The organism is Pseudomonas sp. S35 (assembly GCF_009866765.1).
In the GTDB taxonomy this organism is placed as follows: Bacteria; Pseudomonadota; Gammaproteobacteria; order Pseudomonadales; family Pseudomonadaceae; genus Aquipseudomonas.
In genome coordinates this window covers 5,153,653-5,266,702 of sequence record NZ_CP019431.1, presented here as the reverse complement: position 1 = coordinate 5,266,702, position 113,050 = coordinate 5,153,653, and the positions used below count along the sequence as shown (strand labels likewise).

Genomic DNA, 113,050 nt, shown 5'->3' with positions numbered 1-113,050 from the left:
AAAGCCTGTCGCCTGAGCATCATCAGTCACCGTCGTTGGCGTTAAAGCCCAGTTGGATGCCCAGCGCCTTGGCCAGTTCGCCTTCGTGCAGACGGTGGACCACGTTGAGGCTGTCGTAGATGTCGTTGAGTTGCTGGCGCCCGGCGTCATCGTTCAACAGTTCGTTGAGGGTGCGCTGGTTGCTGGCGAACAGCTTCAGGGACGCGGCGTAGGCGGCGTCGATCTTGTCGGCCAATGGCTTCTGATCCGCCGGCAACAGGCCACGCAGGCCTTTGTTGTCGACGCCGACCCACACGGTCTGGGCCGCAGCGAGGCTGGCTTCCAGGCTTTGCAGGGACGACTGGCTGCGCCACGCATCGGCCTGGAACGGCTGCGGGATGCCCTTGGTCTGGCGCCCCATCGGCGTGCCGAGTTTTTTCTTCAGGCTGTCCAGGGCGGTCACTTGGACGCGCAGCAGGTCGGCGATGGCTTCGTGAGAATCGGCGTAGCGCTGGTTCGGAAACTTGGTCATCTGCGCCAACATGCCGTCGGTGCTGTTCCAGCTCGCCAGGATTTCTTCGGCGAGGGCTTTCTGACGGTCGCCGATGGCTACCAGCAGTGGGCAGTAACGGGCTTTGTTCCCATCCTCGGCGATGTCGGTCTTGGCGTCGTAGAGGATGTATTCGTAGGCCGACAGGCCTTGCACTACCACGCTGGACTTGGCCAGGGCGGCACCGTCGATCTGCGGCTGGCTGGTGACCAGTTGCTCGACCTGACGACCCACCAGGTTTTTCTTGTCCGGCCAGAACTGCACCTGCCATGCGCGGTTGCCCTCGGCCAGCGGGCCGATCAGCAGCGGTTGCAACTCGGCCCAGGCTTTTTGCGCGTGGAGGAAGTCGGCGCGGGCGGTGTCCAGGTTCTCTTTACCCTGGCAGTAGGCGAGGGCGCTGACGGCCAACTGACGGTCGGCTTCGACCCAGCGGCTGTAGGTCGGCAGGATCACTTGTTTGGCGATGGCCGCCGAGGTCACGGCTTGCGGGTCTTGTGGCGAGCAGGCGCCCAGGGCGAGGGCGGCCAGGCTGGTGAACAACAACTTGGGACGGAACATGTCGAGCTCCCTTCTGTAAGTGGGGCGAAGCTTATAAAGAATTCAGGAACGCCAGCAACGCAGCGCGCTGTTCGGCATTAAAGGACAACACATGCTGCTGCGCCGCTTGTGCCTCACCGCCATGCCAGAGCACGGCTTCCAGCAGGTTGCGGGCGCGGCCGTCATGCAAGAACTGGGTATGGCCACTCACGGTTTGCGTCAGGCCGATGCCCCACAACGGCGGCGTGCGCCAGTCGCGGCCCCCGGCCTTGAATTCGCTGCGGTTGTCGGCCAGGCCATCGCCCATGTCGTGCAGCAGCAAATCGCTGTAGGGACGGATCACTTGGTTGGCAAGCTCCGGTTCGGCAGCATTTGCGGCGGTGGTAAACGTCGGTTTGTGGCAACCCTGGCAACCGGCCTGGTAGAACAGGTTTTTCCCGGCCAGCACCTGCGGGTCATTGACCGCGCGGCGCACAGGCACGGCAAGGTTGCGGGTGTAGAACAGCACCAGGCGCAGGATGTTATCGCTGACTTCCGGCTCGCCATCGGCGCCATTGCCGTTGGGTGCCTGTTTGCAGGCCACTTGGGCATCTGTGCAGTCATCGAAGGGCCTCAGGGACGTAGTGAGGCCCATATCACCAGAAAATGCGTGAACATTTTGTTGATTGAGGTTGGGTTGCCCGGCTTTCCAGCCAAAACGCCCAAGCACGGTTTTTTGCTGGGCGTCATCCCAGACCTGATTTGGCCGGCCGACGATGGCTTCTTTATCGGCGGTTTTTGCCTCGGTGTTGCGCAGGATGTCTGCGTCACTGATTGCTTCGAGCAGGCCCAGGCCGATCATCGGCGGGGCGATGCGCGCGGAGAACAGGGTGTCGGGGTGCATCGGGCCATAGCCCAGTTGGGTGATCTGCAACTGCGGCTTGCGCAACTCGACGACAGTGCCGTCCTTGAACGTGACGTTTACCGGCGTGTAATGGACTCGCACCTTGCCTTCCGGCACCACGCCCGGCACCGCCATGTCTTGCAGTTGCCCGCCGTAGACGGGCTCGGGTACCACGCCCGCCTGCTCGATGAGCTTGGCGTAGGGGGCCTGCTCCTGGATAGGCAGGGGAATTGACAGGCGCACCAGCATCGACACCGCATTGGCCGCATCCGGCAGTGGCGGGTGGCCACGGCCGTCCTTGATATGGCAGTTCTGGCAGGCGTTGGTGTTGAACAGCGGGCCCAGGCCATCACGGGCGGTGGTGGTAGACGGCGCGATCACCCACGGGCTGCGAAAGAAGCTGTTGCCAACGCTGAAATCCAGGCGTCGGGTCGGCGACAGGTTGGCCGAGGGCAGGGAAAACGCGTTCTGGTCGCGCTTGTTCACCGTCGCCGCGCCGCCCGCCCGTGATTCACCTGGCTCTGCCTTGGTAAACCTGGGGGCGTCATCACACGCGGCCAGGCCCAGGGCCATGCACGCGACGGACAGACGGATAAGCGAACGGAACATCGGGTTTCCCGGACGAAGCTGAAAAATAAGGTCGCAAAGTCTAACAGGGCCAGGGGGAATGAATAAGAGCAATTATCGTTTGGTGGCATCCCGATTCATTCCCGCTAGAATGACTGCACATTTTTTTCTGGAGGTGGCCAATGCAGGCTCTCGACGCTTTGCTCAACCGTGTTTCCGTGCCGCGCCTGTTGGAACCGGCACCGACCCAGGAGCAGCGCGACGTGCTGTTCGCCACCGCCATGCGTGCGCCCGATCACGGCCAACTGCGCCCTTGGCGGTTCCTGACCGTTGAAGGCGCGGCCCGTGAGCAGATGGGTACGCTGCTGGCCGAGGCCGCACGCCTGCAAGACGCCGACGCCCCGCAAGCCGCTATCGACAAGGCCCGGAACGGCCCATTGCGCGCACCGCTGGTGGTGGTGGTGATTGCCCGTCTGCAGGAGCACTTCAAGGTGCCCAAGTCCGAGCAACTGTTGGCCGCGGCTTGTGCGGCCCACGGCATTCTGCTCGCGGCATACGCCCAGGGGATCGGCGCGGTGTGGCGTACTGGCGAATTGTCCTACTCGGCCCATGTGGCCAAAGGCTTGGGGCTGACGGCCGATGAGGAGGTGATTGGCTTCCTCTATTTGGGTACACCGCAGAACCCGCCGCGTACGGCGCCGAAGGAAGATATTGCGGCGTTCGTGCAGGCCTGGACCGGCCTCTAAGCATGTGGGAGGGGGCAAGCCCCCTCCCACATTTGACCGTTGGTGTGTCTTACACCTTGAACTGATCCATGAGTTTCATCTGTTGGCTGGCCAACGCATTGAGTTGGCTGCTGATAGCCGCCGACTCAGTAGCCTGGCCGGTCAGGGTTTCGGTCACGGTGCGGATCGCCGAGACGTTGCGATTGACCTCTTCGGCCACTGCGCTCTGTTGTTCGGCGGCGCTGGCGATTTGCAGGTTCATGTCGCTGATCACCGTCACGGCGTCGCTGATCTTGCCCAAGGCCTGCACGGCCTGATGGATCTGCCCGGCATTGCTCTGGGCCTGGCTTTGGCTTGAATGCATGGTCGCCACCACGCCACGGGTGCCGCTCTGGATGCGTTCGATCACCAGGCGGATTTCCTCCACCGAATCCTGGGTGCGTTTGGCCAGGTTGCGCACTTCATCGGCTACCACCGCAAACCCACGGCCGCTTTCGCCGGCGCGGGCGGCTTCGATCGCGGCGTTGAGCGCCAGCAGGTTGGTCTGCTCGGCGATGCTGCGGATCACTTCCAGCACTGAACCGATCTGCTCGCTGTTGACCGCCAGGGCTTCGACTTCGCCTACGGCTTTGCTGACTTCTTCGGCGAGGGTGGTGATGTCGCGGGTGCTCTGCTCGATGATCGACATGCCTTCACGCGCCGACTGGTCTGCACCGCGTGCCGCGCTGGCGGCATTGGAGGCGCTGTTGGCCACGTCGTGGGCGGTGGCGCTCATTTCGTTGGACGCCGTGGCCACTTGGTCGATTTCGCGGAACTGCACCTGCATGCCTTCGCTGGTCTGGCGGGCAATGGCCGACGACTGATCCGCCGTACCGCGCGCCTCGGTGATGCTTTGCTTGATCTGCGCGATGGTCGGTTGCAGCTTGTCGAGGAAGCGGTTGAACCAGTTCACCAGTTCGCCCAGTTCGTCTTTCTTGGCATACGCCAGCCGCTGGGTGAGGTCGCCGTCGCCGCTGGCGATGTCCTTGAGCATGGCGGCCACGCTGTTGATCGGGCGGGTCACGCCGGTGGCGGTCAGCCAGATCAGCAGCAGGCCGAGCAGCGCTGCGGTAGCCGCCACCAGCAACGCTTTGAGCGTGCCAGCCGCCTGGGCATCGTCGAGCACGGCTTGTAGCTTGACGTTATCGGCCAGCATCACGGCTTTTGGCAGCTTGATCACCACGCCCCAGGATTTGGCATCGCTGATTGGCTTGACCGGGTACACGGCGCGGATGGTGTCGCCCTGTTCGCGGATCATGCGGTTGTCACTGGCCAGCAGTTGCACGATTTCCTTGCCTTCGGCGCCAAGGGTATCGATCAGGTTCTTGCCGACCTTGGCCGGTTCGCCACTGTAGGCGGCGATCAAGCCGGTGCTGGAAAGAATCTCCAGGTGTGCCGCGCCGTTGAACAGGTCTTTCTGCGCCGCATCGGTGGCCGCTTGCAGGGCGGTGAGGGCGATGTCGACACCGACAATGCCAATGACCTTGCCGTCCACGATCAGTGGCAGGGAAATAGTGGTCATCAGCACGGGTTTGCCTGCCACCGTGTCTTCATACGGGTCCAGCAGGCAAGTGCTGCGGGTGTCCCGTGGGCAGGTGTACCAGATGTTGTAGGGCGTACCGCTGAGGTTGAGGGTGGTCTTGGTCAGGTCCTCTTCGACCATGATGGTATTCAGGCCTGCACCACCGGCCCGGCTCCAGTAGCTGGAGAAACGGCCTTTTTCGTTGGACACGCGCGCCTTGTCATCAATGAATTCGCTGTCCTTGCCATCCAGGCCGTTGGGCTCGAACGACAGCCAGATGCCCAGCACCTTGTTGTTGCGTTCGAACGCGGTTTTTACGCTCTGGTTGAGTTCTTCGCGCAGGGCGCCGGCATCCAGGGAGCGCTTGGTCGCGAGGTTGCGCAGGTCTTTGATCTGGTCGGCCAGGGCGGTCAACGCCACCTGGCTGTCGCCGAAGGTTTTCTGCAGTTGCACGGCCTGTTCGGCGGCCTTGGCTTGCAGCAGTTGTTCCACGCTGGCGGTGAGCATGCGCGAGCTTGAATCGCTGACCAACTGATCGTTCTGGTTGGTGTTGTAGATATTGATGCCGACCACCAGCGCTATCACGCCCAGTAGGCAGAGCCCGGAGAGCAGCACGATTTTCAAGCGGATAGAGAGGGTGTCGAACATAGGTTCACTCGCGAATGGACTTGTTGGAATGCACAGCACGGCCAAGTCCATTCAGCGCCATATCCGGAGCATCGGCGCGGTAGGAGGTTTCATGAGAGGGAGGCGATGAGCGGTAGGAAAATTCCTACACGCAGCGTTATACGGGCTGCGCAAGCCGTTCGGGACGTGACCAGATCCACAGGTTGCCCAGGCCCATCCCGGCAATCGCCAGGTAGATCGGCCAGCCATGGTCGAGCATCACCAGCATCAAGATGGCGCACAGCAGCATGCTCACGGTGGCGCTGACTTTGGCTCGACGGGCGATGATCTTGCCGTTGCGCCAGTTGGACAGGATCGGCCCGAACAGGCGGTGGTTTTCCAGCCAGGCACTGAGGCGTGGCGAGCTTTTGGTGGCAGCCCAGGCGGCCAGCAGGATGAATTCGGTGGTGGGCAAACCTGGTATGACAATCGCCACCAGTCCGATGCCCAGGCTGACATAGGCCAGTAGGCCGAACAGGATCTGCGCGATTTTCGAGGTGGATTGGGGTTTGCCGGTCATGGTGAAGCTTTTCTGGGGGAAAGGTTTACAAAAAAGTCCGAACTGAAATGCGATCAAAATGTGGGAGGGGCCTTGCCCCCCCCCCACATTTAAACCGCACTTCAATTGGGCGGGGTCAGGCCAGTTCTGGGGCTGTAGCGTACGCCTGTTCCAGCAACACGGTGAAGCGCACAAACGCATCCACCGCGCCTTTTTCTACCGCCGCTTCTTCTTCGGCACTGAATTCCAGGCCGTCGAGGGTGCGGGTAAAGCGCTTCCAGCCTTCGGCACGACCACCGGCCGGCTCACCCAGGTGACGGGCACCGAAGGTTTCGCTCAGGCCCAGACCCACGGCGCGCTTGATCAGGAACGCAGCGCCCAGCTTTGAGCCTTCGGACACGAACAGCCAGCCCAAGGCTTCGGCTTTGCTCGGGTTGCTCACGGCACCAGCGACCGGCGCTGGCACTTCGGTGTCCAGGTCGGCCAGGTCCAGTTTGGCGGCTTCTGCACGGCAGCGTTCGGCCAGGTCTGGGACGAGCTTGATCAGTTCGCCATCGTTGTACAGGGCCACCAGTTCCGACTGGAACAGGTACTGCGCCACGACGAAACGGGCAAAATTGGCCTGGGTTTCAAACGGGGCGTGGGCCTTGACCAAGGCGTCCAGCTTGGTGTGTGGCTCGTTGGTGATTTGGTTCAGGCGCTGGGAGCGCAGGCTTGGGCGTTCTGCGGTAGGAGAAGCGGTCATGAAAAATTCCTTGAGAGGGGAAGCGCCTTGTTGCCCTAAAGAGAGCTGTTATCAACTAGACGAACAAGCAGACGCGGCACAGTAAAAAATCCTCACCTCGCCGATGAAAATCGACGAGGTGGGGCAGGCGTTGTCAGATGTCCCAAATCACGTTGATAGCAAAGTTGCGGCCCGGCTGGGTCAGGCGGTCGATGTTGGCGGGAGCGGTCACGCCGGCTTCGCCGATGCTGTCGAAGCTGCGCACGTCATCCCAGTTCCAGTACTTCTTGTCGGTCAGGTTGTACACGCCGCCGTTGATGGTTACGTCGTTGGAAACCTTGTAGAACCCGGTCAGGTCAAGAATGCCGAAGCCTGGGGTCTTGAACGGTGCCTTGCTCGTGTCACCGTCTGGCGAGAAGAAGGTCGCGCTGTCGACGCGGTCTTGCTTCTTGACCAGGGTCCAACTGACCAATGCGCCATAGCTGTCCTGCTCGTAACCCAGGCCAAACACGCCCTTGAGCGGGTTGACGCTGTTGAGTGGTTCGCCAGTGTCCTCATTGCGACCGTAGGCATAGGCTGCCGAGCCCTGGGTATACAGGCCTTGTGGCGCACCAAAGGCGTCGAGGTTCAGGCGACCTTTGACTTCCACGCCCTTGATGGTGGCGCGCTTGATATTGCTGGCTTTGAACGCGGTACCCGTGGGGGCCAACAGCGCCGCGTCTTCGTTGATGAAGTCGTGGTACTTGTTGTAGAACACCGCCACGTCAAAGTTGCCCGACTCGAAGTTGCCACGAAGGCCGGTCTCGAAGCTCTTGCTGCTTTCCGGCTTGAGGTCCGAGTTGGGCTCTACCACATAACCTTGCTGGATATTTTCAAAACGGCCGTACAGGGCTTTGGCCGACGGGGTACGGAAGCCTTCGGCGTACTGGCCGAACCAGGTGTAGTTGTTGGTGAGGGCGTAGGTCAGGCCGAATTTCGGCGAGACGCGATGCCAGGTTTTCTCGCTGTCGTCGTGGTTGTAGATGCGGTTCGGGTCGGTGGCGTTGAGGAAATCCTCAGTCAGCTTGGGCTTGAGCTGGGTGTAGTCATAACGCACGCTGGGCAGGAAGGTCCATTTGCCCCAACTGATCTGGTCCTGGGCGAACAGGGCGTAGGTGTTGATGGTCGGGTCCGGGAAGTCGCTGGCGGGTACCACGATGTCACGAATGTTGGTGCTGGGCGCGCCGATTGCCGCGCAGCCGACGCTGACCGCCAGGCACGTTGCGCTGCCCGTGCGTGAGCCAGTGACTTTCGCCTGTTTGAGTGTGGTGCCGTAGGTCACCGCGTGATCGGTGTCGCCGATGGCAAAGGCCTTGTCCAACTGGGCGTCGAAGACCCATTGTTTTTCCTGGTAGAGCGTCTCCCGTTCGCGCCACAAGTTGCGCGCGCCCACATAGTGTTCGTTTGTGGTCTGGTCGGTCTTGGCGATCTGGTAATTGAGGCTGGTCTTGATGCGGTCGGCAATCGGCGACTCGAGGGCGAAGCTGTTTTCAATGGCGAAACGTTCACGGGTGATGGTGTCGTTGCCAGCGCGCGAGCGGTACAGGTTGGAGGACGGGCCCGCGTTGAACGGGCCGCCCACGGCGCTCTTCTGGTTGGTATCGCGGTCGTCCTTGTACTTCTCGTAGGTCAGGCCCAGGCGGTTGTCATCGCCATAGTTCCAGCCCAGCTTGGCCAGTACGTTGGTGGTGCGCGCGTCTTCCGGGTTGGCACCGGTGCGGTTCAGGCCGGTGGCGTTGTTGCCGTCGTAGGATTCGGTCTCGTGGCCGTTGCGCTGGCTCACGTGGAGCAAACCGTCGAAGTCCTGCACGCGGCCGGCAACCGTACCGGAGGTCAGCCAGCTCTCGTCGGCGGAGCTGTAGCCGGTTTTCAGGCGGGCGCCGACGTCCTTGCCAGGCTTGATGATGTCGTCGGGGTCGAGGGTGAAGTAGCTCACCGCACCGCCGATGGCGCTGCTGCCGTACAGGGCCGAAGCCGGGCCGCGCAGGATCTCGACGCGCTTGACGATCTCCGGGTCGACATAATTGCGACGGGTTTGCGCGTAAGGGCCGTTGGAGAAGTGATCCGGGACTTCAACGCCGTCGACTTGAGTGAGGATGCGGTCGCCGTCGATACCACGGATATTGAAGCCGGCGTTGCCGGAGCGCGTGCCGGCGCCCCCGACAGACACACCAGGCTCGTAACGCACCAGGTCACGGCTGTTGCCCACGTTCAGGCGGTCCAACTCCTGGCGTTCATGCACGCTGACAGTGCTCGGTACACGGCTGACATCCTGCTCGTTACGGGTGGCGCTGATGGTCACCTGTTGCAGGTTGAGGGTGCTGCCCGCCGCGCGCTTTTCCAGCACGATGTTGTTATTGCCCAGTTTGCGGTAGCTCAGGTTGGTCCCCACCAACAAGCGATCCAGGGCTTTTTCCGGCGACAGCGGGCCGCGTGCGCCGGGTGACGATACGCCCTGGCCCAGCTCTGCCGGCAGGCCGACTTGCCAGCCGGTCACCGCGGTAAAGGCGTTGAGCGCCGAGACCAGCGGCTGCTGCTCGATGCTGAAGTTGTAGTTGCCCTGGCTGCGCGAAACCGGTTCGGCGGCGGTGGCGGCCATGACCGGCACGCCGGCCAACAGGATGGCGGCGGTCAGCAAGGACAGGACGGGCGAAGAGGACCGGCGGTTGAAACGAGAGGACATCGAGAGCGCTCCGGGGTACGAATCTTATAGTTGCGAACCGAATCAAATAGGAATCAGTTGCATTGGCTAAGACGAGACGTACCGCCGGAGGCTATCGAGTAAAAATAATTCTCATTTAGTTCAGGATGACCAGCGCCGGGTATTCCGAGAGCTTGGCCGAGGTGATGTGTGCCAGGGAGCGCACCACGTCCAGGGGCTGGTCGAGGCGGTAATTGCCGGTAACCGCGACGCTGGCCAGTTGGTCGTTGGTGTTGACGATCCAGCCGGGGTAATAGCGGCGCAGTTCGGCAAGCACTTCGCTCATCGGGCAGTTTTCGAAAATCAGCCGACCCTGCACCCAGGCCAGCTCCTTGTTGGCATCCAGCTTGGCGGGTTGGCCGAAGCCTTTGGGGCCGATGCGGATACTCTCGCCGGCGCGCAGGCGCACACGGGCATCGTCGAAGGTGTTGCTCAGGTCCACATCGCCGCGCTGCACTTGCACCTGGGCCTCGCCATTGAGGTAGCGCACGGCGAAGGCGGTGTCGCGCACGCTGGCGCGCACCGGGCCGGCGTCGATTTGCAGAGGCAAGCCGGGGCTCGGCGTGACGTCGAAAAACGCTTCGCCCTGGTACAGGCGGGCGATGCGCTGGTGATCCTTGATGCTGCTGGAGAATGCCGAGTTGGTGTTCAGCAATACTTTTGAGCCATCGTCCAATTGCAGGCGCTGGCGTTCGCCGACCACGGTGAGGTGGTCGGCTTGCAGGCGCACCGGCAGGTTGCTGAAGCTGAGCAGGCCGATCAGCAGCACGGCGGCGGTGGCCAGCGGTTTCCAATGGGGTTTGATCCGCCGCCAGGCGCCGGGCTTGCGCGGCGCAGCCAGGGCCACTGCGGCGCTGTGCACCGGCGCGCCGCCCCAGGCGGCCTGGGCCTTGGCGAAGGCGTCGACGTGCGCGGGGTCACTGGCCAGCCAGGCTTCGAGTTCCGCCTGCTGCCCGGGTTGCGGGCACTGCAAGGCGATCAGCCAATCAAGAGCCTGGTCCATAGCCGTGTCTTGCAACACCTCATGAGCCAGCTCATGGGGGCGCAGTTTATTCGGGTCCGTCACGGTGTGCCTCGGGTCTTCGCCACGTTCTATTCATCTTTCCTAAAGCCTGGATCGACACTTCTGTCGGGTGCAGCTTAAGGCCGATCCAACCGTTCGGCCACACCTACGCAGATCGCCATGATCAATTTCAGTTCCTTTTGCACGGTGCTCAAGGACACGTCCAACTGGTCGGCAATCTCTTGGTAGCTGCACCCGTGCAGGCGGCTGAGGATGAAGATCTGCTGCTGGCGGGCGCTCAACTGGCCCAGGCTGACGCTCAGGTGCTCCAGCAATTGCTCGGCCTGGGTGGCATCTTCAGGGGTGCTGATGGGGGCGGCGACGCTTTGCAGGATGTCCAGCGGGACATCTTCCTGCAACGTGCGGGCCTGGATCCTACGTGAGCGCAGATGATCCAGCGCCAGATTGCGCGCGGTTTGGTAGACGAAGGGTTCGAGGTGATCGATCGGCCGCTCGCTGAGGGCCCGGGTGACGCGCAGGTAGGTTTCCTGCAACAGGTCCTCGGCGGTGCTGTGGTTATTGACCATCCGCTGCAAGGTGCGTAGCAGAATCACCCGTTGGGTGAGAAAGACTTGGTTGAAGCGAGATTGGCTCACAGGGGTACCAGACCGATTTGCAGTTAATGATAATGCTTATCATCAACGAAAATGGCAAGGGCCTATTTCTGCAGACTTTGCACTGGTCAAATGTGGGAGGGGGCTTGCCCCCGGTAGCGGTGTGTCAGTAAATACATTCATAACTGACCCAACGTCATCGGGGGCAAGCCCCGTCCCACATAAAGCTCATCGCACGACGGATTTACTCGGCGTTGCACAGCGCCAGGCAGTTATCCAGCATACGGTTCGAGAAGCCCCACTCGTTGTCATACCAGGCGAGTACTTTGAGCAACTTGCCACTGACCTTGGTGTGATTGGCGTCGAAGATCGACGACAACGGGTTGTGATTGAAGTCACTGGAAACCAGCGGCAAGGTGTTGTAGCCGAGGATCTTCGAGTGCTGGCTGGCTTCCTTGAGCAGCGCGTTGACTTCCTCTGCGGTGGCTTCTTTCTTCAGCGTCACGGTGAGGTCCACCAAGGACACGTTGATCACCGGCACGCGCACGGCCATGCCGGTCAGCTTGCCGGCCAGTTCCGGCAGCACCAGGCCTACTGCTTCGGCGGCGCCAGTCTTGCTCGGGATCATGTTCTGGGTGGCCGAGCGCGCGCGGTACGGGTCGGTGTGGTAGACGTCGGTCAGGTTCTGGTCGTTGGTGTAGGCGTGGATGGTGGTCATCAAGCCACTCTCGATGCCCAGTTCGCGGTGCAGCACCTGGGCGACCGGCGCCAGGCAGTTGGTGGTGCACGAGGCGTTGGAGATGATCTGGTGGGATTGGCGCAGAATGTCGTGGTTCACGCCGTACACCACAGTGGCGTCCGCGCCCTTGGCCGGTGCCGAGATGATCACCTTGCGCGCGCCAGCGGTAATATGGGCGGCGGCCTTGTCACGGTCGGTGAACAGACCGGTGCATTCGAACACCACATCGATCTTGTGTGCAGCCCAGGGCAGGTCGGCCGGGTTGCGAATGGCACTCACGGCAATCCGGTCACCATTGACGGTCAGGCTTTCCTGATCGTGGGCGACCTCTGCGTCGAATGTGCCATGTACGGTGTCGTATTTGAGCAGGTGGGCATTGATCGAACTGTCGCCCAGATCATTGATGGCGACGATCTGCAAATCCTGGCGGTAGCCTTGGGTATACAGTGCGCGCAGGACATTACGGCCAATACGGCCAAAACCATTGATTGCGATACGAAGAGTCATTGGAGAGTGCCTGTCGTCGATTTGTTGTAAGAATTACAAGATTATTCGCATAAAAATAGAAAACAAGCCTTTTTAGTGGCAATATTTTGTTCAATCTACAACGAGTGACCTGAATCAACTGGTCCGATGATTCAAACGACACCCTGCCATCCCATGAGCTGCGGGCGTTTGATCAGCATAGGAACGAGGGTCGCCACATCCGTTAGCCTGGAGTTCTACACATGCATCCCCGCGTTCTTGAGGTCACCGAACGGCTTATCGCCCGCAGCCGCGCCACCCGCGAGGCTTACCTTGCGCTCATTCGCGGCGCCGCCAGCGACGGTCCGATGCGCGGCAAGCTGCAATGCGCCAACTTCGCCCACGGCGTGGCCGGTTGCGGCACCGAAGACAAAAACAGCCTGCGCATGATGAATGCCGCCAACGTGGCAATTGTTTCCTCATATAACGACATGCTCTCGGCGCATCAGCCGTACGAACATTTCCCCGAACAAATCAAGAAAGCCCTGCGTGAAGTCGGCTCGGTCGGCCAGTTCGCCGGTGGCACCCCGGCCATGTGCGACGGCGTGACCCAGGGCGAGCCCGGCATGGAGCTGAGCCTGCTCAGCCGTGAAGTCATTGCCATGTCCACGGCGGTAGCGCTGTCCCACAACATGTTCGACGCGGCGTTGATGCTGGGCATCTGCGACAAGATCGTCCCCGGCCTGATGATGGGCGCGCTGCGCTACGGCCACCTGCCGATGATCTTCGTGCCGGGCGGCCCAATGCCATCGGGCATCTCCAACAAGCAGAAAGCCGATGTGCGCCAGCGCTACGCCGAAGGCAAGGCCAGCCGCGAAGAGCTGCTGGAGTCGGAGATGAAGTCCTACCACAGCCCCGGCACCTGCACCTTCTACGGCACCGCCAACACCAACCAGCTGTTGATGGAAGTGATGGGCCTGCACTTGCCGGGCGCTTCGTTCGTCAACCCGTACACGCCGCTGCGTGACGCACTGACCCGTGAGGCCGCGCATCAGGTCACGCGCCTGACCAAGGCCAACGGCAACTTCACGCCGATCGGCGAAATTGTCGACGAGAAATCCATCGTCAATTCCATCGTCGCCCTCAACGCCACCGGCGGCTCGACCAACCACACCCTGCACATGCCGGCCATCGCCATGTCTGCGGGCATCATCCTGACTTGGGACGATATGGCCGACCTCTCCGAGGTGGTGCCGACCCTGTCCCACGTGTATCCAAACGGCAAGGCCGACATCAACCACTTCCAGGCGGCGGGCGGCATGTCGTTCCTGATCCGTGAGCTGCTGGAAGCCGGCCTGCTCCACGAAGACGTCAACACCGTGGCCGGCAAGGGCCTGAGCCGCTACATCCAGGAGCCGTTCCTGGTCGACGGTGAGTTGGTCTGGCGCGACGGCCCTATCGAAAGCCTCGACGAAACCATCCTGCGCCCCGTGGCCCGTGCGTTCTCGCCCGAAGGTGGCTTGCGCGTGATGGAAGGCAACCTCGGCCGTGGCGTGATGAAAGTCTCCGCCGTGGCCCCGGAACATCAAATCGTCGAAGCACCAGCGGTGGTGTTCCAGGACCAGCAAGACCTGGCCGATGCATTCAAGGCCGGCCAGTTGGAAAAAGACTTCGTCGCGGTGATGCGCTTCCAGGGCCCGCGCTCCAACGGCATGCCCGAGTTGCACAAGATGACGCCGTTCCTCGGTGTGTTGCAGGACCGTGGTTTCAAGGTGGCCCTGGTGACAGACGGGCGTATGTCCGGCGCCTCGGGTAAGATCCCCGCCGCGATTCACGTCAACCCCGAAGCCCAGAGCGGCGGGCCGCTGGCGCGGGTACGCGATGGCGATATCATTCGTGTGGATGGCGTTACCGGCACCTTGGAGCTTAAGGTGGACGCCGAAGAATTTGCAGCGCGCACGCCTGCCACGGGCCTTCTGGGCAATAACGTGGGGGCCGGTCGCGAGCTGTTTGCATTTATGCGCTTGGCCGCAAGCTCCGCAGAGCAGGGCGCCAGCGCCTTTACCTCTGCCTTGGAGACGCTTAAGTGAAGTTAGCGCTGGTCGGTGATATCGGCGGTACCAACGCCCGTTTTGCAGTGTGGCGCGATTCGGCGCTGCACTCGATCCGTGTGCATGCCACGGCGGATTACCCAAGCCCTGAAGAGGCGATCAAGGTCTACCTGAAGGAAGAAGGCCTGGAAATCGGCGACATCGGCGCGGTATGCCTGTCGGTGGCCGGGCCGGTGAGCGGCGATGAATTCAAGTTCACCAACAATCACTGGCGCTTGAGCAAGACGGCGTTCTGCAAGACCTTGCAGGTGGATGAACTGCTGCTGGTCAATGATTTCTCGGCCATGGCCCTGGGCATGACCCGCCTGCAACCCGATGAATTTCGCGTGGTGTGCGAGGGCACGCCGGAGCCGTTGCGCCCGGCGGTGGTGATCGGGCCGGGCACTGGCCTGGGCGTCGGCACGTTGCTGGACCTCGGCGCGGGTCGCTACGCGGCATTGCCGGGGGAGGGCGGCCACGTCGACCTGCCCCTGAGCAGCCCGCGGGAAACCCAGCTGTGGCAACACATCTACAACGAAATTGGCCACGTCAGCGCTGAAACGGCGTTGAGTGGCGGCGGCTTGCCGCGTCTGTACCGGGCGATTTGCGCGGTCGACGGCCACACGCCGGTGCTGGACACGCCCGAAGCGATCACCGCAGCAGGCCTGGCCGGTGACCCGGTGGCGATGGAAGTATTGGAACAGTTCAGCATCTGGCTGGGCCGGGTGGCCGGTAACAACGTGCTGACCACTGGCGGTCGCGGTGGCGTGTACATCGTGGGCGGTGTGATACCGAGGTTTGCCGACTTCTTTATCCACAGCGGTTTCGCCAGGAGCTTCGCGGACAAAGGCTGCATGAGCGACTACTTCAACGGCATTCCGGTGTGGTTGGTGACCGCGCCGTATTCCGGGTTGACCGGGGCTGGCGTGGCATTGGAACAGGCATTTGCTTAGGCCGTGATGACCTCATCGACTTGCCCCCGATAAGGCCATCAAGAACACCCATAACAACAAGGAGGACCCCGTGAGCGTAATCAGTAAATCGATTCTCCTCGTCGACGACGACCAGGAAATCCGCGAATTGCTGCAAACCTACCTCAGTCGCGCCGGCTTCCAGGTGCGTGGCGTGCCGGATGGCGCGGGGTTCCGCCAGGCGATGAGCGAGGCGCCGTGCGACCTGGTCATCCTCGATGTGATGTTGCCGGATGAAGACGGCTTCAGCCTCTGCCGCTGGATCCGCCAGCACCCGCGCCAGGCGCAGGTGCCGATCATCATGCTCACCGCCAGTTCCGACGAAGCCGACCGTGTGATCGGCCTGGAGCTGGGCGCCGATGACTACATCGGCAAGCCGTTCAGCCCTCGCGAGTTGCAGGCGCGGATCAAGGCCCTGTTGCGTCGCTGCCAGTTCGGCCAGGAACGCACCGGGGGTGGCGACGTGTTGGTGTTCGACGAGTGGCGCCTGGACATGATCAGTCACCGGCTGTTCCACGTGGACGGTGAGGAAGTGATCCTCTCCGGCGCCGACTTTGCCCTGCTCAAATTGTTTCTCGATCATCCTCAACAAATTCTCGACCGCGATACCATTGGCAACGCCACCCGCGGTCGTGACCTGATGCCCTTGGACCGTATCGTCGACATGGCCGTGAGCCGCCTGCGCCAGCGCCTGCGGGACACCGAGAAACCCCCGCGGTTGATCCGCACCGTGCGCGGCAGTGGCTATCAACTGGCAGCCAGCGTGGTTGCCGGCAATGCCCACTGAGCCTGTGAGCGAACGCCGCCGGCGTTTTCCGGTACCGCGCTCGTTGCTGGGGCGCATGCTGTTGCTGACCTTGCTTGCGGTGTTGTTCGCCCAGGCGCTGTCGAGCGTGATCTGGGTCTCGCAGTTGCGTGCCACCCAGCTCGAAGGCCTGGTCACCAGCGCCCGCAGCCTGGCGCACTCGATGACCGCCAGCGTGAGTTACTTCCGGTCGTTGCCAGTGGCCTATCGCCCCTTGGTCCTCGACCAGTTGCGCAGCATGGGTGGCACGCGGTTTGTAGTGACCCTCAATGATCGCCCGCTGGACATGCAAGTGTTGCCCGAAACCCCGCGCAAGCAGGCGGTGCTGGTGGCTGTGGACGAAGTGCTGCGCCAGACCCTGGGCGCCGACGTGCATATCTCGGTGGAGTTCGTCGGCGCCGAAGACCTGCGCATCTTCAACGCTGGCCTCAAGCTCGACGAGCTGCCGCGCTCCTGGGCTCATTACGCGTTGACCTTGGAACCGGTGAACCCGCCGGTATTGGTGACCCAGATCCAGCTCGCCCCTGGCGAATGGTTGTACATCGCCTCATTGTTGCCCGAGCCCTACACCAGCCTCGAAGAGCAAGGCCTGCCATCCCAGCAGGTGTGGTTTATCGTGCTGACCAGCGGTTTTCTACTGTTGTTTATCGGCTTGCTGGTGCACTGGCAGAGTCGGCCCCTCAAGCGCCTGGCACGGGCGGCGCGGGATATGTCCCTGGGCGCCGATGTCGAGCCGGTGGCCGAAGGTGGCGGCAGTGAAGTGGTGGAAGTGGGCCGCGCGTTCAATGCCATGCGCGAGCGCATCAGCCGCTACCTGACTGAGCGCAGCCAGCTGTTCAGCGCTATTTCCCACGACCTGCGCACCCCGATCACCCGTCTGCGCCTGCGCGTGGAACTGCTGGAAGACGAGAATCTGCAAACCAAGTTCGGTCGCGACCTGGATGAGCTGGAGCTGCTGGTGAAGGGCGCGTTGCAGTGTGTGAAAGACACCGATATCCACGAAAACATCCAGCCGGTCGACCTCAACCATGTGCTTGAATGTTTGGTGGAGCCTTACGTGGCGCCCAACGGCAACGGCCGTGTGACCCTGGATGGCGCTGCCCTGGCGACTTATCCAGGCAAGCCGCTGGCGCTCAAGCGCTGCATTGGCAACCTGATCGACAACGCTTTGAAGTACGGGCAGAACGCGCATTTGCACATCAAGGATGATGGCGCGGAGTTTGTCCTGCATGTGGATGACGAAGGCCCGGGCGTGCCCGAGCAACGTCTTGAGCAAGTCTTCGAACCGCACTTCCGCCTGGCCGGGCAGCAGCAGGGTTATGGCTTGGGCTTGGGGATTGCGCGCAATATTGCCCATAGCCACGGTGGTGAAGTGAGTTTGCAGAATCTGCGCGAGGGCGGGTTGCGCGTTACCTTGCAACTGCCTCGCACCTTGGACTGACAAACACTGAAGATCAAAATGTGTCAGATGCTTTGGCGCAGGCGGGCCAAATCCCTCAGCGGTGGCGCACCAAACAACCGGCTGTACTCGCGGCTGAATTGCGACGGGCTTTCATACCCCACCCGATACCCCGCCGCCGACGCTTCAAGCCCTTCGGCAATCATCAACCGCCGCGCTTCCTGCAAGCGCAGCTGCTTCTGGTACTGCAACGGACTCATGGCAGTGATCGCCTTGAAGCGGTGGTGCAAGGTCGAGACGCTGAGGTTCACTTCCCTGGCCAGGTCATCGATGCGCAACGGTTGCTCATAGTTGCCATTGAGCCACTTGATCGCTTGGCTCACCCGATGGCTCTGACTATTGGCCACGGCAATTTCATACAGGCGATAACCCTGCGGCCCACGCAGCAAGCGGTAAAGAATTTCCCGATTGATCAACGGCGCCAGCATGGCGATGTCTTTGGGTGTGTCCAGCAAGCGTGCCAGGCGCAGCACGGCGTCGAGTAGCGGGTTGTCGATGCGGTCCACGTACATGCCCCGTGACGTCGGGCGTGTGGGCACCCCCATCGGGCCGGCCTCGGCGATCAGCGCGGTGAGCTGCGCCGGGTCGATGTTGATGCGTATCGACAGGTTTGGATCTTCGGGCGTGGCATCGATGATGCGCCCGGCCACCGGCATCGCCACCGAGAACACTAGGTAATTGAGCGGGTCGTAGGCAAAGATTTCGTCGGCCAGACGCACTTCCTTGCTGCCGTTGGCGAGGATGCACAGCGCGGGTTCCACCAGCACCGGCATAAAATCGCGCGGCGTGTTGTGGCGGTTCAGGTACAGCGAGGTGATCGCGGTGCCGTAGGAACCATCTTCCCAAGTGTGCCGATGCACGATGCTGGCCAGTTCGGCGCGCTGTTTTTCCATCTCTGCATCGAGGGGAACGGACTGATGTTCGGGCGACGACATGAAGTGTCCTCTGCAGGCGGCGTTGATGGGGTCAGCTTAGCGGCGGCTTTTCAAACAGTGTTAGGTCGATTCTGCACAATCCTTGCCTGATCCTGCGGCTTATGGCCAATCAGGCAAGAGCGAGGCCTGTCATCTCCCTGAAACACGGCGTTTGTACATGGCGCAAAAGCGGTGGGCCGATCGCCTTGTTTACGCTTCTCGCAGGATTGTGCAATAAGCCGGCAGGAATCGACTAACCGCGCCCACCCCCGTGCCCTTATCGTTGATCCTGTGGCAACACACCCTCACAGTGCTTGCCGAGCATCACTTCTCAACGGGAGAGTCGAACATGTCCACCCCCATTCCCGCGAGCCATATGGCCTTTATCCGCGCCCGCACCGGGTGCAGCACCGAACTCGGTGCACGCTTGAGCAGTTTGATCGAACCGGGCCGCGAGGCTCAGGGTTGTCTGCAATTTTCGTTGCAGCATTCCCAGGTCGATCCTGATGTGTGGCTGGTCTCGGGTTTCTGGAGCAGTGAGCAGGCGATGAACGACTACTTCAGCTCGCCGGCGCTGACGATCTTCACCGAGTTGTTGAACGATATGGTGGTGCGCAGCATGGACTTCCAGACTTTCACCGACGCATCCGCCGCGAACGCCTATGGCGAGTACCTGCAACTGGCCGGTTGAACCGGTTTAGAATGGCCGCCTTTCCATTGGCCAGGACCTGCAACATGGCACGTAAACAATTTGCCCACCACGAAGCCGTTTCCGCCGTAGTACCGGGTGAAGGGGGCTACAGCGCCGCCGTCGCCGTCAAGGCACTCGACGGTATGGGCGCACCGCTGTTTCACAAAATCCTGGATGGGCAGACGTTCAAGACCGCCTCCGACGCCGATGATGCCGCCACTGTGCAGCTTGAGCGGTTGATCAATGTCGACGAAGAAGGCCAGTTGGCTTGGGCGCCTGCGTCCTAAGCTTTAGGCCGGTACATCTTGAACAACGCCTGCGGCCCCAGCTGGAAGTAATCCGCCGGGCCGCCGCCGCGCAAGATCGGCTCGGCGGCGGCGGTGTCGTAGACGCCGTCCTTGAGCAGCCACTTGGCAATATGCACCGCAACCACCTCGCCCAGCACCAGCCAGCTCGGCACCAACCCCTTGTCGGCGCGTTGCAACTGGATGATCTGCGTCACCTTGCATTCGAATGACACCGGGCTCTCGCCCACCCGTGGCACGCCGACGATTGTCGAGGCCACCGGCGTCAGGCCGGCCAACTCGAACTCATTCACGTCTGGCGAGACCGCCGCGCAACTCTGGTTCATCTGCTCGGCCAGCGGGCGGGTAGCAAGGTTCCACACGAACTCGCCGGTCTGCTCGATGTTGTTCAGGCTGTCTTTGCGCCCGACACTGGAAAACCCAATGATCGGCGGAATGTAGTTGAACGCATTGAAAAAACTGTAGGGCGCCAGGTTCAGGCGACCTGCGTTGTCGTGCGAAGAGATCCAGCCGATGGGCCGTGGACCGACGATGGCGTTGAACGGGTCATGGGGCAGGCCGTGGCCGTTGGCAGGTTCGTAGAAATGGATATCGTCAGACATGGGCCGGTTCTACTCTCGATTTCGGGGTAGGCATCATACCCAATGTGGGAGGGGGCTTGCCCCCGATGGCAATGGCACATTCAACATCTCTGTTGACTGACGCACACCTATCGGGAGCAAGCCCCCACACATTTTCTAGTCCGTGGTAATCCGCGAATGCTTGCGGGTGTCCTTCATGGTCACATAGACCACCAGCGACACCGCGATACACGCAGTCACATACCAGTAGTAACCGGTTTCCATGCCGATGCTCTTGAACCACAGCGCGATGTATTCAGCGGTACCGCCGAAGATCGATACGGTCAGTGCATAGGGCAGGCCCACGCCCAGGGCGCGGATTTCGGTGGGGAACAGCTCGGCCTTCACCACCGCGTTGATCGAGGTGTAGCCGCTGACGATGATCAGCGCGGCCATGATCAGGAAGAACGCGCCCCACCAGGATTGGATGGTGTGCAGGGTGGTGAGGATCGGCACGGTGAACAGGGTGCCCAGGATGCCGAAGGCGATCAGGATCGGCCGGCGGCCGACCTTGTCCGACAGCCCGCCGATGATGGGTTGCAGGCACATGAACAGAAACAGCGTCGCCGCCGAGATGGTGGTGGAGTCGGAGATGCTCATGCCGACGGTGTTCACCAGGTATTTCTGCATGTAGGTGGTATAGGTGTAGAAGGCCAGGGTGCCGCCCATGGTCAGGCCGACCACGGTCATCAGTTCCTTGGGATGGCGCATCAAGGTGCGCATTGCGCTTTCCTTGGCTTTTTCTTTCTTGGTGAACGATTCGGTTTCTTCCATGCCACGACGCAGGTACAGCGCAACCACTGCGCACAGGGCGCCGATGGCGAACGGGATACGCCAGCCCCAGGCGTACAGCTGTTCGGTGGTGAGTACCTGTTGCAGCACGATCAGCACCGCCAGGGCGATGAGCTGGCCGGAGATCAGGGTCACGTATTGGAAGCTGGAGTAGAAGCCACGACGTTCCTTGGTCGCCATCTCGCTGAGGTAGGTGGCGGAGGTGCCGTATTCGCCGCCGACTGACAACCCCTGCAACAAACGGGCAAACACCAGCAGGATGGGCGCACCGATGCCAATGACTTCATAGCCAGGGCTCAGGGCAATCAGCAGCGAGCCGAAGCACATCAGGTAGACCGAGGCCATCAGGGCTTTTTTACGCCCGACCTTGTCTGCGTACAGGCCCATCAGCCAGCCGCCGATCGGGCGCATCAAGAAGCCCACGGCGAAGATCGCGGCGGTGTTGAGCAGTTGGGCGGTGGTGTCGCCTTTCGGGAAGAAGGCTTTGGCGAAATACAGTGAGAATGCAGCGTAAACGTACCAGTCGTACCACTCGACCATGTTGCCGACCGAGCCGCTGAAGATCGACTTGATGCGGCTGGAGGTGGTGCGTGCTTTTGCCGGCGCGGCCGCCGACCCCAGAGGCAAGGTGTTGGAGTTATCCATTGAAGGATCCTTCATCTAGTTGTTTTTATGAGCCGCACGAACGCAGCCTGGCTGGGCTATAGCAGGAGTTGTGCCAGGTAGCTGAAGGCCCGGTCTAGAAGGGATTGCAGGTTTTTTTGAGCGGAAAGATGCCGATCATTTCAGGGCGATCAGCGGAAATCCGCTTATTCATCCTTAAGGAACATGTCCCGTGCGAGGCCATGGCGCTGCATTTTTTCATTGAAGGTTCGGCGGGGAAGTTGCAGCTCCGCCAACACGGCCTTGATATCGCCTTTGTGCCGGGTCAGCGCTGCCTTCAGGCAATGGGCCTCGAAGGCTTCTTGCTGCGCGGCGAGGGATTGCCCGGCCTCGATACCTTCCGGTTCAGGATCGCCAAGGCCCAATACCTGGCGTTCGGCGACGTTGGCCAGTTCACGCACATTGCCGGGCCAGTCGTGGCTGAGCAGACGCCCCAGCGCCGGGCCGCTCAACGGCTCAGCCGTACGGCCCAAGCGTTCAGCGGCGCTGTGGGCAAAGTGCTCGAACAGCAGCGGAATATCTTCACGGCGCTCGCGCAATGGTGGCAGGCGCAGTTGCGCCACATTGAGACGATAGGCCAGGTCTTCGCGAAAGCGCCCGGCGCGAGCCTCTTCCAACAGGTCCGGCTTGGTGGCAGCAATGATGCGCAAGTCCACGCGGATACTTTGGTTGGAACCCAACCGCTCCAGTTTCTGCTCCTGCAACACTCGCAACAGTTTTACTTGCTGGGCCAGGGGCATGCTTTCGATTTCGTCCAGGAACAAAGTGCCGCCGTGGGCATATTCCAGCTTGCCGATGCGTTTGCCGTGAGCGCCGGTGAATGCGCCGCTTTCGTGGCCGAATAACTCGGCCTCAAACAACTGCTCGGGGATCGCCGCGCAGTTGAGCGCCACAAAGGGTTTTTTTGCCCGTGGACCGAAGTCATGCAGGCAGCGGGCGACCAACTCCTTGCCGCTGCCGGTCTCGCCCCGGATCAGCACATTGACCGGTAGCGTCGCGAGGTCCAGCACTTGGCGGCGCAGGTTCTGCAAGCCTCGCGACACGCCCAGCAGGCTGGACTCAAGTTGCGCCCGGTGATCGGCCTGTTGGTGCAGGCGCCGGTTTTCCAGGATCAGGCCACGTTTGTCCAACGCTCGGCGCAGGCTGTTGAGCAGGGCGTCGGGGCTGAAGGGTTTTTCCAGGAAATCGTAGGCACCGTCGCGCATGGCTTCGACGGCCATCGGTACATCGCCATGGCCGGTGAGTAATATCACCGGCAAATCGGCGTCGCGGCGCTGTACCTCGGCCAGCAGCTCCAGGCCGCTGAGCCCTGGCATGCGTACGTCGCTCAAGATCACGCCGGGAAAGTCCTTGGGCAAGTGCGCCAGGCACTCCTCGGCACGGCTGAACAGCTGCACCTCAAACCCTGACAGGCTCAACCACTGCTCCACGGCCGTGCGAATGCTGGCTTCGTCATCGACCACAATCACGGCGTTCAACATAGGTCGGGGGTCTCCAGCGCAATCGGCAGGGTCAGGGTAAAGATCGCGCCGTCGCCACGGTTGCCGGCGATCAGGCGACCGCCCAGTTCGTGCACGATAGCGTAGGACACCGCCAGCCCAAGGCCGAGGCCGTCACCCACGGGCTTGGTGGTGAAGAACGGGTCGAACACGTTGTTCAAGTGTTCTTCGGCAATGCCGCCGCCGCTGTCGCTGACGGTCAGTTGCCACAACTGCTGGTCGGCGTGCAGGCGGATTTCCAGGCGCTTGCGCGGTTTGTCGGCCATGGCGTCGAGGGCGTTGCGCAGCAGGTTGATCAGTACCTGCTCCAGGCGGATCGCGTCGCCGCGGACCCAGGCCGGGCGAGTCAAGTCCAGCACTACGCCGATGCCTTCATCACGCAGGCGCGCGTCGAGCAGATGCAAGGACTGGTCGACCACCAGTGCCAAGTCCAGACGTTCGCGCAGACCGCTAGGGCTTTTACGTGCGAAGGTCTTGAGGTGGCCGGTGAGCGCGGCCATGCGGGTGAGCATTTCGTCCAATGGGGTAAGCGCCTTGTAGGCATCCCCCACGCGGCCGTGGTCGAGCAACAGTCTTAACGTTGCCAGTTGCATGCGTTGGGCGGTCAGCGGTTGGTTGATTTCGTGGGCGAGGGCTGCGGACATCTGCCCCAGTGCCGCCAGTTTGGCCGATTGCACCAGGCCGTCCTGGGCGGTGCGCAGGGCCTGAGTGCGTTCTTCCACCAGTTGCTCCAGCTCTTCGCGGCTGCGCTGGCGCAAGCGGGCCAGGCGCCAGCGTTGGCTCAGGAACAGCACCAGGAACACCAGCGCGAGCCAGGACCCGGCGGCAGCCAGGCCCGCATTGCGTTGGTCTTCAAAAGGAAATTGCGGTTTGCGCAGCAGGTGCAGGGTCCAGCCTTCGGCCTTCAGCGGCAGGGATTCCCAGATGTAATTGGCCGTGCCGTCGGGGCCGTTGACGCGCATCAGGTGGCTGTTTTCGTCAAAGCGCTGCAGGGGGTCGGTTTTCAGGGGCAGCAGTTGCTTCTTGTCGTATTGGCGGGTGGCCTTGAGCTCGGCGAGGTCGTTATCCGACAACGGTCGCAGGTTGCGATAGCGCCAGCCCGGCTGGTTGGCAATGAACACGATGCCGCGGGCATCGCTCACCAGCAGCAGGTCATTGCCCTGCGCCCATTCGCGCTCCAGCTCAGGGAACTCCAGCTTCACCACCATAGCGCCAAGGAACTGCTCGTGCTCATCGAGCACTGCGCTGGAGAGGAAGTAACCGGGAATCCCGGTGGTTACCCCCACGGCATAAAAACGCCCGGTGCCCTGGCTCTTGGTCTGGCTGAAATAGGGCCGGAATGCGTAGTTGTGCCCCACGTAACTGCTCGGCAGCGCCCAGTTGCTGGCGGCCACGGCCAGGCCGTTACGGTCCATCAGTTCCAGGGTGGACGATTGCGCGGCACCGTTGATGCGTTCGAGCTTGCGGTTAAGCACGTCCTGGGTCGCGGGATCCAGCGGGCCTTTGAGCGCGCTGATCATTTCCGAGTCCAGCGCCAGCACGGCGGGCAGGGCGCGGTAGCGTTCGAGCAGGGTATGCAGCGAGTTGCCATACAGCGTGAGCTGTTGATTGGCGCGTGCAGCATCGTCGGCCAGGGCCTGGCGTTCGGCATGGCGCGTGGCCAAGGCAGCGGCCAGCACCGCTCCGGCGATGATCAATAACGAATAGAAGGTCAGGCGCAGGGGGCGAGGGATCGCGATCATACGGATATGAACAGCTGCAATAAGGGGGGAGCACCATACCATGAGCCATAAAAAAGGCGACTGGGCCATGGGGCCGCAGTCGCCTTTATCCTTGCAGTAAAGTGCTTACTGCACTTCTACCGCCAGGCTTTCACTGATCTTTTTCTGCCAGATGGCAGGACCTGTGATGTGCACGGATTCGCCCTTGCTGTCCACCGCAACGGTGACCGGCATGTCTTTGACGTCGAACTCGTAGATCGCTTCCATGCCCAGCTCGGCGAACGCGACAACCCGCGACTTCTTGATGGCTTGCGCCACCAGGTAAGCCGCGCCGCCCACAGCCATCAGGTACACGGCCTTGTTGTCCTTGATCGCTTCGATCGCAGTCGGGCCACGCTCGGATTTGCCGATCATGCCCAGCAGGCCGGTTTGTTCGAGGATCTGACGGGTGAACTTGTCCATCCGCGTCGCGGTGGTCGGGCCAGCCGGGCCAACCACTTCTTCGCGTACCGGATCAACCGGGCCGACGTAGTAGATGAAGCGACCCTTGAGGTCCACCGGCAGGGTTTCGCCCTTGTTCAGCATCTCGACCATGCGCTTGTGCGCGGCGTCGCGACCGGTGAGCATCTTGCCGTTGAGCAACACGGTTTCGCCCGGTTTCCAGCTCTGCACGTCTTCCGGGGTCAGGGTGTCGAGGTTGACGCGACGGGCCGACGGGCCGGCTTCCCAGACGATTTGCGGGTAGGCGTCCAGCGGTGGCGCTTCCAGCGACGCCGGGCCCGAACCGTCGAGCACGAAGTGTGCGTGACGGGTGGCGGCGCAGTTGGGGATCATGCACACCGGCAGGGACGCGGCGTGGGTCGGGTAGTCCATGATCTTCACGTCGAGCACGGTGGTCAGGCCACCCAGGCCTTGGGCGCCGATGCCCAGTTGGTTGACCTTCTCGAACAGCTCCAGGCGCATCTCTTCGATACGGTTGGACGGGCCGCGCTTGATCAGCTCGTGGATGTCGATGGATTCCATCAACACTTCCTTGGCCATCACCGCGGCTTTCTCGGCGGTACCGCCGATGCCGATGCCCAGCATGCCCGGTGGGCACCAGCCGGCGCCCATGGTCGGAACGGTCTTGAGCACCCAGTCGACGATCGAGTCGGACGGGTTGAGCATGGCCATTTTCGATTTGTTTTCGGAACCACCGCCCTTGGCGGCCACGTCCACTTCCACGGTGTTACCCGGGACGATGGAGTAGTGGATCACGGCCGGGGTGTTGTCCTTGGTGTTCTTACGCGCACCGGCCGGGTCGGCGAGGATAGACGCTCGCAGGACGTTTTCCGGCAGGTTGTAGGCGCGACGCACGCCTTCGTTGATCATGTCGTCCAGGCCCATGGTGGCGCCATCCCAACGTACGTCCATGCCCACGCGCACGAACACGGTGACGATACCGGTGTCCTGGCAGATCGGGCGATGGCCGGTGGCGCACATGCGCGAGTTGATCAGGATCTGCGCCATGGAGTCACGCGCCGCTGGCGATTCTTCGCGCAGGTAGGCTTCGTGCATCGCCTGGATGAAGTCAACGGGGTGGTAGTAGGAAATAAACTGCAGGGCGTCGGCAACGCTCTGAATCAGGTCGTCTTGCTTGATCACGGTCATGAGTCGCGCTCCTCTATAAGGGAACATTCAATAAAGGTGGCTTCAGTTAAGTGCATCGGTCGGCTGAAACCACCTTTCCAAGGCGCGTCGCCAAGAAGAGCAGGTATTGTAGGCGCGACGCTAAAAAGGCGCGGCAGTATAACCCGACGCGGTGGCCGATACACCCGACTATGGTCAAACTGTCGCAGGCATGATTCCCTGTGCACGCGCCCCTGTGATTGAGTCCTTATATGCCTGAACTGTATGTCGGCGAACGCCATTGGTCGGTAACTGCCGGCAGCAACCTGCTGGATGCCTTGAACCAGGCAGGTGTCGCCGTGCCCTACAGTTGCCGCGCGGGCAGTTGCCATGCGTGCCTGGTGCGCTGCCGGGGCGAGGTCGAGGACAAACAGCCCGATGCCCTGAGCCCCGCGCAACGCCAGGACGGTTGGCGGTTGGCCTGCCAGTGCCAAGTGGTGGGCGAGCTGCAGGTCGAGGCGTTTGACCCGACGCGTGACGGTTTGCCTGCCCAGGTGGTGGGCGCTGACTGGCTGAACTCGAACGTGCTGCGCTTGCGCCTGCAACCGGAGCGTGGCCTGCGTTATCGGGCCGGGCAACATCTGGTGGTGTGGGCTGGGCACGTGGCGCGTCCATATTCGCTGGCCAGCTTGCCCCAGGAAGATGGGTTTCTGGAATTTCATATCGATTGCCGACAGCCCGGCGAATTCAGTGACCTTGCCCGGCAGTTGCAGGTCGGTGATCACCTGCGCCTGGGCGAGTTGCGCGGCGGCGCTTTGCAGTACGATCCCGACTGGCAATCCCGGCCGCTGTGGCTGCTGGCCTCCGGCACTGGCCTTGGCCCGTTGTGGGGCGTGTTGCGCGAGGCATTGCGCCAGGATCATCAAGGCGCCATCCGCGCGATTCACCTGGCCCATGATGCCGAGGGTCATTATCTGGCTGAACCCTTGGCAGCGCTGGCCGCCAGTCATTCGAACCTGACGGTGGAGCTATGGACAGCGGCCGAGTCGACCCAGGCATTGGCGCAACTGCGGCTTGTTTCCCGGCAAACACTGGCCTTACTCTGCGGACACCCCGCCAGCGTCGAGGCGTTTTCCAAGCGCTTGTTCCTGGCAGGACTGCCGCGCAATCAACTGCTGGCCGATGTGTTCCTGCCCCGTGGTTGAGCGCTGAACTCTACAGCCGCGAGACTCACCATGACCGACGCTATCTTGCAGCAGCGCGAGCGCGGGTTACTGACCCTGCAGCTCAACCGCCCCGATAAGAAAAACGCCCTGACTCGCGCCATGTACACGCAACTGGCCGATGCGCTGGAGCAGGCGGATGCCGATCCAGGCATCAGCGCCGTGCTGATCCAGGGCAGCAGCGAATGTTTTACCGCCGGTAATGACATCGGCGATTTTCTTGAACAGCCGCCCAGCGACCTCGACAGCCCACCGTTTCACTTTATGAAAAGCCTGCTCGACTGTCGCAAGCCCGTGATCGCGGCAGTGGCGGGCGCTGCGGTGGGAATCGGGACAACCCTGCTGCTGCACTGCGACCTTGTGTATATCAGCCGTGATGCGCGTTTGCGCATGCCGTTCGTCAACCTGGGGCTGTGCCCGGAGTTTGGTTCGAGCCTGATCCTGCCGCGTTTGTTGGGGCACGCGAAGGCCGCTGAGTTGTTGCTGTTGGGCGAGGGGTTTACGGGTGAGCAGGCTGCCGCATGGGGGATCGCCACCGAGGCGTTGGGCAGTGGTGAAGCGGCGTTGGCCAAGGCGCGGGAAATCGCCGAGCGCTTTGAAACCCTGGCGCCAGGGGCGGTGCAGGTGACCAAGCAATTGATGAAGAGCGTGGACCGTGAACAGTTGCGGCAGGTGATCGAGGAGGAGGGCGCGTTGTTCGTCCAGCGCTTGAAGTCACCGGAGGCGATTGCGGCATTGTCGGGTTTCAGGGGCAGGCGCTAACCAAATGTGGGAGGGGGCTTGCTCCCGATGCGGTAGGTCAGTCTGCTGATTTGTAGCTGACTCACCGCTATCGGGAGCAAGCCCCCTCCCACATTTTTTTCAGCCTGTCACTCAGACCATTGGGTCGCCAACGTGCAGGATTTTCATGCCGTTGGTGCCGCCGATGGTGTGGTAGCTGTCGCCCTTGGTCAGGATGACCCAGTCGCCTTTCTCCACAACGCCACGCTTGATCAACTCGTCGATGGCCGCTTGGCTCACTTCATGGGGCGGCAACGAAGCCGGGTCGAACGGTACGGTGTACACGCCACGGAACATGGCCGCACGGGCCTGGGTTTCGCGGTGCGGGGAGAACGCATAGATCGGCACCGAGGAGCGGATGCGCGACATGATCAGCGGTGTGTAGCCACTTTCAGTCAGTGCGATGATCGCTTTAACGCCCGGGAAGTGGTTGGCGGTGTACATGGCGGCCAGGGCGATGCTCTGGTCGCAGCTTTCGAAGACCTTGCCGATACGGTGGCTGGAGGTCTTGCTGGTCGGGTGCTTTTCGGCGCCGACGCAGATACGCGCCATGGCCTGCACGGCTTCCAGTGGGTACGGGCCAGCGGCACTTTCAGCCGAGAGCATCACGGCATCTGTGTAGTCGAGCACAGCGTTGGCCACGTCGGACACTTCGGCGCGGGTCGGCATCGGGTTCTGGATCATCGACTCCATCATCTGGGTCGCCACGATCACCGCTTTGTTGTGGCGGCGTGCGTGCAGGATGATCTTCTTCTGGATACCGATCAGCTCTGCATCACCGATTTCCACACCCAGGTCGCCACGGGCAACCATCACGGCGTCGGACGCCTTGATCAGGCCGTCGAGGGTTTCGTCATCGGCTACGGCTTCGGCGCGTTCGATCTTCGCCACCAGCCAGGCGGTACCGCCAGCTTCGTCGCGCAGTTTACGGGCGTATTCCATGTCAGCGGCGTCGCGCGGGAAGGACACGGCGAGGTAGTCCACTTCCATTTCGGCGGCGAGCTTGATGTCGGCCTTGTCTTTTTCCGTCAGGGCTGGGGCAGTCAGGCCACCGCCGCGACGGTTGATGCCTTTGTGGTCGGACAGTGGGCCGCCGATGATCACGGTGCAGTTCAGTTCAGTCGGGGTGGCGGTGTCGACACGCATGACGACACGGCCGTCATCCAGCAGCAACTCGTCACCGACGCCGCAATCCTTGACCAGGTCCGGATAGTCGATACCTACGACATCCTGGGTGCCTTCGGTCAGCGGGTGGCTGGTGGAGAAGGTGAATTTGTCACCGATCTTCAGCTCAATGCGCTTGTTGGAAAATTTGGCGATACGGATTTTCGGGCCTTGCAGGTCACCCAGCAGTGCGACGAAACGGCCATGTTTGGCGGCCAGCTCACGCACCAGCTTGGCGCGAGCCTTGTGCTCGTCCGGGGTGCCGTGGGAGAAGTTCAGACGGGCAACGTCCAAACCAGCCAGAATCAGCTGTTCGAGGACTTCCGGCGAGTTGCTGGCCGGGCCAAGGGTGGCGACGATTTTGGTACGACGGACGGACATGCACAGACTCCTGAGTTCAAGCGCTGAGGAAGGCTACTATGCTCTTTCGTTGTAGTCATTGTTCGTTTGCACTACTTATCGACGATTGACTTGTTTTCGCGGCGGTTGAATAGACGAACTGCCTTGAAGATTTTCGGCGAGGGGTCGATACACTGCACAAGACTGGAGAACCCTCATGCGAATTTTGCTCATTGCTGTACTGGCCGTCAGTGTTGTCGGTTGCACCCGCTGGTCGATGGACCACCATTTGAACAATGCCTACCGCGCCTACAAGGTCGGTGACTGCGAGCGCGTCACCCTGGAGTTGTCCCAGGTCGACCGTGAAAGCCGTACCCGTCGGTATGTGCAGCCGGAGGTCTCGATGTTGCGTGGGCAATGCCTGGAACGGCAGAAACTGTTCGTCGATGCGGTGCAGACGTATCAGTTCATCATCAATCAGTATCCGTCGAGCGAGTATGCCTACCGTGCCCGCGCCACGCTGGACACCCTGCAACAGCTGGGGCATTACCCCGGTGCAAGGGTTGCTCAACCACGCCCCGCGTCGTTGTAATGATATTCGTCATTTGATAACTGGCCCGTTGCCAGTCTTGGGCTATTCTTTGAATGTTCGTTTGTACAAGTTTCTATTCGAACGAATGAGCGGCCCGGACTCGGCGGTTGTCCAGTGACACAGCGTTGCCCGTTGTCACACCGAGATCCAGGGAGAGCGAGCCGTTGTGCTCGTTCCGAATCACTGGCACGGCCACGTTATGGCCACACGATGGCGATCTCACCATGTTTACCGACCGACGGATCGAGCGGCATCAATTACCTTATTTCCTGCAAGTATTTAACCGACTGACCGACAAACCCATCGGGTTTTTGGGCAATGTCTCAGAGGACGGGCTGATGTTAATCAGCCAGTTGCCCATGATGGTCGATGTGGATTTCGAGCTGCGCTTGAAGATTCCCACGGCTGACGGCACCTTCCACGCGGTTGATCTTACGGCGACATGCCTGTGGAGCCATGAAGATATCAACCCGCAGCATTACGATTCCGGGTTCAGCGTAGGCCAGGCGCCCAAGGAGTACGGGCAACTGATCAGTGTGTTGTTGCAGTACTTCAGTTTTGATCCTTTGCAGGCTTCCGCCTAATACTGCGTGATGTCGACCCGGCCTGGACAGTGCTTCCCGAGCAGGGTTCGGGCGCTGAGTGTTCAGAACACGCCGGCTTTCTTCCAGCCCAGATAACGTGTGACCAAGGCTGCCCCCATGGCGGATGGCAAGGTGTCCAGCACCGACAGACCGTGAGCTTTCAAGCGATCGTGCAGTTCATCCCGGGTGTTGAGGTAGTCCACGGTGCCGCTGTAGGTCAAGGCTTCGGGCAAGGTTTGTACAGGCGACTGGCGCAGGCGATCGAGGACTTCCTCACGCAGGCTCGCGACCAGCACCCTGTGTTGACGGCTGATGCGCTTGACCGCGGACAGCAGTTCCTCATCGTCTTCATCCCGCAGGTTGGTGACCAGAATGACTAAAGCCCGACGTTTTTGCCGGGCCAGTAATTGGTTGGCTGCCGCCTCGTAGTCGGCGGTTCGCCGGGTTGTGTCCAGGTCGTATACGGCGTTGAGCAGCAGGTTCAACTGGCTGCTGCCCTTGACCGGCGCCACGTAGCGGGGTTGGTCTGCGGCAAAGGTGCAAAAGCCCACCGCATCGCCCTGGCGCAAGGCGACATAGCTGAGCAGCAGGCAGGCGTTGAGGGCGTGGTCAAAATGAGACAGCTCGTCGTCCTGGCTGCGCATGCGTCGGCCACAGTCGAGCATGAACACAACCTGTTGGTCGCGCTCGTCCTGGTATTCCCGTGCAATGGGCGTACGTTGCCGTGCGGTGGCTTTCCAATCGATCTGCCGCAGGCTATCGCCCTCGCGAAACTCGCGCAGTTGGTGAAACTCCAACCCCAACCCTCGTCGTTGGCGCTGACGTACGCCCAGTTGGCTCAGCCAGTTATCCACACCCAGCAACTGTGCCCCATACAGGCGAGCGAAATCCGGGTAGACGCGGGTGGCATCAGTGGCTTCGATAAAGCGCCGTGCCGACCACAATCCCAAGGGGCTCGGCAGGTGGATTTCGCAGCGGCTGAAATTGAAATGCCCGCGCCGCAGGGGGCGTAGGCGATAGCCCAGTTCACTCCGTTCACCGGGGCGCAGCTCGATGGACTGCGGCAGGTTTTCCACGCTTAACCCGTCGGGAGCATGATCGAATACCTGCACCGTCAGCGCCTGTGGGGCGCCGTACTCCAGGGTCAGGCGTACCTCGCCCCAGCGTCCCAGTGCCAGGCTGCCGGGCATCTGCCGTTGCACTTGCGGCGAGGGACGGCGTTGTAGCCGCAGGGCATCGAGCACGGCCAGCAACAGTAATGCCAGGAGCAAGCCCCACACCACTGAGTGCATGGTGTCCGGCACTTTGAACTGCAATGCCGTCGCGGCGCCCAGCAGTATGCTCAAACCCAGCAATATGCCGAGCCAGATCAATAGCAGACGGGTCGGTTTCATGGGCGGCTCAATGTCGAGGTGCTGGGGTCTGGTCCAGCAACTGCTTGAGCACCTGGTCGACCTCCAGACCGTCGATGTCCAGTTCAGGGGAGATACGGACCCGATGGCGCAGTACGGCCAGGGCACAACCCTTGATGTCGTCCGGGGTGACGAACTCACCGCCGCGCAACAATGCCCGGGCGCGAGCACCGCGTACCAAGGCGATGGATGCCCGTGGGCCGGCACCCATGGCCAGGCCCGGCCAACTGCGGGTGGCCCGCGCCAGGCGCACGGCATAGTCCAATACTTGCTCATCCAGAGGCAATTGACTGGCGATGTGCTGCAATCGCAGCACATCCTCGGCCTGCAGCACGGTGCGCAGCGGCTGCACATCCAGCATGTCGGCTCGTGATGAACGCGTCACTTCGCGCACCATATCCAACTCCTGCTGCGCCTGCGGATAGTCCATGCGGACCTTGAGCATGAAACGATCCAATTCGGCTTCCGGCAGGGGGTAGGTACCTTCTTGCTCGATGGGGTTTTGTGTGGCCATGACCATGAACGGTTGGCCGATGGGCAGTGCTTCGCCTTCGAGGGTGACTTGCCGCTCCTGCATGGCTTCGAGCAGGGCCGCCTGGGTTTTTGCCGGGGCGCGGTTGATCTCGTCGGCGAGCAACAGGTGGGTGAACACTGGCCCTTTGCGCAGCTTGAACTGTTCGGTGTGCAGGTCGTACACGGCGTGGCCGGTGACATCGCTGGGCATGAGGTCCGGGGTGAACTGGATCCGCGCGAAATCGCCCTCAAAGCACCGGGCCAGGGCACGCACGAGCAGGGTCTTGCCCAGCCCTGGCACACCCTCGAGCAATACGTGGCCGCCAGCGATCAGCGCGGTGAGCACATCATCGATTACCGGGTCTTGGCCAATCACGACCTTGCGCAATTCGACGCGCAAGGCTTGTGCCTGCTGGCTGGCGCGTTGCAAGGCTTCTCCGGACAGGGCGTCAGCGTGGGGGAAATCGCTCATAGGGCATTCCTGAGGGTTTGCAGGCATGCCACCTGACGGCTGAAATCGGCGCTGGAAAGCCGTTTTACCGCAAGTGGGCCGAGGGCCTGGCTGATCACATGAGAGGGTTGATGTGTGAGGTGTTCAAGTACGCGCCACTGTTCTGTGTTGTCGAGGTGTTCGAAACCTGGATGGCGGTGTCTGGCCGCGCGCTGTATATCGTGCTGTAAGGCCTGCAGTAGCGCCGCCTGGCCGCTACGGCGCAGCAGGAAATCTGCGCTGGCGCTCAAGTGTTCCTGCAACTGGCGGCGCGCTCTGGGGGCGGGTTCCTGGATCGGGCCCTGTCGCATGCCGGCCTGCCAGAGTGCCAGGGCTATCAGGGCAATGAGCGCCACCAGCGCCTGTGGGAAATAACGCAACAGCAGGGTGAGCAAGTCATCCACGTGGCTGTTGAACAACAAGGTCACGGCAGTGCCCTGGCTCAGATACCACAGCAGCCAGGCATTGTCGTGCTTGCCGATATCCGGTGTTTTCCACAGGTCGCTGTCGGTGATCACCGTTACGCGGCCTTGCCCGAGGTTGAGTTGCATCAGTTGGCTTGCCCTGGCGCTATTGGCTGAAAACTGTGCCTGGTGCTGGGGGTCGATGAGGTTGAAGTCGGTGTCGAAGCTGAAGTAAACCGGGGCGGTGTCGTTGTCGACATAGAGTTTGCTCAGGTCCGGGGCTTTCTTTTTGCGAGTCGGTTCGGGCTCGTCGGGTTCGTCACTCAGGGCCTGTTGGACATGCAGGCGATCGAGCAACAGGTCGCCGCTCTTTCCGGTTTCGTCATCCCATAGCGCCTCGGCCACCAACAGTAGGTGGCCACCGGACTTGGCCCAGTCCAGCAGTTGCGCTACCTGACGTGGTGACATGTTGCTGCGTTCGCCCAGTAACAGCAGGCTGTTGCCGTTGGGGGGCAGCGTGGCCAGGCGTTCGAGGCTATCGGCATGCTCCACCGCCAGGCCCTGCTGCCTTAAAAAGTGCTCGGCTGCCAGGTAGGGATTGGCGAGAGCCTGCGGAGCGGGGCCGCGATCCACCACTTCTTCATAGGGGATGGCCTTGCTCCAAGCGTAAAAGCCGCCCGCTGCCAGCAGGCATGCCACTAATACGCCAATCCCCAGCAAAAACCGATTCATAGGGTGCCCCCTGAACCGAATAGAGCACGCCAATCGCAGCATAATTTTTGCTGGGCTGAGGTCGGGGGAAGGTGATGGCCGTAGGCGAGGTTTTGCCAGTGCCGGGTCAACTCATCACTGAATGCCAGCAGTTGCGGCTGCTGCAACTGCTGAACGCGTTCGAGGACCTGGCCTTCAGTGTCGGCGCTTTTAAGGGGCAAGTTGAAGTCATGGAGCAACCGGCTAAGCAGGCCACGATACAAAAGGCCGAGAGCTTCCCGTGGCTGGGTAGGCCAGAGTTGTTCGGCAGTGCTGGCGATATCCATGGGTAAGGTTTCGGTCCCCAGTTCGAGACCGAACAGTTGCGTGGGTACGGGTTTGGCTGCCTTGGGTGCACGTGGGCCGCGCAGGCTGACAAACGTGCGCAGCCAGTCACGATATCGCCATGCCAGCAGGGTCAGGCCGCCGATCAGCAGGCTCCATAAAAGCACTTCGAGGCCTTGGGCGACATGCTTGAACGTATTGCTGTTGAGCGAGTCCAGTAGCGCTTGCAGCCACGCCGGTAGTTTACCGTCAGCATGTGCCTTGTTTTCAGTCGCGGGCTTTTCTTCGCCAAAACGATAGCGGGTGACGGTTTCCGGGTTTTTGAACGGTGGGGCATCGAGCAGCGACTTGATGGACTGGCTTGCGCCCTTGGGGCTCAGCGGCGTGGTTTCATCCGCCATGGTGGGCGGGCTGAATGGCAGCAATGTGAGCCCGATCACCAGCAGTAACAATGGCGCCACATTACTCAGGCGCTGGCGCAGGCGGCGGAATACCAGCTCCAGGTCCCACGCTTCCAATCCGGTGCGGCGATTGAGATAGAGGCTGAAGCCACAGGCCACATAGATGGGCTCCCAAAACACCAGCATCACCGCGTAGAACGCGTTGCCCAGATGATCCAGCCAGAGTACTTCGGAACTGGTCGCCAGGAGCAGGTTCAGCCAATCCCAATCCAGTTCAACCTGTTGTGGAATGAACAGGTAGAAAAACGCCATGAGGCCGAACCATAGCCCGATTTCCAGATGCACGCTGACGATGGTAAGCCAGCGTGCGGCGCCCGCGTTGCGCTGCTGCAGCACGCCCAGGCGCTTCTGGCGCGCCTGGCCGTCAAGACCTTCGAGTTGACTGACTGGCATGACAAAGCTGCGGCTGAGGCTGAGCCGGCGCCAAGTCAAGCTGGCCAGTAACTGGCCTTTGAGAAGACTTGGCCATTGGCTCACGGCCTGTCTCAGGGTGGGCTTTTCGCCAAACAGGGTCTTGGACAGGATATACAACGGCAAGCGATCGAAGGCCGGCTGGAACCACCAGAACAAGAGCATGACCGTGTATGGATGCTCCCACAGTAAAGCGGTGAGCAATGCAAACACTGGCAGGGTCACCAGGGCCCAACTGCCCATCAACAGCACGCGGTGTTCCCTGGCCATTAATATGCCCAGATCCATGGCTTCCCAGGCGGTGCGCGGGCGGATGACGACGCTGGCATCACTCAGGCGCATGGCGAGCCCGTCCGGCTAAGGTCAGGTAAGCGGCTACCAGCAGCCAGAGTGCAGCGCCCACCAGGTATTTGCCCCAAGGGGGGATCTGGGTCGTGGACGACCAGTAGGCTTCTATAAACGCTGCGATCAGCAGGAACACCATGACTGCGCACAACAGTTGCACGCTTTTACGTGCCGCGAGTCGCAAGGATTCTCCGCGACTCAATTGCCCCGGGGCGATCAACGCCCAGCCCAGTTGCAACCCCGCGGCTCCCGCGAGGGTAATGGCCGTCAATTCGAAGGCGCCATGCCCTATCACGAATGACCAGAAAGTCTGTCCGTAGCCGATCTCGGTGAGGTGCCCGGAGATCGCGCCGATGATCAGTCCGTTGAAAACCAGGAAAAACACGCTACCCAGGCCGAAGAGCAAACCGGCGGCAAACGTCTGGAAGGCAATGCCGATGTTGTGCATTACGTAATAGCCAAACATCATCCAGTCTTCGCTCGATGCCCGTTCGACGGTGCGCCCCAGGCGGCTGATATCAGGGTCATACATGCCTTGCATCTCGGCCACCTGTTGGGGGCTGACAATGCTGTAGATCAGGTCGGGGAACAGGTAGACCAGCACGGCAATACCCAACAGGCTGCCAAAGAACAACAGGCTGGCGAGCAACACAAAACGCCACTGTTCCCGTACCAGTCGTGGGAAGCCGGCCAGTACGAAGCTCAGCGCGTTTGCGGCCAATTGGCTGCGGTGACGGTAGAGTTGTTGATGGCCGCGCAGGGCCAGTTGTTGCAGTGGGTCTACCAGGTAGCTGCTGTAACCGCGTTCCTGGGCCAAGGCCAAGTGCTGGCATAGACGTCGGTATTGATGTGGGAAGTCGGCCATCTCGCTTGCCTTGGCCTTGCCCTGTTCCAACTGCTTGAGTTGCTCGGCAAAGGCTTGCCATTGAGGTTGGTAGCGGCTTTCGAAGAGGCTCTGCTTCATATCGGCCCCAACAGGCCGCGCGCCACGCCATTGAGTTGCTCTACGGCACGTGCCGGAGAGACGTGCAGCGGCGTTGCGAGGATCGAGGCGAGCTCATGTACTCGTTCGGCGGACAGTTCACCCTGGCGTTCTGCAAAACCCAGGATGGCCCGCTGTTCACTCAGGTCCAGGGCAAACGGTAAACGCAGTGCCGCAGCCTGAGGCACCTGGGGGCGCACCAGAGGCTGTTCGCGGTAGACCACCAACGTGCCAGCGGCCAAGTCGCCCAGGCGTTTGAAGTGAGGATGTTGCAGGCAACTGATGGCGCCGAGACAATAGCCAAAAGGCAGCATGTCGACAAACCGAAGCAGGTTGCGGATGAGTGACGCCGACCAGCCAATGGGCGTGCCGTCGTCCTGCACGACACGCAGGCCCATGACCTGTTTACCTGGCGAGCAGCCCTGGTTGAGCACCTCGAACAGCACCATGTACCACCAACTGGCCAGGAACAGCAGTAGCGAGCCCAGGCCGATACCAATGTTGCCAAGCAAGGCCAATGGCACCAGGAGCACGCCCATGATCACACCGCGTGCGCCGAGGTCGAAGGCAAAGGCCAGCGCCCGGGGCACCAGGCCGGCTGGGCGCAATGCCAGGTCGATGCCTTCTGGCGTCTCGATCTGGTAGCGGGTGTCCAATGGGGCTGATGGCATCGCGATCCTTGGCAGTGCAGAGCATTTGGGAGACACGGATGCTAGCAGTGTCGGCGGTGGAAGCAACCTCTCAAGATTTTTCTGGATGTTTGTACAGTTATTTGTCGCTTTCCCCAGGCGCGGTTCAGCGCCTAGACTTTGTCGACCTTCAGCACAGGAATAGCCCGTGACCTCCATTTTCTGGTACGACTATGAAACCACCGGCATCAACCCGCGCCGTGATCGCCCGCTTCAGGTAGCCGGAATTCGCACGGATTTCGATCTCAACGAAGTCGGTTCACCGGTCAATCTGTATTGCCAGCCGAGCGACGATATCCTGCCCCATCCCGCGGCGTGTGCGATCACTGGCATCACCCCGCAGATATTGGCGGAGAAAGGCCTGGCCGAAGCCGATTTCATGACCCGGGTACACGCTGAGCTCGCTGCTCCGGGCACCTGTGGTGCCGGCTATAACACGCTGCGCTTTGATGATGAGATGACGCGCTACAGCTTGTATCGCAACTTTTTTGATCCGTATGCGCGCGAGTGGCAGGGCGGTAATAGCCGTTGGGATTTGATCGACGTGGTTCGCACCGCTTACGCCCTGCGGCCAGGGGGCATCGAATGGCCCCAGGACGATGGGCGCGTAACGCTCAAGCTTGAGCGCCTGACTGCCGCCAATGGCATTGATCATGGCCAGGCCCACGATGCGTTATCCGACGTGCGCGCCACGATTGCGCTGGCGCGATTGGTTCGAGAGAAACAGCCCAAACTCTACGACTGGCTGTTTCAACTGCGCAGCAAACAACGAGTAATGGACCAGGTGCGCTTGTTGCAACCGATGGTGCATATATCCGGGCGATTTTCCGCTGAACGTCATTACCTGGGGGTCGTGCTGCCTTTGGCCTGGCACCCGCGTAATCGCAATGCGTTGATTGTTTGCGACCTTGGGCTCGATCCCCAGGGCCTGCTGGATATGGATGCCGACGCCTTGCGCGAACGCCTTTACACCCGCCGTGATGAGCTTGCCGAGGGTGAGTTGCCGGTACCGCTCAAGTTGGTGCATATCAATCGCTGCCCTGTGGTCGCTCCTTTGAGCGTACTGCGGGCCGAAGACTGGGAGCGGCTGCAATTGGACAGGGGGGCTTATCAGTCGCGGGCGCTGCGGCTAACTGACGCACAGGAACTTTGGCGCGATAAGTTGGCGGCAATTTATGCCGATGAGGAATTTGCACCGAATGCTGACCCGGAGCAGCAGCTCTACGATGGTTTTATTGGCGATCGTGATCGGCGGTTATGTGAGCAAGTCCGAATGACTGAACCTGCGCAATTGGCGCGCCAGCAGTGGCCTTTCGATGATCAACGGTTACCGGAATTATTGTTTCGCTACCGTGCGCGTAACTTCCCCGATACGTTGAACAGTGAGGAGCAACAACGCTGGAAACTTTTCTGTCAGCAACGTTTGTCAAATTCTGAGTGGGGTGCGCCGAATACCCTTGAGGCATTTAATCAAGCCTGGCAAGAGTTGGCGGTTAGTGCGACGCCGTTTCAGCGGCAGGTGCTGCAGCAGTGGCAGGAATATGCCAATTCCTTGGTTCTTCGTTTGAACCAGCAGTCAGGGTTTGCAGAATAGACAAGTAATAAAAACGCCAGCAAGCTGGCGTTTTTAATGTGTCGCGTATCAGGCGCAGGCCTGGCGAAGCTTAACCCAGCAGGGTAGCCCAGCCTTCAACCACGTCACCGCCCCACTTGGCTTTCCACTCTTTCAGCGTTTTGTGGTTGCCACCTTTGGTTTCAATCACTTCGCCGTTATGCGGGTTTTTGTATTGCTTGACCTTGCGAGCGCGCTTGGTGCCGGTCGTTTTTACAGCGCCACGAGGTGCTTTAACTTTCGACTCAGGATCCAGCAGCGCGATGATGTCACGCAGGGATTTGGAGTATTCACCCATGAGGGTGCGCAGTTTGCCTTCGAATTCCAGCTCGGTTTTCAGTTTGTCGTCTTGGGACAGGTTCTTCAAACGAGCTTGAAGCTCTTTGATAGCTTCTTCGGTGGCGCGGTATTCGTTGATCAGAGACATGTGGACTACCTTATGTAGAACGCTGATTGACAGGGACAGTGGCCTAATAATAGTCAGGCAGTTTGCTCAAGTAAACATTTAAGCAGACATTTATGTGAATTACTTTAAATGTTTGGAGCGAGGTTGCGCAATCGAGTTAATTACAAGGTCGTGGGCCTAAACATAATCTCCTTGGAATTCGGGAGGGCGCGCGCGAGGTGCGTTAGATTCATATAAAACGGTCAAAGCCATAGGCTGTTAGGGGGTAAGGCAAGGGGTGTGATCAGAATAAAGCTTAACGAATACTGCAGTTTTCCCGCGCAATCGCTAGAATGGCAACCTTTGCGAAGTTCTGGAGTTTCCCCCTAATGCGCACTTTTCGGCTGGTGATTGCTTGCCCGGACCGGGTTGGCATCGTTGCCAAAGTCAGTAACTTTCTGGCCTCCCACAACGGCTGGATCACCGAGGCGAGCCATCACTCGGACAATCTCAGCGGTTGGTTCTTCATGCGTCACGAAATCCGTGCCGACACGCTGCCCTTTGGTCTTGAGGCTTTTCGCGAGGCCTTTGCGCCAATCGCCGAAGAGTTTTCGATGACCTGGCACATCACCGACACCGAGCAGAAAAAACGCGTGGTGTTGATGGCCAGCCGCGAATCCCATTGCCTGGCCGACTTGCTGCACCGTTGGCACAGTGATGAACTCGATTGCGAGATCGCGTGTGTGATATCCAATCATGACGACCTGCGTAGCATGGTCGAGTGGCATGGCATCCCGTACTACCACGTACCGGTCAATCCACAGGACAAGGAACCGGCGTTCGCCGAGGTTTCCCGTCTGGTCAAGCAACATGAAGCCGATGTGGTGGTGCTGGCGCGTTACATGCAGATCCTGCCGCCGGAACTCTGCCGCGAATATGCCGGCAAGGTGATCAACATTCACCACAGTTTCCTGCCATCGTTTGTCGGGGCCAAGCCTTACCACCAGGCGTCCCTGCGGGGCGTGAAGTTGATTGGCGCAACCTGCCATTACGTCACCGAAGAGCTGGATGCGGGGCCGATCATCGAGCAAGACGTGGTGCGCGTCAGCCATAGCGACAGCATTGAAGACATGGTGCGCTTCGGTCGCGATGTCGAGAAGATGGTGCTGGCCCGTGGCCTGCGCTACCACTTGGAAGACCGCGTGCTGGTGCACGGCAACAAGACCGTCGTGTTCTGATCGCAGCGTTTTGATTGAAGAATGAAGGGCCTGGGCGTTAAATCTCCCCAGGCCCTTTTTCTTTGTCTGGCGTTGAGGATTGATCGATGAGTGACCCACTGGACAAAGCCACCTCCAAAGCCCCGGCAACACTGGGTGAGGGGTGTTTAAGCCGGTACGACCCGGACGACCTGGACAGCGACGACGGCACCGACTTTCCAGGTGCCGCCGAGTTGTGGGAGCGCGAGCAGGCCAAGTCTGATACCGCCGCGAAATAACGCGTATCAGATCCGGAAGCTGCCCACCAATTGCTTCAACCGCGCCGCTTGCTGTTCCAGGTCGGCGCACGCACGCAGGGTCGATTGCAGGTTTTCCACGCCTTCCTGATTGAGGGTGTTGATCTCCGTGATGTCCATATTGATCGACTCGACGACCGAGGTTTGTTCCTCAGTGGCGGTGGCGACTGATTGGTTCATGCCGTCGATCTCACCAATACGTTGGGTCACGCTGTTGAGGCGCTCACCGGCGAGGTTGGCGATTTCCACGCTGTCCTGGCTGTGGCGTTGGCTGTCGCTCATGGTGCTGACCGAATCCCGGGCGCCGACTTGCAGTTCCTCGATCATCTTTTGTACTTGCTGCGCCGATTCCTGGGTGCGGTGTGCCAGGTTGCGTACTTCATCGGCCACCACTGCAAACCCGCGTCCGGCTTCCCCGGCGCGGGCCGCCTCGATGGCTGCGTTCAGCGCCAGCAGGTTGGTTTGCTGCGAGATGCTGGTGATCACCTCGAGAATCTGACCGATGTTCACGGTCTTGCTGTTAAGCGCTTCGATATTGCTGCTGGATGCGCTGATCATCGCGGACAACTGCGTCATCGCCTTGATATTGCGTTCAACCACCTGTTGACCGTCTTCGGCCAAGTGCCGCGCGTCGCTGGCCTGGTTGGACGCTTGTGCAGCGTTGCGCGCTATTTCCTGCGCGGCGGCGCCCAGTTCGTTGATGGCGGCAGCCACGCTGTTGGTGCGGTTGGCCTGTTCGTCGGAGTTGACCATCGACGAGTTGGAGGCGCTGACAACCCGCAGTGCCACTTCGTTGACCTGCTCGGTGGCTGAAGATACTTCACGGATGGACGTGTGAATCCGCTCCACGAAGCGGTTGAAAGCGTTAGCCAGGGTGCCGAACTCATCGTGGTTCTGGATGGTCAGGCGGCGCGTCAGGTCACCTTCGCCGTCGGCGATATCCTGCATGGCGCGGGTCATCACGTGCAGCGGCTGCAACAGCACGCGAATCAGCATGCCCAGCAGGGCAATAATGATCACCACGGCAATGATGGTGGCGATGACCGCCGAGGTACGGAATTCGCTGAGCATGGCGAAGGATTTGTCTTTATCGACCGAAATGCCCAAGTACCAGTTCACCGACGGCAGGCCTTTGATCGGTGTGAAGGTCACGATGTTGTCCTTGCCGTTGGCCTCGACTTCACTGAAGTTGCCACTGATCTTCGGCGTGTTTTTCGGATACACATCGGTCAGGGTTTTCATCACCAGGTTTTTGTCCGGGTGTACCAGCACTTTGCCGTCGGCGCTGACCAGGAACGCATAGCCCATGCCGCCGAAGTTCAGCGCGCCGATGTTATCCACCAGGGTTTGCAGGCTGAGGTCGCCGCCCACCACGCCGATGCTCTGGCCTCCTTTGGCGCTGGGGGTGGCGATGGAAATGATCAATTGCCCGGTGGCGGCGTCGATGTACGGTTCAGTCAGGGTCGAACCGTTGCTGCTCTGGGCACCTTTGTACCAAGGGCGAACGCGGGGGTCGAAGCCATCCGGCATCTTGGTGTCGGGGCGGATGGTGAAGGCCCCTTTGCTGTCACCCACGTAAGTCGCCATGAAGGAAGACGTCAGCGTTTTCTGTTCCAGCAGGCTGGCAACCGTCGCAGGCTCAGGGTTGATGGCGATGTTTTGTGCCGCGTTTTCCACCAGTGCAATGCGCCCGGTGAGCCAAGTCTGAATATTGCTGGCGGTGACATCGCCCATTTCATGCAGGTAATTGTTGAGGTCGTCACGAATAGCGTTACGTTGCAGGTAATCGTTGTAAAGGGTGAACAGTGCGAAGGCGGCGATGACGATAAGGGAGGCTGCAAGCAGGATCTTGTGGCTGAAACGCAGATTTTTATTCATAGCTTGAAGGGTCCGCTAAGGTCTTAATATCCGAAGCGCGTCCTTGTGGAACACGCGGAAGGGCAGCGTAAAAAAAGTTTGATATTTCCGTTGGTCCCTGTAGGAACTATCTGAGTGATTTTTCGACTTTATGGGTCTCACATCTGTCTTATCGACCTAGCGCTACTAAAGATTAACCATGGGTGACGAAATGCCTGATTCCACGCAACTTCTTATCGGTGCCGGCCTTGACGGCCAGCCCATTGCCCAGGCCATGCGCCTGGCCAACCGCCACGGGTTGATCGCCGGCGCGACGGGCACGGGCAAGACCGTCACGTTGCAACGCCTGGCTGAAGCCTTCAGTGATGCGGGCGTGGCGGTATTTGCGGCTGACATCAAAGGTGACCTCTGTGGCCTGGGTGCCGCCGCCAACCCTCAGGGCAAGGTGGCCGAGCGTATCGCCGGGATGCCTTTCCTTAATTACACGGGCAAGGCGTATCCGGTCACGCTGTGGGATATCCACGGGCAGTCCGGTCATCCATTGCGCACCACGATCAGTGAGATGGGGCCATTGTTGCTCGGCAGCCTGCTGGAACTGACTGACAGCCAGCAGTCGGCTCTTTATGCGGCATTCAAGGTGGCGGATCGCGAAGGCCTGTTGCTGCTGGATCTCAAGGACCTTAAGGCGCTGCTCAACCACCTGCGCTACCACCCGGAACTGCTTGGCGACGACGCGGCGTTGATGACCACCGGCTCCAGCCAGGCGCTGTTGCGGCGTTTGGCTATCTTGGAGCAGCAGGGTGCCGAGGCGTTGTTTGGCGAGCCGGCCTTGCAGCTTGAAGACATCTTGCAGCCCACCGGTGACGGTCGTGGGCGTATCCACCTGCTGGACGCCAGCCGCCTGGTGCATGAGGCGCCGAAGGTGTACGCGACCTTCCTGTTATGGCTGTTGGCGGAGTTGTTCGAGCAACTGCCGGAGCGCGGCGACGCCGACAAACCGCTGCTGGCGCTCTTTTTCGACGAAGCGCATCTGTTGTTCGCCGACACGCCCAAGGCGTTGCAAGAGCGGCTGGAGCAAGTGGTGCGGTTGATTCGTTCCAAAGGCGTTGGCGTGTATTTCGTCACCCAATCGCCGGGTGACCTGCCGGACACCGTGCTGGCGCAACTCGGTTTGCGGGTGCAGCACGGCCTGCGAGCGTTCACCACCAAAGAACAGAAGTCTCTGCGGGCAGTGGCGGACGGGTTCCGGCCCAATCCTGAATTTGATGCCTTGTCGGTGTTGACCGAATTGGGTACGGGTGAAGCATTGGTGGGCACCTTGCAGGAAAAAGGCACGCCGCAAGTGGTCCAGCGCGTGCTGGTCGCGCCACCGCAATCGCGCATCGGGCCGCTCAGCGCGGCTGAGCGCGCCGCACTGGTGGCCAGCTCGCCGTTGCTGGGCCGTTATGACAAGCCAATTGATCGGGAATCTGCCTATGAAGTGCTGATGGCCCGCAAGGAACTGGGGCCTACCGAAGAGGCCAAGCAGGCCGCCGAGGAGCCTAGCTTCACGGACAAGGCCGGGGCGTTCCTGGGAACCACCGCAGGCAAGGCGCTGAAGTCAGCCATGCAACAGGCGGCCAATCAGATGGGGCGCCAATTGGTGCGTGGTTTGTTGGGGTCTTTGCTGGGCGGCAGCAAGCGCAAGTAGCGCTTCAGGCCTTGGGCTTGCCATGGGCGGCCAGCCGCTCAAGTGCAGCGCGCAAGGCTGGATCGCTGATCCCGTCGGCTGTGGCCTGAATGGTCTCGGCCGCATTCTCTGAAAGGTCCAGGGTGTGGCCGACTGCGCTTTGCTGCACGGTCGATGGCTGCACTTTGAACTGGATGCGTGTCAGGCTGGCAAATTCATCGAATGCCATCAGTTGACGCAGCAGGCGTTTTTGCTGATAGCGCAAACGGGTCGCCCAGTGACCGTCCGTGACAATCAATAGCAAATTACCTTCACGCCAAGAGGCCACATGGCAATGCTCGCGGGCGGCGGGTTGCAGTTGGCTTTCGAGCAGGCGTTGCAAATGGCCCAAGCGTTGCGCATGGCCAAAGATGGCTTTCAACGGCTTGGCTTCGCGAAGCAACACGCTGGGCGCGCGGGCTGTAAGAGGGCGAAATGCCATTATTGGACACCTTAAGCAACAGAGCTGCCATCTTAGCAGAACCCGTCTATCCGGCCCCGGGCAATGCATCGCCGAGGCTTTGTCCATGAAATCAATGGGCTCTATGGGTTGAAGTTCGCGCAAAAGCCCTTATTTTAAACAAGCCCTCTCACAGCACCATGCCAGCATCGGGGAACAACGCCACTTTCCTCACCCACGATTCCGGGTAGAATGCGCGTTCGCATGCGGCCGTGAGGGCTGCTCGGGCCACTCACGGTGCGCCCTCCATCCCTATGTGTGGAAGAACCTGCCGATATGTTTGCGCCTTTGTTAAAGAAACTTTTTGGAAGCAAGAATGAGCGCGAAGTCAAACGCATGCTCAAGACGGTGCAGTTGGTCAATGCCTTCGAAGAGCAGATGGTTGCCCTGTCGGACGAGCAATTGCGCGCCAAGACCCAAGAGTTCAAGGCCCGCATAGCCAAAGGTGAAACCCTCGACAAGCTCCTGCCCGAAGCCTTTGCGGTCGCCCGTGAAGCCGGTAAACGTGTCATGGGCATGCGCCACTTCGACGTCCAGTTGATCGGCGGCATGACCTTGCATGAAGGCATGATTGCCGAAATGCGTACCGGTGAAGGCAAGACCCTGGTGGCAACCCTGGGTGTTTACCTCAACGCACTGTCCGGCAAGGGCGTGCACGTTGTGACGGTGAACGACTACCTGGCCCGCCGGGACGCCAACTGGATGCGCCCGCTGTATGAGTTCCTCGGCCTGACCGTCGGCGTGGTAACGCCGTTCCAGCCGCCGGAAGAGAAGCGCGCTGCCTACGCTTGCGACATTACCTACGGCACGAACAACGAATTCGGCTTCGACTACCTGCGCGACAACATGGCGTTCAGCATGGATGAAAAATTCCAGCGCGAACTCAACTTTGCCGTGATCGACGAAGTCGACTCCATCCTCATCGACGAAGCCCGTACCCCGCTGATCATCTCCGGCCAGGCCGAAGACAGCTCGCGCCTGTACACCGAGATCAACAAGTTGATCCCGCGCCTGGAGCAGCACATCGAAGAAGTGGAAGGCGTGGTGACCAAAGAAGGTCACTTCTCCATCGACGAGAAGACCCGCCAGGTCGAACTCAACGAAGCCGGCCACCAGTTCGTCGAAGACATGCTGACCCAGATCGGCCTGCTGGCTGAAGGCGAAAGCCTGTACTCGGCTCACAACCTGGGCCTGTTGACCCACGTCTATGCCGGCCTGCGCGCCCACAAGCTGTTCCATCGCAACGTCGAATACATCGTGCAGGATGGCCAAGTGGTACTGGTCGACGAACACACCGGCCGTACCATGCCGGGTCGACGTTTGTCCGAAGGCCTGCACCAGGCCATCGAAGCCAAGGAAGTGCTCAACATCCAGGCTGAAAGCCAGACGTTGGCCTCCACCACGTTCCAGAACTACTTCCGTCTGTACAACAAGCTGTCCGGCATGACCGGTACGGCCGACACCGAAGCGTTCGAATTCCACCAGATCTACAGCCTGGCCGTGATGGTGATTCCACCGAACAAGCCGCTGGCCCGTAAAGACTTCAACGACCTGGTGTTCCTGACCGCCGAAGAGAAATACGCGGCGATCATCAACGACATCAAGGACGGCATGGCCCAAGGCCGCCCGATCCTGGTGGGTACCGCGACCATCGAGACTTCCGAGCACGTGTCCAACCTGCTCAACAAGGAAGGCATCGAGCACAAGGTCCTCAACGCCAAGTTCCACGAAAAAGAAGCCGAGATCATCGCCCAGGCCGGTCGCCCAGGCGCACTCACCATCGCCACCAACATGGCCGGTCGTGGTACCGACATCCTGTTGGGCGGCAACTGGGAAGTGGAAGTGGCTTCGCTGGACAACCCGACCCCTGAGCAGATTGCCCAGATCAAGGCCGACTGGCAGAAACGTCACCAGGCGGTGCTGGAATCCGGTGGCCTGCAGGTGATCGCGTCCGAGCGTCACGAATCGCGCCGTATCGACAACCAACTGCGTGGCCGTGCCGGCCGTCAGGGTGACGCCGGTTCCAGCCGCTTCTACCTGTCCCTGGAAGACAGCCTGATGCGTATCTTTGCCTCGGATCGGGTGAAGAACTTCATGAAGGCCCTGGGCATGCAGTCCGGTGAAGCGATCGAGCACCGCATGGTGACCAACGCCATCGAGAAGGCCCAGCGCAAGGTTGAAGGCCGTAACTTCGACATTCGTAAGCAACTGCTTGAGTTCGACGACGTCAACAACGAACAACGTAAAGTGATCTATCACATGCGTAACACGTTGCTGGCCGCCGACAACATTGGCGAGACCATTGCCGATTTCCGTCAGGACGTGCTCAACGCCACCGTCAGCGCACACATTCCGCCACAGTCCCTGCCAGAGCAGTGGGATGTTGCCGGCCTGGAAGCGGCGCTGAAGAACGACTTCGGTGTCGACCTGCCGGTCCAGCAATGGCTCGACGAAGACGATCACCTGTACGAAGAGACGCTGCGCGAGAAGCTGATGACCGAGCTGCTGGCCGCGTACAACGAGAAAGAAGAGCAGGCGAGTGCCGAAGCGCTGCGCACCTTCGAGAAACAAATCGTACTGCGCGTGCTGGACGACCTGTGGAAAGACCACCTGTCGACCATGGATCACCTGCGTCACGGCATCCACCTGCGTGGCTATGCCCAGAAGAACCCGAAGCAGGAGTACAAGCGCGAGTCGTTCACGCTGTTCTCCGAGTTGCTGGATTCGATCAAGCGCGATTCGATTCGTGTGCTCTCCCACGTTCAGGTGCGTCGCGAAGACCCGATCGAGGAAGAAGCTCGCCTGCGTCAGGAAGCCGAAGCCCTGGCGGCACGCATGCAGTTCCAGCATGACGAAGCACCGGGTCTGGAAGCGCCTGAAGTATTGGGCGAAGAGGTCGATGTGGCCCTGGCCCAGACGCCAGTGCGCAATGATCAGAAGCTGGGCCGCAACGAACTGTGCTACTGCGGTTCGGGCAAGAAATTCAAACACTGCCACGGCCAGATCGAATAAGATTTTCGCCTGACGCTGCAACACCCCGCGCCGCGACCGGCCTTTGCCGTCGCGGCGTTTTGCCATTAATTTCACCGTCGATCACGACGGCACAGACATCACCTATTTTAAGGAGCGCATTCATGGCTGTTGGTCTTGGTCCTTTGCCCACATTGCACCCGGTTGCCGGTTTTGAACTCGGTATCGCGTCGGCCGGCATCAAGCGCCCAGGGCGCAAGGATGTGGTGGTAATGCGCTGTGCCGAAGGTTCGACCGTCGCCGGTGTGTTCACCCTTAACGCCTTCTGCGCTGCTCCGGTGATCCTGGCCAAACAGCGCGTTGCCGGCTCTATCCGCTACCTGCTGACCAACACCGGCAATGCCAACGCAGGCACCGGTGAGCCTGGTTTGGTCGCCGCTGCGCGCACCTGTGCCAAGCTGGCCCAGTTGACCGGCGTGGATGCCAGCCAAGTGCTGCCGTATTCCACCGGTGTTATCGGCGAGCCGCTGCCGGTCGAGAAAATCGAAGGCGCCCTGCAAGCCGCGCTGGATGACCTGTCTGTGGATAACTGGGCGGCTGCCGCGACTGGCATCATGACCACCGACACCCTGCCAAAAGGCGCGAGCCGCCAGTTCGTGCACGATGGCGTGACGGTCACCGTGACCGGTATCAGCAAAGGCGCAGGCATGATCCGCCCGAACATGGCGACCATGCTCGGCTACATTGCCACCGACGCCAAAGTCTCCCGCGACGTGCTGCACAGCCTGATCCTGGACGGCGCCAACAAGTCGTTCAACCGCATCACCATCGACGGCGACACGTCGACCAACGACTGCTGCATGCTGATCGCTACCGGCCAAGCCGATCTGCCGGAAATCACGTGCGCCAGCGGGCCGCTGTTTGCCGCCCTGAAGCAGGCTGTGTTCGACGTGTGCATGGACGTGGCCCAGGCCATCGTGCGCGACGGCGAGGGCGCCACCAAGTTCGTGACGGTTGAAGTCAACGGTGGCGGCAATCACCAGGAATGCCTGGATGTCGGCTACACCGTGGCGCACTCGCCGCTGATCAAGACGGCGTTGTTCGCGTCTGACCCGAACTGGGGCCGCATCCTGGCCGCTGTGGGTCGTGCCGGTGTGCCGGACCTGGACGTGAGCAAGATCGACGTGTTCCTCGGTGATGTGTGCATCGCCAGCCGTGGCGCCCGCGCCGAGAGCTACACCGAAGCCCAGGGCTCAGCGGTGATGCAGCAGGAAGAAATCACCATCCGCATCGAGTTGGGTCGCGGTGAGTGCAGCGAAACCATCTGGACCACCGACCTGTCCCACGAGTACGTGAAGATCAACGCGGAATACCGTACCTAAGCCTGGAGGATAAGCGCGGTGAAACGAGTGCATGTAGCAGCAGCGGTGATCCGCGGTGTCGATGGCAGGATCCTGCTGGCACGCCGCGCCGATACCCAGCATCAGGGCGGTCTCTGGGAGTTTCCCGGTGGCAAGGTGGAGGCGGGCGAGTCAGTCGCTGCGGCCTTGTCCCGTGAATTGCAGGAGGAACTGGGCATCCAGGTCACCACGGCGCGGCCGTTGATCAAGGTGCAGCATGACTACCCCGACAAGCAGGTGTTGCTGGATGTCTGGGAAGTTTCAGCGTTCACGGGTGAACCGCACGGTGCCGAAGGGCAACCCTTGGAGTGGGTTGCGCCTCGGGATCTGATCAATTATGAATTCCCGGCGGCCAACGCGCCGATCATTGCCGCCGCACGCCTGCCCGCCGATTACCTGATTACCCCCGGCGAGCTGGAAACCCCGACGTTGTTGCGCGGGATTCAGAAGGCTATCGCGGGCGGCATCAAGCTGGTCCAACTGCGTGCGCCCAACGGTTACGATCCTAAATACCGCGACCTGGCAGTGGATGCGGTAGGGCTGTGTGCCGGCAAGGCGCAGTTGATGCTCAAGGGGCCGTTCGAATGGCTGGGGGATTTTCCGTCCGCCGGCTGGCACATGACCTCGGCCCAATTGCGCAAATACGCGAGCAAGGGCCGGCCATTGCCGAAGGATCGTTGGTTGGCGGCGTCGTGCCACAACGCTGAAGAACTGGCGTTGGCCGAGTTGATGGGCGTGGATTTTGTCACGCTGTCACCGGTGCAACCGACCCAGACTCACCCGGATGCCCAGCCATTGGGTTGGGAGCAGGCGGCGGAGCTGATCCGTGGGTTCAGCAAACCGGTGTTTCTGCTGGGCGGGGTTGGCCCTGCTGAGCGGGAACAGGCTTGGGAGGCCGGGGCTCAGGGTGTTGCTGGGATTCGGGCATTCTGGCCTGAGGGTTGATATTGTCCTGACTGGCCCTATCGGGGGCAAACCCCCGATAGGGCCCTAAAGGTCACCCAAAAAACCTCAGTGTGGCTTCGCGGCCGCCTGCCACAACACCTCAGCCACCCCCTGGCGCTTGGCAATCACCCTGGCCGCCACAAACAGCAAATCCGACAACCGATTGATATACGCCAACCCCACCCCTTCCAACGGCTCGACCGCATTCAACTGCTGACACCGCCGCTCCGCACTGCGCGCCAGGCTGCGGCACACATGAGCCTGGGCGATCAACGCTGAGCCGCCGGGCAAGATGAAGTTTTCCAGCGGCCCCACCTCTTCATTCCAGCGATCGATCGCCGCTTCCAGCCGGTCCACTTCCGCCGCATTCAAGGCCTTGTACACCGGCATCGCCAGCTCACCGCCCAGGTCAAACAGGCGATGTTGGCACGGCGTCAGCACCTCTATCACGTCCTGTAAGCCGGGATGCTGTCCACCGAGCGCTTCAAGGTAAGCCAGCAGCAATCCCAATTGACTGTTCAGCGTATCGACCTCGCCAATGGCCTCCACCCGTGGATGGTCCTTGGGCACGCGGCGGCCGTCACCAAGGCCGGTTTCGCCCTGGTCTCCGGTGCGGGTGTAAATCTTCGACAGGCGAAAGCCCATGGTCAGTGCTCCAGTTGGGTCAGTTCGTAGGGCGGCAGTTGGCTGCCGGCCAAGGGGATACGCAGGGTAAAGCAGGTGCCTTGGCCGAGGGTCGAGTGCACCTCCATCTGGCCTTTGTGGTTGTTGGTGATGATGAAGTACGACACCGACAGCCCAAGCCCGGTGCCCTGGCCGATTTCCTTGGTGGTGAAAAACGGTTCGAAGGTGCGCTTGCGCACGTTTTCGCTCATGCCGATGCCGTTGTCTTCTACCTGGATTTCCGCCCACGGTGGGTTGAGGCGGGTGCGCAGGATGATGCGCCCCGGCTCGCGATCGTCTTCGCGCAGGTGAATGGCCTGGGCCGCGTTTTTCAGCAGGTTGAGCAGCACTTGTTCCAGCTCGTTGGCGGTGCCGGGCACGGGGCCCAGTTGCGGGTCGAACTGGCGAGTGATGGCCTGGCCCTTGAAGTCGAAGCCGATGGCCAGGTCGAAGTCGTTGCCGGCAATTTCAACGGCCTGATCGATCAGCGCCGGCAAGTCGCAGGGCGCCATCTGTCGGTTGCTGCGGCGGCTGAAGCTGAGCATATGGGTGACGATCTTGGCTGCCCGTGCCCCGGCTTGCTGGATGCCATCGAGCAGTTGCGGTACCTCGCGGCCCTCCAGGTAGCGGTTGACCGTTTCCAGTTCGATACCCGCCTGTTCGGCGTATTCCAGGTTCTTGGGCAAATCGGCGGAGAGGCGGCGGCGGATGTTCTGCACATTGTGCAGGATCGCCCCCAACGGGTTGTTGATCTCATGTGCCATGCCAGCAGCCAGCCCGCCGACGGAAAGCATTTTTTCCGACTGCACCATCATTTCTTCCAGGGACAGGCGCTGGGTGATGTCATCGATGCGGATTACCACGCCGCGCCCGGCACCGCCCGTCAGTGGGTAAAAGGTCAGTGCGTAATGTTTTGGCTCGTCGTCCTTGATCCAGGTGACACGCTCGATACGCTCCACCGTGTGCTGCTCAACGGTGGCCTTGATTTGCGGCAGGTACGGCTTGAGCGGTTGGAAGGCGAGGTAAATCGGCTGGTTCAAGGCTTCATCCAGGCGCGTCCCGGAAAGCGCACTGGCTTCCTGGTTCCACTGGGTGACGTAGAGCTGCTCGTCCAGGGCGATCAGCGCCGAGGGCATCGAGTCGATGATGCTGTTCAGGTAATTCTGAAAACCCGTGAGTTTTTTCTCGATTTTGCTGCGAACCTGGACTTCCAGTTCCAGTTTTCGGTTGGTGTGGCGTGTTTCTTCTGCCAGGCCTTGGGCTTGGTCATAAGCGGCCTGGGAGTCGTCCCTTGCGCGCTTGAGCTGCTGTTCGCGAGCTTCGATGCGCGACAGCATGGTGTTGAAGGCTTCGGCCAGGCTGCCGATTTCATCGTGGTTGCCACGGCCGGCGCGCAGGGCGTAGTTCTCTTCGCGAGTCACCTGGCGCGACAGTTCTTCCAGTTCATGGATCGGCCGGGTGATCAGGCGCTTGATCTGCCGGGCGATGATCAGCCACAGCAGCACGCTGAAAATCAGGATGCCCAGGCTGGCGGTCAGCGTGCCGGTATAGAACGCCACTGGCAGTTCACTGCTGGCCACCAGCAGCAAATGTCCGGAAGGCTGGCCGGGGCGAGGCAGGGTAATCACTTGGTTGCTGCGAAATTCGGTTACGCGCCACGCTTCGATATGCCGGTAGTTGTCCGGCAGGTGCAGGCGATCACCGTGTTGCATCTGCGCCAAACGGTTACCTTCGCCGTCATACAAGGCGGCGGCGCGCAACGGCGAATAACTGGTCAGTTCATTGAGCAGGGCGTTGGCCTTGGCCGGGGATTCGAGTGCTTCAGCAGCGAGGGCCGGGTTGGAGACCAGGCGTCCGATGGCCTGCAAGGCCTGGGGGGCCATGCTTTCCTGGGAGATCCAGTACGCGGCGCTGATAAAGGTGAGGTTGGCCACCAGCAACACGGTGGTCAACAACACCAGCAGGGCGGCCAGCAGTTTCTGCCCTACCGGTAGATTTTCGAGGCGCTGGCGCAACGGCATCAGGGTTTTCCCAGGTGATAGACAGGCGGGCAGGGTAGCGCGTGCTTCAGTCGCGGGGCAATCCGCGTGCATCCAACAACTCGATCAAGCGTACCTGCAACTGTTGTAAATGCGGCAGGTTCAATTGATGGCGGATGGCCGCCTGACAAGCATAGCCCAGCAGGTAGCTGATTTCGGTGCGCCGGGCGTTGGCGACGTCCTGGTACATCGAGGAGTAATTGGCCGCGGTGGCGTGGATTACCCGTTCCACTTCGTGTTGCAGGTCCTGCGCAGCGGCGGGTTGGCCGCAACATTCCAGCAGTTCGCCGAGTTCGGCGCACAGGGTTGCCACTTCGCATTGATGGGCTTGCAGTTCGCCGTTGCGGCACTGGTAAAGCACGGTCAACGGGTTGATCGCGCAATTGAGTGCCAGCTTGCGCCACAGCCGCGTAAGAATATCGGTGCTCCACTCGTGGGGGATGCAGGCAGCGCGCAGGTCGTCCAGCCACAGCGGTGGAGTAGGGTGGCCCGGGTCCCCGAGCCAGGTGTAGCCATGGCCGGCGAACACCACACGCCAATCACCGTCGCGAAACGCACCTTCGGTGCTGGAGGCGAAGAGGCTGCGTGCGTGGGGCCACTGCGCGGCAACTGCATCCTGGCTGCCAAGGCCGTTTTGCAGCAGGATTAGTTCGGCGTCCGGCATCAGGCGGTGTTGCAACTGAGCGACAGCGCTCTGGGCGTCGTAGGCTTTACACGCCACCAGCAGGCGACGAATCGGCTCGGGACTGTCAGGCGTTTCGCCGATCACCGGGTACGTATGCTCTATGCCTTGTTCCACCAGGGTCAGCCCTTTGCTCGACTGGTAGCTGGCCAGGCGCGTCTCGTCGCGCAGGATCAACCTTACGGGCACACCGGCGCGAGCCAGGCGCGTGGCCCAGAGTGTGCCCAGGCTGCCGGCGCCGAGAATATGCCAGGTGGTTGACATCAGTTTGTACTCCAAAGGATCGCCTGCGGTGAACGGGGCGAAAGAACCGCTATAATGCCCCGGCATTTTAGCTCGGGCGCGCTCCATCTCTACTGAGTCCGCCCCTTATATTGGAGAAATCACATGCCTTCGTTCGACGTGGTATCCGAACTGGACAAACACGAAGTCACCAACGCCGTCGAGAACGCCGTGAAGGAGCTGGACCGTCGCTATGACTTGAAAGGCAAGGGCAGCTTCGAATTCAAGGAAAAGGAACTGACCGTCAACCTGACCGCTGAAGCCGATTTCCAGCTGGAAGCGATGATCGAAATCCTCAAGCTGTCGTTGGTCAAGCGCAAGATCGATGCGCAGTGCCTTGAAATCAAAGATGCCTACGCCTCCGGCAAGCTGATGAAGCAGGAAGCTGTGCTCAAGGAAGGTATCGACAAGGAGCTGGCGAAGAAAATCGTCGCCCATGTCAAGGATGCCAAGCTCAAAGTCCAGGCAGCCATCCAGGGTGAGCAGGTTCGTATCACTGGCAAGAAGCGCGATGACCTGCAAGAGGCCATCGCGGCCCTGCGTGCCAAGACCTTCGACATGCCGCTGCAGTTCAATAACTTCCGCGACTGATGGCACTTTGGGGAACCAGTAGGCGATTTTGACGTCCCACGCCCCAGAACCTGCGCCTACACTTGAGCCCTACGGGGCTCATTTGCGTTTTTAGGCTGTCAATAAAGCCGCATATCCGCCACACAGGAGAAACCACATGGATTTAAACGCTGAAATGGATCACTTGATCAAGACCTCGCAGTCGTGGATCCCGATGATCATGGAATACGGCAGCCGCGTATTGCTGGCGGTGATCACCCTGGCCATTGGCTGGTGGCTGATCAACGTTTTGACCCACCGGGTCGGACGCTTACTGGCCATCCGCAACGCGGACCTGGCGCTGCAACACTTCATCACCAGCCTTGCGAACATTGCGCTGAAAGTCATGCTGATTGTGAGTGTGGCCTCGATGATTGGTGTGGCGACGACCTCGTTCGTGGCGGCCATCGGCGCCGCAACCCTGGCCATCGGCCTGGCGCTGCAGGGCAGCCTGGCGAACTTTGCCGGCGGCGTGCTGATTCTGCTGTTTCGCCCGTTCCGCATTGGTGACTGGATCGAAGCCCAGGGCACCTCGGGTACTGTCGACAGCATCCAGATCTTCCACACCGTGCTGCGTACCGGCGACAACAAAACCGTTATCGTGCCGAACGGCATCTTGTCCAACGGCATCATCACCAACACCAACCGTCAACCGACCCGCAAGGTGGTGTTTGACGTGGGTGTGGACTATAACGCCGACTTGCAAAAAGCCCGTGAAGTGCTGCTGGAACTGGCAAAAGATCCGCGTGTGCTGACCGACCCTGCCGCGGTAGCCGTGGTGTCGACCTTGGGCGATAGTTCGATCACGGTTTCCCTGCGTTGCTGGACCAACACCCCTGATTATTGGGATGTGGTGTTCATGCTTAATGAACTGGCACGTGATCGTTTAAAGGCGGCGGGAATCGATATTCCTTTCCCGCAACGGGTGATTCGCGTGGTTCAGGAAGCTGCGGTGTAATACGCCATTCAGACTACTTGGCCTTTCGGTCAACTAATGCTGTCTAAGACAAGGGGCTTGAGGCCCCTTGTTTATTGTTAGGTCCTGGTAACTACCAAGTTCAAATCAGCGCCGAGTATCACAACTAGTAAACGTGATTTACTTAGTTAGCTTGCTATTTAAGTGAGTGTTCGTGTTGATACGCCTTCTGTCAGGCAAAAAAAACCGACGCCCTGATTCGGGCGTCGGTTTTTATTTGCGTTGCGCGTCCGCGCAATCAACTGGGCACTTAAATTACAAGATGCTCAGTGGGTACTCTACGATCAGACGCAGGTCGTTCAGGTTGTCGTAGTTGGTCGCGCGGTAATCGCTGTTGGTGCCACGATAGATCGCGTTACGCAGACGGAACGACAGGTCCTTGGCCGGGCCTTCTTGCAGTACGTACTTGGCTTCTACGTCCCACTCGTGCTCTTTGCCGTCGCTGGAATCCTCAACGGAAACGTCACTACCGCGAATGTAGCGGGTCATGAAGCTCAGGCCCGGCACGCCGAAGGAGGCCATGTTCAGGTCGTAGCGAGCCTGCCAGGACTTCTCGTCTTTGCCAACGAAGTCAGAGATCTGCACGGAGTTGGCCAGGTAAACGGTACCGCCACCGTCTACACCGTAGTTGTAACCGGTTTTACCCGAAGACTTCTGGTAAGACAGGGTGAACTTGTGGGCGTCGATGCTATAGGCAGCTGCCAGGCTCCAGACGCGGTTGTCCAAGTCGCCGGCCAGCTTCTTGCCGTCGTCCTTGCTGCGGTAGCCGTTGAAGTCGAAACTCAACGATTGCTTGTCGCTCAGCGGCAGGGTGTAGAAGACGTTGACGTACTGCTTCTTCCAGTAGTCTTCAATATCGGACGCGTGCGCGGCCAAAACCAGGTTGTCAAAACCCGAGTAGGTTGCGCCAACGATGTTCGCTGAGCTCAGCCCTGGGTTTTGCTCGCCGGTAACACGGTTGCGACCGTTGATGCTGTCGCGGCCCATGCCGGTTTGTGCGCTCAACGCGGTGAAGCGGCCGCCGATCAATTCCAGGCCTTTGATCTCGTTGCTGGTGATCAAGGTACCGGTGGCGACTTCAGGCAGCAGACGACCGTCGTCGGTGGTGAATACCGGGCTGGATACGAATTGGTTACCGTATTTCAGAACAGTGTTGGAGAGACGGACTTTTGCCGCGCCGCCAATTTTGGACTGGGTGGTTTCGGGGTCGCCGGCACCATTGGTGCCGAACAGGCCGTTACCGGCACGGCCCGCGCCGCCGTCGAGTCGGAAGCTGCCCATGGCCATGGCGTCGACACCAAAGCCGACGGTGCCCTGGGTAAAGCCGGATTGATAGTTGAGCAGCTCGCTGATGCCGCTGTCTTCACGGTAGCCGCTGACTTTGTCGTCGGTGCCGGTGGTGTAGGTACCGTTACCACGACGCACGTTGCCCACGCCGTCCTTGTAGTCACGGTTCATGTACATTGCACGGGTTTTCGCGGTCAGGGTGCTATCTTCGATAAAGCCCTTGGCGTCGTCCTGGGAGGACGCGATTGCGAACTGCGAGGTGCCTGCTGAAACAGCCAGGGCGATCATGCTCCACTTCATCACGCGCATCGTGATTTGCTCCTTTGGTTTTAGGAAGAGTACTGCCGTCCCACCTGTATTTTTATCTGGGCGGCTCTTTCTTTTTGTGTCGGCGCAAAGTTATATCACGCAGACTCTAATGACGATACTTACCCAACTTTCCTTTCAGCTTCTTTACGAGGCTGTCGTAAATTGCTAGCTCCATGTCGCAAATTCACAGTCCGAGTGTCACGGGACTGACAACTTCAATACTGTTTTTCAAACGCCTTTCGAAGTTCGAATTCTTCCCTGATACGCATTGAAACGCCGCTGTTCTTTTATCGCGAAACACCTGCTTCCGAACGGGTGTCGTTGCCGACGATAAAAGGGTTAATGCAACAAGCGTGCACAAACGGCCAGCCGAATGTGATTTTTTCGTGAAAAACGTGAAACCCACGTAAAAACCTCATAAGTACGGGCTTTTTACGCCGTTTTATTTAGGGTTGACGTGTTCGTGTTATCCCTGTTTGGTGAGAAAAAAAACCGTGCTGTAGAAAAATGTTACCGGTTCACCCCTCTGAGTGGGTAATCGGCGGATCCCTTTGAGGCACGAGTGGGTCATTTTGGTGCGGCCCTGTGAGGCCCGATTTAGCGTAGCTCAATTATTCGCCTGCCTCGAAAGGGTGCAGTTTTTTTATCAGGTTGCCTGGCGAGGCAAGCATTCGCCGTGAAGCCAGGGGCATTCAACGGTATGCTGGCGCCCTGAACCTGACCTGCCGAACGGAGTACCCGTGGTGTTTGCCTTAGATCAACGCCTGCAACAAGACACACTGGTCATCGGGGACTTCCCGCTGTGCCGCCTGCTGTTGTCCAATGATTCGAACTACCCTTGGTTCATCCTGGTGCCGCGTATCAACGGTATCAGCGAAGTATTTCAACTGGATGTCGCCGACCAGCAGACGCTGTGGCAGGAAACGACGGCCCTGGCGCAATGGCTGAGCGCTGGCCTGGCCGCCGACAAGATGAATATTGGTGCGTTGGGTAACGTTGTCAGTCAGTTGCATGTGCACGTGATCGTACGAACGCGGGATGACGCCGCCTGGCCTGCGCCGGTGTGGGGCAAGCATCCGGCCAGGCCTTATACACAAGCGCAGGCAGACGACATGCGTGCACGCCTGCGTGAGCTGCTGCCTGCCGACTTCATCTTTACCCAGGGCTGAATCATGGATCTGCAAGACCGCGTCACCGACCTGGAAAGCCGCCTGGCCTTCCAGGACGACACCATCGAGACCCTCAATGACATCCTGGTCGCTCAGCAGCGTGCGGTTGAACGCCTGCAATTGCAGATGACGGCGTTGCTTAAGCGTCAGGAAGAAATGGGCGGGCAGTTCGAGTCATCCGAAGAAGAAGCGCCGCCGCCTCACTATTGATCGGCAGGCAACAAAAAACCGCGATCCAGCCAGGCTGAATCGCGGTTTTTTTTGCAGCGAAGGCTGGAGTCAGCGACGCGGCAGTGCAGCGATCACGTCTTCGGCTTGCAGGCCTTTGTCGCGATTCATGACGGAGAACTCCACACGCTGGCCTTCCACCAGGACGCGATGACCTTCGCCGCGAATGGCCCGGAAGTGGACGAAGATATCGTCGCCCGAATCACGGGAAATAAAGCCGAAGCCTTTGGACGTGTTGAACCACTTGACGGTACCGGTATCGCGGTTGGTCATGTCGTAGTTTTGCGATGCGGCCGCCGGGGACGAGCGGTAGAAGCTGATGGCCAGGTGAAGAGCAATGGCAACCACAGCAATCACCAGGCTGAGCAGGATGGCCGGGTGGCCGCCGACTTCAGGCATAGGGGCCAGGAGGGTGAGGGTTTGGACGACAACGGTCAGTACCAGCAGCGCGCTGACCAGGTTTTGCAGTTGATGACGCGTGCCTTTGTTCCAGTAAGGGATTACGGGTGCGAGCGTCAGGTTAAGAAGGCCGAACAAGGCCAGGTACAAAGCATCATGCTGTTGCAGGTAGGGCAGGCTTTCAGGCTGCAGGCTTGGGATAAAGGACAGCAGCAGAGCTGCAACGCCCGTTAGCAGGTGGACGATTTTCAACATTTTGATTAACTCACGTTAAGACGGATCACAAGGAAGAGCTGACTGGCACGGTTCGCTTCTGAACAATGGGAGGCGTTGGGCACGTGCGTTGGTATCAGCCTATGCCGCGCGCCGTGGAAATAACGGCGGCAGCACGCCCTCTATTTAACAGCAAAGGCCGTGCCTACTCAAATCAAGCATTGCCCGGTGTTGCAAGGCTTTGGGCATTTCTGCGTCAAATGCTTGTGCTAGACAGGTGCGCGTGTTTTGAGCGGGCTGCAGGCAAAATTCCTACCCAGCTTGAGGGCTTGCCTGTGAAGGTAATTTAGGCAGTGCAGGGCAATTTGCCGCACCTTACCCCTGTCGGGCTGCGCATCAGCGGCTCTCTTGCTAGAGTGGGTCTGCACCTGCTCAATAAATGCTTGTCAATTGAAGGGGATGAACATGGCAATCGATATCGGTATCAGTGAAGAAGATCGTAAATCCATCGTCGATGGGCTTTCACGACTGCTTTCCGATACCTATGTACTGTACCTGAAGACCCACAACTTCCACTGGAACGTCACGGGGCCGATGTTTCGCACGCTGCACTTGATGTTCGAGGAGCAGTACAACGAACTCGCGCTGGCGGTTGACTCCATTGCCGAGCGTATCCGCGCCCTGGGTTTCCCGGCCCCGGGTGCCTATTCGGTCTATGCCCGTCTGTCTTCTATCAAGGAAGAAGAGGGCGTACCCAGCGCAGAAGAGATGATCAAGCAGCTGGTAGCGGGCCAGGAGGCGGTCACACGCACCGCGCGCGGCATTTTTCCATTGCTCGACAAAGTCAGTGATGAGCCGACAGCTGACCTGCTGACCCAGCGCATGCAAGTGCATGAGAAAACCGCCTGGATGCTGCGCTCCCTGCTCGAAGCCAAGTAAGTACAAGCCTGAGCGGCGCCGCCCTGGCGTCGCTCGCCTGTTTCTGCGCGCTTGCTAGCGTTGTCCTACAACCATCAACTCCGCGTCTTCTGGCTGTGCCCCGCGCTCCTGCTGTTCCATAGGCCCATCGCCCAATGGGAGTGACCCGTGGGCCAGTGTTTGGCAATGGAGTGTCAGGTGTATGTCATGCGGAGTGGGTAGTGGAGTGATGGAAACCTGCGGTTTTCATAAGATAAAGGTCGATCCGTTTTCCAAAGGGTTCGATATGGGGCTGGCCAGGCCATTGTCCCGATCAGTCAGGCTCAATGGTTTTTCAACCTGTCTGCGTCTGGAGCAGATCTATTGGAACATCCTCACGGAAATAGCCAGGCTCAATGCCTGTTCGGTCAGTGCGTTGCTGTCCTACGTCGATCGGGAGGTGCACTTGCGGTATGGCGGCGTGAAGAACTTCAGTGGGCTGGTGAGGGTGGTGTGCGTGGTTCACCTGTTAAAAGGCCGTGCGGCCTCGCCTGACGCGGAGTGAATCGGTGGTTCCGGGGCCTGCCCGCTGTGCAGAAGGGCAAGGCTCCGGGCAGAAAGCCGGCTGCGCTGCCTCGATTTACCAGATATAATCCCGCGCTTTGCTGCGCATGCCTGGGCTTCGCCTCAGGGGCAGGCGTGGCGCAGTAACGATCTGATCGCCGAGACATCGCCATGCCCATGTACGACTATCAATGTGCCTCCTGTGGTCATCAGTTGGAAGCCATTCAGAAGATCAGCGCAGCGCCGCTGGTCGATTGCCCAGCCTGCCAGGCGCCCGAGCTCAAGAAGATGTTGTCCATGCCAGGCTTCCGCCTGAGCGGCAGCGGCTGGTACGAGACCGACTTCAAGACCGGCTCGAAGAAGAACTTGGCGGGCGGCGACAAAGCAGACTGAGTTGAACTCTACGCGCAGGCTCCTGCATTATCCGTCCCCTGCTTTAATGTACGGTGACGAGGCAGGCCTCCACCGAATTACGAATTACGAGAAGTGAAACCACGACCATGATGCGCAGCCACTATTGCGGCCAACTGAACGAGACCCTGGAAGGTCAGGAAATTACCCTTTGCGGATGGGTTCACCGTCGCCGCGACCACGGCGGGGTGATCTTCCTCGATATCCGTGATCGTGATGGCCTGGCCCAAGTAGTGTTCGACCCGGACCGCGCCGAGAGCTTCGCCGCCGCTGACCGTGTGCGCAGCGAGTACGTGGTGAAGATCACCGGCAAGGTGCGCCTGCGTCCGGCCGGTGCGGTGAACAAGAACATGGCGTCCGGCGGCATCGAAGTGCTGGGCTACGAGCTTGAAGTGCTGAACGAGTCGGAAACCCCGCCGTTCCCACTCAACGAATACTCCGACGTTGGCGAAGAAACCCGCCTGCGCTACCGGTTCCTGGACCTGCGTCGTCCGGAAATGGCCGAGAAGCTGCGTCTGCGTTCGCGCATGACCACCAGCATCCGTCGCTTCCTCGACGAGAACGGCTTCCTCGATGTAGAAACGCCGATCCTGACCCGGGCCACCCCGGAAGGTGCACGTGACTACCTGGTGCCTAGCCGCACCCACGCCGGTTCGTTCTTTGCCTTGCCGCAATCGCCGCAGCTGTTCAAGCAACTGCTGATGGTCGCCGGTTTCGACCGTTACTACCAGATCGCCAAGTGCTTCCGCGACGAAGACCTGCGCGCCGACCGCCAGCCGGAATTCACCCAGATCGACATCGAGACCAGTTTCCTCGATGAAAAAGAGATCATGGGCCTGACCGAGCAAATGATCCGCAACCTGTTCAAGGAAGTGCTGGACCTGGAATTCGGCGAGTTCCCGCACATGACCTTCGAAGAAGCCATGCGCCGCTACGGTTCCGACAAACCAGACCTGCGTAACCCGCTGGAGCTGGTGGACGTAGCCGACCAACTGAAAGAAGTCGACTTCAAGGTGTTCAGCGGCCCGGCCAACGACCCTAAATGCCGCATCGCCGCCCTGCGCGTGCCTGGTGGCGCGAGCATGCCGCGCAAGCAGATCGACGACTACACCAAGTTCGTCGGCATCTACGGTGCCAAGGGCCTGGCGTACATCAAGGTCAACGAGCGCGCCAACGGTGTTGACGGTCTGCAATCGCCGATCGTGAAAAACATTCCGCTGGACAACCTCAACGCAATCCTCGATCGCGTGGGCGCAGTGGATGGCGACATCGTGTTCTTTGGTGCCGACAAGGCCAAGATCGTCAGCGAAGCCCTGGGCGCGCTGCGCATCAAGCTGGGCCACGACCTGGACTTGCTGACCTGCAAGTGGGCGCCGATGTGGGTCGTTGACTTCCCGATGTTCGAAGAGAACGACGACGGTAGCTTCAGCGCCTTGCACCACCCGTTCACCGCGCCGAAGTGCTCGCCCGAAGAGTTGGAAGCCAACCCTGCAGGCGCGTTGTCCCGTGCCTACGACATGGTGCTCAACGGCACTGAACTCGGCGGCGGTTCGATCCGTATCCACCGCAAGGAGATGCAGCAAGCGGTCTTCCGCCTGTTGGGCATCAATGAAGCGGAACAGGAAGAGAAGTTCGGCTTCCTGCTCGACGCCCTGAAATACGGTGCACCGCCCCACGGTGGCCTGGCCTTCGGCCTGGACCGTCTGGTGATGCTGATGACTGGCGCCCAGTCGATCCGTGAAGTGATCGCCTTCCCGAAAACCCAGAGTGCTGCGGACGTCATGACCCAGGCACCGGGTGTGGTGGATGCCAAGGCATTGCGCGAGCTGCATATCCGTTTGCGCGAGACGCCAAAGGCTGAGTAAGGCTGCTGCGTGAAAGCGCGATAAAGTGGTAGGCAGTCAAAAAGGCGCATCTTCGGATGCGCCTTTGCGTTTAAAAGAGGGAATTCCTGCCTGGGGCGGGATTGATCAAGGTTTCTAGAGAATTTCGGAGTTGTGTTATGGCTGGCCATTCCAAGTGGGCGAACATCAAGCACCGCAAAGAGCGTCAGGATGCCAAGAAAGGCAAGATTTTCACCAAGTGGATCCGCGAGCTGACCGTCGCTGCCCGTCAGGGCGGTGGTGACCCGGGTTCCAACCCGCGTCTGCGTTTGGCGTTGGACAAGGCGTTGGGCGCCAACATGAGTCGCGACATCATCGACCGCGCCGTGGCCCGTGGTGCTGGCGCTGCCGACACCGACGACATGGTCGAGCTGACCTACGAGGGCTACGGTCCGGGTGGCGTGGCGGTGATGGTCGAGTGCATGACCGACAACCGTAACCGCACGGCCGCCGCCGTGCGCCATGCGTTCAGCAAGTGTGGCGGCAACCTCGGTACCGACGGTTCGGTGGCCTACCTGTTCGAGCGCAAGGGCCAGATCTCCTTCGCGCCGGGTGTGGATGAGGATGCGCTGATGGAAGCGGCGATGGAGGCAGATGCCGACGACGTCGTCACCAATGACGATGGCTCGATCGACGTGTTTACCTCGTTTGCCAGCTTCTACGCCGTGCGTAACGCGCTCGAGGCTGCCGGTTTCAAAGGTACGGACGCTGAAATCGTGATGCTGCCGACCACCAGCGCCGAGTTGGACCTGGATGGTGCGCAAAAAGTGCTCAAGCTGCTGGATATGCTCGAAGACCTGGATGACGTGCAGAATGTGTATTCCAATGCCGACATCCCCGAATCGGTAGCCGAGCAGCTCACCTGAAGGACGATGTAGATCAAAATGTGGGAGCGGGCTTGCTCGCGAAGGCGGTGCGTCAGTTATAGATGCATGAACTGATACACCGCCTTCGCGAGCAAGCCCCCTCCCACATTGGATTTTCCCTGTATCAAAATTGTTTTCATCCAACCCGCAGGCGTTATGACTTTAATCCTAGGTATCGACCCCGGTTCGCGCATCACCGGTTTTGGTGTGGTGCAACACACCCCGCGCGGCTGCGTCTACGTCGCTTCGGGCTGCATCCGCACTGGCGCCGGCGAGTTGGCTGAGCGCCTGCAGATTGTCTATCGCGGCGTGCGTGAAGTGATCCAGACCTACGGGCCGGTGACCATGGGCATCGAAAAAGTCTTCATGGCCAAGAACGCCGACTCGGCATTGAAACTCGGCCAGGCCCGTGGCGCTGCCATCGTCGCAGGGGCCGAGGAGGGCATGGAAATCGCCGAGTACACGGCGACCCAGGTCAAACAGGCCGTGGTCGGCACCGGCGCTGCCAATAAAGAGCAGGTGCAGATGATGGTCATGCACATGCTCAAGCTCACCTCAAAACCGCAGATCGACGCCTCCGACGCCCTGGCCATTGCCATTTGCCATGCGCACACCCGTTCAAGCCTGTTGCCTCACGGGTTGGGCACGGCACGCAGTCGTGGCGGGCGCCTGCGTCTCTGATAGCATCAGCGCAATCGTATTTTCCGGTCAGGCCTATGATCTGACCCTCAAGCTTTAAGGATCTGAACCGTGATTGGACGCTTGCGCGGCACCCTGGCTGAGAAACAGCCGCCGCACCTGATTCTGGATGTAAACGGGTTGGGGTATGAGCTGGAAGTGCCCATGACCACCCTGTACCGCCTACCATCGGTCGGTGAGCCGATAACACTGCACACCCATTTGGTGGTGCGCGAAGATGCGCAATTGCTCTATGGTTTCATTGGCAAGCGCGACCGCGACTTCTTTCGCGAATTGATCCGCCTCAATGGCGTAGGGCCGAAACTGGCGCTGGCGTTGATGTCGAGCCTGGAAGTGGACGAGTTGGTGCGGGCTGTTTCAGCCCAGGACACTTCGGCCCTGACCAAGGTGCCGGGTGTCGGCAAGAAAACCGCCGAGCGCCTGCTGGTGGAACTCAAGGACCGCTTCAAGGCCTGGGAAGTCGTCCCGAGCATGTTCGCCCTGGTGCCGAACCAGCCGGACATGCCGGCGGGCCAGGTGGCGAGCGCCGAAAGTGATGCGGTCAGCGCGCTGATCTCTCTGGGCTACAAGCCGCAGGAAGCCAGCAAGGCGGTGTCAGCCATCAAGGACAAGAACCTGAGCAGTGAAGACATGATCCGCCGTGCCCTGAAGGGAATGATTTAAGTGATAGAAGCTGACCGTCTGATTGCGGCCACCGGCCCGCGTGACCGTGAAGAAGTCCAGGACCGGGCCATCCGCCCCCTGAGCCTGGCCGACTACATCGGCCAGCCCACCGTGCGTGAGCAGATGGAGTTGTTTATCCAGGCCGCGCGCGGGCGCAGTGAGTCCCTGGACCACACGCTGATCTTCGGCCCGCCGGGGTTGGGTAAAACCACCCTGGCCAACATCATTGCCCAGGAAATGGGCGTGTCGATCAAGTCCACCTCCGGCCCGGTGCTGGAGCGTCCAGGTGACTTGGCGGCGCTGCTGACCAACCTTGAACCTCACGACGTATTGTTTATCGATGAAATCCACCGGCTGTCGCCCATCGTCGAGGAAGTGCTGTACCCGGCGATGGAAGACTTCCAGCTCGACATCATGATCGGCGAAGGCCCGGCGGCGCGCTCGATCAAGCTCGACCTGCCGCCGTTCACGCTAGTGGGCGCGACCACCCGTGCGGGCATGCTGACCAACCCATTGCGAGACCGTTTCGGCATTGTTCAACGTCTGGAGTTCTATAGCACGGCGGACCTGGCGACGATCGTCAGTCGTTCGGCGAGCATCCTCGGCTTGCCGCTGGACCCGGAAGGTGCGTTTGAGATTGCGCGCCGGGCCCGTGGCACGCCACGGATCGCCAACCGTTTGTTGCGCCGCGTGCGTGATTTTGCCGAAGTGCGGGCCAAGGGGCATATCACCAAGGCCGTGGCTGACCTGGCCCTGAACCTGTTGGACGTGGACGAGCATGGCTTCGATCACCAGGATCGACGTCTACTCTTGACCATGATCGAAAAATTCGACGGTGGCCCGGTGGGCGTCGACAGCCTGGCTGCGGCCATCAGTGAAGAGCGCCACACCATCGAGGATGTGCTGGAGCCGTATCTGATCCAACAAGGTTACATAATGCGTACCCCGAGGGGGCGAGTAGTCACACGCCACGCCTATCTGCACTTCGGGTTAAACATTCCGTCACGATTGGGCGAGATGCCTGTAGTAGACGAATTCCTTGATGCAGTGGACGATTAAAAGCTTCACGCCAGACGATTTATCCGAGGTTTGTGCTGTCCTAGTGGCTGGTGTCGTCATTCAGTCAGTAGAAATGTTTCGTACAACGAAAAAACAGTTGCCCAGCCGGATTGGCAACCTGAGGAGTAAGCACTAGAGTATGCGCGCGCAAAACGGGGATCAGTCGTTCGCACATCGTTGTCGCGTTTATTACGAGGACACCGATGCTGGCGGCATCGTTTATTACGTCAACTACCTCAAGTTCATGGAGCGGGCTCGAACCGAGCGGCTACGGGAGCTGGGCTTTGCCCAATCCCAGCTGGCAGGGGAGGACCTGTTATTCGTCGTGCATTCCAGCGAGGCGCGTTATCACGCTCCGGCGCGACTGGACGACGAGCTGCTGGTCAGCGCTGAAGTAATCGAATTGAACCGTGCCAGCCTGCGTTTCAAGCAGCAGGTCAGGCGGGCAACGGATGCAACGCTGCTCTGTGAGGGGCAGTTCCTGGTGGCGTGTGTGCGCACCAACAGTTTGAAACCTCGGGCCATTCCCGAAACTCTACGTGCGGCCTTTGCCGCCGTGAGCGGCGCGGGTAAACAATCAAAGCAGGAGATTTAGCGTGGAACCTACCGTCGTCGACCATTCCTCCATGTGGAGCCTGGTCAGCAATGCCAGTGTTGTGGTTCAACTGGTGATGCTGATCCTGGTAGCCGCATCGGTTACCTCTTGGGTCATGATTTTTCAGCGCAGCAACCTGCTGCGTGCCGGTCGACGTGCCCTGGAGAGCTTTGAAGAGCGCTTCTGGTCCGGTATCGACCTGTCCAAGCTGTATCGCCAGGCCGGCAGCAACCCGGACCCGGACTCGGGCGTCGAGCAGATCTTCCGTGCCGGCTTCAAGGAGTTCTCCCGTCTGCGCCAACAACCGGGTGTTGATCCGGAAGCGGTGATGGAAGGCGTGGCCCGCGCCATGCGCGTCGCCATCTCCCGCGAAGAAGAGAAGCTTGAGCAAAGCCTGCCGTTCCTTGCCACCGTAGGCTCCGTCAGCCCGTATATCGGCCTGTTCGGTACCGTTTGGGGGATCATGAACTCCTTCCGCGGCCTGGCCCAGGCCCAGCAAGCTACCTTGGCCACTGTGGCCCCGGGTATCGCCGAAGCCCTGATCGCCACCGCGATTGGCCTGTTCGCCGCTATCCCCGCAGTAATCGCCTACAACCGTTTTGCCGCTCGCGGCGAAAACCTGATTGGCCGTTACTACACCTTCGCCGATGAATTCCAGGCGATCCTGCACCGTAAAGTGCACACCAGCGAAGAATAAGCAGGTACTCCCCGATGGCTTTAATCACTCGAGCTCGAACCAAGCGCAAGCCGGTCGCCGAGATGAACGTAGTGCCTTACATCGACGTGATGCTGGTGCTGCTGGTGATCTTCATGGTGACCGCGCCGATGCTCAACCAGGGCGTGAAGGTTGATCTGCCCAAGGTTTCCAGCGAAGCCTTGCCCCAGGACAACAACACCCAGGTGCTGACCATCTCGATCAAGGCTGACAAGACCTATTATTGGAACCTTGGCAGCGAAGTCGACACTCAGAAGCAGCAGGACAAGGCCCTGACCCTGCCGGCGATGACTGATGCCGTGACCAAGATCATTCGCTCCGGTAACGAAGGTGGCAAGCACACCCAGGTGTTCATTCGCGGTGACAAGTCGGTCGACTATGGCTCCGTCATGGGCGCCATGGGCGGGCTGCAGAAGGCCGGCGTCGGTAACGTTGGCTTGATTACCGAGGCGCCCTGATGCAGCAACAGCGAGAGCCGTCCGCCTCGGAAAGTTACTTCTGGCCTAGCGTCTGGGCAATTGCCCTGCACGTCCTGGTGTTTGGCATGCTGTTCGTCAGCTTTGCCATGACCCCGGACCTGCCGCCAGCCAAGCCGATCGTGCAGGCGACCCTGTATCAGCTGAAATCGAAAAGTCAGGCCACCACCCAGACCAATCAGAAGATTGCGGGTGAGGCCCAGAAGTCGGCTGCGCGCCAGACTGAAGTCGAGCAGATGGAACAGAAGAAGGTCGAGCAGGAAGCGGTGAAGGCTGCTGCGGAACAAAAGAAAGAAGAGGCGGCTCAAAAGGCCGAGGAATCGAAAAAGGCTGACGAAGCGAAGAAGGCTGACGAGGCGAAAAAGGCTGATGAAGCCAAGAAGTCCGAGAAAGCTGCCGAAGCTAAAAAGGCTGAAGAGAAACAATTGGCTGATATAGCCAAGAAGAAATCTGAAGAAGAAGCGAAAAAAGCTGCCGAAGAAGAGGCCAAGAAACAGGCCGCTGAAGACGCCAAGAAAAAGATTGTCGAAGACGCGAAGAAGAAAGCCGCCGAAGACGCCAAGAAAAAAGCTGAAGCAGACGAGGCGAAGAAGAAAATCGCCGACGACGCGAAGAAGAAAGCTGCCGCCGACGCCACCAAGAAAAAGGCCCAGGAAGCAGCGCGCAAATCCGCCGAAGAGAAAAAGGCCCAGGCCTTGGCAGATTTGCTCTCCGACACGCCGCAGCGTCAGCAAGCCTTGGCCGATGAGCGTGGCGATGAAGTCGCGGGCAGTTTCGACGACCTGATTCGGGCACGGGCAGCAGAAGGCTGGACACGTCCACCTTCGGCACGCAAAGGCATGACAGTAGTGCTGCAGATCGGCATGTTGCCGGACGGTACGGTGACCTCGGTCAGTGTGGCCAAGTCCAGTGGTGACGGTTCGTTCGACAGTTCGGCGGTTGCCGCGGTCAAGAACATTGGCCGGTTGACCGAGATGCAGGGAATGAAACCAAGCGACTTCGCTCCCTATCGTTCATTCAAGATGACATTCACACCTGAGGATCTAGCCTTGTGAGAAACCTTCTTCGAGGAATGCTTGTCGTTATTTGCTGTATGGCAGGGATAGCGGCGGCGGATGAAAAAAACATCCTGGTAACCAGCGGTAGCGACCGGGCCACCCCGATCGCGGTTGTACCGTTCGGTTGGCAGGGCGGCAGCGTGTTGCCGGACGACATGGCCCAGATCGTCAGCGACGACCTGCGCAACTCCGGCTACTACGCGCCGATTCCAAAGGGCAACATGATCAGCCAGCCGAACCAGGCCAGCGAAGTCGTGTTCCGTGACTGGAAAGCGGTGGGCGCGCAGTACCTGATGGTCGGCAACATCGTGCCGGCCGGCGGTCGTCTGCAAATCCAATACACCTTGTTCAACGTCGCGACCGAGCAGCAGGTCCTGACCGGCAGCGTTTCGGGCACCACCGAACAACTGCGGGACATGGCCCACTACATCTCGGACCAGTCGTTTGAAAAACTCACCGGCATCAAGGGGGCGTTCTCGACACGCCTGCTTTATGTAACGGCTGAGCGTTTTTCTGTGGATAACACGCGCTACACCTTGCAGCGCTCGGACTACGACGGTGCACGCGCGGTGACCTTGCTGCAATCGCGTGAGCCAATCCTGTCGCCGCGCTTTGCGCCGGACGGCAAGCGTATTGCCTACGTGTCTTTCGAACAGAAGCGTCCGCGTATCTTCGTCCAGCACATCGATACTGGCCGTCGTGAGCAGATCACAAACTTCGAAGGCCTCAACGGTGCGCCAGCCTGGTCGCCGGATGGTTCGCGCCTGGCTTTTGTACTGTCTAAAGACGGCAACCCGGATATCTACGTGATGAACATGGCTTCGCGCCAGATCAACCGCGTGACCAGTGGCCCGGGCATCAACACTGAACCGTTCTGGGGCAAGGATGGTTCAACCATCTATTTCACCTCTGACCGGGGCGGCAAGCCACAAATCTACAAATCGAGCGTTAGTGGTGGCGGCGCGGAACGAGTGACCTTTATTGGTAACTACAACGCCAACCCTAAGCTTTCGGCTGATGAAAAGACGTTGGTGATGATTCACCGTCAGGATGGTTTCACTAATTTCCGGGTTGCGGCCCAGGATTTGCAGCGCGGAACCGTAAAAATCCTCACAGATACCAACCTTGATGAGTCAGCTACTGTTGCGCCCAACGGCACCATGGTAATCTACGCCACCCGCCAGCAGGGCCGGGGAGTCTTGATGCTCGTGTCCATTAACGGACGCGTAAGGCTCCCGCTTCCTACCGCTCAAGGCGAAGTCAGAGAACCGTCCTGGTCCCCTTACCTGAACTGACGCGGCGCTACAAAAAGAAGTACTTAACACACTGGGGTTCATTAGGAGTTTCACGATGGAAATGCTGAAGTTTGGTAAGTTTGCTGCTCTGGCTCTGGCTCTGTCCGTAGCCGTTGGTTGCTCGTCTAAAGGCGGCGACAATGCCGGTGAAGGCGCAGCTGTTGATCCAAACGCTGGTTACGGCGCTAACACTGGTGCAGTTGACGGCTCCCTGAGCGAAGAAGCTGCTCTGCGCGCTATCACCACTTTCTACTTCGAATACGACAGTTCGGACCTGAAACCAGAAGCCATGCGCGCTCTGGACGTTCACGCGAAGGACCTGAAAGCTAACGGCGCTCGCGTTGTTCTGGAAGGTAACACCGACGAACGTGGTACTCGCGAGTACAACATGGCACTGGGCGAGCGTCGTGCGAAAGCCGTTCAGCGCTACCTGGTACTGCAAGGTGTTGCTCCAGGCCAACTGGAACTGGTTTCCTACGGTAAAGAGCGTCCAGTTGCTACTGGCCACGACGAGCAGTCCTGGGCTCAAAACCGTCGCGTCGAACTGCGTAAGTAATTCGTCATGCGAACGTGCCGTCGTGCTCTAACTGTATTGGCTCTCAGCTTCGCACCGCTTGCGGTGTGGGCTGCGGTTCCTGTGGAAGATAGCAATTCTGGCTATAACAATAGCGGGAGCAGCTATCCGCCAGCAGGTTATGGCACGAACGGCGCCTATGCTGGGGGGGCGGCTACGTCCGCTCCCTCGGCACAGGGCGAACTGTTCAACCAGCTGCAACGCATGCAGGATCAATTGGCGCAGCAACAAGGCACCATTGAAGTTCTGCAGAATGAAGTGCGTCAGCTCAAGCAAGAAGGCCTGGAGCGTTACCAGGATCTTGATCGACGTATAGGAGCCGGTGTTACACCTGCCGCTACTCCTGATAATTCTTCTGCCGGTGGCGCGCCAAGCGCCGCTGCCGGTGGTGCAGCAGCAGGGGCCGCAGCCCCTGCCGCCAGCAGCGAACCGGGTGATCCGGCGAAGGAAAAGCTGTATTACGATGCAGCCTTCGACCTGATCAAAGCCAAGGATTTCGACAAGGCCAGCAAGGCCTTTACCGCATTCCTGGGCCGTTACCCAAACAGCCAGTACGCGGGCAACGCCCAGTACTGGCTGGGTGAGGTGAACCTGGCAAAGGGTGATCTGCAGGGGGCAGGCCAGGCATTTGCCAAGGTCAGCCAGCTGTACCCCAAGCACGCCAAGGTGCCGGACTCGCTGTACAAACTCGCTGATGTAGAACGCCGCCTGGGTCATGCCGACAAGGTCAAAGGCATTCTGCAGCAGGTCGTTGCCCAATATCCGGGCACTTCTGCAGCACAGTTGGCTCAACGGGATCTGCAGCGCTTGTAAGCGACGCTGCCCGTTTAGAAGAAACCCGCGCCTGGCGCGGGTTTTTTCGTTAGAATCCACGCCCTTTTATGACACCCGCTTCCTGGGGCCTACGCGTTGGCGGGGTTCCTTGAAGTGCCTGACGGAGGCGGACAGCCTGTTTAGCTGTTACGCCCGTGGCGACTATGCAAGACACATTACGCATCACCGAAGTTTTTTACTCGTTACAGGGTGAAACGCGCACCGCTGGCCTGCCCACCGTATTTGTGCGCCTGACCGGCTGTCCCCTGCGTTGCCAATACTGCGACAGCGCCTACGCCTTCAGTGGCGGCACCGTGCGTACCCTCGAAGACATCCTTGAACAGGTTGCCGGCTACCGGCCGCGCTACGTCTGTGTGACCGGTGGCGAACCCCTGGCCCAGCCCAACGCCATTCCTTTGCTCAAGCAGTTGTGTGACGCCGGTTACGAGGTGTCCCTGGAAACCAGCGGCGCCTTGGATATCTCTGCGGTAGACCCGCGTGTAAGCCGAGTGGTCGACCTCAAGACCCCAGGCTCCAAGGAAGCACACCGCAACCTGTACGAGAATATCGACCTGCTGACGCCCAACGATCAGGTCAAGTTCGTCATCTGTTCCCGTGAGGATTACGACTGGGCCAACTCCAAGCTGATCCAGTACGGCCTTGATCGCCGCGCCGGTGAAGTGCTGTTCTCCCCCAGCCACCATGACCTGAACGCACGCGACCTGGCCGACTGGGTGGTTGCCGACAATTTGCCCGTGCGCTTGCAGTTGCAGCTGCATAAATACCTGTGGAACGACGAGCCGGGGCGCTGAGATGACGGATCAGAAGCGTGCAGTCATCCTGCTGTCCGGTGGTCTCGACTCCGCCACGTTGGTCGCCATGGTCCGAGCGCAAGGCTACAGTTGCTACACCATGAGCTTCGACTATGGCCAGCGCCATCGCGCCGAGTTGAACGCCGCTGCGCGTGTTGCCCACGACCTTGGTGTCGCCGAGCATAAGGTGATTGGCCTGAACTTAGGCGGCATGGGTGGTTCGGCCTTGACCGATAGCTCCATCGACCTGCCAGAGGCACCCACGCCAGGCATCCCGGTTACTTACGTGCCGGCACGCAACACCGTGTTCCTGTCCCTGGCCCTTGGCTGGGCCGAAGTGCTGAATGCCCGCGATATCTTTATCGGCGTCAACGCACTGGATTATTCCGGCTACCCGGACTGCCGCCCGGAGTTCGTCGAAGCCTTCGAACGCATGGCCAACCTGGCGACCAAGGCCAGCGTAGAAGGGCAGGGGTTTCGTATCCAGGCGCCGCTGCAAAACATGAGCAAGGCCGATATCGTGAAGGCTGGCGTAGGCCTTGGCGTCGATTATGCGCTGACCGTTTCCTGCTATCAGGCGGACGATAACGGCCGTGCGTGTGGGAAATGCGACAGCTGCCGACTGCGTGCAGAAGGCTTCCAAATGGCCGGAATTACGGACCCGACGCGTTATTTCTGATTTATTTCAAATAAGGTGTTGAATAATCCTTAGAAATCAGTATTATACGCGCCACAACACAGCGGGTCGTTAGCTCAGTTGGTAGAGCAGTTGGCTTTTAACCAATTGGTCGTAGGTTCGAATCCCACACGACCCACCATTTTTGGCGGTTTAGAAAATCCGGAAGGCCCACGCAAGTGAGGATTTCCGGGTTTTTTTTTGCCCGCGATTTGGTGAAGGTACGGGGCTGGAAGGTTTCGCAAAAGCCGATTCAACCTGTCAGGCATGCAGCCGTCTGAGGCTGAACGCAGTGTTGGCTTTACGTAAAATCCATAAAGTGCGTCAGATTTTTCTATTGCTTCATAAGTATCGGCGTCCAAGCGACTTAGAAACTATTCTAGCGTCAAAGTAATTGCGCTTGCTGATGCCTGTTGCGTCACGGAGTCGTGCTTTGGTTTTTAGGTGTCCGGGTAATCATTGTGGTTGTAGAGGGTGAGGAGGGTTGCTGCTTCCGATTTTCACTACTGATGAGGCCTTGTTTTATTAAGATACTCTTCCGTAGTTTTGCAGTGGCAAAGTTTTCGTGGCGATATGTACGGCACTTTGAGATTTATGTGATTATTATCTCAAGTAGTAACAAATTGGTGTTTTATTTTTTATGTCATGTGGTGGACTATGCCTGAACTTTGATTAACGATAGGTGATCGAATGAAGTCGGAGCTTTATGTTGCGCCAGTGCTCAATACAATATCTGGCGCAAAGTGTAATGCTGGTTTGGATGTATCGGAATTGTGTAAAGAGTCAATCCGTGGTCGGGATATTGTTGTGATAAACCCGTATTGTGCCGGGGGTGGTGATCATGAGTTGGCGAATAAAATTGGCAATATAGCGCTGGAGGAAGGTTGTAGGGTTACAGTTGTTCCTGTCAGTGTGGCAGATGCCTCTAAAGAGTTACCTCATCGCAATCCTAGTCTTGCTGGGGCGCACACTATTGGAGACTTGAATAATCCAATGTTTATCGTGTCGCCTGTTGGTATCCTACCAACCGAGGTGTTGCGAAAAAAACTTCAAGATATTCGTGATACCTATAACTTTAAATTGCAAGATGTCATGCTGGTTGAGGAAATGGATAGAACGGTCAGCGATCCTTCCTTAGGTTTGCCCGAGCGTGAGGGAATGTTGAAGGCGTTGGGTTTTCAAGTGGTAGAGTCAAAAAAGCTAGGGTTTTCCCAAGGGGCCATCGGTTATCTCCCCGTTGATAAGCACACGGTGCAAATGATCAAGGATCGTGTATCCCGTGAGTTGGGTAAACTGTTGGATGGCTATAATTTTTCGTTGCATGCTAACGCCAATTATAATTTGGCTTATATTAGTTCGGATGATGCAGTTTCAAATTCGAAAGTTTTTATTAATAATACCCTGGCTGATAGCGTGGGTGATGAGCGTGATGTCAACTATATAATGGTGTTGCGCAAGCTTGATAAGCAAATGGAGAAGAAGCTCGTTGCTGGTGTGGATGAGGTATTGAACTACCAAGAGGAAAATGTTTATGATTTTCCTTCGCTTTACTCCAATGTAAAAATTTACGTTGCGGACACTCGCGAGCATAGGCTTTCCTTGGAGAAAGATATTGTCGGTCAGGGGCGGCGGAATGTGAATATTGTGCTTGTTGATTTTTTGCCAAAGAATATTTTTCTGGATTTTGTGAGTCTTTCTCATTCGGGTATGGCGAGCGGTGATCAATCTCTGGGAGAATTTTTGTCGCTGACAGGAAAGGTGCCGTATTACGATATGCAGCCTTGGAAACTTCCCTTGGGGCGGTCGTTGTTAGATAAGGCTAAAGAGCAAGGTGGGGATGAGTTATTGCCTTTGGTAGCAAAAAAAATTCCAGGCAGTGCTTATTTGATTTCGCAGGAAGTTCCAATCTATACGCCGCATATCAATCGACCGGATGAACCGAAGGCAGTGACTGCCGCTCTAAGTAAGCTGGATAAGGATGTCAGTGCTCATACGGGCGATGGTCATATACGTAACTTTGTCCGCTCTGGTGCCCCAGGCTGACAGTCCCTCAGACCGACCTGCGCGCCCGTTTCGCAGGAGGACTGCCAGAACACCCGCACGCAGAAGTACGTCATGGGCAAACTGGTGGACGAGCGTGTTGTGCCCAAGGCTGCCTCGACCCAGCGCCACGACCTGGTGGTGCTGGAGTCCACCTTGACCGATGCCCTGGCGAACATGCATGTATCGGTCATGTTGCAGCAAGCGCCTTCTGCACTGACACACTGACAGCGGTTGTAAATAACGCGAAACTCCAAGTCCGGCGGTTCGCTTTTTTGTCCGATACATGCACTCGCAAATGCCAGATTAGGCTTTTGAAACCATTGGATATTCTGTAGCCTTGCGCAGCTTCACCCGTGCTTGATGAACACAATCACTTCGTCCGGCGGCGCCCGAAAGGCTCCAGAGCCGGTGGTACACTCGACTTTCGCGCAACTGCGCCTGCAGGTCTTGCGAACATGACGCACATTTCCGAACGCCTACTGGTTCAAGCCCACCTCGACGCCAAGCAGCCCAAGCCCCTCAGCGCCGATGAAGAGGCGAGCCTGCGCGCCGCCATCGCCGCCGAGCTCAAAGCTCAGGACGCGGTGCTGGTCGCCCACTTCTACTGTGACCCGGTGATCCAGGCCCTGGCTGAAGAAACCGGCGGCTGTGTCTCCGACTCCCTTGAGATGGCCCGCTTCGGCGCCGCGCACCCGGCCAAGACCGTATTGGTCGCCGGTGTACGTTTCATGGGCGAGACCGCCAAGATCCTCACCCCCGAAAAACGCATCCTCATGCCGACCCTGGAAGCCACCTGCTCCCTGGACCTTGGCTGCCCGGTGGATGAGTTCTCGGCCTTCTGCGACCAGCATCCCGAGCGTACCGTGGTGGTGTACGCCAACACTTCGGCGGCGGTCAAGGCCCGGGCCGATTGGGTGGTGACCTCCAGCTGCGCGCTGGAAATCGTCGAAAGCCTGATGGACAACGGCGAGACCATCATTTGGGGCCCGGACAAACACTTGGGCACCTACATCCAGCGCCAGACCGGTGCGGACATGCTGCTGTGGGACGGTGCGTGCATTGTCCACGAAGAGTTCAAGTCCAAGCAGTTGGAAGACATGAAGGCGCTGTACCCGGACGCGGCGATCCTGGTGCACCCGGAATCGCCGACGTCGGTGATCGAACTGGCCGACGCGGTGGGTTCCACCAGCCAGCTGATTGCAGCGGCACAGCGTCTGCCGAACAAGACCTTTATCGTCGCCACCGACCGCGGCATCTTCTACAAGATGCAGCAGCTGTGCCCGGACAAGGTCTTCGTCGAAGCCCCTACGGCCGGCAACGGCGCAGCGTGCCGCAGTTGCGCGCATTGCCCGTGGATGGCGATGAACACGCTGGAACGCACGTTGCAGTGCCTGCGTGAGGGCAGCAACGAGATCTTCGTCGAGCCTTCGGTGATTCCTCACGCCGTGCGCCCGCTCAAGCGTATGTTGGACTTTACCCAGGCTGCGCGTTTGAAGCTGGCCGGCAACGCCTGAGCCAGCTGTGAATACAGTCCAAATGTGGGAGAGGGCTTGCCCCCGATAGCGGTGTGACAGTCACAGGTGCATTGACTGAACCACTGCCATCGGGGCAAGCCCCCCCTCCCACATTTGGATCTTCAGTGTTCCTGGGGTTACTTTTTCTGCTTCGGGATGCGCACCAACTGCGTGTTTGAGTAGATGTCATGCCAGCCGCGTTTGTGCTTGTCGAACAACGCCCAGATAAACCCCAGCCCCACGCACAACCACGACGCAATCGACACCACGAAGCGCAGAAGCGCCTGCCACAGGCTGATGCGCGAACCGTCGGCGTTCTGCACGCGTACGCCCCACACCTGCATGCCCAGGGTCTGCCCGGAATGGGTCCAGAACTTGGCGAAGAAGCCGAACAACACAAAGAACAGAATCGTCGACAGCAACGGGTCGCCGTCCAAGGCGCCGGACTCGGTGAGGGTGCGCATCTTGGCTTCGCCCAAGAACGCCATCCACACCAGCTTGTAGATAAACGCAGTGACGATCAGCAGGGCGGTGCACAACAGGAAGTCATAGAACATCGCTGCCAGGCGGCGGCCCAGGCCAACGGCGGGGAACTCGCCTTGGGGGCTCAACAGGGGTTTGGGCATGGCAGGATTCTCTGAGGAAAAAACGCATTTTACGGAATCGCGCCCATAAAAAAGCCCCTGATGTCATGTCAGGGGCTTTTTGTCGCAGCAAGGATCAAGCTTCTGCTTGAACTTCGTCAGCCTGCATGCCTTTTTGGCCCTGCACCGCAACGAACGTCACTTTCTGGCCTTCTTTGAGGCTCTTGAAACCGTTGCCCTGAATAGCGCGGAAATGCACGAACAGATCCGGACCGCTTTCTGGAGTGATAAAACCAAACCCTTTTTCGTCGTTAAACCACTTGACGGTACCGCTCTGACGATCAGCCATTTTCTTATTTCCTTGACGCTATAAATTAATGACAGCCCCTTTCACATGAAAGAGTACTGGGCTGGGTTGCAGGAAAGTAAGAGACGTCGAACGGGTTGTAGCGTAACTATTTCAGCTACTGCCCAGGTCCAGGTTCCAAGCGACCCATGCAAACACAGTGGGCAAACTCTACGCCAACTAATAGAGAAAAAACAAGCCCCGAAAAACCCCAGGTTTTGCTCGGCCTCATGACACTTCGTTGAATAATGTGGGGCGGACTTATTCGATAGATTTATTCACTTGTTATAGCGATATCCCTATAACGATGACTATCGAAAATGCACTGTTTTATGGCGGTTGCGTTACAGGTTAGTGCACGTTAACGCAACCGCGTTACTTACAGGAACAGTCAATCAGCCACGGTAGTAACGCTGTGGCACGAATGGCATTTTACTTACACGCAGAAGCACCTTTTTCCCACGCACCAACGCAGACACTTCGGTATCCAGTGCAGTGAACGCGCTGTCCAGGTAACCCATAGCCAACGGGCCGCCGAGGCTTGGGCCAAAGCCGCCGCTGCAGACGCTGCCGATCACCGTGCCGTGCTCGTCGACAATCTCTGCGCCTTCGCGCACTGGGGTGCGTTCCTGGGGTAACAGACCCACGCGCTTGCGACTCACACCGGTCTGCTGTTGGGTAAAGATTCGGTCGGCACCTGGGAAGCCACCCGCACGCGCGCCATCGGCACGACGGGTCTTGGAGATCGCCCACAGCAGGCTGGCTTCAATCGGCGTGGTCTCGGTGTTCATGTCATGGCCATACAGGCACAGGCCGGCTTCCAGGCGCAGGGAGTCGCGGGCGCCCAGGCCGATGGCTTGTACTTCGCTCTCGGCCAGCAGGCTGCGCGCCAGGCTTTCGGCATTCGCGGCAGGTACGGAGATTTCAAAGCCATCTTCACCGGTATAACCGGAGCGGCTGACGTAGCAGTCCACGCCCAGCAGGCGCAGGGAGGCGAACTGCATAAAGGTCATCTTGGTCACTTCCGGCGCCAGGCGCGCCAGCACCTGCACCGCCGCCGGGCCTTGCAGGGCGAGCAGGGCGCGCTCTTCGAACAGCGGTTCGATGCTGCACTGCTCGCCGATATGTTTGCGCAGGTGCGCGAGGTCCTGGTCCTTGCAGGCGGCGTTTACCACCAGGAACAATTCGTCGTTACCCAGGTTGGCAACCATCAGGTCGTCGAGGATGCCGCCTTGCTCGTTGGTGAACATGGCGTAGCGTTGCATGCCCACGGGCAGGTCGATGATGTCGACCGGCACCAGGGTTTCCAGGGCCTTGGCGGCATTGGCGCCCGTCAGGCGGATCTGGCCCATATGGGACACGTCAAACAACCCGGCCTGTTCACGGGTGTGCAGGTGTTCCTTCATCACGCCCAGCGGGTATTGCACTGGCATGTCGTAGCCGGCGAAGGGCACCATGCGTGCACCCAACTCGATGTGCAGGGCGTGCAGTGGGGTTTTCAACAGGGTTTCGGTGGACATATTCAGCTCCTGAAAAACGTGCTGGCGCGCCTTTGGGCGTCAGCACTCGATAATGTTGACCGCCAAACCGCCACGGGCGGTTTCCTTGTATTTGCTTTTCATATCGGCGCCGGTCTGGCGCATGGTGCGGATGACCTTATCCAGCGAGACGAAATGCTGCCCGTCGCCGCGCAAAGCCATGCGCACCGCATTGATGGCCTTCACCGAGCCCATCGCATTGCGCTCGATGCACGGCACTTGGACCAGCCCGCCAATCGGGTCGCAGGTCAGGCCGAGGTTGTGTTCCATACCGATTTCGGCAGCGTTTTCGACTTGGGACACGCTGCCGCCCAACACTTCGCACAGGGCGCCTGCGGCCATGGAACAGGCCACGCCGACTTCGCCCTGGCAGCCGACTTCGGCGCCCGAGATCGATGCGTTTTCCTTGTACAAAATCCCGATGGCGGCGGCGGTGAGCAGGAAACGCACTACGCCGTCTTCGTTCGCGCCGGGGATAAAGCGCATGTAGTAGTGCAGCACCGCCGGAATGATCCCGGCCGCACCGTTGGTGGGCGCCGTGACCACACGCCCGCCGTTGGCGTTTTCTTCGTTGACCGCCAGTGCATACAGGTTGACCCAGTCGAGTACCGACAACGGATCGCGCAGGGCTGATTCAGGGTGTTTGCACAGTTGGCGATGCAACGCGGCAGCGCGGCGTTTTACCTTCAAGCCGCCGGGCAAGATCCCTTCATTGCGGCATCCGGCATCCACGCAGTCCTGCATCACCTGCCAGATCTTCAGCAAGCCGGCGCGGGTTTCGGCTTCCGGGCGCCAGGCACTTTCATTGGTCAGCATCACCTGGCTGATCGACAGCCCGTAGGTGGTGCAATGGCCGAGCAAGTCCTTGGCGTGCTTGAAGGGGAAGGTCAGCGGTGTCGCGTCTTCGACAATCCGGTCGGCGCCGGCGGCGTCTTCATCCACCACAAAACCGCCGCCTACCGAGTAGTATTCGCGGCTGCGCACCTGGATGCCCGCGGCATCGAAGGCCCGAAAAATCATGCCGTTGGGATGGTAGGCGAGGGGTTTGCGAATCATCGCCAGGTGTTCTTTCTCATTGAATGCAATGCGGTGTTCGCCGAGCAGGTTCAAGCGCCCGTTACTGCGTATCTCCAAGAGACGTGCGGCGACGGTTTCAGTGTTCACGGTGTCCGGGTGTTCGCCTTCCAGGCCCAGCAGCACGGCTTTGTCGCTGCCGTGGCCTTTGCCGGTGGCGCCCAGCGAACCATAGAGTTCCACCTTGATGTTGCAGGTGGTGGTCAGCAGGTTGTCGCGCTTGAGCCCTTCGACGAATCGAGCGGCGGCGCGCATCGGGCCGACGGTGTGGGAACTGGAGGGGCCGATGCCAATCTTGAACAGGTCGAACACGCTTAAAGACATGAGTGGTTCTCCGGTTTCTTATTATTGAGGTGGTCAAATGCGGGAGGGGGCTTGCCCCTCCCACATTTTTTGACCGCGTTCAGCCAGACGGATCAGGCGTAGCTCTCGATCGACGGGCAGGCGCAGACCAGGTTGCGGTCGCCAAACACGTTGTCGACCCGGCCAACCGGCGGCCAGTACTTGCCTTCGATCAACGACGCAACCGGATACACCGCCTGTTCGCGGCTGTATGGGTGGCTCCATTCGCCCACCAGTTCCGCCGCCGTGTGCGGGGCGTTCTTCAATGGGTTGTCATCCTTGTCCAGGGTGCCGTTTTCCACTGCGCGGATCTCGCAGCGGATGGCGATCATGGCGTCACAGAAGCGGTCCAGTTCTTCCTTGGATTCACTTTCGGTCGGCTCGATCATCAAGGTGCCGGCCACTGGGAACGACATGGTCGGGGCATGGAAGCCGAAGTCGATCAGGCGCTTGGCCACGTCATCCACGCTGATGCCGCTGCTGTCTTTGAGTGGCCGCAGGTCGAGGATGCACTCATGCGCCACCAAGCCGTTGCTGCCGGTATAGAGCACAGGGTAGTGCTCCTCCAGGCGACGGGAGATGTAGTTGGCATTCAGGATCGCCAACTGCGAGGCGCGCTTGAGGCCCGCGCCGCCCATCATGCTGATGTACATCCAGGTGATCGGCAGAATGCTCGCGCTGCCGAACGGTGCCGCGCAGACCGCGCCTTCCTTGCGTTCCATGGCCGCATGGCCCGGCAGGAATGGGGTGAGATGGGATTTGACGCCGATCGGGCCAACGCCCGGGCCGCCACCGCCGTGAGGGATGCAGAAGGTCTTGTGCAGGTTCAGGTGGGACACGTCGCCGCCGAACTTGCCCGGTGCGCACAGGCCGACCATCGCGTTCATGTTGGCGCCGTCGATATACACCTGGCCGCCGTTGTCGTGGATGATCCCGCAGATTTCGCGGATGCCTTCCTCGAACACGCCGTGGGTGGACGGGTAGGTGATCATCAGCGCGGCGAGGTGCTCGCGGTGCTCGATGGCCTTGGCGCGCAGGTCTTCGATGTCCACGTTGCCGCGGGCATCGCAGGCGGTCACGACGACGCGCATGCCGGCCATGTTGGCAGTGGCCGGGTTGGTGCCGTGGGCCGACGACGGGATCAGGCAGATGTCGCGGCGCTCTTCGCCACGGCTCTGGTGATAGGCACGAATGGCCAGCAGGCCGGCGTATTCACCTTGGGAGCCCGCGTTGGGTTGCAGCGAGATCGCGTCATAACCGGTGGCCGCGCAGAGCATGGCTTCCAGGTCCGACGTCAGTTGCAGGTAGCCGGCGCTCTGTGCGGCTGGGGCGAACGGGTGCAGGGCACCGAATTCGGCCCAGGTCACTGGGATCATTTCACTGGCGGCGTTGAGTTTCATGGTGCACGAGCCCAACGGGATCATGGTGCGGTCCAGCGCCAGGTCCTTGTCGGCCAGCTTGCGCAGGTAGCGCATCAGCTCGGTTTCCGAGTGGTAGCGGTTGAACACCGGGTGGCTGAGGATCGGCGACTGGCGCAGCAACGCGGCTGGCAGCGCGCTTTCAGTGGCGGCGAAGGCGGGCAGAGCCTTGCCGTCGGCGAAGATCGACCACAGGGTTTCGATATCGGCTGGGGTGGTGGTTTCATCCACCGACAGGCCAACGCGCTCGGCATCCACCACGCGCAGGTTGATGCGCTGGGCGCGGGCCTTGTCGTGCAGGGCGGCGGTGTTGGCGCCGGTGTTGAGTGTGAGGGTGTCGAAGAAGTGTTCCTGCTCGACCTTCAAGCCCAGGGTCGTCAGGCCTTTGGCCAGGATCGCGGCCAACTGGTGAATGCGCTGGGCGATCTGGGTCAGGCCTTTTGGGCCGTGATACACGGCATACATGCTGGCGATGTTGGCCAGCAGCACCTGGGCGGTGCAGATGTTCGACGTGGCTTTCTCGCGGCGGATATGTTGCTCGCGGGTCTGCATGGCCAGGCGCAGGGCCGGCTTGCCGAAACGGTCGACGGACACACCGACCAGACGGCCCGGCATGTCGCGCTTGAACGCATCCTTGGTGGAGAAGTACGCCGCATGCGGGCCGCCAAAGCCCAGCGGTACGCCAAAGCGTTGTGCACTGCCGATGGCCACGTCGGCACCGAACTCACCCGGTGGGGTCAGCAGGGTCAAGGCCAGCAGGTCGGCGGCCACGGCCACCAGGGCATTGGCAGCGTGGAAGCGTTCGGTCAGGTCGCGGTAGTCGAACACGTCACCGTTGCTGGCCGGGTATTGCAGCAGGGCGCCGAAGAACGCGCTCACGTCGGTCAGCTCGCGCTCATCGCCCACCACCACATCAATGCCCAACGGTTCGGCACGGGTGCGCAGCACGTCGAGGGTCTGCGGGTGGCTGTGGATCGAGGCGAAGAAGGCGTTGCTGCCTTTGTTCTTGCTCAGGCGCTTGCAGAACGTCATGGCTTCGGCAGCGGCAGTGGCTTCGTCCAACAGCGAGGCGTTGGCGATCGGCAGGCCGGTGAGGTCGCTGATCAGGGTCTGGAAGTTCAGCAGCGCTTCCAGGCGGCCTTGGGAAATCTCTGGCTGGTACGGGGTGTAGGCGGTGTACCAGGCCGGGTTTTCCAGCAGGTTGCGCAAGATCGGCGACGGCGTGTGGCAGTTGTAGTAGCCCTGGCCGATGTACGTCTTGAACAGTTGGTTCTGGCTCGCGATGGCCTTGATCTTGGCCAGGGCCTCGGCTTCGCTCAAGCCGTCTTCCAGGCCGAGCACGCTGGTGCCCTTGATGCTTTCCGGGATCACGCTGGCACTGAGGGCTTCGAGGGAGTCAAAGCCGAGGCTGGCGAGCATCTGTTGCTCGTCTTCGTGGCGCGGGCCGATGTGGCGGGCAATGAATTCGTTGGCGGTGCTCAAATTAACAGTCATGGCGCGCTCCTCAGGCTTCAGCGTTGGCTTTGATCAGGCGGTCGTACGCATCCTGATCCAACAGCTTAGCCACTGCGTCGGCATCGGCCGGTTTAAAGCGGAAGAACCAGCCTTCGCCCATCGGGTCTTCGTTGACCAACTCCGGGCTGCCATCGAGCTTGTCGTTCACTTCGAGGACTTCACCGTCCAACGGCATGTACACACCGCTGGCGGCTTTTACCGACTCAACGGTGGACGCTTCAGCGCCCTTGTCGTAGGCCTGCAGCTCAGGCAGTTGCACGAAAACCACATCACCCAGCGCGTTTTGCGCAAAAGCGGTGATCCCCACGGTGACGCTGCCATCGGCTTCGGCGCGCAGCCATTCGTGATCTTCAGTGAAACGCAACTCGCTCATGGAAACTCCTCAGGGCCAGATTCGTCTGGTGGACGGGATTGGAATAATGGGGAGTTGCATAGCAAGATCGCGGCCAATGTCATTAAGTCCTTATAAATCAATGGCTTGATAAAATTGGTTATGAGGTTATGCGCAGAGGCTGTAGCGAATTCGATACAGCGCGGTGCGTTAAAAAAAGCCTATGTGGATCAAAGCCTTGCATGGCGCGTAAAAAGCAGGGCTGTAGCGATATCGTTACGCTGTAGCGATTTCAGGACAGCGGATGTCGTTCTCAGACCAAAACTTGAAATGCTTTGCAAATGTGTGACGGGGCTTGCCCCTCCCACATTGTCCAGTATTCAAAGCTTGTTGGGGATGCCGTACTTGCGCAGGCGATGGGCGATGGCCGTATGGGAGGTTTGCAGGCGGTTGGCCAGTTGGCGGGTCGAGGGGTAGCTGACGTAGAGCTTTTCCAGCAGGCTGCGCTCGAAGTCTTCCACGGCCTGTTCCAGGCTGTCGACTTCGCCGTCGCTCTGGCGGGCGACGGAGGTGCCGGCGATGTCCAGGTCGCCGATGTCCACCAGGCTGCCTTCGCAGATGGCGGCGGCGCGGAAGATCACGTTCTGCAACTGGCGCACATTGCCGGGCCAGCGGTTGCCCAGCAACGCCGGGTAAGTGCCTGGCGCCAGGCGGCATACCGGGCGCTGGATCTGCGCGCAGGCCTGCTGCATGAAATAGCGCGCCAGCAGCAGGATGTCCTGGCCGCGTTCGCGCAGGGGCGGTACTTCGACGTTGAGCACATTGAGGCGGTAGAACAGGTCTTCGCGGAAGGTGCCTTCGCTGACCATCTTTTCCAGGTCGCGGTGGGTCGCGCTGAGGATGCGCACATTGACCTTCACTTCACGGTCACCACCGACCCGGCGAAAGCTGCCGTCATTCAAAAAACGCAGCAGCTTGGCCTGCAAATACGGCGACATCTCGCCGATCTCATCAAGGAACACCGTGCCCTGGTTGGCCAACTCCATCAGCCCCGGCTTACCGCCGCGCTGGGCGCCGGTGAACGCGCCCGGTGCGTAACCGAACAACTCACTCTCAGCGAGGTTCTCCGGCAACGCCGCGCAGTTCAAGGCCAGGAACGGCGCACTGTGGCGTGCACTGATGGCGTGGCAGGCGCGGGCCACCAGTTCTTTGCCGGTGCCGGTTTCGCCCTGGATCAGCAACGGCGCATCCAGCGCAGCGACCCGTTGCGCCCGTGCCTTGAGGGTGCGGATCACCGGCGATTCGCCGAGCAGCGCATCAAAGCCTTCGGCATGGTCGTGGTGCAGCGCCGACAGTTGTTCACCAATGCGATTGGGTTGGTACAGGGTGAGCAGGGCGCCGGCGTCGGTGATCGGCGTGGCGTCCAGCAGCAAGGTCTGGCCGTTGACGCTGATCTCGCGCAGGGGCAGGCGGAAGCCGTTTTCCAACAAGGTATCGAGCAGCGCCGGGTCGTTGAACAACTCGGCGATGCTCTCCCCGGCCGGTTCGCGCCCGTACAGGGCGATCAATGCAGGGTTGGCCAGCAGGATCTTGCCCGCGCTGTCCAGGGCCAGCACCGGGTCGGTCATCGCGGCCAGCAGGGCGTCGAGTTGCAGGTGGCGGCGTTGACCGGGGAGGATGTCCACCACGGTCACCGCCTGCACGCCGTGCACGCTGAACAGCGCGTCGCGCAGTTCTTCGAGCACGTTGGCGCTCAGCGTCGGCGCGTCGATATAGACATTGGGCGGCACCATTTCCACCGCATCCAGGTTGAGATTGCGCCCGCCGAGTAAGGCCAGGACTTCCTGGGTGATGCCGACGCGGTCGATGAAGCTGACGTGGATACGCATGGGGTGCTGGCAATTCTGCAGAGCGAGAGGCGGCAAGTATGCCTTGGAGCGGGGCGCAGGTGAAATCTGACAGGTGATGGAGATCAAAATGTGGGAGGGGGCTTGCCCCCGATAGCGGTGTGTCAGTTGATAGAAAGGTCACTGATCCACTGCCATCGGGGGCAAGCCCCCTCCCACATGTGGACCGAGTTATTCCAGATGTTCGGGTTTTACCGGGTCTCCGGATTTCACATCCAGTTGATGGCGCACATCCTCGAACATCAAGTCGTACTGCTTGTGCATCTGGCCGTTGAGCGTGGCGATCTTCGGCATTCCATACTTCTGCGCGATGTTCATCGCGTGCCGCGCAAAGTCGAAGGCCTGGTCCTTGGGCAAGTAGAACTCCTCCTTGAGGTCCTTGCCCTGCACCGAGCCGTGAAGCTTGAACAGCATGCCCTTGCCCTCCTTTGGATCCTGGCTGACTTCGTAGTCGATGCACAGGTTGTAGCTGTAGTCGTCCTTGTTCAGCGCGTGTCGCTCGATATGCAGGTGACCGGGTTCAAAGGTGGCCATAGGCGTATCTCCTTACTTCACAGGTAGGTGATGCCAGGTGTTGCCGTGCTGATGCGCGTGCCGGCAGTGCCCTGGACGATGGCTTCGATATCCGAGAGTGAACCGATGACGGCGGTTTTGCCAGTCTGGCGGGCGAACTCGCAGGCGGCTTGCACCTTGGGCCCCATAGAGCCGGCGGCGAAGCCGAGTTTTTCCATGTCGTCGGGATGGGCCTGGCCGATGGCCTTCTGGGTCGGCTTGCCGAAGTCGATAAAGGCGGCATTGACGTCGGTGGCGATCACCAGCAAGTCGGCGTTCAGTTGTGAGGCCAATAGCGATGAGCACAGGTCTTTGTCGATGACGGCTTCGATGCCGCGCAGTTTGCCGTCTTCGCCATACATCGTCGGGATGCCGCCACCGCCGGCACAGATCACGATGGCGCTTTTTTCCAGCAGCCATTTGATCGGGCGGATTTCAAAGATGCGTTTGGGGCGTGGGCTGGCGACGACACGGCGGTATTTATCGCCGTCCGGGGCGATGGCCCAGCCTTTTTCGGCGGCGAGTTGTTCAGCCTCGGCCTTGGAGTACACCGGGCCGATGGGCTTGGTGGGGTTTTGGAACGCCGGGTCCTTGGCGTCCACTTCCACCTGGGTGAGCAGGGTGGCGAACGGCACTTCAAAGTCCAGCAGGTTGCCCAGTTCCTGTTCGATGATGTAGCCGATCATGCCTTCGGTCTCGGCGCCCAGCACGTCCAGCGGGTAAGGCGAGACACTGGTGTAGGCCGCTGCCTGCAACGACAGCAGGCCGACCTGCGGGCCATTGCCGTGGGCGATCACCAACTCGTTGCCGGGGTGGATCTTGGCGATCTGTTCGGTGGCGATGCGAATATTGGCGCGTTGGTTGTCTGCCGTCATGGGTTCACCACGGCGCAGGAGGGCGTTGCCGCCCAAAGCTACGACGATGCGCATAAAACGATCCTTCTAGAATTCAGCTTTGTGAACACTGCACAAAATGTGGGAGCGGGCTTGCTCGCGAAGGCGGTGGATCAGCCACCTGATGCATCAACTGACACTCCGCTTTCGCGAGCAAGCCCGCTCCCACATTGACCGAGTTTCACACTTAAGATTTATATATCCGCGAGTGCCGACACCAGAATCGCCTTGATCGTATGCATGCGGTTTTCCGCTTGCTCGAACGCGATGTTGGCCGGCGACTCGAAGACTTCCTCAGTCACCTCCACGCCATTGGCCAGGTTCGGATACCGCGCGGCGATGTCCTTGCCGACCTTGGTTTCGCTGTTATGGAACGCCGGCAGGCAGTGCATGAACTTCACGCGCGGGTTGCCCGAGGCTTTCATCATCTTGGCGTTGACCTGGTACGGCAGCAGTTGCTCGATACGCTCGTCCCACGCTTGCACCGGCTCACCCATCGATACCCAGATATCGGTGTGGATGAAGTCCACGCCCTTGACCGCTTCTTTCGGGTCTTCAGTGATGGTGATACGCGCGCCGCTTTCGTCGGCGAACGCCTGGCACTGCTTGATGAAGTCTTCATGGGGCCACAGGGCTTTCGGCGCGCCGATGCGCACGTCCATGCCGAGCTTGGCGCCGATCATCAGCAGCGAGTTGCCCATGTTGTAGCGGGCGTCGCCCAGGTAGGCGTAGCTGATGTCATGCAGTGGCTTGTCGCTGTGTTCGCGCATGGTCAGGGTGTCGGCGATCATTTGCGTCGGGTGGAATTCGGCAGTCAGGCCGTTGAACACCGGCACGCCAGCGAACTTGGCCAGTTCTTCGACGATTTCCTGCTCGAAGCCACGGTATTCAATGGCATCGAACATCCGACCGAGCACGCGGGCGGTGTCTTTCATGCTTTCTTTGTGGCCGATCTGCGACGACACCGGGTCGATGTAGGTGACGTGGGCGCCCTGGTCATGGGCCGCCACTTCGAACGCGCAGCGGGTGCGGGTCGAGGTTTTTTCGAAGATCAGCGCGATGTTCTTGCCCTTGAGGTGCGGCCGCTCGGTGCCGGTGTATTTGGCGCGCTTGAGGTCGCGGGACAGGTCCAGCAGGTAGTGCAGCTCGCGGGTGGTGTGGTGCATCAGCGACAGCAGGCTGCGGTTGCGCATGTTGAAAGCCATGATGGATCTCCTTAATAGTCGATTGGGTCGCGGATGATCGGGCAGGTCATGCAATGGCCGCCGCCACGGCCACGGCCGAGTTCACCGGCGCTGATGGTGATGACTTCCACACCGGCCTTGCGCAGCAGGGTGTTGGTGTAGGTGTTGCGGTCGTAGCCGATCACCACGCCTGGCTCCACGGCCACCACGTTGTTGCCGTCGTCCCACTGCTCGCGCTCGGCGGCGAAGGCGTTGCCGCCGGTTTCCACCACACGCAGGGTTTTGAGCTTGAGGGCGGTGGCGACCACGTCGAGGAAGCTCGCGTCTTCGCGGCGCACATCGATGCCGCCGGGTTTGCTCTCGTCAGGGCGCAGGCTGAAGGCGACGATCTGGCTGACCACTTCCGGGAAGATCGTTACCAGGTCGCGGTCGCAGAAGCTGAACACCGTGTCCAGGTGCATGGCGGCGCGGGATTTGGGCAGGCCGGCGACGATCACGCGTTCCACCGCCTTGTGCTTGAACAAGTTGAGGGCAAGCTGGCCGATGGCTTGGCGCGAGGAACGCTCGCCCATGCCGATCAGTACCACGCCGTTGCCGATGGGCATCACGTCGCCGCCTTCGAGGGTGGCGTTGCCGTGTTCCTGGTCGGGGTCGCCGTACCAGACCTGGAAGTCGGCGTTGGTGAACTCAGGGTGGAATTTGTAGATGGCGGTGGTCAGCAGGGTTTCCTGACGGCGCGCCGGCCAGTACATCGGGTTGAGGGTGACGCCACCGTAGATCCAGCAGGTGGTGTCGCGGGTGAACTGGGTGTTGGGCAGCGGCGGCAGGATGAAGCTGGAATGCCCGAGGAAATCGCGGAACATCTCGATGGTCTTGCCGCCGAAGCTGGTCGGCAGGTCATCGGCCGACACGCCGCCGATCAGGTATTCAGCGACCTTGCGCGGCTCCAGGCTGCGCAGCCACGAACCCACTTCATTGACCAGGCCGAGGCCGACCTGGTTGGCGGTGATCTTGCGCGCCAGGATCCAGTCCAGGGCTTCAGGGTTCGCCACGATGTCGGTGAGCAGGTTGTGCATTTCCAGCACATCAATATCCCGCTCGCGCATCTTGGTCACGAAGTCGAAATGGTCGCGCTTGGCCTGGGCCACCCACAGCACGTCATCGAACAGCAGTTCATCGCAGTTGTTGGGGGTCAGCCGCTGGTGGGCCAAGCCTGGGGAGCACACCATGACTTTGCGCAGTTTGCCGGCTTCGGAATGTACGCCGTACTTCACTTTTTCCGTGGTCATTACAGATCCTCCAAGGGTGAACAGTTACAGAGTCAGGAAGCCGTCGTAGAGGCCATAGGCAGCCACCAGGGCGCCAATCACGACTGCGGCGAAAATCAGCTTCTCGACGTTGGTGAAAATCGGTTTGCCCAGTTCACGCTTGGCCTTGGCGAACAGGATCGCGCCGGGGGCGTAGAGCAGGGCGGAGAGCAGCAGGTATTTGGTGCCGCCGGCATAGAGCAGCCACACCGCATAGATCAGCGCGACGGCGCCGATGAACAGGTCTTTCTTGCGCTCTTTAAGGGCGTTTTCGTAGGTCTCGCCGCGCACTGCCAGCAACAGCGCGTAGGCCGCCGACCACAGGTAAGGCACCAGGATCATCGAGGTGGCGAGGTAGATCAGCGACAGGTAAGTGCTGGCGGAAAACAGCGTGATCACCAGGAACACCTGAACCATCGCGTTGGTCAGCCACAGCGCATTGACCGGCACATGGTTGGCGTTTTCCTTACGCAGGAACTCCGGCATGGTGTGGTCCTTGGCGGCGGCGAACATGATCTCCGCACACAGCAGCACCCACGACAGCAGCGCTCCCAGCAGCGAGATGATCAAGCCGACGCTGATCAACACCGCGCCCCAGTGGCCCACCACATGCTCCAGCACGGCGGCCATCGACGGGTTCTGCAACTTGGCCAACTCGGGCTGGGTCATGATCCCCAGGGACAGCACGTTCACCAGCATCAAAAACAGCAGCACGGTGATAAAGCCGATCACGGTGGCCTTGCCCACGTCGGAGCGTTTTTCCGCACGGGACGAGAAGATGCTCGCGCCTTCGATGCCGATGAACACCCATACGGTGACCAGCATCATGTTGCGCACCTGGTTCATCACACTGCCCAGTTCAGGGTTTTTCACGCCCCAGATGTCAGCGGTGAAGATCTGAAGCTTGAACGCGAACAGCGCGATCAACACAAACAGCACCAGCGGCACGACCTTGGCAACGGTGGTCACCAGGTTGATGAACGCCGCTTCCTTGATCCCACGCAGCACCAAAAAATGCACGGCCCACAGCAACACCGACGCGCCAATCACCGCCGCTGGTGTGTTGCCCTCGCCGAAAATCGGGAAGAAGTAACCGAGGGTGCTGAACAGCAACACGAAGTAGCCGACGTTGCCCAGCCACGCGCTGATCCAGTAACCCCAGGCAGACGAGAAACCCATGTAGTCGCCGAAACCGGCCTTGGCGTAGGCATACACGCCGCCATCGAGGTCGGGCTTGCGGTTGGCCAGGGTCTGGAACACGAACGCGAGGGTCAACATGCCGATGGCGGTAATCACCCAACCAATCAATACCGCGCCGACATCGGCACTGGCGGCCATGTTTTGCGGCAGCGAGAAGATCCCGCCACCAATCATCGAGCCGACGACAAGTGCAACCAACGCGCCTAATCGAAGTTTTCCGGGAGCTTCAGACATCGCATAACTCCAATGCAGGAGAAGAGAGACCACAGAATAATTCCGTGCGCTAATCAAACAGCTGACTCAGATCACTTCATTGGCACATTCCATTGTGAATTAATGACTTAGGATGGAAAATCGTGGGCGATATGAAACCTCGGAAACGCTCTATGTAGAGCGGTTACGCCATTAGGATTAATTACTTGGCCAGGGTCATGGACGTTTGAAGCTAGAACGTTTTTCCGGATGTGCAAACTTTTTAACGATGTTTGACCTATTCGCTATAAAGGTTAAAGGTGATGCGGTATTTAAAATCTAAATAAGCCTAAATAGCGTTGAATTGACCTGCCATTAGGTTCTGAGTGCGTTGGTTTTATCGCCGTCTCTAATAAACGCTACACTCGCTGAGTTAATTAGTTGAGTGCACGGTTGTCAGCTCAAAAGATTATGTATCCAGGAGTGTCCATGTCCCAGCCGGCCCAGAAACTTCGACTCAGCGCCCTGATTGCCTTGGTGGTGGGCTCGATGATTGGTGGCGGGATCTTCTCGCTGCCGCAAAACATGGCTGCCCGCGCCGAAGTGGGTGCGGTGTTGATTGGCTGGGCGATCACGGCCGTCGGCATGCTTACTTTGGCCTTTGTGTTCCAGACCCTGGCCAATCGCAAACCCGAGTTGGATTCCGGGGTGTATGCCTACGCCAAGGCCGGTTTTGGCGATTACATGGGGTTTTCCTCGGCCTGGGGGTATTGGATCAGTGCGTGGATGGGCAACGTCGGCTACTTCGTGTTGCTGTTCAGCACCCTGGGCTACTTTTTTCCGGTGTTTGGCCAGGGCAATACACCCGTGGCTATCGGCTGCGCGTCGCTGCTGCTATGGGCCGTGCATTTCCTGGTGATGCGCGGGATCAAGGAGGCGGCGTTCATCAACCAGGTCACCACCGTGGCGAAGATCGTGCCGTTGCTGATGTTTATCGTGATCGCGGCGCTAGCGTTCAAGGCCGATATCTTCACCCGCGATATCTGGGGCCTGGGTAACCCGCAGCTCGGCAGCGTGGTGGACCAGGTGCGCAATATGATGCTGGTCACGGTGTTTGTGTTTATCGGCATCGAAGGCGCAAGCGTCTATTCGGCGCGGGCCGAGAAGCGTTCGGACGTCGGCCGGGCCACGGTCATTGGTTTTCTTGGCGTGCTGGCGCTGTTGGTGCTGGTGAATGTGTTGTCCCTGGGGATCATGAGCCAGCCGGAACTGGCCGGCCTGCAAAACCCTTCGCTGGCGGGAGTGCTGGAGCATATCGTCGGCCCCTGGGGTGCGATGTTGATCAGCCTCGGCCTTGCGGTATCGCTGTTGGGGGCGTTGTTGTCCTGGGCGTTGCTCTGCGCGGAAATCCTCTACGCCACCGCCCATGACCACACCATGCCGGCGTTCCTGAAAAAAGAAAACGCCAACCAGGTGCCGGTCAATGCCCTGTGGCTGACCAATGTGATGATCCAGGCCTTCTTGGTCATCACGCTGTTTTCCCACAGCACTTACACCACGCTGATTTACCTGGCCTCGTCGATGATCCTGGTGCCTTACCTGTGGTCGGCAGCCTATGCAGTGTTGCTGAGCGCACGCGGCGAAACCTATGAAGGCCTCCCAGGCCGGCGCATGAAGGACTTGCTGGTGGGCTTGATTGCCTTGGGGTATGCGGTATGGCTGCTGTACGCCGGGGGGTTGAAGTACCTGTTGCTGTCGGCGCTGTTGTACGCGCCGGGCGTGATTCTGTTTGCCCAGGCCAAGCGTGAGCAGGGGCAGCCGTTGTTCAGCCATGTTGAGAAGGGCATTTTCAGCTGCGTGATTGCGGGGGCGGGGTTGGCGGCGTATGGGTTGTACAGTGGGTTTTTATCGTTATGAATTGGCTGTACCGGCCTCATCGGGGGCTTGCCCCCGATAGCCATGGGTATCTACACAACTTCCAGTGAATACGGAATCTATGGCAATCAGGCTTCTGTGGTGAGCGGGGCAAGCCCGCTCACCACAGAGTTATGTGTCAGCCTTTAAGAGTTGTGTAGATACCTATGCCCCGATAGCGGCAGCCAGATCACCACTGTGCTCGGTGCGAGCCTAATTCCCCTGCCGGCAAATCCCATTGCAATGGCGTACCACTGATGGTCAGCGGGGGCAGCAACCGATGGGCCTGGCCCCAGGCGGTCTGTTCCACTACCAAGCCTTGATCACTCGGTTCTTCAGCCCGCAACGCCGGCTGCTCCGGCACGTGCCCCGCCTCCACCAACAACTTCGCCGTACGCGCCAATGACAACCGCGCCGACCCACCACGCCCGGATTCCAAGCGCTCGCTTAATGCCCGGATCGCGCTGGCCGCCATCAAATACCCGGTGGCGTGGTCCAGGGCCTGCAACGGCAGCGGCACTGGTTTATCCGATTGTTTCCAGGCCATACCCGCGTCGGCAATGCCGCTGCTCATCTGCACCAAGCTGTCGAAACCCCGGCGGTTGCGCCACGGGCCGCTCCAGCCGTAGGCGTTGAGGCTGACGTCGATCAGGCCGGGGGCGAGGCTCTGCAGTGCGCTTGGGGTGTAGCCCAGGTGTTCAAGGGCATCGGCGCGGTACCCGTGGAACAGGATGTCGGCGTCCTTGAGCAGGCTTTCGAACACCTGGCGGTCTGCGGGGTGTTTGACGTCCAGTCGGGCGCAACGTTTGCCCAGGGTCATTTCTGGCACCACGCCGGGCTCGCTCCAGGTGGGCGAATCGATGCGCAGCACGTTCGCGCCCAAGCCCGCCAGAAAGCGGCTGGCTACGGGGCCGGCCAGTACGCGGGTCAGGTCGAGCACCTTGATGCCGGCCAACGGGCGGGCGACCGAGCCGAGCCACGGCGTATCACGGGTGGTTTCGAAGGTCTGGCGCTGTATCAGCGCTTGTGCATTCACCGCCAGCCCTTGCGGATGGGTTTGCCAGGCTTGCCATGTGCGCATCTGCGCCGCGCAACCGCCAGCGTCGACAATCGCTTGTTCCAGCTCTGCGCCATTCCACGTTGCGACATTGGCTGCCATCTCGGCGCGATCTACGACACTGCCCAATACCTGTTCGGCAGCGGCACGGTGATGGGGCGCATTGGTGTGCAGGCGGATCCAGCCGTCGGCACTGGCGTAGTCGCCGGCCACCGGGTCCCACAGTGGTGGCACTTGCCAACCCACCGGGCGAATCGAGGACGAGAACCAAAACGAGGCGAGGCGTCGGTCCACACTCACGCTGGGCAAGCGCCCGGTCTGTTGCTGGATCAACTGAGCGAGCGCTTGGCCGGCGGCGCCGATGCTGGCGCTGGCCAGTTCGGTGACGGCGAAGGTCGAGGGCAGGGCGCCGGCCTCGGTCAGGGTCAGCGGGGTGTGGGGTAGGTCGAGTGCTGCTTGGATGGGAGTCAGCAGGTCAGTCATCAAAGGCCCTCCGTAAGAGAAGGGCCACTATAGAAGATCATCACGCGGGTGTGACAACTCCAGGTTCCAGCGGCAGGTCGATGCTGGCGATAAAACCGCCATCGGGGTGATTGGCCAGGCGCAGGCTGCCGCCGTGGCGCTCGGCTGCACGCCGTGCAATCGCCAGGCCCAGGCCGTGGCCCTGGGCGGTCTGGCCGGGGGCGCGGTAGAACGGCTCGCCCAATTGGCTGAGGTGATCGGCTTCAACGCCGGGGCCGTGGTCGCGCACGCTGATCACAATATGCTCGCCCTGGCGTCGGGCGTGCAGCTCGATCGGCTGCCCCTTCGGGTTAAAGCGCTGGGCATTGCGCAGCAGGTTATCTACCGCCCGTTCGATCATGGTCGGCCAGCCTTTGAGGTGCAGGTCGTTGTCGGCGCTCAGTTGCACCACTTGTTCTGGCGCGCTGAGCTGGGCGTCCTTTTGCAGCGTCTTGAGCAGGGGCGTGAGTTCGACGTTTTCGGCGCTGGCGTTGTCGGCATCGACACGGGCCAGCACCAGGATTTCGCTGATCAGGGCTTCCAGGCGATCGCACTCGCGGGTCAGGCGTGGCCAGAGTTTTTCCCGCTCTTCGGGGCTGGCGCGTTCGGCCAGGGCCAGCGCAATGCGCAGGCGGGCCAGGGGCGAGCGCAGCTCGTGGGACACGTCGCGCAGCAACTGGCGCTGGCTGCTGATCAGGCTTTGCAGGCGCGCGCCCATGCGGTTGAAGTCGGTGGCGAGCACGCCGAACTCATCGCGGCGATTGGCCAGACGCGCCAGGCTGTTCTGCTGGTAGGTGGCCTGGCCGAGGTCATGCACGGCACCGCGCAGGCGGCTCAACGGGCGCGTGATGGACAAGGTGACGAACAGGCTGAACAGGGTCAACACCACCAGGGCAATGGCCAATGCGCTCAATGGCCACGTCAGGCTGCTGCGGTGCCATTGGTCGAGTTCCGGGTGCGGGATACGGTAGATCAGCAGGTACGTGTCGCCGGTCTTCTCGCTGGTGTATTCGGCGGTCAGGCGGCGCCAGGGCAGGTGGCCTTCCTTGCTGTCGTTCTGGCGGGCTTCAAAGGCAGCAGCACGGCGCGGGAAGGTGCCGCGTACCACCGGCTCGCCGCTTTCGTTCAGCACTTGCACATCAATGTGGTACTGGCGCTTGCGCTGTTGCAGCAAGTCCTGGGCGGCGTCCTCGCCCTGGGCTTCGTAGAGTTGGGTCCACTCTTGCGCCAGGTTGTTGAGGCCAGGGTGACGGCTGAGAATCCAGGCATCTTGGTTGAGCATGTGCCCAAGCAGGATCGACAGCCCGGCAACCAAGGCGATGGCCAGCCAGAAGCTGGCCAGGATGCGCCAGAACAATGAACGCACAGGAAACCCTCAAACAGGAAAAGCCCAGTGGCGGGGGCCACTGGGCTGGGAGCATTAACGCGAGGGCATTATTGCGCTTTTTGCGGCTGTTGCGCTTTCCAGGCCTGGAATTCCTTCCACTCGGCACGGCGCTGTTCCTGCTTCTTGACGATCTCGTCGAACTGCTTCTGCTGGTCCGGCTTGAGCACGGCACGGATATCGGCCTGGGTTTTCTGCTTGCCGGCGGCGATTTCATCCTGCATGGCCTTCTGGTCAGCGGCCGGCAGTTTGTCCAGGTACTTTTTGGTCAGGTCTTTGCGAGCGTGCCATTGGTCGCCCATCAGCTTGCCGATCTGCTGGCGCTGCTCCTTGCTCAGGTCCAGTTGGCTGAAGGGGCCGCCTTTGCCACGCGGACCGTGTTCACCGCCGTGGCCCGGGCCACCCATCATGTGGCCTTCTGGGCCGCCCATCGGGCCTGGGCCTTCGGGCATGGCAGCCATGGCAACGGTCGGCAGGGCGGCGGCGAACATCAAAGCGATAAGGGTCTTGCGCATGGTGATTCTCCTGTCTCTATTCCGGTGAGTCCGGATGTGAGTAGATTACTCAGATCAAGGTCAGCGGCGGTCAGGGGAGCGTAAAGGTTTGGTAAGGGGGAGGGCCGCAGTTGCAGGTTTTCAGCTGCAAGCTGCAAGTTCAAGCGCTTCTGACTTGCTGCTTGCAGCTGCTTCAAAGGCTGTAATAGTAGCCGCGGCTGCGCAATGCCACGATCCGTGGCCGGCCATCCGGGTGCGGGCCGATCTTTTTGCGCAGGTTGCTCACGTGCATGTCCAGGCTGCGGTCGTACAGGGTCAGCTTGCGGCCCAGGGCGATCTGCGCCAGCTCCTGCTTGTCCAGCGGCTCGCCGGGCTGGCGCAGCAAGGCTTCCAGCAGGCGGCTTTCGGAGACGGTGAGGGTAAATTCCTGTTCGTCGATGCTGACCACGCCACGCACCGGGCTGAAGCACAGGTCGCCCAGCTCAAGCTGGCTGGACACGGCCGCCGGGTGGCTGCGGCGTAATACGGCGCGCAGGCGGGCGGTGAGTTCGCGCGGGTCGCAGGGCTTGGCCAGGTAATCGTCGGCGCCCAGTTCCAGGCCGAGGATACGGTCCAGCGGTTCGCCCCGGGCCGAGAGCATCAGCACCGGCAATTCGGGGTGGTCGTTGCGCAATTGCTTGAGCAGCTCCAGGCCGCTGCCGTCGGGCAGCATCACATCGAGCACCACCGCAGCCGGCGCACTGTCAGCCAAGGCCTTGCGCGCGCTCAAGCCATCGTGGCAGGCACGCACCTGGAAGCCTTCCTGGCTCAACCAACTGGTCAGCAGCTCGCAGAGCTCCTGGTCATCATCTATCAGTAACAGCTCGCTCATGACTTACTCAATTTAGCCATTGTCGACGGCGACGGTGCCCACCGCTGGCGAAGATCCCGCACAGCAAGGCGATCAGCGCGACGGCCCCGCCCGTGACAAACCACTGCTGTTGTTCGGTCAGCCAACGGGTCAAGGCGCCGCCCTGTGAATCTTTGAGTTGCTGGGCCAGCCGTTGGTTCTCTTGGCGAAGGCGGCTCAGTTGAGCGCTTTCGCGGGTCGCATCCGCGCTTTGCAGTTGCTTGCTCAGTTCTTCACGCTGGCGTTCGCTTTCTTTCAAACGTTGCTGCAGCTCGGTGATCTGGCTGCCAGCACTCAAGGACAGCGGCGTGGAGCTGCCGGTGTTTGAGGTTTCTTCAGCGTGGGCCGTAGCCCCGATCGTTAACACTGCCAACAGACACAACTGACGTAAGCGCATCGGAACTCCTGATTCCACACGAATATTCAGAACGTTGTCGGCAGGTTACCGAGAATAATGAGCAATTAGGAGTGCGCCGAACCCAATAGGTTCGGCGCAACCGGGTCAAGGCAGGACTTGCTTGAACGGCTTGATCACGACATCGGCGTAAACGCCGGCTGCGACATAAGGATCGGCCTTGGCCCAGGCCTGGGCATCAGCCAAGGAGGCAAACTCGGCGACGATCAGGCTACCGGTGAAACCGGCATCGCCCGGGTCGTTGCTGTCCACGGCCGGGTGCGGGCCGGCCAGGATCATGCGCCCTTCGGCTTGCAGCACTTTCAGGCGCTCCACATGGGCCGGGCGTACGCAAAGGCGTTTTTCCAGCGAATTGGCAACGTCGGTGGCAATGATTGCGTAGAGCATGTCAGTCCTCGGTTTTCGGCGTGGTGGGCTCGGCATCATGCAAGTGGCGCGACAAGTAAATGCCCTGGCCGACCAGGAACAACACGGTCATGCCCAGGCTGCCGAACACTTTGAAATCGACCCAGTATTCCTGGAAGGTGAATGCGACGAACAGGTTGGCGGCGCCACAGAAGATGAAAAACACGATCCAGGCCACGTTCAGCCGCGTCCACACTGGCTCCGGCAGAGTCAGCGCGTGGCCCATGATCCGCTTGATCAGCAGGCGGTCACCGATGAAGTGGCTGCCGATGAACGCCAGGGCGAACAGCCAGTTCACCACCGGAGCTTTCCATTTAAGGAAGGTTTCGCTGTGGAAGGCCAGGGTCAGGCTGCCGAAGACCAGGCACGCGACCAGCGTCAGCCATTGGCTTTTTTCCAGTTTGCGCTGCGAGATGAAGAGGGCGCCGTAGACGACCAGGGAACTGATGATCAGCACGGCGGTGGCGCTGTAGATGCCCCCGACTGTCAGTTCATGGCCGGCCAGATCGATGACCCGAGGGTCCAGTTTGTAAACGATGAAAAACAGCAACAGCGGGATGAAGTCGATGAATTGTTTCACAGTAAGAGCCAGAAGCTGGATGTGGCGGCATAATAACAAACATCCTTGGTTGCGAAAGCGCCACCTGACTTGAGGTTACATACCCCCGTGAATGTTGATTTGCACTGCCACAGCACGGCCTCCGATGGCGCCCTGGCGCCTGCGGTACTGGTTGCGCGTGCGTTTGAAAAGGGCGTGCAAGTCCTGGCGTTGACCGATCACGACACCCTCGAAGGTCTCGATGAGGCGCGTACGGCGGCCCACGCCCTGGGCATGCAGCTGGTCAACGGTGTGGAATTGTCCTGCACCTGGGGCGGCGCCACCATTCATGTACTCGGCTACGGTTTCGACCAAAATGCCCCGCCGCTGGTGCAGGCCATCGCCGCTTTGCACGACGGTCGCTGGCTGCGGTCCGAAGAAATCAGCCGCAAGCTGGCCCTCAAAGGCATGCCCAATGCCCTTGACGGCGCCCGCGCGATCCAGCAAGAGCTGGGTGACAGCGGCAATGCACCGGCCCGTCCGCACTTTGCCGACTGGATGGTGCGTGAAGGGTTTGTCAAAGACCGCGCCGAGGCGTTTCGCAAATGGCTGGGTGCCGGCAAGCTGGGCGATGTGAAGCAACACTGGCCGACCCTGGAAGACACCGTCCAGACCCTGCGGGCCGCCGGGGCGTGGGTCAGCCTGGCGCATCCCTGGCATTACGATTTCACCCGCAGCAAGCGCCGCAAGCTGATCAGCGACTATATTGGAGCGGGTGGCCACGCGATTGAAGTGGTCAACGGGCATCAACCCGCCGAACAGGTCGGCAGCCTGGCGATTCTTGCCCGCGAATTTGGTCTGCTGGTCAGTGCCGGCAGTGACTTTCATGGCCCAGGCGGCTGGTCCGAGATCGGCGAGTACCGCGCGATCCCGGAAGATTTGCCGCTTTTGTGGGGGCGATTCAAGCATGACCCCATTATTGCCACCGTCTGAACAGGTAGAACCCGTGAGTCAATTCTTCCAGATTCATCCGGAAAACCCCCAGGCGCGCCTGATTAAACAGGCCGTAGAGATCATTCGCGCCGGCGGCGTAGTGATCTACCCAACGGACTCGTCCTACGCCATCGGTTGCCAGATCGGCGACAAGGGCGCGGTCGAACGTGTGCGGCGCCTGCGTCAACTGGACGACAAGCACAACTTTGCGTTGATCTGCAGCGATCTGTCCCAACTGGGGCTGTTCGCCAAGGTCGACACTGGCACATTCCGCTTGCTCAAGGCCCACACGCCTGGGCCCTACACCTTTATTCTCAACGCCACCCGCGAAGTCCCGCGCCTGCTGCTGCACCCTAAGAAGCGCACCATCGGCCTGCGTGTGCCGGAGCACCCGATTGCCCTGGCGTTGCTGGCTGAGTTGGGTGAGCCGTTGATGAGCGTGTCGTTGATCATGCCCGGCGACACCGAACCCCTGGAAGACCCATACGAAATGCGCCAACTGCTTGAGAAGCAGGTGGACCTGATCATCGACGGCGGCTTCGGCGGCGGCAAAGCCTCCACCGTGATCAACCTGGCCGACGGCGAACCCGAAGTCATCCGTGTCGGTTGCGGCGATCCAGCGCCGTTTATGGTCGAGGCCTGAATGTCGTCAGTGGAAACCGTCGACCCTCAGGCAGGCGCCCAGCAGGAACTGCCGTTTGCCATGGTGTACGGCCAGGCTGTGCTGGAAATGCCCCTGGATTTGTACATTCCACCGGACGCCCTGGAGGTCTTCCTTGATGCCTTCGAAGGCCCGCTGGACTTGCTGCTTTACCTGATCCGCAAACAGAACATCAACATCCTCGACATCCCGGTGGCGGAAATTACCCGCCAGTACATGGGCTATGTCGAGTTGATGCAGTCGGTGCGCCTGGAACTGGCCGCCGAGTACCTGGTGATGGCCGCCATGCTCGCCGAGATCAAGTCGCGCATGCTGCTGCCGCGTTCGGAGACGGTCGAAGCCGAAGAAGACGACCCGCGTGCCGAACTGATCCGCCGCCTGCAAGAGTACGAACGTTTCAAGGCCGCCGCCGAAGGCATCGATGGTTTGAGTCGCGTGGGCCGCGACGTGGTGGTGCCCAAGCTGGATGCTCCCGAAGCCCGTGCGCGCAAATTGTTGCCGGATGTGAGCCTGGAAGAATTGCTGATGTCCATGGCCGAGGTGCTGCGCCGTGGCGATATGTTTGAACACCACCAGGTCAGCCGCGAGGCCCTGTCCACTCGCGAGCGCATGAGTGATGTGCTGGAACGCCTCAAGGGCGGCGGGTTTGTGCCCTTCGTCGAGTTGTTCACCAAAGAAGAAGGGCGCCTGGGGGTGGTGGTGACCTTTATGGCGGTCCTTGAGTTGGTCAAGGAGTCCCTGGTCGAGTTGGTCCAGAATGAGCCTTTTGCGGCTATCCACGTGCGGGCGCGAGCCGAATAAAGAGCTGAAACGATGAATCTGACTGAACCCCGCGAACTCGCTCCGTTGCTGGAGGCCTTTCTCCTGGCCTCGGGCAAGCCGCAATCCCTGGAGCGGCTGTTCGAACTCTTTGAAGAGGCCGAACGCCCGGAGCCGCCGGTGTTCAAGAAGGCGCTGGAGATCTTGCGCAAATCCTGCGACGGCCGCGCCTTTGAACTGCGCGAAGTGGCGTCGGGTTATCGCCTGCAAATCCGTGAGAAGTTTTCCCCGTGGGTCGGCCGCTTGTGGGAAGAACGCCCGCAGCGTTATTCACGGGCGATGCTCGAAACCATGGCGCTGATCGCCTATCGCCAACCAATCACCCGGGGCGAAATCGAGGATGTGCGGGGCGTGGCGGTCAACAGCCATATCGTCAAGACGCTGTTGGAGCGTGAGTGGATCCGCATCGTCGGCTACCGCGACGTGCCGGGTAAACCGGCAATGTTCGCCACCACCAAAGTGTTTCTCGACCACTTCAACCTGAAAAACCTCGACGACCTGCCGCCGCTCGCCGAATTGCGCGAGATGGAGGCCGAGCCGGTGCTGGACTTCGACGACGCCCCGGTGCCCGCCAGCCTGCAAGAACTGGCCGACGCCAGCGCCGAGCCAGAAGAGCCCAAGGACGAAACCAGTTTCCATACGTTGTTGCTGGAACTGGACGACATGGAACAGGGGATCAAGACCGACTTTGACGATTTGTTGCGTGATGGTGCGGCCGAGCCTGAGGCCGAAGCCCAGCCTGAACCAGAGCCAGAGCCAGAGGAAGACATCCTTGGGGTGGCCGAAGCCCGGGAAAAACTCCTGGCCGCCGTCGCCGCGCTCGAACAGCCGCCGTTAAGCGATGAAGAAGACGAAGCCCGCGCGTTGGCCGAAGCCATTGAGGCCGAACGTCGCGAATTCGAAGACTGATGAGGGCAAATGTGGGAGGGGGCAAGCCCACTCCCACATTTGATCTCTACTGTCTGGGAGAAAGCATGAGTTCTACCAAAGACCCTTGCATCAGCATCTGCAAGTTCACCGACGACATCTGCGTCGGTTGCGGCCGCAGCAAGCGTGAAATCCGCGCCTGGAAGAAACTCGACAAAGTCGACAAGCGCAGTGTCCTGGCCGAAGCCGAACTGCGTCTGTTGGCCCTGGGTGCCACCGGTCGGCGGAAAAGCAAATGACTTGGGCCTTATCGACTAGTCTCTGATGCGCAACGCGCGCCATACGCGTATGATTCGCGACCCTTTGCCGACCTATTCGGCCAAAGCCCCGCTTTCAACACTCTTCAGGCCACGCCTGAATCGACCCACCGGGAGGTGCTTAAGATGAACGACAAAGACCAGAACGACAGCCAGGAAATCGGCCCAGCAGGTGAAAAACTGCAAAAGGTGCTGGCGCGTATCGGCGTGGGCTCGCGCCGCGACGTCGAAGCCTGGATCACGCAGAAGCGCATCAAGGTCAACGGCGTCGAGGCTACCCTCGGCCAGCGCGTCGACCTGCACGATGCAATCACCATTGATGGCAAGGTCATCAAGCGTGAAGAGGCCGCCGAATCGGTGCGCCGCGTGATCATGTACAACAAGCCCGATGGCGAGATCTGCACCCGTGACGACCCGGAAGGCCGTCCGACCGTGTTCGACAAGATGCCCAAGCCAAAAGAAGGCCGCTGGATCAACATCGGTCGCCTCGACATCAACACCACCGGTTTGCTGATGTTCACCACCGACGGTGAGCTGGCCAACCGCCTGATGCACCCGTCCTACGAAATGGACCGCGAATACGCCGTGCGTGTGCGTGGCGAAGTCGATGACGAGATGATCGAGCGCTTGAAAGCTGGCGTAGTCCTCGAAGACGGCCCGGCCAAGTTCACCGACATCAAGCAGGCGCCAGGTGGCGAAGGTTTCAACCACTGGTACCACTGCGTGGTGATGGAAGGTCGTAACCGCGAAGTACGTCGCCTGTGGGAATCCCAGGGCCTGGTGGTCAGCCGCCTGAAGCGCGTGCGTTTCGGCCCGGTGTTCCTGAACTCCGACCTGCCGATGGGCCGCTGGCGCGAAATGAGCCAGTACGAAGTCGACATCCTCAGCGCCGAAGTCGGCCTGACGCCAGTCGCCATGCCGCAGATGAACGCCAAGAGCAAAGACAAGCTTGAGCGTATGCAGCGTAAATCGTCGCGTCCTGTGGCCCGTACCGAGCGTGTGGCGCGCACCGTGCGCCCGGCGCTGGATGCTCCGGCCACTGGCGGGCGTATCTCGCGTCAGCCGCACATCGAAGGTGAGCGTCGCCCAACGGCGCCATCGCGTCAGGAAGGCGAGCGCGCACCGCGCACCCCGCGTCCTGCGCCGGCCGGTGGTCGTAGCAACCGCGGTGAAGCGGATCGTCCAGCCGACAACGCTAGCACCAAGCGCCCAGCCAAGCCGGCGGCGAACAAACGCCCCGGCCCGAAACTGGTCGCCGACGAGCCGTCGGGCAAGCGCCGTGGCGCCCCGGCCGGCTCGGGTCAGCGTCCAGGCTTTGGTCGCAAGAAACCGCAGTGATTTAGTCGCGGTATAAAAAACGCCAACCCTCGGGTTGGCGTTTTTTTTTGGATATGGATTCGCAATGCAATCAATTGTGGGAGGGGGCTTGTGCCGGCACAAGCCGCAGACATGGTTTACAGGTAGCGAGCCGGCCAGGTAAATCTTGGTGCGTTGGCCCACCGCCAGTTTCTCTTGCAATGACAGCTGTAACGCTGTTTTTCCGCGCTGTAACGATTAATTTACGTGGGGTGTGCGTGTTTATTGGCCTGCCTCCTGCTGTAAGGATTTGCTGACAGATCGTCGCATGCACTTTTCAGGTGCGGGCGTAAGCGGTCGAGCGGTGTACAATGCGCCGCGTTTTACTGTGACCCCCTTGCGTAACCACGCTAAAGGCCAAGACCTTGGGGTGTATCCACCCCGATCACTCCGCCTGGCCACGAGCCCGGCGGGTTCGATTTCGTCACAGATAAAAACAAACAGGTGACGCATGACCGTTAGAAAGACGCTGTATTCCTGGTGCCTGCGCTGGGGTTTGAGCGGCGCTGCTTGAGTCGAGACTCAAGACAGCAACGTGCAATTCAACATCCTCAAACCTTGCGTGAGACCCTTTTCATGAGTGGACCCCATTCCTCTTCAGGCGAGCTGAAACGCGGCCTGAAAAATCGGCATATCCAATTGATCGCCCTCGGTGGCGCCATCGGCACCGGCTTGTTCCTCGGCTCGGCCGGGGTGCTCAAGTCGGCCGGCCCGTCGATGATCCTGGGCTATGCCATCTGCGGCTTCATCGCCTTCATGATCATGCGCCAACTGGGCGAAATGATCGTCGAAGAGCCGGTCGCCGGTTCCTTCAGCCACTTTGCCCACAAGTACTGGGGCGGTTTCGCCGGCTTCCTGTCGGGTTGGAACTGCTGGATCCTGTACATCCTGGTGGGCATGTCCGAGCTGACGGCCGTCGGCAAATACGTGCATTACTGGTGGCCGGAAATCCCGACCTGGGTCTCGGCGGCAGCGTTCTTCGTGCTGATCAACCTGATCAACCTGGCCAACGTCAAAGTCTTCGGTGAGGCTGAGTTCTGGTTCGCGATCATCAAGGTCGTAGCCATCGTCGGCATGATCGCGTTGGGCAGCTACCTGCTGGTCAGCGGCAGCGGCGGCCCGCAAGCGTCGGTGAGCAACCTGTGGGAGCACGGCGGCTTCTTCCCTCACGGCGTGGGCGGCTTGGTGATGGCCATGGCAATCATCATGTTCTCGTTCGGCGGCCTGGAAATGCTCGGCTTCACCGCCGCAGAAGCCGACCAGCCTCGCACCGTGATCCCCAAGGCGATCAACCAGGTGATCTACCGCATCCTGATCTTCTACATCGGTGCCCTGGTGGTGCTGTTGTCGTTGACACCGTGGGACAGCCTGCTGGCCACGCTCAACGCGTCCGGTGATGCCTACAGCGGCAGCCCGTTCGTGCAGGTGTTCTCGATGCTGGGCAGCAACACTGCTGCGCACATCCTCAACTTCGTGGTCTTGACCGCAGCGTTGTCGGTGTACAACAGCGGCACCTACTGCAACAGTCGCATGCTGCTGGGCATGGCCGAGCAGGGCGATGCACCCAAGGCCTTGGCCAAGATCGACAAGCGTGGGGTGCCGGTACGCTCCATCCTTGCCTCGGCGGCCGTGACCCTGGTGGCGGTACTGATGAACTACTTCATCCCGCAACATGCCCTTGAACTGCTGATGTCCCTGGTGGTGGCCACCCTGGTGATCAACTGGGCGATGATCAGTTTTTCCCACGTCAAGTTCCGCCAGCACATGAACCGCACCGGCCAGGTGCCGCTGTTCAAGGCGTTGTGGTACCCCTACGGCAACTTCGTGTGCCTGGCGTTTGTAGTGTTTATCCTGGTGATCATGCTGATGATCCCGGGGATTCAGGTGTCGGTGTATGCGATCCCGGTGTGGGTGGCGTTTATGGCAGTGTGTTATTGGATCAAGAACAAGCGCAGTGCTGAAGCGGCGTTGAACACCGCGAGTGCGGCGTTGAAGTAAACAGGCGCCTACCTGGAAAACCCCGCATCCTGTATAGGGCGCGGGGTTTTTGCATTTTGAAGCCGTCAACTTTTTGAAATCACACCGCTCATGTATTCATTCAAGTCGCGAAAGTCCTTAACGTTCCAGGCATGCGGCGGGACCTTTACTCCATTCTCGCGCAGCGTTTTTGGGATCAGGTCTCCATTCGGGCGAAGTATGACCGACGACACAATAACGCCCGGGTAAGCCGCCAGCCGTTTTTTGAAGGCTGGGGTTGTCAGGTCAGGTGTAGGCGGGTTGCTTTTCCTGGCCAACGGTCCCGTTGCCTTGAGGTCTGGCCCGTGGCACATGGCGCAGCGCTGTGAATAGAGGTTTTTGCCATTGGCGTTATCTGCAAAGGACAGTGACGTTTGAATGAGTGATAAGGTGCCGAGCAAAGTGATCAATAGTCTTTTCATTGTCATGCGTCCTTGTTGTCGAGGTTGTTGTCCTGATTGGGCGTGTCTGTTGCCTAGGGTTTATTGAGTGATGCTGGTTATTTCCAACAACGTGCACCTGCCCGATGCCGAAATCGAGTTGACCGCCATCCGCGCCCAGGGCGCGGGTGGGCAGAACGTCAACAAGGTGTCGAGCGCGGTGCACCTGCGTTTTGATATTCCGGCCTCGTCGTTGCCGGAGTTCTATAAGGAGCGCTTGCTGGCGCTGCGTGACAGTCGGATCACCAGCGAAGGAGTGCTGATCCTCAAGGCCCAGCAATACCGCACCCAGGAACAAAACCGCGCCGATGCGCTGGAACGCCTGGTGGAGTTGATCCTCAGTGCCACCAAGGTGGAAAAGAAACGCCGTCCGACCAAGCCCACCCTGGGTTCGAAAAAACGTCGACTGGAATCCAAGACCAAGCGCGGCAGCATCAAGGCCGGGCGTGGCAAGGTCGACTTTTAGTCGCCGCGCGCCTCACGGGCCTTGGGCGCCTGTCGGTACAGGTACAGGCTCAGCAGCAGGCCACCGAGCGCGGCGAGGGCGGCGAACAGGAAGATCGAGGCAAAGCCGAAGCCTGCCGCCACGGCCCCGGCCAGCGGGCCGGTGATGCCCAGGGACAGGTCGATAAACAGCGAGTAGGCACCCACCGCCGAACCCCGGCTGGACGCAGGCACCAGGTTGACCGCTTCCACCCCCAGCGCCGGGAACACCAGGGAAAACCCGAAGCCGCTCAACGCCGCGCCGGCCAAGGCCAGGTTGGCGTCGGGCGCCAGCCACAGCAACAGCAGGCCGAGGATTTCCACCGACAGGCACGCAATTGCCACGCGAAAGCCGCCAATGCGGTTGATCAAGTTGCCAAACAGCAGGCGTGCGCCGATAAAACTCGCGCCGAACAGGCTCAGGGCCCACACCGCGTTATCCCAGTGCTGGGTGGTGTAATACAGGGTGATGAAGGTGGCGATGGTGCCAAAGCCGATAGAACCCAAGGCCAACGCGCAGCCGTGGGGCAGTACGCGGCCCAGCACGTTCATGAACGGCAAGCGCACACCGGCCACAATCGGCGCGGCAACCTTGTTCCAGGCCAGCAGCAGGCCGACGATGGCCAGCAGGATAATGCTGACGCCCATGCTCCACAGCCCGAAATGCTTGACCAACACCACGCCCAACGGCGCGCCGACGGCCAGCGCGCCATAGCTGGCAATGCCGTTCCAGGAGATGACCTTTGCCGTATTCGCCGCGCCTACACGGCCGATGCCCCAGCCGATCGCACCCGAACCCACCAGGCTTTCCGCACTGCCCAATACCAATCGACCGACGAGCAGGCTGCCCAGGCTGACGGCCGGCAGGCTGGAAAACCACGCGGCAAGCAACATGAACACGCCACTCAGGCCGCAGCCCGCCAGGCCGATCAGCACGGCGCGCTTGCTGCCTAGGTTATCGATGATTTTGCCCGCGTACGGGCGGCTCAGCAGGGTGGCCAGGTATTGCACGCTGATCACCAGGCCCGCAATCACTGCGCCATAGCCCAGCTCACTGTGGACGTAGCCCGGCAACACGGCCAGGGGAATGCCGATATTCAGGTAGCCGATAAAGGTGAACAACACGATGGAAACAACTTGCAGCGTGACCGCCATGGGGCGCTGGGTATCTGGCATGGGGAGAGGTCCACTGTCGCAGCAGGTAAAGATAGGCTGCTAATGATACCGGGGCTTTGGCGTGCGCAGGGCGGTAAAACGCAAAAACGTCAGATCAAAAAGACATCAGTCTTTGGCAGGTGCCAGCAATTGGGTGGTGACCAGGGCGGCCAAGGCGTTTTCCTGGGTACCGAAGCGCTTGAGCAGAACGGCTTGTTTGTCGGCGCTGAGGCGGTTCCATACCTCGACCATCTGCAAGGCAGCGTCGAGCACGGCGGTGTCCGGGGTGTCGGAGAGGGTGTCGGTCATGGCGGGGATCTCGGGTGATTCAGGCAGTGTGGAAAGCGCTCAAAGCTGCGCTTTCCACACGGTCTGGTACGGCGTCAGTCCTGACTTTTGCTGTCGACTGGTTTTGCTTCTTTGGCCTCAGGCTGCTTCACGCTGGCCTGCTGCGGTGTTGGCTGCTCAGTTTCGTGCAGGCTTGGGAAGGGGAGATTAGGTATCTCGTGCATCGTCGTCGCTCCTCGCAAGGTCTGTTTTTTCAATCGCAGGTGATTCCGCGCTCTCAAAAAGCCTTGGCAGGATACAGCACTGTAAATGACAAAAAGACTTTTAAATCGTCGGATGTACAAAGCGTCAGGGTTTTTACGCAAGTGACAAACCGTCACAGGCTTAGAACGGCACCTTGCCCAGGATCATGTCGCGGTACATCACAAAATCCCCCAGCAAGCTGTAGAACGGGTGCTGAAAGGTGGCCGGGCGGTTCTTTTCGAAGAAGAAGTGGCCTACCCAGGCAAAGCTGTAGCCTGCGATGGGCAAGGCGATCAACAGGCCCAAAGAGCCACGGCCGATGGCATACGCCAGGATCCCGATTACCAGCGTGGTGCCGATAAAGTGCAGGCGCCGGCAGGTACTGTTGGCGTGTTCGGCCAGGTAGTAAGGGTAAAACTCGGCGAAGCTATTGAATCGCTTGACGTTTTCCACGGTGACCGGCCCTTTGGTTGTTGTACCGCCCAACAGATGTTCGGCGGGGAGCTTATTTGAGTCTAGAGTGATCAGTGGTAACAGCCAGTGACATTAGATGCCACTTTAGTATCCTTGGCTTCCTGGCTGCCGTTTTGAGCCTGCTTTATTAAGAAGACGCCATGAGCGAACGAACAACTTCTGCAAGCTGGGCGATGGGGATAGTCAAGGCACTGGAAATGGATGGCCTGGATTGCCGCGCCCTGTTCAAGCAGCTGGGCCTGGACTACGCCGCCCTCAACGACCCTGATGCACGTTTCCCGCAGGACTCGATGACGCGGCTGTGGCAGCGCGCGGTCGAGCTGTCGGGCAACCCCGCGATTGGCCTGAACATGGGCAAGGTGGTGCGTCCGGCGTCGTTTCATGTCGCCGGTTATGCCTTGATGTCCAGCAACACCCTGGCGGAAGGCTTTATGCGGTTGGTGCGTTATCAACGCATCATCGCCGAAAGTGCGGACTTGAGTTTCCGATTGTTACCCGAAGGCTATGCGCTGATTCTGACGGTGCACGGCGACCATCTACCGCCCACCAGGCAAAGCGCCGAAGCCTCGCTGGCCAGTGCGCTGGCGCTGTGCGGTTGGCTGACCGGGCGTACCTTGCAACCGCGCAAAGTCATGTTGCAGGGTGAACAGCCGGTTGACTTGGCGCCCTATAAAAACGCCTTCCATGCGCCCTTGGAGTTCAACGCGTCGTATGACGCACTGATTTTCGAGCGCGCCGACATGGATGCGCCGCTGCCCACGGCCAATGAGGCTATGGCGCTGTTGCACGATCGGTTTGCCGGTGAATACCTGGCGCGTTTCTCGGAAAGCCGTGTGACCCACAAGGCGCGGCAAGTGCTGTGCCGGTTGCTGCCCCAGGGCGAGCCCAAGCGCGAAGTGGTGGCCCAGACCCTGCACCTGTCCCAACGCACCCTGCAGCGACGTTTGCAGGAGGAGGGCACCAGTTTCCAGACCCTGCTCGACGACACCCGCCGTGAATTGGCCGAACAGTACCTGGCCCAGCCGAGCATGACCCTGCTGGAAATCGCCTATCTGTTGGGTTTTGCCGACCCGAGCAACTTCTTCCGTGCGTTTCGCCGCTGGTTCGATGCCACACCCGGTGAATACCGGGCGCGGTTGCAGGACGCGTCGACGATCAGTGACGCCAGAACGCCGGGATGCACAGAACAAAGACTGTAATGATCTCCAATCGGCCCAGCAGCATGCCCAGGGACAGGATCCACTTGGCCGCATCCGGCAGACTGGCGAAATTGCCGGCCGGACCAATGGTTTCCCCCAGCCCCGGGCCGACGCCGGACACGGTACTGGCGGCGCCGGTAAGTGCAGTCATCCAGTCCAGGCCCAGCAGCGACAAAGCCAGGGCGATGGCGCAGATGGTAATGGCGAAGAAAAACGAAAAGGTCAGGATCGAGCGCACGATCTCTTCGTCGAGACGGTGGCCGTTGTACTTCTGCTTGATCACCGCGCGCGGGTGAATCAGTTGGTTCAAGTTGGCCTTGAGCAGGATATAGGCGACCTGGAAGCGAAAGATCTTGATCCCACCGGCGGTGGAGCCCGAGCAACCGCCGATAAAGCCCAGGTAGAAAAACAGCATCAGTGAGAAGTTGCCCCACAGACTGTAGTCCCCCAGGGCAAAGCCGGTAGTAGTCACCACCGATGTGACGTTCAACGCCACGTGACGCAGGGCATCCAGCCAATGCAGGTTGGTGGTCCACCAATACCAGGTGCCGAGCACCAGCCAGGTCACCACCAGCAAACCGAGCAGACCTTGCACCTGCTGGTCCTTGATCAGCGCCCGGCGGTTGCCGCGCAAGGTGGCGACATACAGGGTGAACGGCAGGCTGCCGAGGATCATCACCACCACCGCTACCCAGTGCACTGCGGGTTGCTTCCAGTGGGCCAGGGATTCGTCGGAGGTGGAGAAACCACCGGTGGAAATGGCCGACATCGCGTGGTTGATCGCATCGAACAGGCCCATGCCGGCCCACCAGAACGCCAGGCTGCCAAGGATGGTGATGCCCACATAGGCCGCCACGATCAGGCGCGCCACCATGTGCGAGCGGGGCATGACCTTTTCCGAGCGGTCCGAGGACTCGGTCTGGAACAGGCGCATGCCACCGATGCGCAGCAGCGGCAGGATTGCTACCGCCATGCCGATAAAACCGATACCGCCGAGCCAGTGCAGCAGCGAACGCCACATCAGAATGCCCGGTGACATGTTGTCCAGCCCGCTCAATACCGTGGAGCCGGTGGCGGTGATGCCGGACATGCTTTCAAAGAACGAGTCGGTGTAGCTGATGTGTTGGGTGAGCAAGAATGGCAGCGCCGCGAACACGCACACCACCACCCAACTGGTCACGGTCAGCAGGTACATGTCCCGGGGACGCAGGTGGACGTGTTCGGGGCGACCGGGAATCACCAGCGCCAGGCCGGCGATAAAGGTAATCAAGCTGGCCCACAGGAACGAAGGCAGGTCGCTGGTGCGTTCGAAGATCACCAGCGTGGCCATGGGCACGACCATGGCGATCGCGAGGGTGATCAGGAAGATGCCGATGATGAAACCGATGATGCGTAGGGTCGGCAACGCCATGAAATTCGCTCGGGTGATAGAGGGCAGGCGCCATTCTACCTGGGGTGCAGGGCATGTAAACCGGCGAATTTTGGAACAACATGGATCAAATGTGGGAGGGGGCTTGCTGTGGTGAGGGGGCTTGTCCCCCGACGGGTTCACTGCAGATCCATCAGGCCTGCTTCGCAGCCCAGCGCGGGCGGTGCGACGATTCGACAAGCCCGCTCACTACAGTAAGTCACATACACAGGGAGGACGCGGTAGTTGTCAGGGCACACAAAAAAGGCGACCCGAAGGTCGCCTCATTCAACACGGCACTGATCAGAACTCGTGATCGGCGTTATCCGGGTTCAGGTCGCTGATGCCCAGCTTGCCTGCGGCGGCTTCGATCGAACCGGTCTGCTTGACCAGCGAAGCAATCGCCTCGCGCACGATCTGGTTGCCTGCCTCGTTGCCGGCTGCGATCAACTGGTCGTAGTGCTCACCCTTGTTGGCGTGGTCAACAATGACCTGCATCTTGGCTTCGGTTGCAGCCAGGTCGGCCTTCAGGGCGGTGTCGGCAGCCGGGTCGGCCTTGGCTACCAGGGACGACAGGCTGGCGCCGGTCATCTTGGTGCCGTCGACGCGGGTGTACTCGCCCAGGTAGACGTTGCGGATGCCCTTGGCGTCATAGAACTGCGAGTTGTGGGTGTTATCGCTGAAGCAGTCGTGTTCGTCTTCCGGCGAGTTGGCTTCCAGGGAAACCTTCATGCGCTCACCGGCCAGCTCGCCCAAGGACAGGCTGCCCATGCCGAACAGCATCTTGCGCAGGCCGTCGGTGGCAGGTTCTGCCTCCAGGGTGGCGCGGTAGTTGTCTTCGACGGCGGGTTTCCAGTTGCCGACCATTTCCTGCAGGTCGCTGACCAGCAGTTGGGTCACGGCGCTCAGGTAGGCGCGACGACGCTCGTTGTGGCCGCCTGTGGCGCCATCGCCGGTCAGGTAGTCCGACGCAGGACGGTTGCCGGCGCCTGGGCCGGTGCCGTTCAGGTCTTGGCCCCAGAGCAGGAATTCGATGGCGTGGTAGCCGGTGGCGACGTTGGCTTCGGAACCGCCCAGCTCGTTGAGGCTGGCGAGTTTTTCCGGGGTGATGTCCTTCACGTCGATCTTGTCTTCGCCGACCTGGATCTCGGTGTTGGCGATGATGTTGGCAGTGGCGCCTGGGTTACCCAGGGCGTGCTCGTAGGATTTGTCGACGTA

Annotated in this window: 109 protein-coding genes and 1 tRNA gene (2 of these 110 running past the window's edge); 53 read left to right on the top strand and 57 right to left on the bottom strand. The window is 60.2% G+C overall.

The annotated features are described in order from the left end of the window. The 3 genes in view from PspS35_RS23670 to PspS35_RS23660 are tightly spaced (at most 31 nt apart) and all read right to left on the bottom strand, a layout consistent with a single transcriptional unit that may run on beyond the window. Nucleotides 1–20, bottom strand: partial view of a DUF1513 domain-containing protein gene (locus PspS35_RS23670; RefSeq protein WP_159938110.1) — the beginning only. It extends 1,078 nt beyond the left edge of the window; the window shows 20 of its 1,098 coding nt (coding positions 1–20); it begins with the start codon at nucleotides 18–20; its stop codon lies beyond the left edge, outside the window. Between the two features lie 2 nt (nucleotides 21–22). After that, nucleotides 23–1,087 carry an imelysin family protein gene (locus tag PspS35_RS23665; protein WP_159937023.1) on the bottom strand — a complete coding sequence of 355 codons (1,065 nt, stop codon included), beginning with the start codon at nucleotides 1,085–1,087 and terminating at the stop codon, nucleotides 23–25. 31 nt (nucleotides 1,088–1,118) lie between these two features. Further along, nucleotides 1,119–2,558, bottom strand: a complete 1,440-nt coding sequence (locus PspS35_RS23660) for a di-heme oxidoredictase family protein (protein WP_159937022.1) — start codon at nucleotides 2,556–2,558, stop codon at nucleotides 1,119–1,121. A 140-nt stretch (nucleotides 2,559–2,698) separates the two neighbouring features. Here PspS35_RS23660 and PspS35_RS23655 point away from each other — a divergent pair, with 140 nt between their 5' ends. Continuing rightward, nucleotides 2,699–3,262, top strand: coding sequence for an NAD(P)H nitroreductase (locus tag PspS35_RS23655; RefSeq protein ID WP_159937021.1), 564 nt, complete (start codon nucleotides 2,699–2,701; stop codon nucleotides 3,260–3,262). Between the two features lie 49 nt (nucleotides 3,263–3,311). Here the strand turns inward: PspS35_RS23655 and PspS35_RS23650 are convergent, their stop codons facing one another. From PspS35_RS23650 to gap, 7 genes are all read right to left on the bottom strand, one after another. After that, nucleotides 3,312–5,450: a methyl-accepting chemotaxis protein gene (locus tag PspS35_RS23650; protein ID WP_159937020.1), complete on the bottom strand. Its 2,139-nt coding sequence runs from the start codon at nucleotides 5,448–5,450 to the stop codon at nucleotides 3,312–3,314. Nucleotides 5,451–5,586: 136 nt separating this feature from the next. After that, nucleotides 5,587–5,988 (bottom strand): YbaN family protein, encoded by a 402-nt coding sequence (locus PspS35_RS23645; protein ID WP_049711708.1) that lies wholly within the window; start codon nucleotides 5,986–5,988, stop codon nucleotides 5,587–5,589. Nucleotides 5,989–6,103: 115 nt separating this feature from the next. Then, nucleotides 6,104–6,712: a biliverdin-producing heme oxygenase gene (locus PspS35_RS23640; protein WP_159937019.1), complete on the bottom strand. Its 609-nt coding sequence runs from the start codon at nucleotides 6,710–6,712 to the stop codon at nucleotides 6,104–6,106. A 133-nt stretch (nucleotides 6,713–6,845) separates the two neighbouring features. Next, nucleotides 6,846–9,413, bottom strand: coding sequence for a TonB-dependent receptor (locus tag PspS35_RS23635; protein ID WP_159937018.1), 2,568 nt, complete (start codon nucleotides 9,411–9,413; stop codon nucleotides 6,846–6,848). 115 nt (nucleotides 9,414–9,528) lie between these two features. Further along, nucleotides 9,529–10,497 (bottom strand): FecR domain-containing protein, encoded by a 969-nt coding sequence (locus PspS35_RS23630; RefSeq protein WP_159937017.1) that lies wholly within the window; start codon nucleotides 10,495–10,497, stop codon nucleotides 9,529–9,531. Between the two features lie 74 nt (nucleotides 10,498–10,571). After that, nucleotides 10,572–11,090: a sigma-70 family RNA polymerase sigma factor gene (locus PspS35_RS23625; RefSeq protein WP_122674402.1), complete on the bottom strand. Its 519-nt coding sequence runs from the start codon at nucleotides 11,088–11,090 to the stop codon at nucleotides 10,572–10,574. 202 nt (nucleotides 11,091–11,292) lie between these two features. Further along, nucleotides 11,293–12,294 carry a type I glyceraldehyde-3-phosphate dehydrogenase gene (gene gap, locus PspS35_RS23620; RefSeq protein WP_032890857.1) on the bottom strand — a complete coding sequence of 334 codons (1,002 nt, stop codon included), beginning with the start codon at nucleotides 12,292–12,294 and terminating at the stop codon, nucleotides 11,293–11,295. A 221-nt stretch (nucleotides 12,295–12,515) separates the two neighbouring features. On the opposite strand from gap, the gene edd reads away from it, so the two are divergent. From edd to PspS35_RS23600, 4 genes are all read left to right on the top strand, one after another. Beyond that, nucleotides 12,516–14,342: a phosphogluconate dehydratase gene (gene edd / locus PspS35_RS23615; protein ID WP_159937016.1), complete on the top strand. Its 1,827-nt coding sequence runs from the start codon at nucleotides 12,516–12,518 to the stop codon at nucleotides 14,340–14,342. Beyond that, nucleotides 14,339–15,295: a glucokinase gene (locus tag PspS35_RS23610; RefSeq protein WP_159937015.1), complete on the top strand. Its 957-nt coding sequence runs from the start codon at nucleotides 14,339–14,341 to the stop codon at nucleotides 15,293–15,295. Before edd ends, PspS35_RS23610 begins: the two co-directional genes overlap by 4 nt. A gap of 70 nt (nucleotides 15,296–15,365) precedes the next feature. Further along, entirely contained in the window at nucleotides 15,366–16,100 is a 735-nt protein-coding gene (locus PspS35_RS23605) for a response regulator transcription factor (RefSeq protein ID WP_159937014.1), read from the top strand. Further along, nucleotides 16,090–17,559 (top strand): ATP-binding protein, encoded by a 1,470-nt coding sequence (locus PspS35_RS23600; RefSeq protein WP_159937013.1) that lies wholly within the window; start codon nucleotides 16,090–16,092, stop codon nucleotides 17,557–17,559. The genes PspS35_RS23605 and PspS35_RS23600 overlap by 11 nt, the downstream gene beginning before the upstream one ends. A gap of 23 nt (nucleotides 17,560–17,582) precedes the next feature. On the opposite strand, the gene PspS35_RS23595 is transcribed toward PspS35_RS23600, so the two are convergent. Beyond that, the gene (locus PspS35_RS23595; protein WP_159937012.1) at nucleotides 17,583–18,512 is read right to left on the bottom strand and encodes an AraC family transcriptional regulator; all 930 of its coding nucleotides are present in this window, start codon (nucleotides 18,510–18,512) and stop codon (nucleotides 17,583–17,585) included. Nucleotides 18,513–18,840: 328 nt separating this feature from the next. Here PspS35_RS23595 and PspS35_RS23590 point away from each other — a divergent pair, with 328 nt between their 5' ends. Both PspS35_RS23590 and PspS35_RS23585 read left to right on the top strand, forming a co-directional pair. Continuing rightward, complete coding sequence (locus tag PspS35_RS23590) at nucleotides 18,841–19,182, top strand: antibiotic biosynthesis monooxygenase family protein (RefSeq protein ID WP_159937011.1); 342 nt, start codon at nucleotides 18,841–18,843, stop codon at nucleotides 19,180–19,182. Nucleotides 19,183–19,226: 44 nt separating this feature from the next. Beyond that, a complete protein-coding gene (locus PspS35_RS23585) occupies nucleotides 19,227–19,469 on the top strand; it encodes a hypothetical protein (RefSeq protein ID WP_159937010.1) in 243 nt (80 codons plus the stop codon). Here the strand turns inward: PspS35_RS23585 and PspS35_RS23580 are convergent. The 5 genes from PspS35_RS23580 to PspS35_RS23560 form a co-directional block, all read right to left on the bottom strand. Then, a complete protein-coding gene (locus PspS35_RS23580; RefSeq protein ID WP_159937009.1) occupies nucleotides 19,466–20,089 on the bottom strand; it encodes a flavin reductase family protein in 624 nt (207 codons plus the stop codon). The two genes, PspS35_RS23585 and PspS35_RS23580, sit on opposite strands and share 4 nt — an antisense overlap. 135 nt (nucleotides 20,090–20,224) lie before the next feature. Continuing rightward, nucleotides 20,225–21,544, bottom strand: coding sequence for an MFS transporter (locus tag PspS35_RS23575; RefSeq protein ID WP_159937008.1), 1,320 nt, complete (start codon nucleotides 21,542–21,544; stop codon nucleotides 20,225–20,227). Between the two features lie 164 nt (nucleotides 21,545–21,708). Then, nucleotides 21,709–23,043, bottom strand: coding sequence for a sigma-54 dependent transcriptional regulator (locus PspS35_RS23570; protein WP_159937007.1), 1,335 nt, complete (start codon nucleotides 23,041–23,043; stop codon nucleotides 21,709–21,711). Beyond that, entirely contained in the window at nucleotides 23,037–24,803 is a 1,767-nt protein-coding gene (locus PspS35_RS23565) for an ATP-binding protein (RefSeq protein ID WP_159937006.1), read from the bottom strand. The genes PspS35_RS23570 and PspS35_RS23565 overlap by 7 nt, the downstream gene beginning before the upstream one ends. Nucleotides 24,804–24,908: 105 nt before the next feature. Further along, nucleotides 24,909–26,432: a fumarate hydratase gene (locus tag PspS35_RS23560; protein ID WP_159937005.1), complete on the bottom strand. Its 1,524-nt coding sequence runs from the start codon at nucleotides 26,430–26,432 to the stop codon at nucleotides 24,909–24,911. 230 nt (nucleotides 26,433–26,662) lie between these two features. Between PspS35_RS23560 and PspS35_RS23555 the strand changes: the two genes are divergently transcribed. Next, on the top strand, nucleotides 26,663–27,595 hold the full coding sequence (locus tag PspS35_RS23555; protein ID WP_159937004.1) for an iron-sulfur-binding ferredoxin reductase: 933 nt from the start codon (nucleotides 26,663–26,665) through the stop codon (nucleotides 27,593–27,595). Between the two features lie 30 nt (nucleotides 27,596–27,625). Then, a complete protein-coding gene (locus PspS35_RS23550) occupies nucleotides 27,626–28,375 on the top strand; it encodes an enoyl-CoA hydratase-related protein (protein WP_159937003.1) in 750 nt (249 codons plus the stop codon). A 111-nt stretch (nucleotides 28,376–28,486) separates the two neighbouring features. Here PspS35_RS23550 and pyk read toward each other — a convergent pair whose 3' ends face one another. After that, on the bottom strand, nucleotides 28,487–29,938 hold the full coding sequence (gene pyk, locus PspS35_RS23545; protein WP_159937002.1) for a pyruvate kinase: 1,452 nt from the start codon (nucleotides 29,936–29,938) through the stop codon (nucleotides 28,487–28,489). Between the two features lie 175 nt (nucleotides 29,939–30,113). Between pyk and PspS35_RS23540 the strand changes: the two genes are divergently transcribed. Both PspS35_RS23540 and PspS35_RS23535 read left to right on the top strand, forming a co-directional pair. Beyond that, the gene (locus PspS35_RS23540) at nucleotides 30,114–30,488 is read left to right on the top strand and encodes a tetratricopeptide repeat protein (protein ID WP_159937001.1); all 375 of its coding nucleotides are present in this window, start codon (nucleotides 30,114–30,116) and stop codon (nucleotides 30,486–30,488) included. A gap of 224 nt (nucleotides 30,489–30,712) precedes the next feature. Next, on the top strand, nucleotides 30,713–31,072 hold the full coding sequence (locus tag PspS35_RS23535) for a PilZ domain-containing protein (RefSeq protein ID WP_159937000.1): 360 nt from the start codon (nucleotides 30,713–30,715) through the stop codon (nucleotides 31,070–31,072). Nucleotides 31,073–31,134: 62 nt separating this feature from the next. Here PspS35_RS23535 and PspS35_RS23530 read toward each other — a convergent pair whose 3' ends face one another. From PspS35_RS23530 to PspS35_RS23505, 6 genes are read right to left on the bottom strand one after another with little or no spacing between them, the layout of a single operon-like run. After that, nucleotides 31,135–32,466, bottom strand: a complete 1,332-nt coding sequence (locus PspS35_RS23530) for a DUF58 domain-containing protein (protein ID WP_159936999.1) — start codon at nucleotides 32,464–32,466, stop codon at nucleotides 31,135–31,137. A 7-nt stretch (nucleotides 32,467–32,473) separates the two neighbouring features. Further along, the gene (locus PspS35_RS23525) at nucleotides 32,474–33,469 is read right to left on the bottom strand and encodes a MoxR family ATPase (RefSeq protein ID WP_159936998.1); all 996 of its coding nucleotides are present in this window, start codon (nucleotides 33,467–33,469) and stop codon (nucleotides 32,474–32,476) included. Further along, nucleotides 33,466–34,623, bottom strand: coding sequence for a DUF4350 domain-containing protein (locus tag PspS35_RS23520; RefSeq protein ID WP_159936997.1), 1,158 nt, complete (start codon nucleotides 34,621–34,623; stop codon nucleotides 33,466–33,468). Before PspS35_RS23520 ends, PspS35_RS23525 begins: the two co-directional genes overlap by 4 nt. Further along, complete coding sequence (locus PspS35_RS23515) at nucleotides 34,620–36,140, bottom strand: DUF4129 domain-containing protein (RefSeq protein WP_159936996.1); 1,521 nt, start codon at nucleotides 36,138–36,140, stop codon at nucleotides 34,620–34,622. The genes PspS35_RS23520 and PspS35_RS23515 overlap by 4 nt, the downstream gene beginning before the upstream one ends. Continuing rightward, a complete protein-coding gene (locus PspS35_RS23510; protein WP_159936995.1) occupies nucleotides 36,127–37,107 on the bottom strand; it encodes a stage II sporulation protein M in 981 nt (326 codons plus the stop codon). Before PspS35_RS23510 ends, PspS35_RS23515 begins: the two co-directional genes overlap by 14 nt. Then, complete coding sequence (locus PspS35_RS23505; protein WP_159936994.1) at nucleotides 37,104–37,796, bottom strand: RDD family protein; 693 nt, start codon at nucleotides 37,794–37,796, stop codon at nucleotides 37,104–37,106. Before PspS35_RS23505 ends, PspS35_RS23510 begins: the two co-directional genes overlap by 4 nt. Before the next feature lie 166 nt (nucleotides 37,797–37,962). Here PspS35_RS23505 and sbcB point away from each other — a divergent pair, with 166 nt between their 5' ends. After that, complete coding sequence (gene sbcB / locus PspS35_RS23500; RefSeq protein WP_159936993.1) at nucleotides 37,963–39,408, top strand: exodeoxyribonuclease I; 1,446 nt, start codon at nucleotides 37,963–37,965, stop codon at nucleotides 39,406–39,408. A gap of 70 nt (nucleotides 39,409–39,478) precedes the next feature. On the opposite strand, the gene mvaT is transcribed toward sbcB, so the two are convergent. Further along, a complete protein-coding gene (mvaT, locus tag PspS35_RS23495) occupies nucleotides 39,479–39,853 on the bottom strand; it encodes a histone-like nucleoid-structuring protein MvaT (protein ID WP_003175830.1) in 375 nt (124 codons plus the stop codon). Between the two features lie 347 nt (nucleotides 39,854–40,200). Here mvaT and purU point away from each other — a divergent pair, with 347 nt between their 5' ends. After that, complete coding sequence (gene purU, locus PspS35_RS23490; protein ID WP_015885632.1) at nucleotides 40,201–41,049, top strand: formyltetrahydrofolate deformylase; 849 nt, start codon at nucleotides 40,201–40,203, stop codon at nucleotides 41,047–41,049. Between the two features lie 86 nt (nucleotides 41,050–41,135). Continuing rightward, complete coding sequence (locus tag PspS35_RS30120) at nucleotides 41,136–41,306, top strand: hypothetical protein (RefSeq protein ID WP_174244835.1); 171 nt, start codon at nucleotides 41,136–41,138, stop codon at nucleotides 41,304–41,306. A 6-nt stretch (nucleotides 41,307–41,312) separates the two neighbouring features. On the opposite strand, the gene PspS35_RS23485 is transcribed toward PspS35_RS30120, so the two are convergent. Next, nucleotides 41,313–43,202 carry a methyl-accepting chemotaxis protein gene (locus PspS35_RS23485; RefSeq protein ID WP_159936992.1) on the bottom strand — a complete coding sequence of 630 codons (1,890 nt, stop codon included), beginning with the start codon at nucleotides 43,200–43,202 and terminating at the stop codon, nucleotides 41,313–41,315. A gap of 190 nt (nucleotides 43,203–43,392) precedes the next feature. Here PspS35_RS23485 and PspS35_RS23480 point away from each other — a divergent pair, with 190 nt between their 5' ends. Continuing rightward, complete coding sequence (locus PspS35_RS23480) at nucleotides 43,393–44,871, top strand: helicase HerA-like domain-containing protein (RefSeq protein ID WP_159936991.1); 1,479 nt, start codon at nucleotides 43,393–43,395, stop codon at nucleotides 44,869–44,871. 4 nt (nucleotides 44,872–44,875) lie between these two features. Here PspS35_RS23480 and PspS35_RS23475 read toward each other — a convergent pair whose 3' ends face one another. Then, nucleotides 44,876–45,331 carry a DciA family protein gene (locus tag PspS35_RS23475; protein WP_159936990.1) on the bottom strand — a complete coding sequence of 152 codons (456 nt, stop codon included), beginning with the start codon at nucleotides 45,329–45,331 and terminating at the stop codon, nucleotides 44,876–44,878. Between the two features lie 294 nt (nucleotides 45,332–45,625). Here PspS35_RS23475 and secA point away from each other — a divergent pair, with 294 nt between their 5' ends. The 3 genes from secA (at nucleotide 45,626) to PspS35_RS23460 (ending at nucleotide 50,664) form a co-directional block, all read left to right on the top strand. After that, nucleotides 45,626–48,361, top strand: coding sequence for a preprotein translocase subunit SecA (secA, locus tag PspS35_RS23470; protein ID WP_159936989.1), 2,736 nt, complete (start codon nucleotides 45,626–45,628; stop codon nucleotides 48,359–48,361). A gap of 122 nt (nucleotides 48,362–48,483) precedes the next feature. Then, nucleotides 48,484–49,701 carry a bifunctional glutamate N-acetyltransferase/amino-acid acetyltransferase ArgJ gene (gene argJ / locus PspS35_RS23465; RefSeq protein WP_159936988.1) on the top strand — a complete coding sequence of 406 codons (1,218 nt, stop codon included), beginning with the start codon at nucleotides 48,484–48,486 and terminating at the stop codon, nucleotides 49,699–49,701. A gap of 18 nt (nucleotides 49,702–49,719) precedes the next feature. Next, nucleotides 49,720–50,664, top strand: a complete 945-nt coding sequence (locus tag PspS35_RS23460) for a Nudix family hydrolase (protein WP_159936987.1) — start codon at nucleotides 49,720–49,722, stop codon at nucleotides 50,662–50,664. A 66-nt stretch (nucleotides 50,665–50,730) separates the two neighbouring features. Here the strand turns inward: PspS35_RS23460 and PspS35_RS23455 are convergent, their stop codons facing one another. From PspS35_RS23455 to PspS35_RS23445, 3 genes are read right to left on the bottom strand one after another with little or no spacing between them, the layout of a single operon-like run. After that, nucleotides 50,731–51,309, bottom strand: a complete 579-nt coding sequence (locus PspS35_RS23455; protein WP_159936986.1) for a cob(I)yrinic acid a,c-diamide adenosyltransferase — start codon at nucleotides 51,307–51,309, stop codon at nucleotides 50,731–50,733. A gap of 2 nt (nucleotides 51,310–51,311) precedes the next feature. After that, on the bottom strand, nucleotides 51,312–53,348 hold the full coding sequence (locus PspS35_RS23450; RefSeq protein WP_159936985.1) for an ATP-binding protein: 2,037 nt from the start codon (nucleotides 53,346–53,348) through the stop codon (nucleotides 51,312–51,314). 46 nt (nucleotides 53,349–53,394) lie between these two features. Beyond that, on the bottom strand, nucleotides 53,395–54,312 hold the full coding sequence (locus PspS35_RS23445) for a putative 2-dehydropantoate 2-reductase (RefSeq protein WP_159936984.1): 918 nt from the start codon (nucleotides 54,310–54,312) through the stop codon (nucleotides 53,395–53,397). Between the two features lie 123 nt (nucleotides 54,313–54,435). On the opposite strand from PspS35_RS23445, the gene PspS35_RS23440 reads away from it, so the two are divergent. Together PspS35_RS23440 and PspS35_RS23435 are read left to right on the top strand one after the other, a co-directional pair. Further along, nucleotides 54,436–54,921, top strand: coding sequence for a YajQ family cyclic di-GMP-binding protein (locus PspS35_RS23440; protein ID WP_003209785.1), 486 nt, complete (start codon nucleotides 54,436–54,438; stop codon nucleotides 54,919–54,921). Nucleotides 54,922–55,057: 136 nt separating this feature from the next. After that, on the top strand, nucleotides 55,058–55,897 hold the full coding sequence (locus PspS35_RS23435) for a mechanosensitive ion channel family protein (RefSeq protein WP_159936983.1): 840 nt from the start codon (nucleotides 55,058–55,060) through the stop codon (nucleotides 55,895–55,897). A gap of 273 nt (nucleotides 55,898–56,170) precedes the next feature. Here PspS35_RS23435 and PspS35_RS23430 read toward each other — a convergent pair whose 3' ends face one another. Then, nucleotides 56,171–57,511: an OprD family porin gene (locus PspS35_RS23430; protein WP_159936982.1), complete on the bottom strand. Its 1,341-nt coding sequence runs from the start codon at nucleotides 57,509–57,511 to the stop codon at nucleotides 56,171–56,173. A 743-nt stretch (nucleotides 57,512–58,254) separates the two neighbouring features. Here PspS35_RS23430 and PspS35_RS23425 point away from each other — a divergent pair. Together PspS35_RS23425 and PspS35_RS23420 are read left to right on the top strand one after the other, a co-directional pair. After that, nucleotides 58,255–58,680: an HIT domain-containing protein gene (locus tag PspS35_RS23425; RefSeq protein ID WP_159936981.1), complete on the top strand. Its 426-nt coding sequence runs from the start codon at nucleotides 58,255–58,257 to the stop codon at nucleotides 58,678–58,680. Between the two features lie 3 nt (nucleotides 58,681–58,683). Continuing rightward, nucleotides 58,684–58,890, top strand: a complete 207-nt coding sequence (locus PspS35_RS23420; RefSeq protein WP_010169958.1) for a SlyX family protein — start codon at nucleotides 58,684–58,686, stop codon at nucleotides 58,888–58,890. 69 nt (nucleotides 58,891–58,959) lie between these two features. On the opposite strand, the gene PspS35_RS30590 is transcribed toward PspS35_RS23420, so the two are convergent. After that, the gene (locus PspS35_RS30590; RefSeq protein ID WP_032890906.1) at nucleotides 58,960–59,562 is read right to left on the bottom strand and encodes a cold-shock protein; all 603 of its coding nucleotides are present in this window, start codon (nucleotides 59,560–59,562) and stop codon (nucleotides 58,960–58,962) included. A gap of 423 nt (nucleotides 59,563–59,985) precedes the next feature. Between PspS35_RS30590 and PspS35_RS23410 the strand changes: the two genes are divergently transcribed. The 21 genes from PspS35_RS23410 (at nucleotide 59,986) to nadA (ending at nucleotide 77,133) form a co-directional block, all read left to right on the top strand. Beyond that, nucleotides 59,986–60,459, top strand: coding sequence for a Dps family protein (locus tag PspS35_RS23410; RefSeq protein ID WP_159936980.1), 474 nt, complete (start codon nucleotides 59,986–59,988; stop codon nucleotides 60,457–60,459). Between the two features lie 181 nt (nucleotides 60,460–60,640). Further along, on the top strand, nucleotides 60,641–60,982 hold the full coding sequence (locus PspS35_RS23405; protein ID WP_159936979.1) for a ribbon-helix-helix domain-containing protein: 342 nt from the start codon (nucleotides 60,641–60,643) through the stop codon (nucleotides 60,980–60,982). Nucleotides 60,983–61,152: 170 nt separating this feature from the next. Beyond that, nucleotides 61,153–61,374, top strand: a complete 222-nt coding sequence (locus PspS35_RS23400) for a zinc ribbon domain-containing protein (protein WP_010208103.1) — start codon at nucleotides 61,153–61,155, stop codon at nucleotides 61,372–61,374. 107 nt (nucleotides 61,375–61,481) lie between these two features. Then, the gene (aspS, locus tag PspS35_RS23395) at nucleotides 61,482–63,257 is read left to right on the top strand and encodes an aspartate--tRNA ligase (RefSeq protein ID WP_159936978.1); all 1,776 of its coding nucleotides are present in this window, start codon (nucleotides 61,482–61,484) and stop codon (nucleotides 63,255–63,257) included. Between the two features lie 137 nt (nucleotides 63,258–63,394). Then, entirely contained in the window at nucleotides 63,395–64,141 is a 747-nt protein-coding gene (locus tag PspS35_RS23390) for a YebC/PmpR family DNA-binding transcriptional regulator (protein ID WP_159936977.1), read from the top strand. Between the two features lie 156 nt (nucleotides 64,142–64,297). Beyond that, complete coding sequence (gene ruvC, locus PspS35_RS23385) at nucleotides 64,298–64,822, top strand: crossover junction endodeoxyribonuclease RuvC (protein WP_024077147.1); 525 nt, start codon at nucleotides 64,298–64,300, stop codon at nucleotides 64,820–64,822. A gap of 69 nt (nucleotides 64,823–64,891) precedes the next feature. After that, nucleotides 64,892–65,503, top strand: coding sequence for a Holliday junction branch migration protein RuvA (gene ruvA, locus PspS35_RS23380; RefSeq protein ID WP_003175802.1), 612 nt, complete (start codon nucleotides 64,892–64,894; stop codon nucleotides 65,501–65,503). Further along, nucleotides 65,504–66,562 carry a Holliday junction branch migration DNA helicase RuvB gene (ruvB, locus tag PspS35_RS23375; protein WP_003175801.1) on the top strand — a complete coding sequence of 353 codons (1,059 nt, stop codon included), beginning with the start codon at nucleotides 65,504–65,506 and terminating at the stop codon, nucleotides 66,560–66,562. A 139-nt stretch (nucleotides 66,563–66,701) separates the two neighbouring features. Continuing rightward, on the top strand, nucleotides 66,702–67,157 hold the full coding sequence (gene ybgC / locus PspS35_RS23370; RefSeq protein ID WP_032890914.1) for a tol-pal system-associated acyl-CoA thioesterase: 456 nt from the start codon (nucleotides 66,702–66,704) through the stop codon (nucleotides 67,155–67,157). Nucleotide 67,158: 1 nt separating this feature from the next. Further along, entirely contained in the window at nucleotides 67,159–67,854 is a 696-nt protein-coding gene (gene tolQ / locus PspS35_RS23365) for a protein TolQ (RefSeq protein ID WP_032890916.1), read from the top strand. A gap of 23 nt (nucleotides 67,855–67,877) precedes the next feature. Next, complete coding sequence (tolR, locus tag PspS35_RS23360) at nucleotides 67,878–68,330, top strand: protein TolR (RefSeq protein ID WP_160384999.1); 453 nt, start codon at nucleotides 67,878–67,880, stop codon at nucleotides 68,328–68,330. Beyond that, complete coding sequence (gene tolA / locus PspS35_RS23355; protein WP_159936976.1) at nucleotides 68,330–69,403, top strand: cell envelope integrity protein TolA; 1,074 nt, start codon at nucleotides 68,330–68,332, stop codon at nucleotides 69,401–69,403. Before tolR ends, tolA begins: the two co-directional genes overlap by 1 nt. A 17-nt stretch (nucleotides 69,404–69,420) precedes the next feature. Continuing rightward, a complete protein-coding gene (gene tolB, locus PspS35_RS23350; RefSeq protein WP_174244834.1) occupies nucleotides 69,421–70,701 on the top strand; it encodes a Tol-Pal system beta propeller repeat protein TolB in 1,281 nt (426 codons plus the stop codon). Nucleotides 70,702–70,756: 55 nt separating this feature from the next. After that, nucleotides 70,757–71,257 (top strand): peptidoglycan-associated lipoprotein Pal, encoded by a 501-nt coding sequence (gene pal, locus PspS35_RS23345; RefSeq protein ID WP_003209827.1) that lies wholly within the window; start codon nucleotides 70,757–70,759, stop codon nucleotides 71,255–71,257. A 6-nt stretch (nucleotides 71,258–71,263) separates the two neighbouring features. Next, nucleotides 71,264–72,088: a tol-pal system protein YbgF gene (gene ybgF / locus PspS35_RS23340; protein ID WP_159936975.1), complete on the top strand. Its 825-nt coding sequence runs from the start codon at nucleotides 71,264–71,266 to the stop codon at nucleotides 72,086–72,088. 164 nt (nucleotides 72,089–72,252) lie between these two features. Beyond that, nucleotides 72,253–72,900, top strand: a complete 648-nt coding sequence (queE, locus tag PspS35_RS23335; RefSeq protein WP_159936974.1) for a 7-carboxy-7-deazaguanine synthase QueE — start codon at nucleotides 72,253–72,255, stop codon at nucleotides 72,898–72,900. A 1-nt stretch (nucleotide 72,901) separates the two neighbouring features. Continuing rightward, the gene (gene queC / locus PspS35_RS23330) at nucleotides 72,902–73,579 is read left to right on the top strand and encodes a 7-cyano-7-deazaguanine synthase QueC (protein WP_159936973.1); all 678 of its coding nucleotides are present in this window, start codon (nucleotides 72,902–72,904) and stop codon (nucleotides 73,577–73,579) included. A 63-nt stretch (nucleotides 73,580–73,642) separates the two neighbouring features. After that, nucleotides 73,643–73,718, top strand: a tRNA-Lys gene (locus PspS35_RS23325). 548 nt (nucleotides 73,719–74,266) lie between these two features. Further along, nucleotides 74,267–75,619 (top strand): hypothetical protein, encoded by a 1,353-nt coding sequence (locus tag PspS35_RS23320; RefSeq protein WP_159936972.1) that lies wholly within the window; start codon nucleotides 74,267–74,269, stop codon nucleotides 75,617–75,619. A 72-nt stretch (nucleotides 75,620–75,691) separates the two neighbouring features. Further along, complete coding sequence (locus tag PspS35_RS23315; RefSeq protein WP_178123093.1) at nucleotides 75,692–75,844, top strand: hypothetical protein; 153 nt, start codon at nucleotides 75,692–75,694, stop codon at nucleotides 75,842–75,844. 230 nt (nucleotides 75,845–76,074) lie between these two features. Beyond that, nucleotides 76,075–77,133 carry a quinolinate synthase NadA gene (nadA, locus tag PspS35_RS23310; protein WP_159936971.1) on the top strand — a complete coding sequence of 353 codons (1,059 nt, stop codon included), beginning with the start codon at nucleotides 76,075–76,077 and terminating at the stop codon, nucleotides 77,131–77,133. A gap of 137 nt (nucleotides 77,134–77,270) precedes the next feature. Here the strand turns inward: nadA and PspS35_RS23305 are convergent, their stop codons facing one another. From PspS35_RS23305 to arcD (PspS35_RS23250), 12 genes are all read right to left on the bottom strand, one after another. After that, nucleotides 77,271–77,759, bottom strand: a complete 489-nt coding sequence (locus PspS35_RS23305; RefSeq protein ID WP_159936970.1) for an RDD family protein — start codon at nucleotides 77,757–77,759, stop codon at nucleotides 77,271–77,273. Between the two features lie 94 nt (nucleotides 77,760–77,853). Continuing rightward, nucleotides 77,854–78,066, bottom strand: a complete 213-nt coding sequence (locus PspS35_RS23300) for a cold-shock protein (RefSeq protein ID WP_002552288.1) — start codon at nucleotides 78,064–78,066, stop codon at nucleotides 77,854–77,856. A 392-nt stretch (nucleotides 78,067–78,458) separates the two neighbouring features. After that, complete coding sequence (gene gcvT, locus PspS35_RS23295; RefSeq protein WP_159936969.1) at nucleotides 78,459–79,583, bottom strand: glycine cleavage system aminomethyltransferase GcvT; 1,125 nt, start codon at nucleotides 79,581–79,583, stop codon at nucleotides 78,459–78,461. 39 nt (nucleotides 79,584–79,622) lie between these two features. Further along, complete coding sequence (locus PspS35_RS23290; RefSeq protein WP_159936968.1) at nucleotides 79,623–80,999, bottom strand: L-serine ammonia-lyase; 1,377 nt, start codon at nucleotides 80,997–80,999, stop codon at nucleotides 79,623–79,625. Nucleotides 81,000–81,091: 92 nt separating this feature from the next. Continuing rightward, nucleotides 81,092–83,929 (bottom strand): aminomethyl-transferring glycine dehydrogenase, encoded by a 2,838-nt coding sequence (gene gcvP, locus PspS35_RS23285; RefSeq protein ID WP_159936967.1) that lies wholly within the window; start codon nucleotides 83,927–83,929, stop codon nucleotides 81,092–81,094. 10 nt (nucleotides 83,930–83,939) lie between these two features. Next, nucleotides 83,940–84,323 (bottom strand): glycine cleavage system protein GcvH, encoded by a 384-nt coding sequence (gene gcvH, locus PspS35_RS23280; RefSeq protein ID WP_005790845.1) that lies wholly within the window; start codon nucleotides 84,321–84,323, stop codon nucleotides 83,940–83,942. Nucleotides 84,324–84,661: 338 nt separating this feature from the next. Continuing rightward, nucleotides 84,662–86,170 carry a sigma-54-dependent transcriptional regulator gene (locus PspS35_RS23275; RefSeq protein WP_159936966.1) on the bottom strand — a complete coding sequence of 503 codons (1,509 nt, stop codon included), beginning with the start codon at nucleotides 86,168–86,170 and terminating at the stop codon, nucleotides 84,662–84,664. 189 nt (nucleotides 86,171–86,359) lie between these two features. Continuing rightward, a complete protein-coding gene (locus PspS35_RS23270; RefSeq protein ID WP_159936965.1) occupies nucleotides 86,360–86,722 on the bottom strand; it encodes a DUF5064 family protein in 363 nt (120 codons plus the stop codon). A 17-nt stretch (nucleotides 86,723–86,739) separates the two neighbouring features. Further along, complete coding sequence (arcC, locus tag PspS35_RS23265; protein WP_159936964.1) at nucleotides 86,740–87,669, bottom strand: carbamate kinase; 930 nt, start codon at nucleotides 87,667–87,669, stop codon at nucleotides 86,740–86,742. A gap of 158 nt (nucleotides 87,670–87,827) precedes the next feature. Then, nucleotides 87,828–88,838 (bottom strand): ornithine carbamoyltransferase, encoded by a 1,011-nt coding sequence (locus PspS35_RS23260; RefSeq protein WP_159936963.1) that lies wholly within the window; start codon nucleotides 88,836–88,838, stop codon nucleotides 87,828–87,830. Nucleotides 88,839–88,849: 11 nt separating this feature from the next. Beyond that, nucleotides 88,850–90,106, bottom strand: coding sequence for an arginine deiminase (gene arcA, locus PspS35_RS23255; protein ID WP_159936962.1), 1,257 nt, complete (start codon nucleotides 90,104–90,106; stop codon nucleotides 88,850–88,852). Nucleotides 90,107–90,130: 24 nt separating this feature from the next. Then, complete coding sequence (arcD, locus tag PspS35_RS23250) at nucleotides 90,131–91,558, bottom strand: arginine-ornithine antiporter (RefSeq protein ID WP_159936961.1); 1,428 nt, start codon at nucleotides 91,556–91,558, stop codon at nucleotides 90,131–90,133. 447 nt (nucleotides 91,559–92,005) lie between these two features. Here arcD (PspS35_RS23250) and arcD (PspS35_RS23245) point away from each other — a divergent pair, with 447 nt between their 5' ends. After that, nucleotides 92,006–93,433: an arginine-ornithine antiporter gene (gene arcD / locus PspS35_RS23245; RefSeq protein WP_159936960.1), complete on the top strand. Its 1,428-nt coding sequence runs from the start codon at nucleotides 92,006–92,008 to the stop codon at nucleotides 93,431–93,433. A gap of 187 nt (nucleotides 93,434–93,620) precedes the next feature. On the opposite strand, the gene PspS35_RS23240 is transcribed toward arcD (PspS35_RS23245), so the two are convergent. From PspS35_RS23240 to PspS35_RS23210, 7 genes are all read right to left on the bottom strand, one after another. Beyond that, the gene (locus tag PspS35_RS23240; RefSeq protein ID WP_159936959.1) at nucleotides 93,621–94,970 is read right to left on the bottom strand and encodes a CoA transferase; all 1,350 of its coding nucleotides are present in this window, start codon (nucleotides 94,968–94,970) and stop codon (nucleotides 93,621–93,623) included. A 40-nt stretch (nucleotides 94,971–95,010) separates the two neighbouring features. Further along, nucleotides 95,011–96,354, bottom strand: a complete 1,344-nt coding sequence (locus tag PspS35_RS23235) for a HAMP domain-containing sensor histidine kinase (RefSeq protein ID WP_159936958.1) — start codon at nucleotides 96,352–96,354, stop codon at nucleotides 95,011–95,013. 68 nt (nucleotides 96,355–96,422) lie between these two features. Further along, nucleotides 96,423–96,887 carry an LTXXQ domain protein gene (locus PspS35_RS23230; protein WP_122305137.1) on the bottom strand — a complete coding sequence of 155 codons (465 nt, stop codon included), beginning with the start codon at nucleotides 96,885–96,887 and terminating at the stop codon, nucleotides 96,423–96,425. A gap of 172 nt (nucleotides 96,888–97,059) precedes the next feature. Then, complete coding sequence (locus tag PspS35_RS23225) at nucleotides 97,060–97,737, bottom strand: response regulator transcription factor (protein ID WP_049711772.1); 678 nt, start codon at nucleotides 97,735–97,737, stop codon at nucleotides 97,060–97,062. 7 nt (nucleotides 97,738–97,744) lie between these two features. After that, nucleotides 97,745–98,152 (bottom strand): translation initiation factor 2, encoded by a 408-nt coding sequence (locus PspS35_RS23220; RefSeq protein WP_159936957.1) that lies wholly within the window; start codon nucleotides 98,150–98,152, stop codon nucleotides 97,745–97,747. A 105-nt stretch (nucleotides 98,153–98,257) separates the two neighbouring features. Next, nucleotides 98,258–98,557 carry a YciI family protein gene (locus PspS35_RS23215; RefSeq protein WP_159936956.1) on the bottom strand — a complete coding sequence of 100 codons (300 nt, stop codon included), beginning with the start codon at nucleotides 98,555–98,557 and terminating at the stop codon, nucleotides 98,258–98,260. A 1-nt stretch (nucleotide 98,558) separates the two neighbouring features. Next, nucleotides 98,559–99,155, bottom strand: coding sequence for a septation protein A (locus tag PspS35_RS23210; RefSeq protein ID WP_159936955.1), 597 nt, complete (start codon nucleotides 99,153–99,155; stop codon nucleotides 98,559–98,561). Nucleotides 99,156–99,242: 87 nt separating this feature from the next. Here PspS35_RS23210 and PspS35_RS23205 point away from each other — a divergent pair, with 87 nt between their 5' ends. The 7 genes from PspS35_RS23205 (at nucleotide 99,243) to PspS35_RS23175 (ending at nucleotide 106,124) form a co-directional block, all read left to right on the top strand. Next, nucleotides 99,243–100,106 carry a PHP domain-containing protein gene (locus PspS35_RS23205; protein ID WP_159936954.1) on the top strand — a complete coding sequence of 288 codons (864 nt, stop codon included), beginning with the start codon at nucleotides 99,243–99,245 and terminating at the stop codon, nucleotides 100,104–100,106. Between the two features lie 13 nt (nucleotides 100,107–100,119). After that, nucleotides 100,120–100,749, top strand: a complete 630-nt coding sequence (locus tag PspS35_RS23200) for an L-threonylcarbamoyladenylate synthase (protein ID WP_015885581.1) — start codon at nucleotides 100,120–100,122, stop codon at nucleotides 100,747–100,749. Between the two features lie 120 nt (nucleotides 100,750–100,869). After that, nucleotides 100,870–101,568: a ScpA family protein gene (locus tag PspS35_RS23195; RefSeq protein WP_174244890.1), complete on the top strand. Its 699-nt coding sequence runs from the start codon at nucleotides 100,870–100,872 to the stop codon at nucleotides 101,566–101,568. Nucleotides 101,569–101,580: 12 nt separating this feature from the next. Next, a complete protein-coding gene (scpB, locus tag PspS35_RS23190; RefSeq protein WP_159936953.1) occupies nucleotides 101,581–102,495 on the top strand; it encodes an SMC-Scp complex subunit ScpB in 915 nt (304 codons plus the stop codon). A 65-nt stretch (nucleotides 102,496–102,560) separates the two neighbouring features. After that, nucleotides 102,561–102,752, top strand: coding sequence for a DUF1289 domain-containing protein (locus tag PspS35_RS23185; RefSeq protein ID WP_159936952.1), 192 nt, complete (start codon nucleotides 102,561–102,563; stop codon nucleotides 102,750–102,752). Between the two features lie 144 nt (nucleotides 102,753–102,896). After that, nucleotides 102,897–104,108 (top strand): 23S rRNA pseudouridine(2605) synthase RluB, encoded by a 1,212-nt coding sequence (rluB, locus tag PspS35_RS23180; RefSeq protein ID WP_099585462.1) that lies wholly within the window; start codon nucleotides 102,897–102,899, stop codon nucleotides 104,106–104,108. Nucleotides 104,109–104,702: 594 nt separating this feature from the next. After that, nucleotides 104,703–106,124: an amino acid permease gene (locus tag PspS35_RS23175; RefSeq protein WP_159936951.1), complete on the top strand. Its 1,422-nt coding sequence runs from the start codon at nucleotides 104,703–104,705 to the stop codon at nucleotides 106,122–106,124. 65 nt (nucleotides 106,125–106,189) lie between these two features. Here PspS35_RS23175 and PspS35_RS23170 read toward each other — a convergent pair whose 3' ends face one another. Continuing rightward, entirely contained in the window at nucleotides 106,190–106,564 is a 375-nt protein-coding gene (locus PspS35_RS23170) for a cytochrome c (RefSeq protein WP_065925921.1), read from the bottom strand. A gap of 70 nt (nucleotides 106,565–106,634) precedes the next feature. Between PspS35_RS23170 and arfB the strand changes: the two genes are divergently transcribed. Then, nucleotides 106,635–107,048, top strand: coding sequence for an alternative ribosome rescue aminoacyl-tRNA hydrolase ArfB (gene arfB, locus PspS35_RS23165; protein ID WP_065908949.1), 414 nt, complete (start codon nucleotides 106,635–106,637; stop codon nucleotides 107,046–107,048). Here arfB and PspS35_RS23160 read toward each other — a convergent pair. The 4 genes from PspS35_RS23160 to PspS35_RS23150 form a co-directional block, all read right to left on the bottom strand. Beyond that, nucleotides 107,045–108,241, bottom strand: a complete 1,197-nt coding sequence (locus PspS35_RS23160) for an MFS transporter (protein WP_159936950.1) — start codon at nucleotides 108,239–108,241, stop codon at nucleotides 107,045–107,047. The genes arfB and PspS35_RS23160 overlap by 4 nt on opposite strands. 105 nt (nucleotides 108,242–108,346) lie before the next feature. After that, nucleotides 108,347–108,529, bottom strand: a complete 183-nt coding sequence (locus PspS35_RS23155; protein WP_159936949.1) for a hypothetical protein — start codon at nucleotides 108,527–108,529, stop codon at nucleotides 108,347–108,349. A gap of 74 nt (nucleotides 108,530–108,603) precedes the next feature. Then, the gene (locus tag PspS35_RS30585; protein WP_275113834.1) at nucleotides 108,604–108,732 is read right to left on the bottom strand and encodes a hypothetical protein; all 129 of its coding nucleotides are present in this window, start codon (nucleotides 108,730–108,732) and stop codon (nucleotides 108,604–108,606) included. 160 nt (nucleotides 108,733–108,892) lie between these two features. Then, nucleotides 108,893–109,204, bottom strand: a complete 312-nt coding sequence (locus PspS35_RS23150) for a DUF962 domain-containing protein (protein ID WP_159936948.1) — start codon at nucleotides 109,202–109,204, stop codon at nucleotides 108,893–108,895. Nucleotides 109,205–109,365: 161 nt separating this feature from the next. Here PspS35_RS23150 and PspS35_RS23145 point away from each other — a divergent pair, with 161 nt between their 5' ends. Continuing rightward, nucleotides 109,366–110,424 (top strand): AraC family transcriptional regulator, encoded by a 1,059-nt coding sequence (locus tag PspS35_RS23145; RefSeq protein WP_159936947.1) that lies wholly within the window; start codon nucleotides 109,366–109,368, stop codon nucleotides 110,422–110,424. Here the strand turns inward: PspS35_RS23145 and PspS35_RS23140 are convergent. Both PspS35_RS23140 and PspS35_RS23135 read right to left on the bottom strand, forming a co-directional pair. Then, nucleotides 110,381–111,835, bottom strand: coding sequence for a TrkH family potassium uptake protein (locus PspS35_RS23140; protein WP_159936946.1), 1,455 nt, complete (start codon nucleotides 111,833–111,835; stop codon nucleotides 110,381–110,383). The genes PspS35_RS23145 and PspS35_RS23140 overlap by 44 nt on opposite strands. 300 nt (nucleotides 111,836–112,135) lie before the next feature. Beyond that, nucleotides 112,136–113,050, bottom strand: partial view of an imelysin family protein gene (locus tag PspS35_RS23135; RefSeq protein WP_159936945.1) — the 3' portion only. The gene runs 429 nt beyond the window's last position; 915 of the gene's 1,344 nt are visible here — the last part of the coding sequence; its start codon lies off the right edge, out of view; its stop codon occupies nucleotides 112,136–112,138.

Bases quoted from the DNA above. Each gene is read 5' to 3' on its own strand.
- PspS35_RS23665 (WP_159937023.1), bottom strand. From the start codon at position 1,087: ATGTTCCGTCCCAAGTTGTTGTTCACCAGCCTGGCCGCCCTCGCCCTG.
- PspS35_RS23660 (WP_159937022.1), bottom strand. From the start codon at position 2,558: ATGTTCCGTTCGCTTATCCGTCTGTCCGTCGCGTGCATGGCCCTGGGC.
- PspS35_RS23655 (WP_159937021.1), top strand. From the start codon at position 2,699: ATGCAGGCTCTCGACGCTTTGCTCAACCGTGTTTCCGTGCCGCGCCTG.
- PspS35_RS23650 (WP_159937020.1), bottom strand. From the start codon at position 5,450: ATGTTCGACACCCTCTCTATCCGCTTGAAAATCGTGCTGCTCTCCGGG.
- PspS35_RS23645 (WP_049711708.1), bottom strand. From the start codon at position 5,988: ATGACCGGCAAACCCCAATCCACCTCGAAAATCGCGCAGATCCTGTTC.
- PspS35_RS23640 (WP_159937019.1), bottom strand. From the start codon at position 6,712: ATGACCGCTTCTCCTACCGCAGAACGCCCAAGCCTGCGCTCCCAGCGC.
- PspS35_RS23635 (WP_159937018.1), bottom strand. From the start codon at position 9,413: ATGTCCTCTCGTTTCAACCGCCGGTCCTCTTCGCCCGTCCTGTCCTTG.
- gap (WP_032890857.1), bottom strand. From the start codon at position 12,294: ATGACTCTTCGTATCGCAATCAATGGTTTTGGCCGTATTGGCCGTAAT.
- edd (WP_159937016.1), top strand. From the start codon at position 12,516: ATGCATCCCCGCGTTCTTGAGGTCACCGAACGGCTTATCGCCCGCAGC.
- PspS35_RS23600 (WP_159937013.1), top strand. From the start codon at position 16,090: ATGCCCACTGAGCCTGTGAGCGAACGCCGCCGGCGTTTTCCGGTACCG.
- PspS35_RS23595 (WP_159937012.1), bottom strand. From the start codon at position 18,512: ATGTCGTCGCCCGAACATCAGTCCGTTCCCCTCGATGCAGAGATGGAA.
- PspS35_RS23590 (WP_159937011.1), top strand. From the start codon at position 18,841: ATGTCCACCCCCATTCCCGCGAGCCATATGGCCTTTATCCGCGCCCGC.
- PspS35_RS23585 (WP_159937010.1), top strand. From the start codon at position 19,227: ATGGCACGTAAACAATTTGCCCACCACGAAGCCGTTTCCGCCGTAGTA.
- PspS35_RS23580 (WP_159937009.1), bottom strand. From the start codon at position 20,089: ATGTCTGACGATATCCATTTCTACGAACCTGCCAACGGCCACGGCCTG.
- PspS35_RS23575 (WP_159937008.1), bottom strand. From the start codon at position 21,544: ATGGATAACTCCAACACCTTGCCTCTGGGGTCGGCGGCCGCGCCGGCA.
- PspS35_RS23570 (WP_159937007.1), bottom strand. From the start codon at position 23,043: ATGTTGAACGCCGTGATTGTGGTCGATGACGAAGCCAGCATTCGCACG.
- PspS35_RS23565 (WP_159937006.1), bottom strand. From the start codon at position 24,803: ATGATCGCGATCCCTCGCCCCCTGCGCCTGACCTTCTATTCGTTATTG.
- PspS35_RS23560 (WP_159937005.1), bottom strand. From the start codon at position 26,432: ATGACCGTGATCAAGCAAGACGACCTGATTCAGAGCGTTGCCGACGCC.
- PspS35_RS23555 (WP_159937004.1), top strand. From the start codon at position 26,663: ATGCCTGAACTGTATGTCGGCGAACGCCATTGGTCGGTAACTGCCGGC.
- PspS35_RS23550 (WP_159937003.1), top strand. From the start codon at position 27,626: ATGACCGACGCTATCTTGCAGCAGCGCGAGCGCGGGTTACTGACCCTG.
- pyk (WP_159937002.1), bottom strand. From the start codon at position 29,938: ATGTCCGTCCGTCGTACCAAAATCGTCGCCACCCTTGGCCCGGCCAGC.
- PspS35_RS23540 (WP_159937001.1), top strand. From the start codon at position 30,114: ATGCGAATTTTGCTCATTGCTGTACTGGCCGTCAGTGTTGTCGGTTGC.
- PspS35_RS23535 (WP_159937000.1), top strand. From the start codon at position 30,713: ATGTTTACCGACCGACGGATCGAGCGGCATCAATTACCTTATTTCCTG.
- PspS35_RS23530 (WP_159936999.1), bottom strand. From the start codon at position 32,466: ATGAAACCGACCCGTCTGCTATTGATCTGGCTCGGCATATTGCTGGGT.
- PspS35_RS23525 (WP_159936998.1), bottom strand. From the start codon at position 33,469: ATGAGCGATTTCCCCCACGCTGACGCCCTGTCCGGAGAAGCCTTGCAA.
- PspS35_RS23520 (WP_159936997.1), bottom strand. From the start codon at position 34,623: ATGAATCGGTTTTTGCTGGGGATTGGCGTATTAGTGGCATGCCTGCTG.
- PspS35_RS23515 (WP_159936996.1), bottom strand. From the start codon at position 36,140: ATGCGCCTGAGTGATGCCAGCGTCGTCATCCGCCCGCGCACCGCCTGG.
- PspS35_RS23510 (WP_159936995.1), bottom strand. From the start codon at position 37,107: ATGAAGCAGAGCCTCTTCGAAAGCCGCTACCAACCTCAATGGCAAGCC.
- PspS35_RS23505 (WP_159936994.1), bottom strand. From the start codon at position 37,796: ATGCCATCAGCCCCATTGGACACCCGCTACCAGATCGAGACGCCAGAA.
- mvaT (WP_003175830.1), bottom strand. From the start codon at position 39,853: ATGTCTCTGATCAACGAATACCGCGCCACCGAAGAAGCTATCAAAGAG.
- purU (WP_015885632.1), top strand. From the start codon at position 40,201: ATGCGCACTTTTCGGCTGGTGATTGCTTGCCCGGACCGGGTTGGCATC.
- PspS35_RS30120 (WP_174244835.1), top strand. From the start codon at position 41,136: ATGAGTGACCCACTGGACAAAGCCACCTCCAAAGCCCCGGCAACACTG.
- PspS35_RS23485 (WP_159936992.1), bottom strand. From the start codon at position 43,202: ATGAATAAAAATCTGCGTTTCAGCCACAAGATCCTGCTTGCAGCCTCC.
- PspS35_RS23480 (WP_159936991.1), top strand. From the start codon at position 43,393: ATGCCTGATTCCACGCAACTTCTTATCGGTGCCGGCCTTGACGGCCAG.
- PspS35_RS23475 (WP_159936990.1), bottom strand. From the start codon at position 45,331: ATGGCATTTCGCCCTCTTACAGCCCGCGCGCCCAGCGTGTTGCTTCGC.
- secA (WP_159936989.1), top strand. From the start codon at position 45,626: ATGTTTGCGCCTTTGTTAAAGAAACTTTTTGGAAGCAAGAATGAGCGC.
- argJ (WP_159936988.1), top strand. From the start codon at position 48,484: ATGGCTGTTGGTCTTGGTCCTTTGCCCACATTGCACCCGGTTGCCGGT.
- PspS35_RS23455 (WP_159936986.1), bottom strand. From the start codon at position 51,309: ATGGGCTTTCGCCTGTCGAAGATTTACACCCGCACCGGAGACCAGGGC.
- PspS35_RS23450 (WP_159936985.1), bottom strand. From the start codon at position 53,348: ATGCCGTTGCGCCAGCGCCTCGAAAATCTACCGGTAGGGCAGAAACTG.
- PspS35_RS23445 (WP_159936984.1), bottom strand. From the start codon at position 54,312: ATGTCAACCACCTGGCATATTCTCGGCGCCGGCAGCCTGGGCACACTC.
- PspS35_RS23440 (WP_003209785.1), top strand. From the start codon at position 54,436: ATGCCTTCGTTCGACGTGGTATCCGAACTGGACAAACACGAAGTCACC.
- PspS35_RS23435 (WP_159936983.1), top strand. From the start codon at position 55,058: ATGGATTTAAACGCTGAAATGGATCACTTGATCAAGACCTCGCAGTCG.
- PspS35_RS23430 (WP_159936982.1), bottom strand. From the start codon at position 57,511: ATGCGCGTGATGAAGTGGAGCATGATCGCCCTGGCTGTTTCAGCAGGC.
- PspS35_RS23420 (WP_010169958.1), top strand. From the start codon at position 58,684: ATGGATCTGCAAGACCGCGTCACCGACCTGGAAAGCCGCCTGGCCTTC.
- PspS35_RS30590 (WP_032890906.1), bottom strand. From the start codon at position 59,562: ATGTTGAAAATCGTCCACCTGCTAACGGGCGTTGCAGCTCTGCTGCTG.
- PspS35_RS23410 (WP_159936980.1), top strand. From the start codon at position 59,986: ATGGCAATCGATATCGGTATCAGTGAAGAAGATCGTAAATCCATCGTC.
- PspS35_RS23405 (WP_159936979.1), top strand. From the start codon at position 60,641: ATGTCATGCGGAGTGGGTAGTGGAGTGATGGAAACCTGCGGTTTTCAT.
- PspS35_RS23400 (WP_010208103.1), top strand. From the start codon at position 61,153: ATGCCCATGTACGACTATCAATGTGCCTCCTGTGGTCATCAGTTGGAA.
- aspS (WP_159936978.1), top strand. From the start codon at position 61,482: ATGATGCGCAGCCACTATTGCGGCCAACTGAACGAGACCCTGGAAGGT.
- PspS35_RS23390 (WP_159936977.1), top strand. From the start codon at position 63,395: ATGGCTGGCCATTCCAAGTGGGCGAACATCAAGCACCGCAAAGAGCGT.
- ruvC (WP_024077147.1), top strand. From the start codon at position 64,298: ATGACTTTAATCCTAGGTATCGACCCCGGTTCGCGCATCACCGGTTTT.
- ybgC (WP_032890914.1), top strand. From the start codon at position 66,702: ATGCGCGCGCAAAACGGGGATCAGTCGTTCGCACATCGTTGTCGCGTT.
- tolA (WP_159936976.1), top strand. From the start codon at position 68,330: ATGCAGCAACAGCGAGAGCCGTCCGCCTCGGAAAGTTACTTCTGGCCT.
- tolB (WP_174244834.1), top strand. From the start codon at position 69,421: ATGCTTGTCGTTATTTGCTGTATGGCAGGGATAGCGGCGGCGGATGAA.
- pal (WP_003209827.1), top strand. From the start codon at position 70,757: ATGGAAATGCTGAAGTTTGGTAAGTTTGCTGCTCTGGCTCTGGCTCTG.
- ybgF (WP_159936975.1), top strand. From the start codon at position 71,264: ATGCGAACGTGCCGTCGTGCTCTAACTGTATTGGCTCTCAGCTTCGCA.
- queE (WP_159936974.1), top strand. From the start codon at position 72,253: ATGCAAGACACATTACGCATCACCGAAGTTTTTTACTCGTTACAGGGT.
- queC (WP_159936973.1), top strand. From the start codon at position 72,902: ATGACGGATCAGAAGCGTGCAGTCATCCTGCTGTCCGGTGGTCTCGAC.
- PspS35_RS23320 (WP_159936972.1), top strand. From the start codon at position 74,267: ATGAAGTCGGAGCTTTATGTTGCGCCAGTGCTCAATACAATATCTGGC.
- PspS35_RS23315 (WP_178123093.1), top strand. From the start codon at position 75,692: ATGGGCAAACTGGTGGACGAGCGTGTTGTGCCCAAGGCTGCCTCGACC.
- nadA (WP_159936971.1), top strand. From the start codon at position 76,075: ATGACGCACATTTCCGAACGCCTACTGGTTCAAGCCCACCTCGACGCC.
- PspS35_RS23305 (WP_159936970.1), bottom strand. From the start codon at position 77,759: ATGCCCAAACCCCTGTTGAGCCCCCAAGGCGAGTTCCCCGCCGTTGGC.
- PspS35_RS23300 (WP_002552288.1), bottom strand. From the start codon at position 78,066: ATGGCTGATCGTCAGAGCGGTACCGTCAAGTGGTTTAACGACGAAAAA.
- gcvT (WP_159936969.1), bottom strand. From the start codon at position 79,583: ATGTCCACCGAAACCCTGTTGAAAACCCCACTGCACGCCCTGCACATC.
- PspS35_RS23290 (WP_159936968.1), bottom strand. From the start codon at position 80,999: ATGTCTTTAAGCGTGTTCGACCTGTTCAAGATTGGCATCGGCCCCTCC.
- gcvP (WP_159936967.1), bottom strand. From the start codon at position 83,929: ATGACTGTTAATTTGAGCACCGCCAACGAATTCATTGCCCGCCACATC.
- gcvH (WP_005790845.1), bottom strand. From the start codon at position 84,323: ATGAGCGAGTTGCGTTTCACTGAAGATCACGAATGGCTGCGCGCCGAA.
- PspS35_RS23275 (WP_159936966.1), bottom strand. From the start codon at position 86,170: ATGCGTATCCACGTCAGCTTCATCGACCGCGTCGGCATCACCCAGGAA.
- PspS35_RS23270 (WP_159936965.1), bottom strand. From the start codon at position 86,722: ATGGCCACCTTTGAACCCGGTCACCTGCATATCGAGCGACACGCGCTG.
- arcC (WP_159936964.1), bottom strand. From the start codon at position 87,669: ATGCGCATCGTCGTAGCTTTGGGCGGCAACGCCCTCCTGCGCCGTGGT.
- PspS35_RS23260 (WP_159936963.1), bottom strand. From the start codon at position 88,838: ATGGCTTTCAACATGCGCAACCGCAGCCTGCTGTCGCTGATGCACCAC.
- arcA (WP_159936962.1), bottom strand. From the start codon at position 90,106: ATGACCACGGAAAAAGTGAAGTACGGCGTACATTCCGAAGCCGGCAAA.
- arcD (WP_159936961.1), bottom strand. From the start codon at position 91,558: ATGTCTGAAGCTCCCGGAAAACTTCGATTAGGCGCGTTGGTTGCACTT.
- arcD (WP_159936960.1), top strand. From the start codon at position 92,006: ATGTCCCAGCCGGCCCAGAAACTTCGACTCAGCGCCCTGATTGCCTTG.
- PspS35_RS23240 (WP_159936959.1), bottom strand. From the start codon at position 94,970: ATGACTGACCTGCTGACTCCCATCCAAGCAGCACTCGACCTACCCCAC.
- PspS35_RS23230 (WP_122305137.1), bottom strand. From the start codon at position 96,887: ATGCGCAAGACCCTTATCGCTTTGATGTTCGCCGCCGCCCTGCCGACC.
- PspS35_RS23225 (WP_049711772.1), bottom strand. From the start codon at position 97,737: ATGAGCGAGCTGTTACTGATAGATGATGACCAGGAGCTCTGCGAGCTG.
- PspS35_RS23220 (WP_159936957.1), bottom strand. From the start codon at position 98,152: ATGCGCTTACGTCAGTTGTGTCTGTTGGCAGTGTTAACGATCGGGGCT.
- PspS35_RS23215 (WP_159936956.1), bottom strand. From the start codon at position 98,557: ATGCTCTACGCAATCATTGCCACCGACGTTGCCAATTCGCTGGAAAAA.
- scpB (WP_159936953.1), top strand. From the start codon at position 101,581: ATGAATCTGACTGAACCCCGCGAACTCGCTCCGTTGCTGGAGGCCTTT.
- PspS35_RS23185 (WP_159936952.1), top strand. From the start codon at position 102,561: ATGAGTTCTACCAAAGACCCTTGCATCAGCATCTGCAAGTTCACCGAC.
- rluB (WP_099585462.1), top strand. From the start codon at position 102,897: ATGAACGACAAAGACCAGAACGACAGCCAGGAAATCGGCCCAGCAGGT.
- PspS35_RS23175 (WP_159936951.1), top strand. From the start codon at position 104,703: ATGAGTGGACCCCATTCCTCTTCAGGCGAGCTGAAACGCGGCCTGAAA.
- PspS35_RS23170 (WP_065925921.1), bottom strand. From the start codon at position 106,564: ATGAAAAGACTATTGATCACTTTGCTCGGCACCTTATCACTCATTCAA.
- arfB (WP_065908949.1), top strand. From the start codon at position 106,635: ATGCTGGTTATTTCCAACAACGTGCACCTGCCCGATGCCGAAATCGAG.
- PspS35_RS23160 (WP_159936950.1), bottom strand. From the start codon at position 108,241: ATGCCAGATACCCAGCGCCCCATGGCGGTCACGCTGCAAGTTGTTTCC.
- PspS35_RS23155 (WP_159936949.1), bottom strand. From the start codon at position 108,529: ATGACCGACACCCTCTCCGACACCCCGGACACCGCCGTGCTCGACGCT.
- PspS35_RS30585 (WP_275113834.1), bottom strand. From the start codon at position 108,732: ATGCACGAGATACCTAATCTCCCCTTCCCAAGCCTGCACGAAACTGAG.
- PspS35_RS23145 (WP_159936947.1), top strand. From the start codon at position 109,366: ATGAGCGAACGAACAACTTCTGCAAGCTGGGCGATGGGGATAGTCAAG.
- PspS35_RS23140 (WP_159936946.1), bottom strand. From the start codon at position 111,835: ATGGCGTTGCCGACCCTACGCATCATCGGTTTCATCATCGGCATCTTC.